The sequence below is a fragment of the Amycolatopsis sp. NPDC000009 genome (assembly GCF_055563465.1).
On the sequence record NZ_JBVHDI010000001.1, the window covers coordinates 727,418 to 838,978 of the forward strand.

The 111,561-nt window shown below is 69.8% G+C and carries 108 protein-coding genes, 1 tRNA gene and 1 pseudogene (2 of these 110 only partly in view); 71 read left to right on the plus strand and 39 right to left on the minus strand.

The window, feature by feature from the left end; translation table 11 throughout:
* A protein-coding gene (locus ACZ3HL_RS03695; protein ID WP_465411956.1) for an NAD(P)H-binding protein crosses the window boundary here: on the plus strand, positions 1-663 show its 3' portion. The gene continues 171 nt to the left of window position 1, outside the view; only the last 663 of its 834 coding nucleotides appear in the window; the start codon falls outside the window, past its left edge; it ends in the stop codon at positions 661-663.
* Between the two features lie 236 nt (positions 664-899).
* On the opposite strand, the gene ACZ3HL_RS03700 is transcribed toward ACZ3HL_RS03695, so the two are convergent.
* Both ACZ3HL_RS03700 and ACZ3HL_RS03705 read right to left on the minus strand, forming a co-directional pair.
* The gene (locus tag ACZ3HL_RS03700; RefSeq protein ID WP_465528571.1) at positions 900-1,694 is read right to left on the minus strand and encodes a hypothetical protein; all 795 of its coding nucleotides are present in this window, start codon (positions 1,692-1,694) and stop codon (positions 900-902) included.
* Between the two features lie 130 nt (positions 1,695-1,824).
* Positions 1,825-3,879 carry a PASTA domain-containing protein gene (locus tag ACZ3HL_RS03705; protein ID WP_465528573.1) on the minus strand — a complete coding sequence of 685 codons (2,055 nt, stop codon included), beginning with the start codon at positions 3,877-3,879 and terminating at the stop codon, positions 1,825-1,827.
* 184 nt (positions 3,880-4,063) lie between these two features.
* Here ACZ3HL_RS03705 and ACZ3HL_RS03710 point away from each other — a divergent pair, with 184 nt between their 5' ends.
* On the plus strand, positions 4,064-4,432 hold the full coding sequence (locus ACZ3HL_RS03710) for an Rv2175c family DNA-binding protein (protein ID WP_465411959.1): 369 nt from the start codon (positions 4,064-4,066) through the stop codon (positions 4,430-4,432).
* On the opposite strand, the gene ACZ3HL_RS03715 is transcribed toward ACZ3HL_RS03710, so the two are convergent.
* Positions 4,401-5,567, minus strand: coding sequence for an MFS transporter (locus tag ACZ3HL_RS03715; protein ID WP_465528575.1), 1,167 nt, complete (start codon positions 5,565-5,567; stop codon positions 4,401-4,403). The two genes, ACZ3HL_RS03710 and ACZ3HL_RS03715, sit on opposite strands and share 32 nt — an antisense overlap.
* 22 nt (positions 5,568-5,589) lie before the next feature.
* Between ACZ3HL_RS03715 and ACZ3HL_RS03720 the strand changes: the two genes are divergently transcribed.
* Positions 5,590-6,141: a CGNR zinc finger domain-containing protein gene (locus tag ACZ3HL_RS03720; protein WP_465528577.1), complete on the plus strand. Its 552-nt coding sequence runs from the start codon at positions 5,590-5,592 to the stop codon at positions 6,139-6,141.
* Positions 6,142-6,397: 256 nt separating this feature from the next.
* Here the strand turns inward: ACZ3HL_RS03720 and ACZ3HL_RS03725 are convergent, their stop codons facing one another.
* The 5 genes from ACZ3HL_RS03725 to ACZ3HL_RS03745 form a co-directional block, all read right to left on the minus strand.
* Positions 6,398-7,186 (minus strand): LLM class F420-dependent oxidoreductase, encoded by a 789-nt coding sequence (locus ACZ3HL_RS03725; protein ID WP_465411962.1) that lies wholly within the window; start codon positions 7,184-7,186, stop codon positions 6,398-6,400.
* Positions 7,183-8,112: a phytoene/squalene synthase family protein gene (locus tag ACZ3HL_RS03730; protein ID WP_465528579.1), complete on the minus strand. Its 930-nt coding sequence runs from the start codon at positions 8,110-8,112 to the stop codon at positions 7,183-7,185. The genes ACZ3HL_RS03725 and ACZ3HL_RS03730 overlap by 4 nt, the downstream gene beginning before the upstream one ends.
* On the minus strand, positions 8,109-9,584 hold the full coding sequence (gene crtI / locus ACZ3HL_RS03735) for a phytoene desaturase family protein (protein ID WP_465528581.1): 1,476 nt from the start codon (positions 9,582-9,584) through the stop codon (positions 8,109-8,111). Before crtI ends, ACZ3HL_RS03730 begins: the two co-directional genes overlap by 4 nt.
* On the minus strand, positions 9,584-10,675 hold the full coding sequence (locus ACZ3HL_RS03740) for a polyprenyl synthetase family protein (protein WP_465528583.1): 1,092 nt from the start codon (positions 10,673-10,675) through the stop codon (positions 9,584-9,586). The genes crtI and ACZ3HL_RS03740 overlap by 1 nt, the downstream gene beginning before the upstream one ends.
* A 122-nt stretch (positions 10,676-10,797) precedes the next feature.
* Positions 10,798-11,346 carry a CGNR zinc finger domain-containing protein gene (locus tag ACZ3HL_RS03745; RefSeq protein WP_465528585.1) on the minus strand — a complete coding sequence of 183 codons (549 nt, stop codon included), beginning with the start codon at positions 11,344-11,346 and terminating at the stop codon, positions 10,798-10,800.
* Between the two features lie 47 nt (positions 11,347-11,393).
* On the opposite strand from ACZ3HL_RS03745, the gene ACZ3HL_RS03750 reads away from it, so the two are divergent.
* On the plus strand, positions 11,394-12,062 hold the full coding sequence (locus tag ACZ3HL_RS03750) for an AzlC family ABC transporter permease (protein ID WP_465528587.1): 669 nt from the start codon (positions 11,394-11,396) through the stop codon (positions 12,060-12,062).
* Entirely contained in the window at positions 12,059-12,364 is a 306-nt protein-coding gene (locus ACZ3HL_RS03755) for an AzlD domain-containing protein (RefSeq protein WP_465411968.1), read from the plus strand. The genes ACZ3HL_RS03750 and ACZ3HL_RS03755 overlap by 4 nt, the downstream gene beginning before the upstream one ends.
* Positions 12,365-12,465: 101 nt before the next feature.
* Here the strand turns inward: ACZ3HL_RS03755 and merB are convergent, their stop codons facing one another.
* Positions 12,466-13,143 carry an organomercurial lyase gene (gene merB, locus ACZ3HL_RS03760; RefSeq protein ID WP_465411969.1) on the minus strand — a complete coding sequence of 226 codons (678 nt, stop codon included), beginning with the start codon at positions 13,141-13,143 and terminating at the stop codon, positions 12,466-12,468.
* 136 nt (positions 13,144-13,279) lie between these two features.
* Between merB and ACZ3HL_RS03765 the strand changes: the two genes are divergently transcribed.
* The 3 genes from ACZ3HL_RS03765 to ACZ3HL_RS03775 all read left to right on the plus strand — a co-directional run bounded on the left by ACZ3HL_RS03765 (position 13,280) and on the right by ACZ3HL_RS03775 (position 17,014).
* Positions 13,280-14,164, plus strand: a complete 885-nt coding sequence (locus ACZ3HL_RS03765; RefSeq protein ID WP_465411970.1) for a methylenetetrahydrofolate reductase — start codon at positions 13,280-13,282, stop codon at positions 14,162-14,164.
* Between the two features lie 42 nt (positions 14,165-14,206).
* Positions 14,207-15,892, plus strand: a complete 1,686-nt coding sequence (locus tag ACZ3HL_RS03770; protein WP_465528589.1) for a DUF885 domain-containing protein — start codon at positions 14,207-14,209, stop codon at positions 15,890-15,892.
* A 240-nt stretch (positions 15,893-16,132) separates the two neighbouring features.
* Positions 16,133-17,014 (plus strand): DMT family transporter, encoded by an 882-nt coding sequence (locus ACZ3HL_RS03775; protein ID WP_465528591.1) that lies wholly within the window; start codon positions 16,133-16,135, stop codon positions 17,012-17,014.
* Here the strand turns inward: ACZ3HL_RS03775 and ACZ3HL_RS03780 are convergent.
* Both ACZ3HL_RS03780 and ACZ3HL_RS03785 read right to left on the minus strand, forming a co-directional pair.
* Positions 17,011-17,574 carry a GNAT family N-acetyltransferase gene (locus ACZ3HL_RS03780; protein ID WP_465411973.1) on the minus strand — a complete coding sequence of 188 codons (564 nt, stop codon included), beginning with the start codon at positions 17,572-17,574 and terminating at the stop codon, positions 17,011-17,013. The genes ACZ3HL_RS03775 and ACZ3HL_RS03780 overlap by 4 nt on opposite strands.
* Entirely contained in the window at positions 17,571-18,101 is a 531-nt protein-coding gene (locus tag ACZ3HL_RS03785) for a YbaK/EbsC family protein (protein ID WP_465528593.1), read from the minus strand. The genes ACZ3HL_RS03780 and ACZ3HL_RS03785 overlap by 4 nt, the downstream gene beginning before the upstream one ends.
* A 221-nt stretch (positions 18,102-18,322) precedes the next feature.
* On the opposite strand from ACZ3HL_RS03785, the gene ACZ3HL_RS03790 reads away from it, so the two are divergent.
* The 4 genes from ACZ3HL_RS03790 (at position 18,323) to ACZ3HL_RS03805 (ending at position 21,719) form a co-directional block, all read left to right on the plus strand.
* A complete protein-coding gene (locus ACZ3HL_RS03790) occupies positions 18,323-18,805 on the plus strand; it encodes an SAV_6107 family HEPN domain-containing protein (RefSeq protein WP_340683906.1) in 483 nt (160 codons plus the stop codon).
* 107 nt (positions 18,806-18,912) lie between these two features.
* Positions 18,913-19,677: a maleylpyruvate isomerase family mycothiol-dependent enzyme gene (locus tag ACZ3HL_RS03795; protein WP_465528595.1), complete on the plus strand. Its 765-nt coding sequence runs from the start codon at positions 18,913-18,915 to the stop codon at positions 19,675-19,677.
* Between the two features lie 193 nt (positions 19,678-19,870).
* Positions 19,871-20,539 carry a VOC family protein gene (locus ACZ3HL_RS03800; protein ID WP_465411976.1) on the plus strand — a complete coding sequence of 223 codons (669 nt, stop codon included), beginning with the start codon at positions 19,871-19,873 and terminating at the stop codon, positions 20,537-20,539.
* A 94-nt stretch (positions 20,540-20,633) separates the two neighbouring features.
* Complete coding sequence (locus tag ACZ3HL_RS03805; RefSeq protein ID WP_465528597.1) at positions 20,634-21,719, plus strand: GNAT family N-acetyltransferase; 1,086 nt, start codon at positions 20,634-20,636, stop codon at positions 21,717-21,719.
* A 64-nt stretch (positions 21,720-21,783) separates the two neighbouring features.
* On the opposite strand, the gene def is transcribed toward ACZ3HL_RS03805, so the two are convergent.
* Positions 21,784-22,284, minus strand: coding sequence for a peptide deformylase (gene def / locus ACZ3HL_RS03810; protein ID WP_037343240.1), 501 nt, complete (start codon positions 22,282-22,284; stop codon positions 21,784-21,786).
* A gap of 211 nt (positions 22,285-22,495) precedes the next feature.
* Complete coding sequence (locus ACZ3HL_RS03815) at positions 22,496-27,118, minus strand: ATP-dependent helicase (RefSeq protein ID WP_465529101.1); 4,623 nt, start codon at positions 27,116-27,118, stop codon at positions 22,496-22,498.
* Between the two features lie 171 nt (positions 27,119-27,289).
* Here ACZ3HL_RS03815 and ACZ3HL_RS03820 point away from each other — a divergent pair, with 171 nt between their 5' ends.
* The 7 genes from ACZ3HL_RS03820 (at position 27,290) to ACZ3HL_RS03850 (ending at position 33,540) form a co-directional block, all read left to right on the plus strand.
* Positions 27,290-29,203 carry an Hsp70 family protein gene (locus ACZ3HL_RS03820; RefSeq protein ID WP_465528599.1) on the plus strand — a complete coding sequence of 638 codons (1,914 nt, stop codon included), beginning with the start codon at positions 27,290-27,292 and terminating at the stop codon, positions 29,201-29,203.
* Between the two features lie 94 nt (positions 29,204-29,297).
* The gene (locus tag ACZ3HL_RS03825; protein ID WP_192745580.1) at positions 29,298-29,492 is read left to right on the plus strand and encodes a DUF3046 domain-containing protein; all 195 of its coding nucleotides are present in this window, start codon (positions 29,298-29,300) and stop codon (positions 29,490-29,492) included.
* Between the two features lie 206 nt (positions 29,493-29,698).
* Entirely contained in the window at positions 29,699-30,739 is a 1,041-nt protein-coding gene (gene recA / locus ACZ3HL_RS03830) for a recombinase RecA (protein WP_005164741.1), read from the plus strand.
* 214 nt (positions 30,740-30,953) lie between these two features.
* Complete coding sequence (locus ACZ3HL_RS03835) at positions 30,954-31,481, plus strand: regulatory protein RecX (RefSeq protein ID WP_395881300.1); 528 nt, start codon at positions 30,954-30,956, stop codon at positions 31,479-31,481.
* Between the two features lie 419 nt (positions 31,482-31,900).
* Entirely contained in the window at positions 31,901-32,524 is a 624-nt protein-coding gene (locus tag ACZ3HL_RS03840) for a glyoxalase (protein ID WP_465411979.1), read from the plus strand.
* 50 nt (positions 32,525-32,574) lie between these two features.
* Positions 32,575-33,015: an iron chaperone gene (locus ACZ3HL_RS03845; RefSeq protein WP_465528601.1), complete on the plus strand. Its 441-nt coding sequence runs from the start codon at positions 32,575-32,577 to the stop codon at positions 33,013-33,015.
* A gap of 87 nt (positions 33,016-33,102) precedes the next feature.
* Positions 33,103-33,540, plus strand: coding sequence for a GNAT family N-acetyltransferase (locus ACZ3HL_RS03850; RefSeq protein ID WP_465528603.1), 438 nt, complete (start codon positions 33,103-33,105; stop codon positions 33,538-33,540).
* A gap of 45 nt (positions 33,541-33,585) precedes the next feature.
* On the opposite strand, the gene eda is transcribed toward ACZ3HL_RS03850, so the two are convergent.
* Together eda and edd are read right to left on the minus strand one after the other, a co-directional pair.
* Positions 33,586-34,206 carry a bifunctional 4-hydroxy-2-oxoglutarate aldolase/2-dehydro-3-deoxy-phosphogluconate aldolase gene (eda, locus tag ACZ3HL_RS03855; RefSeq protein ID WP_016332712.1) on the minus strand — a complete coding sequence of 207 codons (621 nt, stop codon included), beginning with the start codon at positions 34,204-34,206 and terminating at the stop codon, positions 33,586-33,588.
* Positions 34,203-36,092: a phosphogluconate dehydratase gene (edd, locus tag ACZ3HL_RS03860; protein ID WP_465528606.1), complete on the minus strand. Its 1,890-nt coding sequence runs from the start codon at positions 36,090-36,092 to the stop codon at positions 34,203-34,205. The genes eda and edd overlap by 4 nt, the downstream gene beginning before the upstream one ends.
* 264 nt (positions 36,093-36,356) lie before the next feature.
* Here edd and ACZ3HL_RS03865 point away from each other — a divergent pair, with 264 nt between their 5' ends.
* The 5 genes from ACZ3HL_RS03865 (at position 36,357) to ACZ3HL_RS03885 (ending at position 40,573) form a co-directional block, all read left to right on the plus strand.
* Positions 36,357-36,644 carry a hypothetical protein gene (locus tag ACZ3HL_RS03865; protein ID WP_016332714.1) on the plus strand — a complete coding sequence of 96 codons (288 nt, stop codon included), beginning with the start codon at positions 36,357-36,359 and terminating at the stop codon, positions 36,642-36,644.
* Complete coding sequence (locus ACZ3HL_RS03870) at positions 36,641-37,471, plus strand: hypothetical protein (protein WP_073846760.1); 831 nt, start codon at positions 36,641-36,643, stop codon at positions 37,469-37,471. Before ACZ3HL_RS03865 ends, ACZ3HL_RS03870 begins: the two co-directional genes overlap by 4 nt.
* Positions 37,472-37,522: 51 nt before the next feature.
* Positions 37,523-39,439 (plus strand): fumarate reductase/succinate dehydrogenase flavoprotein subunit, encoded by a 1,917-nt coding sequence (locus ACZ3HL_RS03875; protein ID WP_465411984.1) that lies wholly within the window; start codon positions 37,523-37,525, stop codon positions 39,437-39,439.
* Positions 39,436-40,188, plus strand: a complete 753-nt coding sequence (locus ACZ3HL_RS03880; RefSeq protein ID WP_465411985.1) for a succinate dehydrogenase/fumarate reductase iron-sulfur subunit — start codon at positions 39,436-39,438, stop codon at positions 40,186-40,188. Before ACZ3HL_RS03875 ends, ACZ3HL_RS03880 begins: the two co-directional genes overlap by 4 nt.
* 313 nt (positions 40,189-40,501) lie before the next feature.
* Positions 40,502-40,573, plus strand: a tRNA-Glu gene (locus tag ACZ3HL_RS03885).
* Positions 40,574-40,719: 146 nt separating this feature from the next.
* Here the strand turns inward: ACZ3HL_RS03885 and ACZ3HL_RS03890 are convergent.
* The 5 genes from ACZ3HL_RS03890 to ACZ3HL_RS03910 form a co-directional block, all read right to left on the minus strand.
* Positions 40,720-41,163: a class I SAM-dependent methyltransferase gene (locus ACZ3HL_RS03890; RefSeq protein ID WP_465411986.1), complete on the minus strand. Its 444-nt coding sequence runs from the start codon at positions 41,161-41,163 to the stop codon at positions 40,720-40,722.
* 121 nt (positions 41,164-41,284) lie between these two features.
* Positions 41,285-42,190, minus strand: coding sequence for an amino acid ABC transporter permease (locus ACZ3HL_RS03895; protein WP_465528608.1), 906 nt, complete (start codon positions 42,188-42,190; stop codon positions 41,285-41,287).
* A complete protein-coding gene (locus ACZ3HL_RS03900; protein WP_465528610.1) occupies positions 42,187-42,882 on the minus strand; it encodes an amino acid ABC transporter permease in 696 nt (231 codons plus the stop codon). The genes ACZ3HL_RS03895 and ACZ3HL_RS03900 overlap by 4 nt, the downstream gene beginning before the upstream one ends.
* An 84-nt stretch (positions 42,883-42,966) precedes the next feature.
* Positions 42,967-43,824 carry a glutamate ABC transporter substrate-binding protein gene (locus ACZ3HL_RS03905; protein ID WP_465528612.1) on the minus strand — a complete coding sequence of 286 codons (858 nt, stop codon included), beginning with the start codon at positions 43,822-43,824 and terminating at the stop codon, positions 42,967-42,969.
* 55 nt (positions 43,825-43,879) lie between these two features.
* The gene (locus ACZ3HL_RS03910; RefSeq protein WP_007029281.1) at positions 43,880-44,608 is read right to left on the minus strand and encodes an amino acid ABC transporter ATP-binding protein; all 729 of its coding nucleotides are present in this window, start codon (positions 44,606-44,608) and stop codon (positions 43,880-43,882) included.
* Between the two features lie 396 nt (positions 44,609-45,004).
* Here ACZ3HL_RS03910 and ACZ3HL_RS03915 point away from each other — a divergent pair, with 396 nt between their 5' ends.
* Entirely contained in the window at positions 45,005-45,694 is a 690-nt protein-coding gene (locus ACZ3HL_RS03915) for a response regulator transcription factor (RefSeq protein WP_465412494.1), read from the plus strand.
* 4 nt (positions 45,695-45,698) lie between these two features.
* On the plus strand, positions 45,699-47,096 hold the full coding sequence (locus ACZ3HL_RS03920; protein ID WP_465528614.1) for a sensor histidine kinase: 1,398 nt from the start codon (positions 45,699-45,701) through the stop codon (positions 47,094-47,096).
* Here ACZ3HL_RS03920 and ACZ3HL_RS03925 read toward each other — a convergent pair.
* Positions 47,082-47,993, minus strand: a complete 912-nt coding sequence (locus ACZ3HL_RS03925; RefSeq protein WP_465411990.1) for a TAXI family TRAP transporter solute-binding subunit — start codon at positions 47,991-47,993, stop codon at positions 47,082-47,084. The two genes, ACZ3HL_RS03920 and ACZ3HL_RS03925, sit on opposite strands and share 15 nt — an antisense overlap.
* A gap of 16 nt (positions 47,994-48,009) precedes the next feature.
* On the opposite strand from ACZ3HL_RS03925, the gene miaB reads away from it, so the two are divergent.
* Both miaB and ACZ3HL_RS03935 read left to right on the plus strand, forming a co-directional pair.
* Positions 48,010-49,524: a tRNA (N6-isopentenyl adenosine(37)-C2)-methylthiotransferase MiaB gene (gene miaB / locus ACZ3HL_RS03930; RefSeq protein ID WP_465529103.1), complete on the plus strand. Its 1,515-nt coding sequence runs from the start codon at positions 48,010-48,012 to the stop codon at positions 49,522-49,524.
* Positions 49,521-49,982 (plus strand): Rv2732c family membrane protein, encoded by a 462-nt coding sequence (locus ACZ3HL_RS03935; RefSeq protein WP_465528616.1) that lies wholly within the window; start codon positions 49,521-49,523, stop codon positions 49,980-49,982. Before miaB ends, ACZ3HL_RS03935 begins: the two co-directional genes overlap by 4 nt.
* Here ACZ3HL_RS03935 and ACZ3HL_RS03940 read toward each other — a convergent pair.
* The gene (locus ACZ3HL_RS03940; RefSeq protein WP_465528618.1) at positions 49,979-50,437 is read right to left on the minus strand and encodes a hypothetical protein; all 459 of its coding nucleotides are present in this window, start codon (positions 50,435-50,437) and stop codon (positions 49,979-49,981) included. The genes ACZ3HL_RS03935 and ACZ3HL_RS03940 overlap by 4 nt on opposite strands.
* A 270-nt stretch (positions 50,438-50,707) precedes the next feature.
* On the minus strand, positions 50,708-52,021 hold the full coding sequence (locus ACZ3HL_RS03945) for a DUF349 domain-containing protein (protein WP_465528620.1): 1,314 nt from the start codon (positions 52,019-52,021) through the stop codon (positions 50,708-50,710).
* 235 nt (positions 52,022-52,256) lie between these two features.
* Between ACZ3HL_RS03945 and ACZ3HL_RS03950 the strand changes: the two genes are divergently transcribed.
* The 3 genes from ACZ3HL_RS03950 to dapF are packed head-to-tail and all read left to right on the plus strand — an operon-like array spanning position 52,257 to position 54,680.
* Positions 52,257-52,946, plus strand: coding sequence for a class III extradiol dioxygenase subunit B-like domain-containing protein (locus ACZ3HL_RS03950; RefSeq protein ID WP_465528622.1), 690 nt, complete (start codon positions 52,257-52,259; stop codon positions 52,944-52,946).
* Complete coding sequence (gene miaA, locus ACZ3HL_RS03955) at positions 52,943-53,845, plus strand: tRNA (adenosine(37)-N6)-dimethylallyltransferase MiaA (protein WP_465528624.1); 903 nt, start codon at positions 52,943-52,945, stop codon at positions 53,843-53,845. The genes ACZ3HL_RS03950 and miaA overlap by 4 nt, the downstream gene beginning before the upstream one ends.
* A 10-nt stretch (positions 53,846-53,855) precedes the next feature.
* Positions 53,856-54,680, plus strand: a complete 825-nt coding sequence (gene dapF / locus ACZ3HL_RS03960) for a diaminopimelate epimerase (RefSeq protein WP_465411996.1) — start codon at positions 53,856-53,858, stop codon at positions 54,678-54,680.
* Here dapF and ACZ3HL_RS03965 read toward each other — a convergent pair.
* Positions 54,677-55,921 carry an MFS transporter gene (locus ACZ3HL_RS03965; protein ID WP_465528626.1) on the minus strand — a complete coding sequence of 415 codons (1,245 nt, stop codon included), beginning with the start codon at positions 55,919-55,921 and terminating at the stop codon, positions 54,677-54,679. The two genes, dapF and ACZ3HL_RS03965, sit on opposite strands and share 4 nt — an antisense overlap.
* A gap of 61 nt (positions 55,922-55,982) precedes the next feature.
* Between ACZ3HL_RS03965 and ACZ3HL_RS03970 the strand changes: the two genes are divergently transcribed.
* The 3 genes from ACZ3HL_RS03970 to ACZ3HL_RS03980 all read left to right on the plus strand — a co-directional run bounded on the left by ACZ3HL_RS03970 (position 55,983) and on the right by ACZ3HL_RS03980 (position 59,122).
* Positions 55,983-56,480 (plus strand): ArsR/SmtB family transcription factor, encoded by a 498-nt coding sequence (locus ACZ3HL_RS03970; protein ID WP_465411998.1) that lies wholly within the window; start codon positions 55,983-55,985, stop codon positions 56,478-56,480.
* A 43-nt stretch (positions 56,481-56,523) separates the two neighbouring features.
* On the plus strand, positions 56,524-57,960 hold the full coding sequence (gene hflX / locus ACZ3HL_RS03975) for a GTPase HflX (protein WP_465411999.1): 1,437 nt from the start codon (positions 56,524-56,526) through the stop codon (positions 57,958-57,960).
* Positions 57,961-58,108: 148 nt separating this feature from the next.
* Entirely contained in the window at positions 58,109-59,122 is a 1,014-nt protein-coding gene (locus ACZ3HL_RS03980) for a hypothetical protein (protein ID WP_465528628.1), read from the plus strand.
* 76 nt (positions 59,123-59,198) lie between these two features.
* Here ACZ3HL_RS03980 and lexA read toward each other — a convergent pair whose 3' ends face one another.
* Positions 59,199-59,915 (minus strand): transcriptional repressor LexA, encoded by a 717-nt coding sequence (lexA, locus tag ACZ3HL_RS03985; protein ID WP_126734914.1) that lies wholly within the window; start codon positions 59,913-59,915, stop codon positions 59,199-59,201.
* 317 nt (positions 59,916-60,232) lie between these two features.
* Here lexA and ACZ3HL_RS03990 point away from each other — a divergent pair, with 317 nt between their 5' ends.
* The 5 genes from ACZ3HL_RS03990 (at position 60,233) to ACZ3HL_RS04010 (ending at position 66,108) form a co-directional block, all read left to right on the plus strand.
* Positions 60,233-60,727 (plus strand): LysM peptidoglycan-binding domain-containing protein, encoded by a 495-nt coding sequence (locus ACZ3HL_RS03990; RefSeq protein ID WP_465528630.1) that lies wholly within the window; start codon positions 60,233-60,235, stop codon positions 60,725-60,727.
* 294 nt (positions 60,728-61,021) lie between these two features.
* The gene (nrdR, locus tag ACZ3HL_RS03995) at positions 61,022-61,510 is read left to right on the plus strand and encodes a transcriptional regulator NrdR (RefSeq protein WP_034311932.1); all 489 of its coding nucleotides are present in this window, start codon (positions 61,022-61,024) and stop codon (positions 61,508-61,510) included.
* A 34-nt stretch (positions 61,511-61,544) separates the two neighbouring features.
* Complete coding sequence (locus tag ACZ3HL_RS04000) at positions 61,545-64,361, plus strand: vitamin B12-dependent ribonucleotide reductase (protein ID WP_465412002.1); 2,817 nt, start codon at positions 61,545-61,547, stop codon at positions 64,359-64,361.
* A gap of 96 nt (positions 64,362-64,457) precedes the next feature.
* Positions 64,458-65,456 (plus strand): outer membrane protein assembly factor BamB family protein, encoded by a 999-nt coding sequence (locus ACZ3HL_RS04005; RefSeq protein WP_465528632.1) that lies wholly within the window; start codon positions 64,458-64,460, stop codon positions 65,454-65,456.
* A complete protein-coding gene (locus tag ACZ3HL_RS04010; protein ID WP_465528634.1) occupies positions 65,446-66,108 on the plus strand; it encodes a hypothetical protein in 663 nt (220 codons plus the stop codon). The genes ACZ3HL_RS04005 and ACZ3HL_RS04010 overlap by 11 nt, the downstream gene beginning before the upstream one ends.
* On the opposite strand, the gene ACZ3HL_RS04015 is transcribed toward ACZ3HL_RS04010, so the two are convergent.
* From ACZ3HL_RS04015 to ACZ3HL_RS04025, 3 genes are read right to left on the minus strand one after another with little or no spacing between them, the layout of a single operon-like run.
* Positions 66,096-66,452, minus strand: a complete 357-nt coding sequence (locus ACZ3HL_RS04015; RefSeq protein ID WP_465528636.1) for a DoxX family protein — start codon at positions 66,450-66,452, stop codon at positions 66,096-66,098. The two genes, ACZ3HL_RS04010 and ACZ3HL_RS04015, sit on opposite strands and share 13 nt — an antisense overlap.
* A 39-nt stretch (positions 66,453-66,491) precedes the next feature.
* Entirely contained in the window at positions 66,492-67,541 is a 1,050-nt protein-coding gene (locus ACZ3HL_RS04020; protein WP_465528638.1) for a DUF2293 domain-containing protein, read from the minus strand.
* A gap of 18 nt (positions 67,542-67,559) precedes the next feature.
* The gene (locus tag ACZ3HL_RS04025) at positions 67,560-68,159 is read right to left on the minus strand and encodes a CGNR zinc finger domain-containing protein (protein WP_465412007.1); all 600 of its coding nucleotides are present in this window, start codon (positions 68,157-68,159) and stop codon (positions 67,560-67,562) included.
* Positions 68,160-68,214: 55 nt separating this feature from the next.
* Between ACZ3HL_RS04025 and ACZ3HL_RS04030 the strand changes: the two genes are divergently transcribed.
* Entirely contained in the window at positions 68,215-68,613 is a 399-nt protein-coding gene (locus ACZ3HL_RS04030; RefSeq protein WP_465528640.1) for an SRPBCC family protein, read from the plus strand.
* Here ACZ3HL_RS04030 and ACZ3HL_RS04035 read toward each other — a convergent pair whose 3' ends face one another.
* Positions 68,614-69,198, minus strand: a complete 585-nt coding sequence (locus tag ACZ3HL_RS04035) for a TetR/AcrR family transcriptional regulator (protein ID WP_465528642.1) — start codon at positions 69,196-69,198, stop codon at positions 68,614-68,616.
* Between the two features lie 94 nt (positions 69,199-69,292).
* Between ACZ3HL_RS04035 and ACZ3HL_RS04040 the strand changes: the two genes are divergently transcribed.
* Together ACZ3HL_RS04040 and ACZ3HL_RS04045 are read left to right on the plus strand one after the other, a co-directional pair.
* Entirely contained in the window at positions 69,293-69,940 is a 648-nt protein-coding gene (locus ACZ3HL_RS04040; protein WP_465528644.1) for an FMN-dependent NADH-azoreductase, read from the plus strand.
* Entirely contained in the window at positions 69,940-70,254 is a 315-nt protein-coding gene (locus ACZ3HL_RS04045; RefSeq protein ID WP_465528646.1) for a DMT family transporter, read from the plus strand. Before ACZ3HL_RS04040 ends, ACZ3HL_RS04045 begins: the two co-directional genes overlap by 1 nt.
* Positions 70,255-70,300: 46 nt before the next feature.
* On the opposite strand, the gene ACZ3HL_RS04050 is transcribed toward ACZ3HL_RS04045, so the two are convergent.
* Positions 70,301-72,307, minus strand: a complete 2,007-nt coding sequence (locus tag ACZ3HL_RS04050) for a prolyl oligopeptidase family serine peptidase (RefSeq protein WP_465412012.1) — start codon at positions 72,305-72,307, stop codon at positions 70,301-70,303.
* Between the two features lie 85 nt (positions 72,308-72,392).
* On the opposite strand from ACZ3HL_RS04050, the gene ACZ3HL_RS04055 reads away from it, so the two are divergent.
* The 3 genes from ACZ3HL_RS04055 to ACZ3HL_RS04065 are packed head-to-tail and all read left to right on the plus strand — an operon-like array spanning position 72,393 to position 74,283.
* Positions 72,393-73,325 (plus strand): neutral zinc metallopeptidase, encoded by a 933-nt coding sequence (locus tag ACZ3HL_RS04055; protein WP_465528648.1) that lies wholly within the window; start codon positions 72,393-72,395, stop codon positions 73,323-73,325.
* Positions 73,322-73,804: a hypothetical protein gene (locus tag ACZ3HL_RS04060; protein ID WP_465528650.1), complete on the plus strand. Its 483-nt coding sequence runs from the start codon at positions 73,322-73,324 to the stop codon at positions 73,802-73,804. The genes ACZ3HL_RS04055 and ACZ3HL_RS04060 overlap by 4 nt, the downstream gene beginning before the upstream one ends.
* Before the next feature lie 47 nt (positions 73,805-73,851).
* The gene (locus tag ACZ3HL_RS04065; RefSeq protein ID WP_465412015.1) at positions 73,852-74,283 is read left to right on the plus strand and encodes a CBS domain-containing protein; all 432 of its coding nucleotides are present in this window, start codon (positions 73,852-73,854) and stop codon (positions 74,281-74,283) included.
* Positions 74,284-74,343: 60 nt separating this feature from the next.
* Here ACZ3HL_RS04065 and ACZ3HL_RS04070 read toward each other — a convergent pair whose 3' ends face one another.
* Positions 74,344-75,909 (minus strand): DUF4139 domain-containing protein, encoded by a 1,566-nt coding sequence (locus tag ACZ3HL_RS04070; protein WP_465528652.1) that lies wholly within the window; start codon positions 75,907-75,909, stop codon positions 74,344-74,346.
* A gap of 82 nt (positions 75,910-75,991) precedes the next feature.
* Here ACZ3HL_RS04070 and ACZ3HL_RS04075 point away from each other — a divergent pair, with 82 nt between their 5' ends.
* The 3 genes from ACZ3HL_RS04075 to ACZ3HL_RS04085 all read left to right on the plus strand — a co-directional run bounded on the left by ACZ3HL_RS04075 (position 75,992) and on the right by ACZ3HL_RS04085 (position 80,286).
* A complete protein-coding gene (locus ACZ3HL_RS04075) occupies positions 75,992-77,803 on the plus strand; it encodes a Xaa-Pro dipeptidyl-peptidase (RefSeq protein ID WP_465528654.1) in 1,812 nt (603 codons plus the stop codon).
* A 414-nt stretch (positions 77,804-78,217) separates the two neighbouring features.
* Entirely contained in the window at positions 78,218-79,072 is an 855-nt protein-coding gene (locus ACZ3HL_RS04080) for a M23 family metallopeptidase (RefSeq protein WP_465528656.1), read from the plus strand.
* A 149-nt stretch (positions 79,073-79,221) separates the two neighbouring features.
* Positions 79,222-80,286, plus strand: coding sequence for a DUF4192 domain-containing protein (locus ACZ3HL_RS04085; protein ID WP_465528658.1), 1,065 nt, complete (start codon positions 79,222-79,224; stop codon positions 80,284-80,286).
* Here ACZ3HL_RS04085 and galE read toward each other — a convergent pair.
* The 3 genes from galE to ACZ3HL_RS04100 all read right to left on the minus strand — a co-directional run bounded on the left by galE (position 80,261) and on the right by ACZ3HL_RS04100 (position 83,370).
* Complete coding sequence (gene galE / locus ACZ3HL_RS04090; protein WP_465412496.1) at positions 80,261-81,214, minus strand: UDP-glucose 4-epimerase GalE; 954 nt, start codon at positions 81,212-81,214, stop codon at positions 80,261-80,263. The two genes, ACZ3HL_RS04085 and galE, sit on opposite strands and share 26 nt — an antisense overlap.
* Before the next feature lie 258 nt (positions 81,215-81,472).
* The gene (galK, locus tag ACZ3HL_RS04095) at positions 81,473-82,654 is read right to left on the minus strand and encodes a galactokinase (protein ID WP_465528660.1); all 1,182 of its coding nucleotides are present in this window, start codon (positions 82,652-82,654) and stop codon (positions 81,473-81,475) included.
* Complete coding sequence (locus ACZ3HL_RS04100) at positions 82,651-83,370, minus strand: metal-dependent transcriptional regulator (protein ID WP_465528662.1); 720 nt, start codon at positions 83,368-83,370, stop codon at positions 82,651-82,653. The genes galK and ACZ3HL_RS04100 overlap by 4 nt, the downstream gene beginning before the upstream one ends.
* A gap of 108 nt (positions 83,371-83,478) precedes the next feature.
* On the opposite strand from ACZ3HL_RS04100, the gene ACZ3HL_RS04105 reads away from it, so the two are divergent.
* The 3 genes from ACZ3HL_RS04105 to ACZ3HL_RS04115 are packed head-to-tail and all read left to right on the plus strand — an operon-like array spanning position 83,479 to position 88,250.
* Positions 83,479-84,327 carry a sulfurtransferase gene (locus tag ACZ3HL_RS04105; RefSeq protein WP_465528664.1) on the plus strand — a complete coding sequence of 283 codons (849 nt, stop codon included), beginning with the start codon at positions 83,479-83,481 and terminating at the stop codon, positions 84,325-84,327.
* Positions 84,328-84,382: 55 nt separating this feature from the next.
* Positions 84,383-85,555, plus strand: a complete 1,173-nt coding sequence (locus ACZ3HL_RS04110; RefSeq protein WP_465528666.1) for an acetoin utilization protein AcuC — start codon at positions 84,383-84,385, stop codon at positions 85,553-85,555.
* A gap of 1 nt (position 85,556) precedes the next feature.
* Complete coding sequence (locus ACZ3HL_RS04115; RefSeq protein WP_465528668.1) at positions 85,557-88,250, plus strand: bifunctional acetate--CoA ligase family protein/GNAT family N-acetyltransferase; 2,694 nt, start codon at positions 85,557-85,559, stop codon at positions 88,248-88,250.
* A gap of 6 nt (positions 88,251-88,256) precedes the next feature.
* On the opposite strand, the gene ACZ3HL_RS04120 is transcribed toward ACZ3HL_RS04115, so the two are convergent.
* A complete protein-coding gene (locus ACZ3HL_RS04120) occupies positions 88,257-88,682 on the minus strand; it encodes an SgcJ/EcaC family oxidoreductase (protein ID WP_465528670.1) in 426 nt (141 codons plus the stop codon).
* Positions 88,683-88,746: 64 nt separating this feature from the next.
* Between ACZ3HL_RS04120 and ACZ3HL_RS04125 the strand changes: the two genes are divergently transcribed.
* Positions 88,747-89,352 carry a TetR/AcrR family transcriptional regulator gene (locus ACZ3HL_RS04125; RefSeq protein ID WP_465528672.1) on the plus strand — a complete coding sequence of 202 codons (606 nt, stop codon included), beginning with the start codon at positions 88,747-88,749 and terminating at the stop codon, positions 89,350-89,352.
* On the opposite strand, the gene ACZ3HL_RS04130 is transcribed toward ACZ3HL_RS04125, so the two are convergent.
* Complete coding sequence (locus tag ACZ3HL_RS04130) at positions 89,304-90,401, minus strand: alpha/beta hydrolase family protein (protein WP_465528674.1); 1,098 nt, start codon at positions 90,399-90,401, stop codon at positions 89,304-89,306. The genes ACZ3HL_RS04125 and ACZ3HL_RS04130 overlap by 49 nt on opposite strands.
* Positions 90,402-90,633: 232 nt before the next feature.
* Between ACZ3HL_RS04130 and ACZ3HL_RS04135 the strand changes: the two genes are divergently transcribed.
* From ACZ3HL_RS04135 to ACZ3HL_RS04160, 6 genes are all read left to right on the plus strand, one after another.
* Positions 90,634-90,741 (plus strand): keywimysin-related RiPP, encoded by a 108-nt coding sequence (locus ACZ3HL_RS04135; RefSeq protein WP_465412028.1) that lies wholly within the window; start codon positions 90,634-90,636, stop codon positions 90,739-90,741.
* Positions 90,742-90,762: 21 nt separating this feature from the next.
* Entirely contained in the window at positions 90,763-92,607 is a 1,845-nt protein-coding gene (locus ACZ3HL_RS04140) for a lasso peptide isopeptide bond-forming cyclase (protein WP_465528676.1), read from the plus strand.
* Positions 92,604-92,861 carry a lasso peptide biosynthesis PqqD family chaperone gene (locus ACZ3HL_RS04145; protein WP_465528678.1) on the plus strand — a complete coding sequence of 86 codons (258 nt, stop codon included), beginning with the start codon at positions 92,604-92,606 and terminating at the stop codon, positions 92,859-92,861. The genes ACZ3HL_RS04140 and ACZ3HL_RS04145 overlap by 4 nt, the downstream gene beginning before the upstream one ends.
* Entirely contained in the window at positions 92,858-93,289 is a 432-nt protein-coding gene (locus ACZ3HL_RS04150; RefSeq protein WP_465528680.1) for a lasso peptide biosynthesis B2 protein, read from the plus strand. Before ACZ3HL_RS04145 ends, ACZ3HL_RS04150 begins: the two co-directional genes overlap by 4 nt.
* The gene (locus ACZ3HL_RS04155) at positions 93,286-95,052 is read left to right on the plus strand and encodes an ABC transporter ATP-binding protein (protein WP_465528682.1); all 1,767 of its coding nucleotides are present in this window, start codon (positions 93,286-93,288) and stop codon (positions 95,050-95,052) included. Before ACZ3HL_RS04150 ends, ACZ3HL_RS04155 begins: the two co-directional genes overlap by 4 nt.
* A 159-nt stretch (positions 95,053-95,211) precedes the next feature.
* On the plus strand, positions 95,212-95,835 hold the full coding sequence (locus tag ACZ3HL_RS04160) for a helix-turn-helix transcriptional regulator (RefSeq protein WP_465528684.1): 624 nt from the start codon (positions 95,212-95,214) through the stop codon (positions 95,833-95,835).
* Here ACZ3HL_RS04160 and ACZ3HL_RS04165 read toward each other — a convergent pair.
* The 3 genes and pseudogenes from ACZ3HL_RS04165 to ACZ3HL_RS04175 form a co-directional block, all read right to left on the minus strand.
* Positions 95,832-97,339 (minus strand): annotated as a pseudogene (locus tag ACZ3HL_RS04165) (long-chain-fatty-acid--CoA ligase). The gene ACZ3HL_RS04160 and the pseudogene ACZ3HL_RS04165 overlap by 4 nt on opposite strands.
* Positions 97,336-98,409, minus strand: a complete 1,074-nt coding sequence (locus tag ACZ3HL_RS04170) for an acyl-CoA dehydrogenase family protein (RefSeq protein WP_465528686.1) — start codon at positions 98,407-98,409, stop codon at positions 97,336-97,338. The pseudogene ACZ3HL_RS04165 and the gene ACZ3HL_RS04170 overlap by 4 nt, the downstream one beginning before the upstream one ends.
* A 9-nt stretch (positions 98,410-98,418) precedes the next feature.
* A complete protein-coding gene (locus ACZ3HL_RS04175) occupies positions 98,419-99,600 on the minus strand; it encodes an acyl-CoA dehydrogenase family protein (protein WP_465528688.1) in 1,182 nt (393 codons plus the stop codon).
* A 102-nt stretch (positions 99,601-99,702) separates the two neighbouring features.
* Between ACZ3HL_RS04175 and ACZ3HL_RS04180 the strand changes: the two genes are divergently transcribed.
* The 13 genes from ACZ3HL_RS04180 to ACZ3HL_RS04240 all read left to right on the plus strand — a co-directional run.
* Positions 99,703-99,894 carry a ferredoxin gene (locus ACZ3HL_RS04180; protein WP_465528690.1) on the plus strand — a complete coding sequence of 64 codons (192 nt, stop codon included), beginning with the start codon at positions 99,703-99,705 and terminating at the stop codon, positions 99,892-99,894.
* Between the two features lie 71 nt (positions 99,895-99,965).
* A complete protein-coding gene (locus tag ACZ3HL_RS04185) occupies positions 99,966-100,850 on the plus strand; it encodes a 3-oxoacyl-ACP reductase (RefSeq protein ID WP_465412037.1) in 885 nt (294 codons plus the stop codon).
* Positions 100,851-100,866: 16 nt separating this feature from the next.
* Positions 100,867-101,628, plus strand: coding sequence for a glucose 1-dehydrogenase (locus ACZ3HL_RS04190; protein ID WP_465412038.1), 762 nt, complete (start codon positions 100,867-100,869; stop codon positions 101,626-101,628).
* 92 nt (positions 101,629-101,720) lie between these two features.
* Positions 101,721-102,506: an MlaE family ABC transporter permease gene (locus ACZ3HL_RS04195; protein ID WP_125675589.1), complete on the plus strand. Its 786-nt coding sequence runs from the start codon at positions 101,721-101,723 to the stop codon at positions 102,504-102,506.
* 1 nt (position 102,507) lies between these two features.
* Positions 102,508-103,356, plus strand: a complete 849-nt coding sequence (locus ACZ3HL_RS04200; RefSeq protein WP_034322613.1) for an MlaE family ABC transporter permease — start codon at positions 102,508-102,510, stop codon at positions 103,354-103,356.
* A complete protein-coding gene (locus ACZ3HL_RS04205) occupies positions 103,353-104,702 on the plus strand; it encodes an MCE family protein (protein ID WP_465528692.1) in 1,350 nt (449 codons plus the stop codon). The genes ACZ3HL_RS04200 and ACZ3HL_RS04205 overlap by 4 nt, the downstream gene beginning before the upstream one ends.
* A gap of 238 nt (positions 104,703-104,940) precedes the next feature.
* Positions 104,941-105,978 carry an MCE family protein gene (locus ACZ3HL_RS04210; protein WP_465528694.1) on the plus strand — a complete coding sequence of 346 codons (1,038 nt, stop codon included), beginning with the start codon at positions 104,941-104,943 and terminating at the stop codon, positions 105,976-105,978.
* Entirely contained in the window at positions 105,975-107,006 is a 1,032-nt protein-coding gene (locus ACZ3HL_RS04215; RefSeq protein WP_465412041.1) for an MCE family protein, read from the plus strand. The genes ACZ3HL_RS04210 and ACZ3HL_RS04215 overlap by 4 nt, the downstream gene beginning before the upstream one ends.
* Positions 107,003-108,184 (plus strand): MCE family protein, encoded by a 1,182-nt coding sequence (locus ACZ3HL_RS04220; protein WP_465528696.1) that lies wholly within the window; start codon positions 107,003-107,005, stop codon positions 108,182-108,184. The genes ACZ3HL_RS04215 and ACZ3HL_RS04220 overlap by 4 nt, the downstream gene beginning before the upstream one ends.
* Positions 108,181-109,386 carry an MCE family protein gene (locus ACZ3HL_RS04225; RefSeq protein ID WP_465412043.1) on the plus strand — a complete coding sequence of 402 codons (1,206 nt, stop codon included), beginning with the start codon at positions 108,181-108,183 and terminating at the stop codon, positions 109,384-109,386. Before ACZ3HL_RS04220 ends, ACZ3HL_RS04225 begins: the two co-directional genes overlap by 4 nt.
* Positions 109,383-110,618 carry an MCE family protein gene (locus ACZ3HL_RS04230; RefSeq protein WP_465528698.1) on the plus strand — a complete coding sequence of 412 codons (1,236 nt, stop codon included), beginning with the start codon at positions 109,383-109,385 and terminating at the stop codon, positions 110,616-110,618. The genes ACZ3HL_RS04225 and ACZ3HL_RS04230 overlap by 4 nt, the downstream gene beginning before the upstream one ends.
* The gene (locus tag ACZ3HL_RS04235; RefSeq protein WP_465528700.1) at positions 110,618-111,106 is read left to right on the plus strand and encodes a hypothetical protein; all 489 of its coding nucleotides are present in this window, start codon (positions 110,618-110,620) and stop codon (positions 111,104-111,106) included. Before ACZ3HL_RS04230 ends, ACZ3HL_RS04235 begins: the two co-directional genes overlap by 1 nt.
* Positions 111,103-111,561: the 5' portion of a hypothetical protein gene (locus tag ACZ3HL_RS04240; RefSeq protein ID WP_465528702.1), read on the plus strand. 36 nt of this gene lie beyond the right edge of the window; 459 of the gene's 495 nt are visible here — the first part of the coding sequence; its start codon is at positions 111,103-111,105; the stop codon falls past the right edge of the window. The genes ACZ3HL_RS04235 and ACZ3HL_RS04240 overlap by 4 nt, the downstream gene beginning before the upstream one ends.

Consider the following 111,561-nt stretch of genomic DNA (forward strand, 5'->3'; position numbering starts at 1 on the left):
GAAGCCCTGAAAGGCATCGAAACCGTGTACCTGGCGCCGCTCGCGGCCAAGGTGGACGACTTCGTGAAGCTGGCGAAGGAGGCCGGAGTGCGCCGGGTGGTGGCGTTGTCCGGCAGCAACGCCGACGACCCGGCGGAGAACTCGAGCGGCGTGGACTACGCGATCATCGAGAAGGCCGTCCGCGAGGCGGGGTTCGACTGGACGTTCCTGCGGCCGGGCGCGTTCATGAACAACACCCTCGGCTGGGCCGAGACGATCAAGGCCGAGCGTGTGGTCCGCGAGGCCTATCCCGAATCACGGATGACGCCGATCGACCTCGCGGACATCGCCGCCGTCGCGGCGCACGTCATCCTGACCGACGGGCACGTCGGCAAGAAGCACACGCTGAGCGGCCCGGAGGCGATCAGCCAGCGCGAACAGGTCGCCGCCATCTCGGCGGCGCTCGGCGAAGAGGTGGTCTTCGAGGCGCTGACCCGGGAGGAGGCGAACAAGCAGTGGGCCGCCGCCGGGATCCCGGCGGAGATCGCCGAATGGCTCCTCGACGGCTTCGCGTACTTCACCGAAAACCCCGACAAGCCGACGGGTGTCGTCCAGGAACTCACCGGGCGGCCCGGCGTCACCTATGCGGAGTGGGCGGTGGCGAACGTCGACGCTTTCCGCTGATCTTCGGCCTCGTGCCGGACTCGCGCGAGTACCTGAAGGGACGGGGTAGGTGTGAAGGTCGAGTTTTCTCGGCTGAGCCGAGGGAAGGGGGCCTTCACACGCACCAGTAGGCGGGGTGCTTGGCGTGCTCCATCGCCGAGGCAGGTCGCGAAAGCCGCTTTCGCGACGTGTGATGTCCCGAAAGTGGCTTTCGCAACGTGCTCACCGGGCGCCACTCACGAGGCCTTGCCGAGAGCTCAGCGGGCCCGGCGCGGGAGGCGGGTCGGCAGAGGTGCGCCGCGCCGAGGCGGGTCCGCGGTTTCGGCGGGCGGCGGGGACATGCGCTGCGGCTGGGGCAATGGCGGCTGGGGCAACGGCGGCGGGCCCTGCGATTCGCGGGGCCACGCCGGGGTGATCATCGCCTGCGCCCCGACCCGGCGGACCGGCAGCCCGTGCGCCTCCCGCGCGGGCAGGCCGGGCCAGATCTCGCCTGCCTCCTTGGCGGCGTCGCGGATCGCGGTGCCGTCGAGCGCGGTGCGCGTCTCCTCGATGTCGCGGTCGAGCCACTGGACGACGAGCTCCAGCGGCCCGTCGGGCGGCAGCGGCCACAGGAAGATCTCGTGGTCGACGTGGAACGCCGAACCGCCCAGCCCCTGCGCGCGCAGCACCGGCTGATCCGGTTTGGTGGCCGACGGCACGGAGATGGTCTCCGAACTGGCGCGCCTGCCGTCGGGGAAGAGCACCCCGACCAGCAGCGCGTTGTAGTCCGGGACCCGGCGATGGTCGATCAGGCCCTCACCGGGTTCGTCCAGCAGCAGATCACGCGAGTACACCGACAGCTGGAACGACACGGACTCCGGCCACACCTCGATACCGCGCAGCGCCACGATGGTCCGCTCGGCGCGCCCCAGCGGCATCGACCAGGGCAGGATCGCCGGGACGATGTACTCGTGCGGCGTCTCCACCCAGGGGCGGCCGTTGTAGCCGAACAGTTCCTGTTCCGGCACCGGGAACAGGGGGCGGTTGCGCGGAGCGTCCGTGAAGAAGCTCATCGTGGACCGGGCGCGGCAGAACGCGGGGTGAACCTGTCCGACCTGCCGCTCACGCCGTCAACGACCACCATGCGCTTCACGGTATCCGATGACCACGCCGGTACTGAACGGTTTCACCGCACCTTTCGCGTCACCCGAAGCCCTTGAGCTTCACTTTCGTGCCCTTCGGCACCTTGGTGCCCGGCTGCGGATCCTGCTCCAGGACGAAGTCGAAACCACCGTTTCCGCCGCCGTGACCGTTGCCGTTTCCGCGACCCTGGCGGTCGGGCTCCAGCCCCGCCTGCCGCAGGATCTGGAACGCCTCCTCCATCCGCTTGAACGTCACGTTCGGTACTTCGACGGCGTTCGAAACGAACACCCCGATACGGCGGTTGCTCGCCTTGCCGCCGCCCTTCGGGTCGGTGCGGACGACCTGACCGGCGGCGAACTGGTCGGAGAACTCCTCGCCTGCCTGGAACGGCTGGAACCCCGCCTGCTGCAGGAGCTGGAACGCGGCGTCCTTGGTCTGCCCGGTGACGTCCGGGACCGGCGGCAGCGGTTCGGGGCCCTTGGACAGGATGATCGTGACCTGTCCGCCGATGTTCAGCTGCGAACCGGGGCCCGGGACGACGCGGACCACCTTGTTCTTGGCGATGTCGCTGTACTCCTGCTCGCCCTGGACCGGGGTCAGCTGCGCGGCCTTGATCGCCGTCTCCGCGTCCTGCGGGCTCGTCCCGGCCTGGATGTCCGGCACGATCGGGCGGCCCTTCGACAGCACGACGTTGACCGTGGAGCCCGGCGCGAGCGACGCGCCCTCGCCAGGGTCGGACCGGATCACCGTGTGCTGGGCGGCGGTGTCGCTGTACTCCTCGGTGTAGGCCGGGGTCAGCTTCGCCGACCGGAGCGCGTCGCCGGCGGCGGCCTGGTTCATCCCCGCCAGTTTCGGCACGGACGACGCCGTCGGCCCGGTGTCGTTGAGGATGAAGGCGAACGCGCCGATCAGGCCGCCGAGAACCAGCACCGCGGCGGCGATCATGACGTAGAGCCGCTTGCGCGCCCCCGGCTGCTCGTCGTCCGCGGCCGGTTTGGGCCGTGGGGGAGGTGTGCGGGGCGGCTGGGCGGCGGGGATCTGCGGCTCGCGGTGCAGTGCCTGCGTGCCGCGCGGGCCCGTGACCGGCATGGTCGCCTCGGTGACCGGGGCCAGCACCGTCGTCGCCATGGCCGGGTTCGCCGCGGGGACGGCGGCGATGCCGGGGGTGGTGCGTTCGGCGTCGGTCTCCCGGTCGGCGTCCGCGGGCAGCGGCACGGGCACCGGGACGGCCGGGACACCCAGGACGGTGCGCAGATGGTGCAGCTCGGCGAGGAACGCCGCGGCGTCGGCAGGACGCTGCTCGGGGTCGCGGCGCGTGGCCCGCAGGATCAGCTCGTCCAGCTGCGGCGGGATACCCGGCCGCAGCTCGCTCGGGCGCGGGACGTCGTCGTTGACGTGCCGGTACGCCACCGAGATCGCGGTGTCGCCGGTGTACGGCGGGCGCCCGGTGAGCATTTCGTACAGCAGGATCCCGGTCGAGTAGACGTCGCCGCGCGAGGTGGTCGCGCCGGTCGCGACCTGCTCGGGCGAGACGTAGGCGACGGTGCCGAGGATGACGCTCGAACTCGTGGTGCCCGCGCTCGCGACCGCGCGGACCAGGCCGAAGTCGCCCACCTTGACCACGCCGCCCGAAAGCGCCGTGCCGCCGCGGCCGATCAGGACGTTCTCCGGTTTCACGTCGCGGTGCACCAGGCCGGCGGCGTGCGCCGCGGCCAGCGCGGACAGGACCGGTTCGGTGATGCTCAGGGCGAGCGCGACGTCCAGCGGACCGCGTTCGGCGAGCAGTTCGCGCAGGGTCCCGCCGTCGACGAGCTCCATGACCAGGAACGCGCGGCCGGACTCCTCACCGCCGGGGGTGTCGAAACCCTGGTCGTGCACCGCCACCACGTGTGGATGGTGCAGCCGGGCCGCCGACCGGGCCTCGCGCTCGAAACGCTCGACGAACGACCTGTCGTCGGCGAACCGCGGGTCCATGATCTTGATGGCGACCTGGCGGTCCAGACGGGTGTCGAGGCCGCGGTACACCGACGACATCCCACCGCGTGCGAGCAGCTTGTCCACCCGGTAACGGCCCTCGAGCAGAGTGCCCACCAGCGTGGGGTCCGTGCGTGTCACGGCTATGGATCGTACGGAAGTACCCATGTTCTGGTGTACGGGACCTGGCACGCCGAGGATCACGATTCCCGTCATTTCGTCGAATCGGCGGTATCCGTGACCGGGCGGGCACACACCGTCACGCCCGGGTCGTCACCCATGCGTACCAACGGAGCGGGAGACGGAATGTGGCACAGTGTCACCTGTGAGTGGTATTCCCGTCGCCGACGACGTTCTCGACGCAGATGTGGCCGTTCTCCCGGTGCCGGAGGTCGCGACCGCGCTGAACGTCTCGGCCAACAAGGTCCGCCAGCTGCTGCGCGACGGCCACCTGATCGCCGTCCGGCGCAAGGGCGAGCTGTACGTCCCGGCCGCGTTCCTGGTCAAGGACGGCGTGGTCAAGGGCCTGGCGGGCACCATCACGGTGCTCGCGGACGCCGGTTTCAGCCGGACGGAGATGTTGCGGTGGCTGTTCGCCGCGGACGAGACCCTGCCGGGGACCACCCCGGTCAACGCGCTCCGCACCAGCCACGGCACCGAGGTCAAACGGCGCGCGCAGGCGATGGCCTTCTAGCTCCGGCCAGCACGTACGTCGCGGCCGCGACAAGCTGACAGCCCGCCGCGGCGCCCAGCGCGGCGGTTACGGAGAGTGCGCTCAGTGGTCCCGCGAGCGCGGCGCCCGCGGCGAGCCCGGTGATCTTCACGCTCGCCGCCGTCGTGAACACCTGAGCCCGTACCGCCGCGGGCGCTTCGCGATGCCGGATGGCGAACAGTGCCGAAAGCTGGGGCCCTTCGGCGAATCCGGCGAGCACGGCGGCGGCCAGCAGCGGCGTCACGCCGTGGCTCGTCGCCGCGAGCAGGAAGCTCGCGCCCAGCAGGACGGTGCTGACGAGCACGGTGCGGTCCGGCGGCGGTGGTCTGCGGGCCAGCACGGCGTTCGCGACCAGCGACGCGGCGGCCAGCACGGTGAGCAGCAGCGCGCCGAAGCCCGGGTTCCCCAGTCGTTGGGCGCCGAGCAGCGGATAGCAGACGATGGCGACCCCGATGCCGACGAAGGACACCGTGGACGTCGCGGTGGCTCGCAGCAGCGCGCGGTTGCGGAACAGGACCGTGAACCCGTCGGCGAGCTGACGGCGGATCGGTCTGGTGGGCTTCGCTTCGGCGGGCGGCAGTGACCATGCGGCGGGGAAGGCCGCGGCGACCAGCGTGATCGCGAGTGCCACCGCCGCCGGGGCCCCGGCGTAGGCGGCCACGAGGCCGGCGAGTCCCGGCCCGGCGAGGCTCGCGGCGGTGAACGTCATCGCGTCGAGCGTGCTCGCCCTCGCCAGCGGTGTCGTGCCGCGGACGTTCGGCAGCTGCGCCGTCCACCCGCCCGCCAAGGCGGGATTGAGCAGCCCGGCCGCGACGGCCACCGCGATCGCCGCGGGGATTTCGACCAGCGCCAGCACCGCGCCGAGCCCGCCCGCGTAGGCGAGCAGCGCCCAAGCCAGCAACCGCCCCGGCCGGGGGCTGCGGTCGAGGAGGGCGCCGAGCAGTGGTCCGCCCGCCGCCGCGGAGATCGTCAGGCCCGCGAGCAGCGCCGACCCGGTGGCGGCCGAACCGTCGACACCGATGCCGAGCAGCAGCAACGCCGGTCCGGACAGCTCGTCGCCGGTCCTGGCGATCGTCGCGCCGGTCAAGTAGGCGGCGAGTCTGTAACGGCCTCTCATAAATGAGACGTTACAGTGGGGCATGACTTCAGCGCAGCGGGATTTCCTGCCGGGTCGTTCGGCGCGGGCGGCGGCACAGCGGGCGGTGGACCTGATGGTCGTGCTGCTGGCGCCGGAACCTTCGGCGTTGGGAGTCCGTGCCGTCCTGGAAGAGCACGGCGAGACCGCTGTCGAGTTGAAGCCGTCGGACGTGGCTTCGCTGCGTGAGGCGGCCGCCGAACTGCGGGGGGTGTTCGCGGCGCGGGATGTCGAGGAGGCAGCCGGAGTGCTCAACCGGCTGCTGGCTCGTTACGCGCATCCGCCGCGACTGACCGATCACGCCGACGGGTTCGGCTGGCACCTCCACGTGGACGCCGACGACGACGGGCCGTGGGGCGCGTGGCTGGTGACGTCGTCCGCGCTCGCGCTGGCCGTGCTGCTCGCGGACCGTCAGGCGCCGCCGGGTGGGCTGTGCGCGGCCGCGGGCTGCGGGAAGCCCTTCGCGCACCTGGGTGGGGGGAGCCCGCGGCGGTTCTGCTCGACGCGGTGCGCCACCCGGGAGCGGGTCGCTGCTCACCGTCGGCAACGCTCGTGAATGGTGAGGACCGTTCTAACCGGGTACCTACTGGCTTCGGGCCGCCGTTGCTCCCGGGCCAGTCCGTGAAGGCATGGGGGGCTGGAGCCGACGTTGCGAAAGCCACTTTCGCAACCTTCAACGTTGCGAAAGTGGCTTTCGCAACCCGCCGGCCCAAGCCCAGCACCCAGCAGAGCCCCGGTACCGAGCGGGTCTGGTCTCGTGAGTGTTTAGGACGGTTAGAACCGTCCTAAACACTCACGAGACGCAAAGCGGGTCAGGACTGCTGCTTGTCCCGCCACTGGATCCAGGACCGCAGCTTGTCGAGGTTGTAGTCCGGTCCGCCGGTCGCCACGGTGAACAGCGAGACACCCAGCTCCAGCAGCTTCGGGCCCAGTTCCTCGGGCTCGCCCTCGACGGCGACCGAACGTTCGATCTCCTTCGGGTCCCGGCCGACGTCGGCGCAGTGCTGGTCGAGGATCTTGACCTTGCGCTCCACGACCTCCGGGTCGCCGAAGCCGTGCCAGATGTCGGCGTGCTTCGCCACCAGGCGCAGGGTCTTCTTCTCGCCGCCGCCACCGATCAGCACCGGGATGTCCCGGACCGGCTGCGGGTTCAGCTTGCCCAGCCTGCTCTCGATCCGCGGGAGCGCCTCCGCGAGGTTGTCGAGCCGCCCGCCCGCGGTGCCGAACTCGTAGCCGTACTCGTCGTAGTCCTTCTCGAACCAGCCGGAGCCGATGCCGAGGATCAGCCGCCCGTCGGAGATGTTGTCGACGGTGCGGGCCATGTCGGCCAGCAGCTCGGGATTGCGGTAGCTGTTGCACGTCACCAGCGCGCCGATCTCGACCCGCGACGTGGACTCCGCCCAGGCGCCCAGCATGGTCCAGCACTCGTAGTGCAGCCCCTCGGGCTCACCGTAGAGCGGGTAGAAATGGTCCCAGTTGAAGACGATGTCCACGCCGAGGTCTTCGGCCTCCGAAGCCGCCCGGCGGATGGCCTTGTATTCGGCGTGCTGCGGCTGCAGCTGGACACCGATCCTGATCTTCCTGTTCGCAGCAGTGGTCATGTTCGCACCCTAAGCCTGGAGTTGCTCCACGCGCTCGCCAGCATCCTCGGCAGCGCGACACCCAGGCGGCGACGGCGCGGGACGACCGCGCGGGTGTTCAGCACGTCGTAACCCATGGCGGCGATTTCGTCGAGAATGCCTTCGTAGAGCACGAGCGCGGTCCGCACGCAGTCGCGGGATTCCGGGCGCAGCAACGGAATGCCCGCTTCGGCGCGGCGGTACACGGCCCGGTTGCGCGCCACCGCGACGGCGAGCGCGCGCCGCACCCGCCGGTCGGGCAGGCCGCGGGCACGGGACCATTCGAGCAGTTCGCGGTCGACGCCGAACGCGGCCAGCTCCTCGGTCGGCAGGTACAGCCTCCCGCGATCGAGGTCCTCGCCGACATCGCGCAGGAAGTTGGTCAGCTGGAACGCCTCACCCAGCGCGGCGGCGCCCGGCACGGCTTCGGCGACCGGGACGACGGTGCCGAAGACCGGCAGCATCTGCAGGCCGATCACCTCGGCCGAACCGTGGATGTACTCCCGGAGATCGGCGTAGGTCGCGTACTCGGTGATCTTGAGGTCCATCGCCATGGACCGCAGGAACGCGTCGAACAGCTCGCGCTCCAGGTCGTGGCGCCGCACGGTGTCGGCGAGCGCGGTCAGCACCGGCTCGGCGGGCGTGCCGCCGTCGAAGACCCGCGCGACCATGACGGCGACCTCGTCGAGCGCGACGGCGGGATCGGTGCCGGGCGCGGGGTTGTCGACCACTTCGTCCGCCGTCCGCGCGAAGCCGTACAGCGCGTGCGCGAACGGACGCGTCCGCGCCGGCAGCAGCCGGGTCGCCAGGAAGAACGTGCGCCCGTAGTGCGCGTTGATGCGGCGGCATTCGGTGTACGCGGCCCGCAACGACGGCTCGGTGATCCCCGCGGCGTCGAGTTCGTTCATCGGCCGGTGACCCTTCCCGCCGCGAGCCTGCCGGAGATCACCACCGGCGGGATGCCGACGCCCGGCGTGGTCCCGCAGCCCGCCAGTACGACGTTTTCCGCCGCTCGCATCAGGTTTCCCGGCCGGAACGGGCCCGTCTGGGCGAAGGTGTGCGCGAGCGAGAACGGTGTACCCGCGGTGAGCCCGCGCTCCGCCCAGCCCTCCGGGGTGATCGTTTCGTCCACGGCGAAGTCGTCCGTGAACCCGGTGAGGCCGCGCTTCTCCAGCGTACGCAAGAGTTCCTCGCGGTAAGCGGGACCGACCCGGCGCCAGTCGATCTTGCCGCGGCGCAGGTTCGGCGCCGGGGCCAGCACCGAAATCACCTGGTCACCGCCGGGGGAGAGGCCCGGTTCGGTCGCGGTCGGCCGGGTCACCAACAGTGAAGGGTCGCTCATCAGCTTGCCCTCGCGGATGATCTCCGAGAACGTCTTCTCCCAGGCGTGACCGAAGAAGATGGTGTGGTGGCCCAGATCCGGCCAGGTTTTCCGCGCGTGCCCGTGCAGGACGACGGCCGAGGGCGAGTACCGCAGCGGCAGCGGCCGCCGGGGGCGCGCGCCGAGCAGCCGGTACGCGGTGCCCAGTTCGGTCGCCAGAACGACTGTGTCGCAAGGGATCCGCTCACCCGTGCGGGTCCGCACCGCGCGCACCCGCGAGGAAACCCTTTCCAGCCAAGCGGCTTCGGTGCCGAATCGCAGCTCCGCGCCGGCACGTTCGGCGGCGTTCGCCATGGCTCGCGCGATCTCGCCCATGCCGCCCGACGGGTAGTAGACCCCGCCGACGGTGTCCATGTAGGAGATGACGCCGTACGCGCCGATCGCGCGCGCCGGATCGAGGCCCGCGTAGAGCGCCTGGAAGGAGAACAGGCGGCGCACCCGGTCGTCGTGCAGGAACCGGCCGATCTTCGGGCCGAGACGGCCGAAACCGCCCAATGCGGCCAATTTCGCCAGCTCGGGACGGACGAGATCGAGCGGGGAATCGAAGTTCGCGCCGATGAAGTGGTCCCTCTGGACCGCGTACAGCTCGGTCAGCCAGCGGCGAAGCCTGCGATAGCCGTCGGCCTCGGCCGGGCCCGCGGCCGCGCGGATCTCGGCCTCCATGGCGGCCGCCTCGGTGTGCACGGCGATCGTGCTGCCGTCGGCGAACCTCGCGCGGTAGGCCGGGTCGAGCCGGGTCAGCGTGAGGTTGCCTGCCAGGGATTCGCCGACCGCGGAAAAGGCCTCGTCGAGCAGTTCCGGCATGGTCAGCACGCTGGCGCCGGTGTCGACGGTGTTGCCGCCGAAATCCGCCTGCCCGGCCCGGCCTCCGGGGCTCTTGTCCTGCTCCAGCAGGGTCACCCGGCGGCCGGCGCCGAGCAGGTGCAGCGTCGCCGACAGTCCGGCGAGCCCGCCACCGATCACCACCACGTGGTCACTCGGACCGGTGACAGTGCGCATCAGTACGTCCGCTGGGTCGCCTTGACGACCAGCCCGGTCAGCGCGGCGGGGGCGGGCTCGGCCAGGTGAGCGCGGTCCAGCGCCGCCATCGCGGAGTCGGTGAGCTCGTCGATGCGGCGTTCCACCGCGTCGACGGCGCCGACGTCCTGCAGCGCCTCGCGCACGGTCTCGACGGCGTCTTCGGACAGGTGAGCGTCGCCGATGGCGTCGGAGATGACCTTCGCCGCCGCGTCCTTGCCCTGCTCGGCAGCGCGTTGAAGACCCAGGGCGACCAGCAGCGTCCGCTTGCCCTCGCGCAGGTCGTCGCCCGCGGGCTTGCCGGTGACGGACGGGTCGCCGAACACGCCGAGCAGGTCGTCCCGCAGCTGGAACGCCACGCCGACCTCGTCGCCGAACTCGCGCAGCGTCGCGATCAGGGCGTCGTCGGCGCCGCCGAGCGCGGCACCGAGGTGCAGCGGGCGCTGGACGGTGTACGCGGCCGTCTTGAGCTTGCAGATGTGCAGCGCGGCCTCGGGGGAGGCGTCGCCGGTGGCCTGGGTGCGGACGTCGAGGTACTGGCCGGCGAGCACCTCGGTGCGCATCGCGCGCCACGCCGGCCGCGCCGCCGCGAGGGCCACGGGTGGGAGCGGGGCCTCGGCGAACATGTCGTCGGCCCAGGCCAGCGCGAGGTCGCCGACCAGGACGGCGGTCGCGAGCCCGAACGTGCCCGGCGAACCCAGCCAGCCGCTGTCGGCGTGCAGTTTGGCCCCCGCGATGTGCACCGTGGGGGAACCGCGGCGCGAATCGGAGGAGTCGATGAGGTCGTCGTGGATCAGCGCGCACGCCTGGATCAGCTCCAGGCTCGCCACCGCCTGCAGCACGCCTTCGACGTCCGGCCCGGCCGGATCGCCGCCCGCGCCGCGCCAGCCCCACCAGGCGAACGTCGGGCGCAGGCGTTTGCCGCCGCCGAGGACGAATCCGGCCAGCGCGTCGATCCCGACGCCGACGACCGGTTCGGTGCGGCGGATCTCGGCGCCGGCGCGCTCGAGGAATCCGGCCAGCGCCCGCTCGACGTGGGCGGGCAGATCGGCGTCGTAGGCGGACGTGTCCATGAGCACATCCTCCGGGAAGCGCGTCCCCATGACCCAGTCGGGTGCCTTCGAATGTGGCGGAACTCGCCGCATTTAGTCCTCTGAATGCGGTAGTTGCCCGCGCAAGGACCGCATTCAGAGGACTAAACGCGGGTCTTGGCGTAGTGCCGTTTCGCCCGCGCCCGGTTGCCGCAGTCGGACGAACTGCACCAGCGCCGCGACCGGTTGCGCGTGTGGTCGGTGAAGATCCAGCCGCACCCCGGCCCCTCGCACTCGCGGATCCGCTCCAGGTCGCCGGACCTGAGCAGATCTTCGGCCGAAAGCGCGAGGAAGTGCGGCAAGGCGGCGCCGTCCGTCAGCGGCACCGTCCACCGCAACGGCAAGGACGGCGCGAGTTCGGCGTGCCGGTACGCCGCCAGCAGGGGCTTTCGCAGCGGTGTGGCGTCCTGCGGTTCCGACACGAGGACGCGATACAGCGTCTCGCGGAAGTCCTTCACCGCCTCCAGGACGGCTTCGGAGATCTCCAGCCGTTCGGTGCCCGCGCCGACCAGGACCACCCACTCGGAGAGCCGTTCAGGGGTGGAAAGCCGGTCTTCCCGCCGGGCCGGATCGCGCCGCCAGGAAACGGTGTTGACCAGGTCCAACGGCACGCTCCCGCCGATGCTGTCGTACCCGTCCCAATGGCGGTCCATGACTTCTCCTAATGGTCAAACTCAGTTTAGCTTGTTAGGGTCTGGTTATGACAACGCTCCGGCACAGCTACCTGGCCGGCGCCCGTGTCGGGCTCGGGCTGGGTGTCGCGACCTTCGTTCTCGGCGTCACCTTCGGCGCGTACAGCCAGACGCTGGGCTGGGGGATCGCCGCCCCGATCGTCGCCTCGATCCTCGTGTTCTCCGGTTCGGCCCAGTTCGCGATGGCCACCGCGCTCGCGGGCGGCGGGAACCTCGCCGTCGCGGTTGGTGCGGCGGCCCTGATCAACGCCCGGTTCCTGCCGATGGGCGCCGCCGTCGCCTCGGATCTGCGCGGCGGGCGCCTGCGCCGCGTGTGGGAGGGCCAGGCCGTCGTCGACGGTTCGTGGGTGGCCGCCCACCTCGGCGAGGGGCGCTTCGATCGCGAAAAGCTCATCGGCTGCACGCTCGTCCAGCTGCCCGCCTGGGTACTGGGCACGGTGCTCGGTGTCCTGGCCGCGCCGTCACCGGACGTCGTCTCGCGGTTCGGTCTCGACATCGTGTTCCCCGGCTTCTTCCTGGTCCTGCTCATCGACGAACTCCGCCGTTCGCGCCAGGCGGTCCTGACCGCGGCGCTCGCCGCCTGTCTCGCCGGGATCCTGGTCCTGTTCGTCCCGGTCGGGCTCGCCCTGATCGGTGCCGCGGCCGCCGCGCTGGTCGGTCTGGGGATGTGGCGATGACACTCTGGCTCGCCATCGTCCTCGTGGCGCTGGTCAGCATCGGGTTCAAGGCGGCGGGGCCGGTCCTGCTCGGCGACCGGACGCTGCCGCCGCGGGTCGCGGCCGTGATCGCGCTGCTGGCGCCCGCGTTGCTGGCCGGTCTCGTGCTCACGGACGTGACCGGTCCGGCCTGGTCGGGTGTCGACTGGACGCTCTGCGCCGGACTGGCCGCGATCGCGGTGACCTACGCGCTGCGCGTGCCGGCACTCGCCGCGATCCTCTGCGGGGTCGTCGTCACGGCGGTGCTGCGGTTCCTGGTCTAGCGAGCGGGCGTACGTGCCGGGATGTCGCGACACGTCCTGGGGGCACCCGTCCGCCGCCTTCGCCGACGGTGCGAAAGCCGCCTTCCGTCGCGGTTCCTCGTCTAGCTCCAGAACGGCCCGCTCAGCCCGGCCCGCGCGAAGTACGCGGCCGCGGCCGCCGGATCCCGGCGGGTGTACCCGTGTTCGAGCCTGCCCTCGTACCAGCCGGCCGCGAGCCGCCACAGCGTCGCCAGATCCATGACATGACCCTTGTCCTGCCCCGTTTCCGCCAGCCATCCGTCCACACAGGACTCGCCGCAGAACAGCCGCTGGTTGGCGCACGTGTGCACGACGTCGTCCCACATCCGTGCCACCGGCACCAGGAAGTGGGCGACCAGTTCACCCTTCGGCGGGGTGCGGTCGTTCACCATCAGCGCCTGCGGTTCGCCACAGCCCCGGCAGCGCGTGGCCACCAGCACCTCGGGTTCGGCCTTGACCAGATGGGGGATCGCGAACGCGTCCCACGCGCAGCCGCCCCACCACAGCGTGTGCGCGCCCATCACGGAGAATCCCAGTGGGATCGCCGCGAACGGATGCGCCAGCACGACGTGCTCGCATTCGTCGAGTACGAGATGCCGCCGCTCGGCGAGCCGGTGCAGTGCCTGTTTCGCCACCGCGAGTGATCCGTGGGCGGCGTCGGCCAGTTCCGGGGCCGTCGGCGGCCTCCCGTGCTCGGCGAACGCGCGGTAGACCGCGACGCGGACGTCTTCGTCCCAGCTGGTGTCGGTTTCGGCGCTCATGGCGGCTCCCTGTGCTCGCCATCGAGTCTCCCCAGGCCCGCGCCACTCGGCAACCGCTCGTACGTGGCTGAAGTCGCACGCCCAAAGCCTGAGAGGGGGCTCCCAGCCAGCGGACATTCCCCCCTAAAATGACGGAATGACTTCGGTGGTCGAGCGGTTGCAGGGTGATGGACCCGTGTTCTCCATCGAGTTCTTCCCGCCCCGCGACGCGGCCGACGAGGCCGTGCTGTGGAAGTCGATCCGGGAACTCGAGCCGCTGGACCCGGCGTACATGTCGATCACCTACGGCGCCGGCGGCTCCAGCCGGGACGGCACGATCCGCAGCATCGCCCGCGTCGCCACCGAAACCACGCTCGTGCCGATGGCGCACCTCACCGCCGTGAACCACTCGGTCGCGGAACTGCGCAACGTCATCGGCTGGTACGCCGCCGTCGGCGTGCGGAACATCCTCGCGCTGCGGGGCGACCCGCCGGGCGACGTCTACGGCGACTGGGTCCCCCATCCGGAGGGGCTCAACTACGCCGAGGAACTCGTCGAGCTGGTGCGTTCGCTCGGCGACTTCTGCGTCGGCGTCTCGGCCTTCCCGTACGGCCACCCGCGGTCGGCGAACCTCGAAGCCGACACCGAGTACCTCGTGCGCAAGCTCCGCGCGGGCGCGGATTTCGCGATCGCGCAGCTGTTCTTCGAACCGGAGGACTTCCTCCGCCTGCGCGACCGGGTGGCGGCCACGGGCTGCGAGGCGCTGGTCATCCCCGGGATCATGCCGCTGACCACGCCGCGGACCCTGCACACGTCCATCAAACTGTCCGGCGCGCCCGCGCCGCGGCGCCTGCTGGACCGGCTCGAACCGCTGGCCGGCGACCCGAAGGCCTTCCGCGCCGAAGGGATCGACGCGGTGACCGAACTGGGCGAGCGGCTCATCGCCGAAGGCGTCCCCGACCTGCACTTCTACACGTTCAACCGGTCCAAGGCCACGCGTGAGGTGGTCAGCAGGCTCGGGCTGGTCCCGGTGCGGGCATAACTCCGTACCGAAGTCGCCCGCCGTCCCGGTAGCGTGCCGGTCATGGCTTCAACCGCGCGAAGTGTGCACCAGATCTGTGACCGGTACGTAGACGAGTACGCCGCGGCCGACCCGGTCGCCGCGACGACCTACGGCATCTCCGGATACGACGACCGACTGACCGACTACTCGCCCGCCGGGCACGCCGCCAGGGCCGCGATCGCCGCCCGCGCGCTGGCCGACATCGAAGCGGCCGAACCCGTCGACGACGGCGAACGCGCGGCCAAAGCGGTCTTCAGTGAGCGGATCGCGCTGAACCTCGAGATCCACGAAGCCGGTCTCGACCTCGCGGTGCTGAACGTGATCGAAAGCCCCGTGCAGGAAGTGCGCATGGTCTTCGACTACATGCCCACCGACACCGCCCAGGACTGGGCGACGATCGCCGCCCGGATGACGAGGGTGCCCGAAGCGCTCGACGGTCTCCGCGTCTCGCTGCTCGCGGCCGCGGACGCGGGCCGGGTGTCGGCGTTGCGACAGGTCGGCAAGGTCGCCGAACAGGCCGAAACCTGGGCGGGGCTGAAGGACGAAACCGGTTTCTTCGAGACGCTGGTCTCGGGCGCGAAGAACGTCGACGAGAAGCTCCGTGCCGAACTCGGCCAGGCCGCTCACGCCGCTCAGGAGGCGTACGCGGAGTTCGCCGGTTTCCTGCGCGCCGAACTCGCCCCGCTGGCGCCGGTCAAGGACGCCGTCGGCGCCGAGGTGTACAAGCTGTGGTCCCGGGTCTTCACCGGCGCCACCTTGGACCTGGACGAGGCCTACGCCTGGGGCTGGGCCGAATTCACCCGGATCGAAACCGAGATGCGCGAGGTCGCCGATCGGATCAAGCCCGGCGCCACCCTCGCCGAGGCGGCCGCCGTCCTCGACGCCGACCCCAAGTACACCGTCCGCGGCCGGGCCGAATTCCAGGCCTGGATGCAGAATCTGTCCGACAACGCGCTGAAGTCGTTGCGCGGCAAGCACTTCGACATCTCCGACCGGGTGATGGCGCTGGAGTGCAAGATCGCCCCGCCCGGCGGCACCGTCGGCGCGTACTACACCGGCCCGAGCGAGGACTTCTCCCGCCCCGGCCGCATGTGGTGGTCGCTGCCGCAGGGCCGGGACGAGTTCACCACCTGGCGTGAGGTCAGCACCGTCTACCACGAGGGCGCGCCGGGTCACCACCTGCAGATCGCGACCGCGGTCGACCAGTCCGAGTCGCTCGACAAGTACCAGCGGCTGCTGGCGTTCACCTCCGGGCACGCCGAGGGCTGGGCGCTGTACTCCGAGCGGCTGATGGAGGACCTCGGCTTCCTCTCCGACGACGGCGAACTGCTCGGCATGCTGTCCGAGCAGCTGTTCCGCGCCGCGCGCGTGATCGTCGACATCGGCATGCACCTGGAACTGGAGATCCCGGCGGGCACCGGCTTCCACGAGGGCGAGCGGTGGACGCCCGAACTGGGGCTGGAGTTCATGCTCACCCGGACCGTCACCGATCCGGCCCACGTGCACGACGAGATCGACCGCTACCTGGGCTGGCCCGGGCAGGCGCCGTCGTACAAGCTCGGCGAACGGCTCTGGCTCGCCGCCCGCGAGGAGGCCCGCGCGCGGCAGGGCGACGCGTTCGACATCAAGCAGTTCCACACGCGGGCGCTGGCGCTCGGCGGGATGGGGCTGGACACGCTGCGGGAGATGCTGGCCGCCCTCGACTGAGCCGAAGGGCGCTTTCCCCGTGTCACACGCGGGGAAAGCGCCCTTCAGCTTTATTTGCTTGCCGACCTTGATACGTTCCCCTCGTGCACCGGATCTTTCTCGTCACCCCACCCCCCGCCTCCTGAGCGGGGTGTCTCCGGCCGCGTGGCGTTCCTGCCGCCCGGCCGATCCGTGCTGCACTGAAGCACCCCGCGTCGTCGACGTCCTTTCCGACCGACACAGACGCAGGAGCGTTTCCCCATGTCCGTTGCCGTACCCACGCGCGCCCGATCGTCGGCCGCGCTCGTCCTCGCCGGAGTCCTCTGGGGGACCGGCGGTCTCGCCGGCTCCCTGCTCGCGTCCCGCGCGGGGCTCCATCCACTGAGCGTCGCCGCGTACCGGCTGCTCATCGGCGGCTTGATCGCCACCGGCTATCTCTGGCTCACCGGAGGCCTTCGCGGCTTTCCCCGCACGCCCCAGGTCCGCCGTCGTCTCCTGGCGGTGGGCGGCTTGTTCGCCCTCTTCCAGACCAGCTACTTCGCCTCGGTCTCGCTGAGTTCGGTGAGCGTCGCGACGATGACCACCATCGGCAGCGCGCCCGTCCTGCTCGCCGTCGCGACGGCCGTCAAGACCCGCCGCCTGCCCGGAGCGTGGACGGCGGCGTCCGTGGCCGGGTCCCTCGCCGGGCTCGCGCTGCTGCAGTGGACGCCCGGACAGGAGGCCGACGTCGCCGGCGTGCTGTTCGCGCTGCTCGCCGCGGCCGGGTTCGCCGCGCTGACGCTGGTGACCGCGACCCGTGTCGAAGGCCTCGATCCCTTGCCCACCTCGGCTTTCGGCTGCCTGATCGGCGGTGCCGCGCTCGCCCCCGCGGCGCTGTGGTTCGGGATGGCGGTGCCGTTCCAGGCCGACGTGCTCGCGCTCGTCGTCTACTTCGGCGTCGTGCCGACGGCGCTGGCGTACGCCGCGTACTTCCGCGGTCTCGAAAGCGCGCATCCCGTACTGGCCGCGCTGTCCGCCCTGCTCGAACCGTTGACCGCCGCGCTGCTGGCCATGGTGCTGCTCGGGGAACGGCTCGGCGTCGTGGGCTGGTGCGGCGCGGTGGTGCTCATCGCCGCGCTCACCGTGGCGTATTCGAGGCCCTAGAGCGGCAGCGTCCGGCCGAGGATCGCGAACGGCCGCGGATCCCCGGCGAAGTGGTAGTCCCGCAGCACGTCGACGAACCCGACCCGCCGGTACAGCTTCCAGGCCCGGCTGGTGCCTTCCGGCGTGGAAAGGAGGACGTGGGCGCTGGGCACGCCGTCGAGCAGCCGTCGCAGGAGGTCCTCGCCGATCCGCTTCCCCTGGCTTTCGGGGCTGACGTGGATCTCGGTGAGCTCGAAGTAGTCGGACATCCAGTGCTCGGCGGCGGCCTGGCCCTCACGCCGGGTCAGGCCGTGGCGGACCTGTTCGTGCCACCATTGGCCGCCGCGGCCCTTGTAGCCGTAGGCGAGCCCGAGCAGGACGCCGTCCGCGTCGAGCGCGGCCATACAGCGCCAGCCTTCGCGCAGCGCGTGCGTGAGCCACATCGGCGCGCGCTGCTCCGCCGTGCCTTCGGGGTAGCGCATGGCGTTGACGTAGATGGTCAGCGCCTCGGGGAGCCGGGCGCGGAACTCGTCCGCGGACAGCTGGACGTAACGGGTGCATTCCGAGGACATCGCGGTCACGGGCGCCCATCCTGCCCGCCGCCCGCGACGTCCGCGGGAGTGCCCCCGGTCAGCGCGACGAGGTCGTCGAACGTCGTGGGGTACACCGACTTCGGATGCCCGGCGGCGGCCCAGACGACCTCGTGCGCGCTTAACGCGGTGTCGACGAGGGTGGTCAACGCCTTCGGGTGACCGACCGGGGCGACGCCGCCGATCGGCTGCCCGGTGTGCGCGCGGACGAAATCCGCGTCGGCCTTGCCGATCTCGTCGGCACCGGTCAGTGAAGCGAGGAGGCCGGTGTCGGCGCGGTGCGCGCCGGAGGTCAGGGCGAGCAGGGCCGTTTCCTTGTCGCCGGCGCGGCCGCGGAAGACGAGGCTGTTCGCGATCGCGCCGACCTCGACACCGAGCGCTTCGGCGGCCTGCGCGGCCGTGCGGACTTCGGCGGGGAGGATCCGGATCCCGTCGGCGGCGGTGTGCTGGCCCGCCTCGGCGAGCGCGGCCGCGACCTTGGCCACCGAGGGATGACCGGACCGGTCGATGGTGCTCATACGCCTATGAGATCACGTGCCCGATGCCGTGTCCCGCACCACATGCGGCGATCACCCCGGTACGGGGTTGAGGAATGGGGCACTTCGGGGTTACATTGGACTTGTTCGAACAGACGTTCGACATTCGGTGAGCGCGCACCGGTAGGTGCCCGGCGCGGGGGCGGGGGAAGCGCCTCGGCGCCGGGCACCGGCAGGCGCTCACGTACAGGAGGAGGGTCGTCATGTCCGTTTCGGTCGTGTCCCCTGACGAAGCCGAGAGGCCGGGGGGCACCGCACAACCCGCCCTGCCCATGTCGTTGCGCCCGCCGGCACCACCCGCGGCGGTCTCCTTGTACGCACAGGCGAGGCGGGGGCTCGCCGAAGCAGAGCGGGAAAGCGATCCCGCGGAGCGGTTCATCGGGGCGTATCTCGCCGCGCTGCGCGGAGCGGCGGCGGTGCTGGAGGCCCGGGGCCGTCCGCACCGGGGCCGTGCCCGGCCGGCGAGCGGCTGGGTGCTGCTCGATTCCGTCGCGCCCGAGCTGAAGGAATGGGCGGCGTTCTTCGCGGCCAATTCGGCGACGCGGGCCGCCGCCCAGGCGGGGATCACCGGCAAGGTCACCGTCGAGCTGGCGGACGAGCTGACGCGGGCCGCCACGGTGTTCCTGGAACTGGTGCGACGGGTGGTGCACGGGCTGCCGATGGGTGACTCGGCGCATGTGGCTTAGGCGGTGTCTCTCAGTCGCGCTTTCGGATCTCCGTGGATCGGCTGGTCACCTGCCTGCCGGCTTCAGCTGAGAGACACGTTCCAAGTCGCACGGAGAGGGGGTGCCCGATGGCCGGGCAGGCCATGATCGACCAGGGCAGGTTCCTGGAGGTGATCGGCGCCGAAACCGAGTTGATGGCCCAGGTGGCGCACACCGCGTCCGCGGACGCGCCGGTCCCGACCTGCCCGGGCTGGACGCTCGGGGAGGTCCTCAGGCACGTGGGCAGCGTGTACCGGGTCACCCGCCGCTGGATCATCGACGGGCGCCGTCCCGAGCACTGGCAGCGCAAACCGGGGCCGGGACAGCACCTGGAGGAGTACTTCCGCGAGGGCCGGGACGAACTCGTCGCCGAACTGTCCGCGCACGACCCGGACGAACTGGCGCCGACCTGGTGGCCCGCGGACCGCAGCTACGGGTTCTGGCGGCGGAGGATGGCGCACGAGACGACGATCCACCGGATCGACGCGGAGAGCGCGGCCGGCCGGGACGTGTCGGAGATCCCCGAAGACGTGGCACTCGACGGGATCGACGAGGCACTGGTGCTGTGGTTCGGCCAGCGGCTGCCGTTGCTGGGGCTGTCCGGAACCAGGACCGGTTCGGTCGGCGTGCGCACCGCGGGCCACACCTGGATCGCCAGGGCGGGCCCGACGGAAACGGTCGCCTGGCGGTGCTCGGCCGAGGAGGCCCAGCGCGCGGACGACCTGGTCACCGGCAAACCGGACAAGATCTACCGCTGGCTCTGGGGCCGGGCGGGTCCGACGGCGGTGACGGTCAGCGGAGACCAGGACATGGCGGGACAACTCTGGGCCCTTCTGCGGCTCGCGACCCGATGACCGGTCGGTGGGGAAGCCAAACCGGTCAGCGCCAGTCGGCGGAGCTGGAGATATGCCTGAGAAACGACCGACTGTGTGAACCCGCCCTGCCGAAGGCCCGCTATCGCGGTGGCAGGGCGGCCTGTCCGCTCAGCGGGCGTGGGTTCACCTGAGACGCCCAGAAGTGTCGGTGGTGCCGTCTAGATTCACCGGTGTGGTGGCACAGCTGGTGAACCTGGTCTTCGACTCGGCCCTTCCCAGAGATCTGGCGGGTTTCTGGGAAGGGCTGTTCAGCTGGGACGCCCCGTTCGAACCGGCGTTCCGCTCCGAGGCGGGCCCCAAACGGGGCAAGAACCGGCTGCACCTGGATCTGGCGAGCCGTTCGCCCGGGCACCAGGCCGAGTTGGTGGACCGTGCGCTGTCCCTCGGCGCACGGCACATCGACATCGGCCAGGGCCCGCCGGAGGAGAAACGGGTGCCGTGGGTGGTGCTCGCGGATCCCGAGGGCAACGAGTTCTGCGTCCTCGAGCCACGCGAGCAGTACGAGGGCACCGGCGCGATCGCTTCGGTCGTCACCGACGCCGTCGACCCGGAGCGGCTCGCGCGGTTCTGGGCGGCCGCCCTGGGCTGGGAGGTCGGCGTCCGGGAAGAGGCGATCGTCGGCCTGCGGCCACCGGACGGCCGCGGCCCGTGGATCGAGTTCCTCGCCACGCGAGAGGAGAAACGGCACAGGAACCGGCTGCGGTTCGAGATCGCGCCACGGCGGGGCAAGAGCCGGGCGGCCGAGCTCCGGCGCCTGCGGGAGCTGGGCGCGTCAGGGGAGCGTGGCGAAGCCATGGTGGATCCGGAGGGCAACGAATTCAGCGTGCTTCCACCCCGCTGAGTGTTTCGCCGGGGTTGCGCGCCGGCGTCGAACGCTGACGTGAGCGAAACACCCGCGCCGTGGGCAGGCAACAACCGGCCGGGACCGTGGAGTCATGGAGACCTATCGAGCCCGGCCCACCCTGGTCCATCCCGGCGAAGAGACCGCGGCCGCGTCGGCCTGGCGTGTCCGGATCCGCGTGGACGACCGGCCCGGCACGCTGGCCAGGATCGCGATCCGGCTCGCCGACCTCGAATGCAACATCCTCGGGCTGTCGGTTCTCCCGGTCCCCGGTGGCGTGCTCGACGAGATCGTCCTGCGGCCGGCCACGGGTCTGCCGCGACAATTGCTCATCGACGCGATCCGTGACGAAGGATGCGAATGCTCCGCCGTCATCGACGCGGATCTGGCCGAACTGGTCGACCCGGCCACCGCGACGCTCACCGCGGCCAAGCGGGCCGTCGAGGAGCCCGGCGGCCTCGCGGAAGTGCTCCGCGGTGTCCTCGCGGCCGACGTCGTCACCAAGGTCCCGTCGATCGAGGCGAACCCGGCCCGCACGGAAGGCGGTCATCGCGCGGTGTTCCCGGCGGGGGACGGTGCCGCGTTCGTCGCGCGCCGCCGGTGGTCGCCGTTCGTCGAACTGGAACTGAGCCGCGCCGTCGCGCTGACCGGCCTGATCGCCGCCGTCCGCGACAACGTGACCGGTCCGGTCGTGCTCGACCGGGCCGACGGCGCCGCGATCGTCCTGCGCAAAGGTGTCCCCGGTGACGCGGAAGCGGTGTCCGCACTGCATCAGAGATGCTCGATGACGACGCTCTTCCACCGCTATCACACCGGAATGCGCGCCGTGCCGCGTCGCTGGCTGCACCGGCTCCTGATGCCGCCGCGCGGGATCAGCCTGCTCGCGGTCTGCGGCCGTGAGGTGATCGGTCTCGGCCAGCTGATCCCGTCGGCAGGCGGCGGCGCGGCCGAAGTCTCGCTGCTGGTCGAGGATTCCTGGCAGCGCCAAGGTATCGGCACCGCTCTGCTGGCCCGGCTCGCCACCCTCGCCGTGGCCAGGGGGGAGCGCGAACTCACCGCCGTCTGCCTGCCCGGCGACGATTCCCTCTATCGCACCGCCACGCGCGTGGGGCTCCGGCCCGAACGCGCCCCCGGCGACCCCGGCACCCTGCGCTTCGCGCTCCCCAACCCCCGCATTTAGTCCTCTGGATGCGGTAGTTCGGGGTGCCAACCACCGCATTCAGAGGACGAAACGCGGGAGTGGGTCAGCGGTTCCAGAACCAGTCTTTGCCCCGGGCTTCGCCCAGCGCGCGCTTCTTGCGTTCGGGGGTGAGACGCTCCAGGTACAGCTTGCCGTCGAGGTGGTCGGTCTCGTGCTGCAGGCACTGGGCGAGCACGTCGACGCCCTCGACCTCGACCGGCTCGTTGCGCAGGTCGACACCACGCACCACGGCGTGCTTCGCGCGGACGACCGGGAACCACAGCTCCGGCACCGAGAGGCAGCCCTCGCCGATCTCGTGTGTCTCCTCGGACAGCTCGACGATCTCGGGGTTGATCACGTACCCGCTCAGCCCGCCGACGTCGTAGCTGAACACCCGCAGCCCGACCCCGATCTGCGGTGCCGCGAGACCCGCGCGCCCGGCCGGTTTCACCCCGTCCATCAGATCGGTCACCAGCGACTCGATCTTCTTGTCGAATGTCGTGACCGGGTCGCATACGGTCTTGAGCACGGGATCCCCGAAATAGCGCAGGTCGCGCATCACCATGTTCGAACGTCCTTCTCCGCAGGTCTGAGTGTCTGTCGGTGAACCCGCGCCGCGATCGACGTCGGCAGGACGCGACCTGGTAAACCCGTCCCGACGGGTGTCCAGGGCGCCCTGCCACCGCGATAGCGGGGCCTTCGGCCAGGCGGGTTCACGCGTCGTGCCCGGTTTACGAGCCGTCCCCAGCTCCGCCAACAGGCTCTGAGCGGTGATTCTAGGCCCGCAGGCGCAGGCCCTTGGGAGTCGCCCGGAAACCCGCCTCCTGGAGGACGGCCGAAAGCTCCGAGGTGAGCGCCACCTCGCCGTCGGCCTTCTGCACCGCGAGCTGCCCCAGCCAGCCTTCCCGCACCGCCGTGGACAGCGCCCGCGCGGCCGACCGCAAGGCCTCCTGATCTTCGGTGAAGCTCAGCAGCGACCGGCCGCCGCGTTCGACGTACATCGCCGGGACGCCGTCCACGAGTACGGCCAGCGCGCCCGCTTTCCTTGCCGGCCGGTGCTTCGTGTCTCCCGTCGCGGCGGGCCATGCCAACGCGGCACCGTAGGGCTGGGCCGGATCGGCGGCGGCGAGGACGACGGCTCCTTCGGTGGTGGTGCGCTGGTTCCCGGACTGCGCGCGCAGCCTGTCGACGGCGCCCTTCGCCGCGAACTGCGCCGCGCCGAGCCCTTCGACCACGTACCCCCGGACGACCTGTCCCGAATCCTCCATGCCACGCAAAACCTTGTAGATTCCCGAAAAGCCGCCCGTCACGCGTTCGGTGTCGAGGGCGCCGCGGGTGAGGACGCCGTGCCGTTCCAGGAAGGCCTCCGTCCGCGCCAGCGCGCGCCTGGTCGGATCCGCTTCGCGGCCCGGAGTCAGTGCCCAGCGGCCCGCCACCGTCGGCGGCCCGGTGCGTGAAGGCATCGCCGGACGCCCGGCCCGAAGCCGCGCGTACCGGCCGCGAGGAGCCTGCCGCCGTGGTTTGTGGGCCGCGCCGGAGCCGGAAACCTGCGCCCGCAACGGGCCCAACGTGTCCCCGGTGACCAGCCCGGCCCACACGAGATCCCACAGTGCCGCCACGACTTCTCCGTCGTCGGGCGGGGTTTCGACCAACGGCGACGCCCGGTCCACGAGCTGACGGAAGAACTGGGCTCCACCCTCCAAAGTGGACAGAATGGCCTGGTGGAGCGGGCCGGAGGGCAGATCGTCGTCGAGATCCGGCAACAGCAGATCGGCGACGTCCGTCGGCGCGAGCGCCAGCCAGCCGTCCCCGCCGGACAGGGAGCCGCAGCCGCACCAGGTGACCTCGCCCGCCGTGGTGAGTTCGTCCAGCAGCGACGGGGTGTAGCCGGGCAGCCTGCTCGGGAGGATCAGCGACTCGACCGCGCTCGCCGGGAGCGGGGCACCGGCCAGTTGCTCGACCACGGACAGCACGTCGTCCGCCGTCGGCGCCGACCGCACTCGCGCCCCGATACCGTGCCACGAGGGCAGGAACCGCCCCAGCGCGGCCGGTTCGACCGGTTCGACCTCGGCCCGCAGCCGGGCCAGCGACGCCCGCCGGAGCCTGCGCAGCACCGACGCGTCGCAGAACTCCATCCCGACGCCGTGGGTCTCGGGATGCCCGACGGGGCTCAGCTCGCCCCGGACCAGCCTGCCCTGCGCGGTCAGCCTGTCCAGTACTCCGGTGACCACGGCCGTCCCGAGGCCGAACCGCTCGGCCGCCTGCCGGGCGCTGAACGGGCCGCGGCTGCGCGAATAGCGCGACAGCAGGTCGCCGACAGGATCCTCCACCGGTTCGGTGAACGCCTCCGGCACCCCGACCGGCAGCGCGGTGCCCAGCGCGTCGCGCACGCGGCCGGCGTCCTCGATGGCGATGAAGCGTTCGCCGCCGCCGATACGCACCCGGATCACCCGCCGCGCGGCCTCCAATTCCTCCAGCCATTCCCGCTGGATGCCGCGCGCGGCGGCCTCCTCGATGGAGAGATCCCCGAGGAACCGCAACAGATCCGCGGCATCTTCGGCGTTGCGGGCGTGCCTGTCCGGGTCGAGGCGTTGCAGTGAACGCTCGACTTCGGCGACGACCTCGGCGTCCAGCAGTTCCCGGATGGCTTCGGTGCCGAGCAGCTCGGCCAGCAGCGTCGAATCCAGCGCCAGCGCCGCCGCGCGCCGTTCCGCGAGCGGGGCGTCGGTCTCGTACAGGAACATCCCGACGTAGCCGAAGAGCAGGCTGCGCGCGAACGGCGAGGCCGACGGTGTCTCGACCTCGACCAGCTTGACCTTCCGCGACCGGACGTCGGCCATCAGTTCGCGCAGCCCGCCGACGTCGTACATGTCCTGCAGGACTTCCCGCATCGCTTCCAGCACCACGGGGAACCGCTCGTACTTGGCCGCGACCGAAAGCAGCTGGGACGCGCGCTGCCGCTGCTGCCACAGCGGGGTGCGGCGGCGCGGATCCCGGCGGGGGAGCAGCAGCGACCGCGCCGCGCATTCCCGGAACCGGGCGGCGAACAGCGCCGAGCCGCCGACCTCGGCGACGATCAGCTGCTCGACCTCTTCCGGATCGAGCAGCACGTCTTCGACGCCGATGGTGACCTCGGCGCCGTCCATGTCGAGCGCCTCGGGCAGCCGCAGGACGATGCCGTCGTCGGAATGCGCGACCTGGGCGTCGACCCCGCGGTTCTCCCGCAGGCGCGCGGCGATCGCGAGCGCCCACGGCGCGTTGACCTGTGCGCCGAACGGCGAGTGCAGGATGACCCGCCAGTCCCCGAGCTCGTCGCGAAACCGTTCCAGCAGCACGGTTTTGTCGTTCGGCACATGCCGCGTGGCCGACTTCTGCTCCGCCAGGTACGCCAGCAGGTTGTCGCACGCGTACTCGTCCAGCCCGGCGACGGCGGCGCGTTCCCTGGCCACCGACGGCTCCGAAGTGGACAGTTCGCGGACGAACGCGCCCAGCGCACGGCCCAGTTCCAGCGGGCGCCCGGGGGCGTCGCCCTTCCAGAACGGCATCCGGGCGGGCTCACCCGGCGCGGGGACCACGATCACGCGGTCGTGGGTGATGTCGGTGACCCGCCAGGAGGAGGTGCCGAGCAGGATCGTGTCCCCGACGCGGGACTCGTAGACCATCTCCTCGTCGAGCTCGCCCACGCGCGACCCGGGTTTGCCCTCGGCGCCCGGCGTCATCACGGTGAACAGGCCGCGGTCGGGGATCGTGCCGCCGGAGGTCACCGCCAGCCGCTGCGACCCCGGACGGCCGTGCAGTTCGCCGGTGACCCTGTCCCAGGTGATCCGGGCGCGCAGCTCGCCGAACTCCTCGCTCGGGTACCGGCCGGCGAGCATGTCGAGCACGGCCAGCAACGCGTCGTCCGGAAGGGACGCGAACGGCGCCGCCCGGCGGGCGAGGGCGGCCAGCTCGTCGACCGTCCACGATTCGAGCGCCACCATCGCCACGACCTGCTGTGCGAGCACGTCCAGCGGGTTGCGCGGATACCGCACCGCCTCGATCGCCCCGGACGCCATCCGTTCCGCGACCACCGCGCAGGAGACGAGGTCGCCCCGGAACTTCGGGAACATCACCCCGCTCGACACCGCGCCGACCTGGTGCCCGGCCCGGCCCACCCGCTGCAATCCCGAAGCGACCGTCGGCGGTGCCTCGATCTGCACGACGAGATCGACGGCGCCCATGTCGATGCCCAGCTCCAGGGAGGACGTCGCCACGACACACGCCAGCCGCCCGGACTTGAGCTCCTCTTCCACATGGGTGCGCTGCTCGCGCGACATCGAGCCGTGGTGCGCCCGCGCGATCACCGGTGCCGCTCCGGTGGTGAGCCCGGACTGGCCGATCGCCTCGGCCGGATACCGCTGATCCGGCTCCAGCTCGCTCTGCTCCGCCACGAGTTCGTTGAGCCGCGCGGTCATCCGCTCGGTGAGCCGCCGAGAGTTGGCGAACACGATGGTCGACCGATGCGCCTGGATCAGTTCGAGGACCCGCTCCTCCACCGCGGGCCAGATCGACGGCCGCCGCGGCGCGCCGTCGATGTCCTCCAGCGAACCGGGCAAACGCGCGAGCCCGGCATCGAGGTCTTCGTTCTGCTTCGGGCCTTGAGGACCGTCGAGATCGGCCATGTCCTCGACCGGGACCTCGACGCGGACCTCGATCGTCTTCGCGAGCTTCGGCTGGACGATGGTGACCGGCCTGCCGCCCGCCAGGAACGAGGCGACCTCGTCGATCGGCCGGACCGTCGCCGACAGCCCGATCCGCTGGGCGGGCTTTTCGAGAAGCGCGTCGAGCCGTTCCAGGGACAGGGCCAGATGCGCGCCGCGTTTACCACCCGCGACCGCGTGCACCTCGTCGATGATCACCGTCTCCACGCCGCGCAGCGAATCGCGGGCGGAGGAGGTGAGGATCAGGAACAGCGACTCCGGCGTGGTGACCAGCACGTCCGGCGGGGTCTTGCCGAACGAGCGCCGCTCGGCCGCGGTGGTGTCGCCCGTGCGCATGCCGACGCCGATGTCCGGCACGGGCAGCCCGAGCCGCCGCGACGCCTGCGAGATACCCGCCAGCGGTGCCCGCAGGTTGCGCTGCACGTCGACCGCCAGCGCCTTCAGCGGCGAGACGTAGAGGACGCGGCAGCGTTTCCTGGGCTCGGACGGCGGCGGCTCGACCGACAGCCTGTCCAGCGCCCAGAGGAACGCCGAGAGCGTCTTGCCGGAGCCCGTGGGGGCCACGACCAGCGCGTGTTCTTTCGCGTGCGCGGCACGCCACGCGCCCTCCTGCGCGCGGGTGGGCGCGGCGAAGGCCCCGGTGAACCAGTCCCTGGTCGCGGGGGAGAAGAGGTCGAGTACGTGTGCCACGCCCTCCATACTGCGCCGGACCACCGACAGTTTCGCTCCGAGGCTGTGACGAGGCACCCGCTCGGGGACGAGTTCGGCGGGTTCCGCACGTGCGGTGACCTCGCTCATGGGAGCATCACCGCCAGCGCGACCGGATCAGTGCTGGGGCGGTCGCCGTTCGTCTGTGAAGGGGTATGAGCTGTGCGGATCCTGTCGGTGGACCTCGGGACGTCCAACACCGTGGCCGTCCTTTCGGCGCACGGGAGGCCGCCGCGCGTGGTCGAAGTCGACGGTTCGGCCAACATGCCGTCCGCGGTGTTCGCCACCGAGGACGGCACGATCATGGTCGGCCGCGACGCCGAACGCCGCGCCCGCCTCGACCCGACCCGCTTCGAGCCCAACCCCAAACGCCGCATCGACGAGCAGACGCTCCTGCTGGGCACCGACGTCATCCCGGTCAGCGAGGTGCTGGCCGCGATCCTGCGCCGCGTCCTCGACGAGACCACCCGCCAGCTCGGCGGGGACCTGCCCGACGAGGTCCGGCTGACCCACCCCGCGCAGTGGGGCCCGACCCGCCGCAACGTGCTGCTGTCCGCCGCCCGGCTCGCCGGGATGGGCGGGAACCTGGTGCTCGTCCCCGAGCCGGTCGCCGCGGCCGCGCACTTCGCGTCGTTCCCCGGCAAGACGCTCGCGCCCGGTCAGGCGCTCGCCGTGTACGACCTCGGGGCCGGCACCTTCGACGTCGCGATCGTCGGCGCGACCCCGAACGGCGGCTTCACCGTCGTCGCCGAAGACGGCCTTCCCGATCTCGGCGGTCTCGACGTCGACCAGGCGCTTCTGGTGCACGTCGGCCGCGAGGTCTCGCACAAGGACCCCCAGCGCTGGCAGCGGGTCCTGCGGCCCGAGTCCACTCCGGACCGTCGTACGCGGCGCGCGCTGCAGGAGGACGTGAAGGCGGCGAAGGAAGCCCTCTCGCGGCATCCGCAGACCGAGGTCCCGATGCCGGAGCCGTTCGAGGACGTCCTCGTCACGCGAGGGGAACTCGAAGCGCTGGTGCGGCCGTCGATGCTGCGCAGTGTCGAGCTGATGTCGCGGGTGGTCCGCTCGGCCGGGATGACGCCGGACCGGCTCGCCGGCATCTACCTCGTCGGCGGTTCGAGCCGTCTCCCGCTGGTCGGCAGCCTGATCGCGGAGAAGCTCGGCGTCGTCCCCGGGAGCCTGGACCAGCCGGAGACCGCGGTCGCGCTCGGCGCCCAGCACGTCGCTTCCGACGGCATCAGCTCGCGCACGCAGGGCGTCGAAGGGCAGGTCGCCGCGGGAACCGGCGCGCATCAGGTCGGGCCCGGTGCTTCGGGCCCGTACGCGCCGCCGCCCCAGCAGGTCGCGTCGATCCCGGGGTACTCGGGCGGCGGCCCCGGCCAGTCCGGCGGTTTCCCTCAGTCGGGTTACCCGAACAGCGGCCCGCAGCAGGTGCAGCAGCCCGCGCCGACGAATTTCCCGACGTATTCACTGGCAGGGCAGTCCTCCGGCGAGAAGGCGCCCGCGAGCAAGAAGAAGCCGCTCGTCATCGGCGCCATCGTGGCCGTCGTCGTGCTGCTCGCCGCCTGGCTCACCTTCTACCTGACGTCCTCTTCGGTGACGACGTACACGGCCGACGAATGCAAGGCGCCCGGCGCGGCCGACGACAAGGGCCTCACCGGCTGCCTGCGCCAGCTCGCCGGGAAGATCGCCGACACCGGCGACTGCAAACCCGGCATGGGCAACGGGCCGGCGAAACCGGCGGAGGACCTCGGCGTGACGTCGACCTGCTCCGCCCCCGGCCGCGCCGGGACGCAGGTGACCTATCTGCAGAGCGACTCCCCGGACAAGCTCAAGGCCTACACCGACGGGCTGCTCAAAGCGGCCGGTGGGGACCGCACCGAGGCCAAGTGGGTGGGCAACGCCTTGGAAGGCCAGTACTCCTCGGCCGCTGGGAGGAACGCCGCCGTGCTGGTCTTCACCGTGACCGACCGGCCGCTGGTCGGCTTCATCTACCAGGTCCCGGCCGAAGGCCAGAACCCGACGCCGGGTGAACTGGCCGACTACTTCGAAAAGAGCGTCCAGCCGGGCGAATAGCCGCTGTTCGCGCGTGAAGGCCCCCTTCCCTCGGCTCAGCAGAGGCAAGGGGCCTTCACGCGATTCGGGCAGCTGCCGGGCTAGACTTCTCCCGATGCGTATCACGGTCTTCCGGCGGCTGATGGCCGACGAATTCGGTCCCGGACGTGCGGAAACCCTCTCCAGGGATCACGTCTTCGGCGAACTCGGGGGCCGGACCGTCGAACAGGCCCTCGACGCGGGAACCTCTGCCAAGGACGTCTGGCGGGCGGTCTGCGAAGCCTTCGAGATCCCGCCCGAGCGGCGCTGACCTCGGCGAAAAGGCAAGAACCCTAGCGCGACGGCGTGTCGGTCACGGCCTCGAACACACGTTCGTCTAGGGTGTTGTCCACAACGGGGTCAGCGATCCACAGCTTGGGCGCGAGGCCTGGAATTGTCGGTGGTCGCCCGTAGCGTCGGACCCGACAGCTCAGAACTGAACAAGCCCTACCCGGCTCAACCAACGAGGTGGACTCCATGGCACCAGCAGCACCCGACAAGGACAAGGCGCTCGAACTGGCCCTCGCCCAGATCGACAAGCAGTACGGCAAGGGCTCGGTCATGCGCCTCGGCGAAGAGGGCCGCGCGCCGATCGAGGTCATCCCCACCGGCGCCATCGCACTCGACGTCGCGCTCGGGATCGGCGGCCTTCCCCGCGGCCGGGTCATCGAGATCTACGGTCCGGAGTCCTCCGGTAAGACCACCGTCGCGCTCCACGCGGTCGCCAACGCGCAGAAGAACGGCGGCATCGCCGCGTTCATCGACGCGGAGCACGCGCTGGACCCGGAGTACGCCAAGAAGCTCGGCGTCGACACCGACGCGCTGCTGGTCTCCCAGCCGGACACCGGTGAGCAGGCGCTCGAGATCGCGGACATGCTGATCCGCTCCGGCGCGCTCGACATCCTGGTCATCGACTCGGTCGCCGCGCTCGTGCCGCGCGCCGAGATCGAGGGCGAGATGGGCGACAACCACGTCGGCCTCCAGGCCCGGCTGATGAGCCAGGCGCTGCGGAAGATGACCGGTGCGATGAACAACTCCGGCACCACCGCGATCTTCATCAACCAGCTGCGCGAGAAGATCGGCGTCATGTTCGGCTCCCCGGAGACCACGACCGGTGGTAAGGCGCTGAAGTTCTACGCGTCGGTCCGCCTGGACGTCCGCCGCATCGAGACGCTGAAGGACGGCGGCGAGCCCGTCGGCAACCGCACCCGCGTCAAGGTCGTCAAGAACAAGGTCGCGCCGCCCTTCAAGCAGGCCGAGTTCGACATCCTTTACGGCAAGGGCGTCTCCCGCGAGGGCTCGTTGATCGACATGGGTGTCGACCAGGGCATCCTGCGCAAGTCCGGCGCCTGGTACACCTACGAGGGCGACCAGCTGGGCCAGGGCAAGGAGAACGCCCGGAAGTTCCTGCTGGACAACCCGGACATCGCCAACGAGATCGAGAAGCGCATCAAGGAGAAGCTCGGCATCGGTGCCGCCGTCGACGCCGAAGCCGCCCCCGCGCCGGTCGACTTCTGAGGGGGGCGCGGGATTGGGAGGGGTGTGCTCGCGGAGAGCGCTCGCCTTCATCCCTTCGCCGTGCCTTCTGGGGGTCGAACCCCCAGGCCCCCGCCAAGAGGGGCTCCGCCCCCTTGGATCCCCCGCCAGGGGGCAAGCCCCCTGGACCCCCGGGGTCTCGGGTGCCGATTCGTTGTTGCCTGTGAGGAGTGAGAGCTGAATGCGTGCGCCCAAAGTGGATCCGGCGGAGCTGCCGCCGGACGAGCGGAGGAAGAAGGCCAAGGAGATCTGCTTCGATCTCCTGGCCGCGCGCCCGCGTTCCACGGAGGAACTGCGTCAGGCCCTCAAGCGCAAGGGCTTCGACGAGGAGACGACGGAGACCCTGCTCGGTAAGCTGGACACGGCAGGGCTCATCAACGACGCCGAGTTCGCCGAGATGTGGGTGCGTTCCCGCCATGCCAACATGGGCCTGGCACGGAACGCCCTCGTGGCCGAACTCAAACGCAAAGGAATCGATGGGGATATCGCCGTCCAGGCCGCCGAAGAGGTGGACCGAGAGGCAGAGGAGCAGCGCGCCCGAGAGCTGGTACGGAAGCGCATGCGCTCCCTGGGCAACGTCGACGAGCAGACGGCGATCCGCCGCCTGCTGGGCTTCCTCGCCCGCAAGGGCTATCCCCAGGGGCTGGCCTACACCGTGATCCGCGACGAACTCCGCGAGTTCGGCGCCGAGTCGGCGCTGCTGGACGACGCCACCCTCGACTGAGCTTCATCACCTGAGCCGCTCGCCGGCCGTGTGGGCACACTTGCCCGCGCGGCCGGTGTTTTGCGTTCCCGGCGGTCGTCGCGAGTGGCGTTTCGGGTTGTCGAGAGATAAGGCAAACGTGTCTGGCGGGGCGGGCACTCTGCTCGTGGCTTCGGCGGCGTTCGTGTCGCGAAAGCCACTTTCGAGACCTTCAACGTCGCGAAAGTGGCTTTCGCACCACGACCCGGTGGCTACGGAGCTGCCCCATCGCCACGGCAGCTTGGGGGCACTGGCGCACTAGAGACCTTGAGCGTCTCAACTGCGACATCGGGAACTCCGCAACGCCCAGATCGCCCTCCGGCAAGCCGCTGACCAGCGCCGATACGACCGATCAGGAATCGAGAAGCGCCGGAAGCCCGCCCGGAAATAGCGTTACCGGCATGAACTTCATCGACGCCATCACCCTCGAAGTGGCCGACACCGAGGCCGCCGAACGCTTCTACTCCACCGCCTTCGGGCTCGGCTCCGAGCTGCGTCTGAGGGCTTCGCAGGAGCCGTCCACCGGCTTCCGCGGCTACACCCTCTCCCTCACGGTCTCCCAGCCCGCCAACGCCGACGCGCTCATCGACGCCGCCGTCGCGGCCGGGGCGACCGTGATCAAGCCCGCCACGAAGTCGATGTGGGGCTACGGCGGAACCGTCCAGGCCCCGGACGGCGCGATCTGGAAGATCGCCACTTCGGCGAAGAAGAACACCGGACCGGCGGCCCGCGAATTCGATGACATCGTGTTGCTGCTGGGCGTCACCGATGTGGCCGCGAGCAAGAAGTTCTACGTCGAGCACGGGCTCACCGTGGGGAAGAGCTTCGGCCGCGTGTACGTCGAGTTCGAGGCCGGCTCGAGCCCCGTGAAGCTGGCGCTGTACAAGCGCAAGTCCCTGGCCAAGGACGCCGGCGTGTCCCCGGAGGGCACCGGCTCGCACCGCATCGCGATCTGCGGTGCCGCCCCGTTCACCGACCCCGACGGATTCGTCTGGGAGACCTCGGCTCTCGCCGCCCAGTCCTGATGTGCCACTACCGGATGCCCCCGCTCGCCGCTTACCAAGGAGAAACCGCCATGAGCACCACGTACGAAGGATTCACGGCCGAAGAGAAGGCCGCGATGAAGGAACACGCCCAGGACATGAAGAAGGCGGCGCGCCGCAGTTCGGCCGCCGGCAAAGCGGCGGCGGCCGAGCAGGACGTGGTCGCGAAGATCGCCGAGATGTCCGATGAGGACCGGGCGCTGGCCGAGCTGGTCCACAGCGTCGTGAAGGCGAACGCCCCGATGCTCGCGCCGAAACTCTGGTACGGCCAGCCCGCCTACGCGCTGGAAGGCAAGATCGTCTGCTTCTTCCAGGCGGCGGCCAAGTTCAAGACGCGGTACGCGACGCTCGGCTTCAACGAGGCCGCTCAGCTGGACGACGGCGCGATGTGGGCGACGGCCTTCGCGCTGACCGACGCGACCCCGGCGGTGGAGCAGCGCATCGCCGCGCTGGTGAAGCAAGCCGTCAGCTGACGGAGTGGCAACCCGCATTACCGCGTGAGTGGCCACACGCGGGACGGCGGCGAAACCCTAGGCTCGGGTGATCACCGGGAGGACCACATGATCACCATCGAGCCGTTGAAGCCCGAAGACCGCGAAGCCTGGGAACAACTGTTCCGCGCGTACATCGCCTTCTACGAACGTGTCGCGCCCCAAGAGGTTTACGACCGTGCCTGGCGTGAATTCCGGACGGGGGACCGGATGCACGCGCTCGGTGCCCGCCTGGGCGGCGAGCTGGTCGGGATCACGCATTTCCTGGTGCATCCCAGTACATCCGCGCTCACCGACGTCTGTTACCTGCAAGATCTGTTCACCGCGCCGGAAGCCCGGGGCAAGGGGGTCGCGCGGGCGCTGATCGAGGCCGTCGCGGACTGGGCGCGCACCCGCGATTGCGACAGGGTTTACTGGCACACCAAGGAATCCAACGCCACCGCGCGCCGCCTGTACGACCAGGTCGCGGTGAACCGGGGCTTCATCCAGTACCAGCTCCCGCTCTGAAAGCAGTGAAGGCCACCTTCGCGAAGGTGGCCTTCACGACACGGATCAGAGCTTCGAAGCCTCCGCCGCGAAAGCTTCGATCTTCCCGAAGTCCTTCGCCGCCAAGGCATCCTTCGGCGTCAGCCACGAACCACCGATGCAGCCCACATTGGACAGTGCGAGATAGTCCGGCGCGGTCTTCACGGTGATCCCGCCGGTCGGGCAGAACTTCAGCCCGGGCAGCGGCCCGCCGATCGACTTCAGGTACGCCACACCGCCGCTGGCCTCGGCGGGGAAGAACTTCAGCGCGGTCAGCCCGCGTTCGGCCAGCCGCATCGCCTCCGAAACCGTGCTCGCGCCCGGCAGGAACGGCAGGCCGGTGTCGAACGCGGCGTCCAGCACGGCGTCCGTGCAGCCCGGGGTCACCAGGAACTTCGCGCCGGCGTCTGCCGCCTGCTTCGCGTGCTCGGGCGCGGTGACCGTCCCGGCGCCGATGACGATCTCCGGGACCTCCGCGGCGATCCGCTCGATGGAGGCGAGTGCCGCCGGGGTGCGCAGGGTCAGCTCGATCACGCCGATCCCGCCCGCGAGCAGGGCCCGCGCGGTGGGCACGGCGTCGGCGGCGTCGTCGAGCACGACGACGGGCATCACGGGGGACAGGCCGAGCAGGTCGGCGCCGGTGGTCACTGGGTTACCTCCACAGGGGTCAACGTGTGCGCCGGAGCGCCGAAGTGTTCCGGCGTGAGCGGTCCGAACACGCTCGCGCCCTGATCGGCGGGGCCGACCGCGCGGCGCAGCGCCGCGAACAGCTCCCGGCCGGTGCCGGTCCAGGATGCCTCCGAAGGCGGGGAGTCCACCAGTTCACGGCGGGCGAGTTCTTCGTCACCCACGAGGACGTCGAGCGTCCCGGCCTTGGCGTCGAGGCGGACGACGTCGCCGTCGGCGATCCGCGCGATCGGGCCTCCCACGGCGGCTTCCGGGGTCACCTGGATCGCCGCCGGGATCTTCCCGGACGCGCCCGACATCCGGCCGTCGGTGAGCAACGCCACCTGGTGCCCGCGGTCCATCAGCACCCCGAGCGCCGGGGTGAGCCCGTGCAGTTCCGGCATCCCGTTGGCCTGCGGGCCCTGCTGCCGGATGACCACGACGACGTCGCGGTCCAGCTCGCCCGCCTCGAAAGCGGTCTTGAAGGACTTCTGGTCGGTGAACACCCGCGCCGGGGCCTGCACGGTCCGGTGCTCCGGCGCCACCGCCGACACCTTGATCACCGCGCGGCCGAGGTTGCCCGCGACCATCCGCAGCCCGCCGTCGGAGGCGAACGGCCGCCACACGGGACGCAGCACGTCCTCATCCAGGCTGCGCGTCGGGACGTCACGCCAGACCAGCTCGCCTTCGGAGAGGATCGGCTCCTGCCGGTAGCGGTGCAGCCCCGGCCCGGCGACGGTTTGGACGTCCTCGTGCAGCAGGCCCGCGTCGAGCAGGGTGCCGACCAGGAACTGGATGCCACCGGCGGCGTGGAAGTGGTTGATGTCCGCGCTGCCGTTCGGGTACACGCGGGCCAGCAGGGGGATCACCGACGACAGGTCGGAGAAGTCGTCCCAGGTCAGCTGGATGCCCGCGGCGGCGGCGATCGCGACGAGGTGCATCGTGTGGTTGGTCGAGCCGCCCGTGGCGAGCAGCGCGATGACACCGTTGACGACGGCCTTCTCGTCGATCACGCGCGAGACCGGCGTGTACTCCTCCCCGCGCGAGAGCTTCACGACGCGGCGTCCGGCTTCTTCGGTGAGCGCCTTCCGCAGTGTCGAGTTCGGCTGCACGAAGCTGGCGCCCGGCAGGTGCAGGCCCATCACCTCGACGACCATCTGGTTCGAGTTGGCGGTGCCGTAGAAGGTGCACGTTCCTGCCGAGTGGTACGAAGCCGCTTCGGCGTCGAGCAGATCTTCGCGCGTCGCCTTGCCCTCGGCGTAGAGCTGGCGCACGCGCGCCTTCTCCTTGTTCGGCAGGCCCGAGTTCATCGGCCCGGCCGGCACCAGGATCGCCGGGAGATGCCCGAACGACAGCGCGCCGATCAGCAGGCCCGGCACGATCTTGTCGCAGACGCCGAGCAGCAGCACCGCGTCGAACATGTCGTGGGACAGCGCGATCGCGGTCGACATCGCGATCACTTCGCGGCTGAACAGCGACAGCTCCATCCCGGGACGGCCCTGGGTGACGCCGTCGCACATCGCGGGCACGCCTCCGGCGAACTGGGCCACCCCGCCCGCCTGGCGGACCGAGGCCTTCAGCATCGCGGGGTACTCCTGCATCGGCTGGTGGGCCGAAAGCATGTCGTTGTAGGACGAGACGATCGCGACACCCGGCGCCCGCGCGGCGCGCAGTGCCGCTTTGTCGACACCTTCCATCGCGGCGAAACCGTGGGCGAGGTTGCTGCAGTCGAGGCCGCGCCGAACCGGCCCTTCTTCGTGGGCGGCGGCGACGCGCTCGAGGTGCGCGGCGCGGGTTTCGGCGCTGCGGGCGGCGATGCGCCCGGTGACTTCGGCGATGATGGGGTGGACGTTCGGGGCGGTGCTCATTGTCCGGCTCCGGATCACTGGTCGTGGTGGTCCGCGGGACGGCAACGCTGACGTCGCTGGGTCGTGACAGTGGCCACAGTACCTCGGGGGAAAGCTCGAATCAAAATCGATACAGAAGATCGACTCGCGTGACCTCCATCACGTCACTAGGTTCCACTGTGCTACTTGTCACATTGCACAACGCGCGGCAGAGTCGAGACGGCGAGGAATCGCTGGCCTTCGAAGGCTCAAGCGGCCAACCGAACCGACCATCGGGAGGTACCGATGTCCACCACAGAGATCGCCGAGCTTCGGCGAGCCATCGGTCAGTTGAGGCAGTGCGTCGGCGCGCTGCGGTCCCGATACGGCGACGCGTCGGCGGTACGGCGCCTGGCGAACGACGTCGAGCGGCTCGACATCGACGCGACCGACCTCGACACGACCCCGAACGCGGTGCCCGCCCAGGCGAAGGCCGCCGACCGGGTCCAAGTTCCCGATACGCCCTACGACCCGGCGCTCTGGCAAGGCGCCGATGACGAAGGCGTCGGCGGCTACAAGCGCGACCAGCGGTGAGCGCCCCCGCCGGCAACGAGGCCGGACGGGGTACGGGGGTTCGCGCACCTTCGCGGGCCCGGATCGCCGAAAAAACGCTGCGCACCGACCGGTGGTGGCTGTCCCCGCTGCTGACCGTCCTCGGCCTCTCCGCCTTCATCATCTACGCGACGATCAGGTCCTTCGTGCGCACCGCGTACTGGGTGCCCGAGTACCACTACCTGACGCCGTTCTATTCGCCCTGCGTCTCGGAATCCTGCGTCGAAGGCTCCCGGCATTTCGGCGCCTGGATCGGCGAACTGCCGGGCTTCATCCCGCTCGGCTTCCTGGTCCTGCCGTTCCTGCTGGGCTTCCGGCTGACCTGCTACTACTACCGCAAGGCCTACTACCGGGCCGTCTGGTTCTCGCCGCCCGCCTGCGCGGTCGCCGAACCGCACGCGAAGTACACCGGTGAGACACGGCTGCCGCTGATCATCCAGAACGCCCACCGCTACTTCTTCTACGTGGCCGTGGTCGTCTCGCTGGTCAACACCTACGACGCGATCACCGCGTTCCACGGCAAGACCGGCGGATTCGGCTTCGGGCTCGGCAACATCGTGCTGCTCGGCAACGTGATCCTGTTGTGGGCGTACACGTTGTCGTGCCACTCGTGCCGTCACGTGACCGGCGGCAGGCTCAAGCACTTCTCCAAACATCCGGTGCGCTACTGGATCTGGACCCAGGTGACGAAACTCAACACCCGGCACATGGCGCTGGCGTGGACGACGCTCGGCACGCTCGTGCTGACCGACCTCTACGTGATGCTCGTGGCGAGCGGCGCGATTTCGGATCTGCGGTTCATCAACTAGCGGCGCGGGAATCTCCCGTCCCCGGCGACAAGCTTCGAGGTGGCTCTTTTCATGACCGAGGTCGAACGGCTCAACTACGACGTGGTGGTGATCGGTGCCGGCGGTGCCGGTCTCCGCGCGGTCATCGAAGCCCGTGAACGCGGCTTCAGCGTCGCGGTGGTGTGCAAATCGCTCTTCGGCAAGGCGCATACGGTGATGGCCGAAGGCGGCTGCGCGGCGTCGATGGGCAACGCGAATTCGAACGACAACTGGCAGGTGCACTTCCGCGACACCATGCGCGGCGGGAAGTTCCTCAACAACTGGCGGATGGCCGAACTCCACGCCAGGGAGGCGCCGGACCGGGTCTGGGAACTGGAGACCTACGGCGCCCTGTTCGACCGCACCGCCGACGGCCGGATCAGCCAGCGCAACTTCGGCGGGCACACGTACCCGCGGCTGGCGCACGTCGGCGACCGCACCGGACTCGAACTGATCCGCACGATGCAGCAGAAAATCGTTTCGCTGCAACAAGAGGACTTCAAGGAGACCGGTGACTACGAGGCGAGGATCAAGGTCTTCGCCGAATGCACGATCACCGAGCTGTTGACTGAGGACGGCCGGATCTCGGGCGCCTTCGGGTATTGGCGGGAGAGCGGCCGGTTCATCCTGTTCGAGACGCCGGCGGTGGTGCTGGCGACCGGCGGTATCGGGAAATCGTTCAAGGTCACCTCGAACTCGTGGGAGTACACCGGTGACGGGCACGCGCTGGCGCTGCGGGCCGGGGCGACGCTCATCAACATGGAGTTCGTCCAGTTCCACCCGACGGGCATGGTCTGGCCGCCGAGCGTGAAGGGGATCCTGGTCACCGAAGGCGTCCGCGGTGACGGCGGGGTCCTCAAGAACACCGAGGACAAGCGGTTCATGTTCGAGTACGTCCCCGATGTCTTCAAGGGGCAGTACGCGGACAGCGAGGAAGAAGCCGACCGCTGGTACACCGACCAGGAGAAGAACCGCCGCACGCCGGATCTGCTGCCGCGTGACGAGGTGGCTCGTGCGATCAACTCCGAGGTCAAGGCGGGCCGGGGATCGCCGCACGGCGGGGTCTTCCTCGACATCGCCAGCAGGCTGCCCGCGGAGGAGATCCGCAAACGGCTGCCGTCGATGTACCACCAGTTCAAGGAACTCGCCGACGTCGACATCACGAAGGAACCGATGGAGGTCGGCCCCACCTGCCATTACGTGATGGGCGGGATCGAGGTCGATCCGGACACCGCGTCGTCGAGCGTGCCGGGGCTGTTCGCCGCGGGCGAGTGTTCGGGCGGGATGCACGGCTCGAACCGGCTCGGCGGCAACTCGCTTTCGGATCTGCTCGTCTTCGGCCGTCGTGCGGGCCTCGGCGCCGCGTCCTACGTCGCGGAACTGAAGGACCGCCCGAAGGTCAGTCAGTCCGATGTGGACGCCGCCGCGGCGATGGCGCTCGCGCCGTTCGACCCGCCGGGCGACGGTGTCGAGGAGAATCCGTACAGCCTGCACACCGAGCTGCAGCAATCGATGAACGACCTCGTCGGCATCATCCGCAAATCGGAGGAGATCGAGCGGGCGCTGGAGAAGCTCGGGGAACTGCGCGAGCGGATCAAGCGGGTCACCGTCGAAGGACACCGGCAGTTCAACCCCGGCTGGCATCTCGCCGTCGACCTGCGGAACATGCTGATGGTCAGCGAATGCGTCGCCAGGGCCGCGCTGATGCGGACCGAGAGCCGGGGCGGGCACACGCGGGACGACCATCCCGGCATGGACGCCCAGTGGCGCAACAAACTCCTGGTCTGCTCGGCCACACCGGGCGACAACCCGGTGGTGCCGGAGATCGGCATCGAGGTCAAGGCGCAGACCCCGCTGCGGCAGGACCTGCTGGAGCTGTTCGAACTGTCCGAGCTGGGGAAATACTACACCGACGAAGAACTGGCCTCGCACCCCGGGAGTCCGGCATGAGCTACAAGGCGAGTTTCCGGGTCTGGCGCGGTGACGCCGACGCCGGTGAGCTGCAGGACTACACCGTCGAGGTCAACGAGGGCGAGGTCGTCCTCGACATCATCCACCGGTTGCAGGCCACCCAGGCCTCGGATCTGGCGGTGCGGTGGAACTGCAAGGCGGGCAAATGCGGTTCGTGCTCGGCGGAGATCAACGGCAAGCCGCGGCTGCTGTGCATGACCCGGATGTCGACCTTCACCGAGGACGAGGTCATCACCGTGACGCCGATGCGGACGTTCCCGGTGATCCGCGACCTGGTGACCGACGTGTCGTTCAACTACACCAAGGCCCGCGAGATCCCCTCGTTCACTCCGCCGCCGGAGCTGAAGCCGGGGGAGTACCGGATGCAGCAGGTGGACGTCGAGCGCTCGCAGGAGTTCCGCAAGTGCATCGAATGCTTCCTGTGCCAGAACACCTGCCACGTGGTGCGTGACCACGAGGAGAACAAGGAGGCCTTCGCCGGGCCCCGGTACCTGATGCGGATCGCCGAACTCGAAATGCATCCCCTCGACGTCGCCGACCGGCGTGACGAGGCGCAGGAGGAGCACGGGCTCGGCTACTGCAACATCACCAAGTGCTGCTCGGACGTGTGCCCGGAGGGCATCCACATCACCGACAACGCGCTGATCCCGATGAAGGAACGCGTCGCGGACCGGAAGTACGACCCCATCGTCTGGCTGGGGAACAAACTGTTCCGGCGGGACAAGTAGACACCCCTCGTGAGTGGTAAGGACGGTTCTAACCGTCCTTACCACTCACGAGCTAAATCGGTTGCCGCCGCCCCTATCCCTGCCGCACACTTACCCGCACACCACCGAGGGAGGACACATGACGCGACGTTGTTACGCCATGGTCCTTGGTATGGAAGAAGAACACGGCTCCCGATCGCCGTCCTAGCAGGACGACGCATACGCGGAGCCGCCCTTCGGGAAACCGAACCGGGCGGCTTTTTCTTTCGGTGACCCAGATTTCTGGAACGAAGCAGTCCGGTGCGCATGCGCGCCGGACTGTGTTCCAGGCCAAGGCGCGTTGGTCCAGCGGAAGGGATACCGGGTTTTCACCCCGGTGACGTGGGTTCGACTCCCACACGCGCTACGCCCCGGCACGGCGGGGAAACCTGTTCCGTCGTACCGGTGCGGCGGTGTGGGCCCGTGTGTCCCATACCGCCAGACGCGCACGGTCCGGCGACCGGCCGGGATTCATAGCCCCGGCCAGCCTGGCTCGACACCAGGGTGTGCGACTCAGCCCACCTTGCGGGCGCTGTGCACGTCGCCGCTCTCGTGGCGGCGCAGGACGAGGTCCTGGAACCCGTTGTCCCGCAACCCTTCTTCCAGGTTGAGCCCGTTCGTGGCGACAACCACCAGCAGCCCGCCCGTCACCAGGCTCGCGGCGACGCGACCGAGATGATCGGGAGAGTCCAGGAAGGCGAGCACGACGTCGAACACTCCCATCGCCGGCAGCCGGGTGAGCTGGTGGACCTCGTAGGAGATCCCGGCGGGGTCGCGTTCCTCTTCGCGTTGCGCGGCCGCGATCAGCACCTGGTCCGCGTCGACGCCGACCACGCGGCGCGCGCCCTTTCCGCGGAGCAAGCGTGGGTACCGGCCATCGCCGCACCCGACGACCAGGACCGACCTGCCCGCCAGGTCCGGCAGCGCTTCGAGCAGCGTCGCGGCCTGGTCCGCCATACGGCCGACGCTAGCCGAGCGGCCGCTGTCCCGACAGGACCAAGAGGCCTATCCCGGAGTACATGAAGGCCCCCTTCCTGTACCTGGGCGCAAGGAAGGGGGCCTTCATGTACTTATGGAGCTACAGCGACCGACCGGTGTTGAAGTCGGTGGCGTCGACGACGGACGCGGGTGCGTCGTGCACCGGCTTGGCGCCCTTGGGTGCCTTCTTCCGCCGCGCCAGCTTGTTCTCGAGCCAGCTCGCGAACTGGGTCAGGAGCAGGTTCAGCACGATGAAGATGATCGCGACGACGATCAGCGTCGGGATCGTGTTGCCGTAGAGACCGGTGAGCGGTCCGGTGCTGCGGATCAGCTCGTTGAAGCCGATGGTCAGCTGACCGGCCAGCGCGGTGTCCTTCAGGATGACGACCAGCTGGCTCACCAGCGCGGGCAGCATCAGGGTGACCGCCTGCGGCAGCAGGACGGTCATCATGATCTGGGTCTTGCGCATACCCAGCGCGGAGGCGGCCTCACCTTGGCCCTTGGGCAGCGAAAGGATGCCCGCACGGAACACCTCGGCCATGACCGAGCCGTTGTAGAGCACCAGGCCCGTCACCGCGGCGAACAGCGGGCGGATCGCGGCGTCGATGTCGGTGTAGAACGCGTAGAACGCGGCGGCGAAGACCATCAACAGCAGCACCGGGATCGCCCGGAAGAATTCGACGACGGCGCCGACCGGGACTCGCACCCATTTGTGGTCGGACAGCCTGCCGATACCCAGCAGTGCGCCGATCGGCAGCGCGATCACGATCGACAGCGCCGCGGCCTTCAGCGTGTTGAGCAGACCGGGCAGGATGAACTCGGTCCAGGTGGAACCCTTGAGGAAGGGCTCCCACAGCGCGCCGGCCCACTGGTTCTTCTCGTCGAAACCCGCGTAGACGTAGTACGCGGCCAGCGCCAGGACGAGAACGAAAAGAACGGTGTAGAGCCAATTTCGGGCCCGAGCCTTGGGGCCGGGGATGTCGTAGAGGACGGTCTGCGCGCTCATCGCTTGACCTCGACCTTCTTGGCGACCCAGCCCAGGAACAGGCCGAGGGGGAGGACCAGGACGACGAAACCGGCGGCGAAGAGCAGGAAGACCAGCAGCAGCGAGTCGGACTCGTTCTCCACCATCTCCGACATCAGCAGCGAGGCCTCGGCCACACCGATGATCGACGCGACCGTGGTGTTCTTCAACAGCGCGATCATGACGTTCGCCAGCGGCGCGATCACCGACCTGAACGCCTGCGGCAGCACGATCAGTGTCAGCACCTGGAGGAAACCGAGCCCGAGTGCGCGGGCCGCTTCCGCCTGGCCGACGGGCACGGTGTTGATACCCGACCTCAGCGATTCACAGACGAATGTCGCCGTGTAGGCGATGAAACCGAGGATCGCGAGCCGGAAGGCGTTGTCCTCCAACGACGTCGTCGACTCGGACGAGGCCAGGCTGACTCCCAGGGTGGAGGACAGGCCCAGCGACGTGAAGACGATGATCACGGTCAGCGGGGTGTTCCGGAAGATGTTGACATAGGCGGTGCCGAATGCCCGCATGATCGGAACCGGACTGACCCGCAACCCCACCAGGATGGTGCCCCAGATCAGGGAGCCGATCGCGGAGAAGAAGGTGAGCTTGATCGTCATCCAGAAGGCGCCGAGCAAGTCGTAATTGGGATTGTCGAGGAAATCGAACAAGGTGCTCAACCCAGCCTCGGTATGGGAACGGTGCGCCGCGGTACACGGCGCACCGTTCGATTCCTTCAGTTCAGCGGCTCAACGAGCCGGGTGTCAGGAGACGGCCGGGGGTTCCGGGATCTTGTAGCCCGACGGGCCGACGTTCTTCTCCAGAGCGGCCTTCCACGCGCCGTCCTGCTGCATCTTCTTGATCGCGTTGTTGATCGCGGTGACGCTCTCGGCGTCGTCCTTCTTCAGGCCGACGCCGTACTTCTCGTCGGTGAAGCCCTTGCCGACCAGCTTCAGCTTGCCGGGCTGCTGCGCGGCGTAGCCGGCGAGGATCACGTCATCGGTCGTCATGGCATCGACGGTTCCGTTGAGCAGATCGGTAACGCAGTCGGTGTACTTGCCACGTTCCTGGAGCTGGACTTCCTTGGCGTACTTGTCCTTGACGTTCTGCGCCGGGGTCGAACCCTTGACCGAGCAGAGCTTCTTGTTGCCGGTCAGCGACTCCGGGCCGGTGATGTCGGTGTTGTCGGCCTGGACCAACAGGTCCTGGTGGGCGATGAAGTACGGGCCCGCGAAGGAGACCTCGTTCTTGCGCTTGTCGGTGATCGAGTAGGTGGCGACGATGAAGTCGACCTCACCCTTCTTGATCAGGTCCTCGCGCTGCGCGGACTGCGCTTCCTTCCAGGTGATCCCCGACTCTTCGACGCCGAGCTCCTTGGCGATGTACTTCGCCACGTCGACGTCGAAACCGGCGTAGGTGCCGTCGGCCTGCTTCTGGCCGAGACCGGGCTGGTCGAACTTGATGCCGATGACCAGCTTCTTGTCGCTCTTGGCCTTCGCCACCACGTTCTTGGCGCCGCTGGAGCCGCTGCCGGCGTCCGACCCGCCGCCACCACAGGCGGAGAGGGCGAGACCGGCCGCCACGACGGCCGCGCTCATTCGCAGAACTCGGTTCAACCGCATTGTTCTCAGTTTCCTTCCGAATCTTGTCCAGCCATACCGGCCGGCGGGGAAGACCTCAGTGGGTCAGGATCTTGCCGAGGAAGTCCTTGGCGCGATCCGTCTTCGGCTTGGTGAAGAAGTCGTCCGGGGTGGAGTCCTCGACGATCTCGCCGTCGGACATGAACACCACCCGGTTCGCCGCGCGCCGCGCGAAGCCCATCTCGTGGGTGACGACGAGCATCGTCATCCCGTCCTTGGCGAGCGTGGTCATCACGTCGAGGACCTCCTGGACCATCTCCGGGTCCAGCGCCGAGGTCGGCTCGTCGAACAGCATCACCTTGGGGCGCATGGCCAGCGCGCGGGCGATCGCCACCCGCTGCTGCTGCCCGCCGGAGAGCTGGGCCGGGTACTTGTCGGCCTGGTTGGCGATGCCGACGCGTTCGAGCAGGTCCATCGCGGTCTTGCGGGCCTCGGCCGAGTTGACCTTGCGGACCTTCATCGGCGCGAGCATGACGTTCTCGACGATCGTCTTGTGCGCGAACAGGTTGAACGACTGGAACACCATGCCGACGTCGGCGCGCAGCGCGGCCAGCGCCTTCCCTTCGGCGGGCAGCGGAACGCCGTCCACCGCGATCTCGCCGGAGTTGATGGGTTCCAGCCGGTTGATCGCCCGGCACAGCGTCGACTTGCCAGACCCGGACGGCCCGAGCACGACCACGACCTGCCCACGCGGCACCTCGAGGTTGATCTCCTTGAGCACGTGCAGGTCGCCGAAGTACTTGTTCACGGCGGCCGCCTTGATCATCGGCGCCGCCACCTCCGCGGTCATCTGGCCTCCAGGAGCGTTCGTTTGCAGGGGACTGCGGGGTCAGGCACCACGCGATGGCGGAAACCTACTCCCGTCGGACCGCTTGTAAAGACGGCTTGACCAATACTTAGGGTTTCAAGTCCGTATCGTTCTCAAGCCACCGGACGGCCCCGGTCCACCTCCGTCCGGCGCTGATCAGCCTAGACAAAGCGGGGGTGTCCCGTAACCGGGGTCACAACAGATCTGTGACGCATCGTGACCATTACCGCGTGCAGCGGGTCCCTCACAGGGCCATCCGGCCCAGCGGTACGGGCAGCGCGAGAGGTGACTCACCCCATAGAGTCGTTCTTCACCTCGTCGCGGTGCGGGGACGGCGTGAAAGGGAAGACACGGGTGCGGGTACTGCTGGTGGAGGACGACGACCGGGTCGCGGGTGCCTTGACGCCCGCGCTGACCCGGCGCGGCCTGACGATCAAACGCCTGGCCTCCGGCGCCGGCGTGCTCGATCTGGTGCACGAGGTCGACGTCGTGCTGCTCGACCTGGGCCTCCCCGACATCGACGGGATCGTGCTGTGCCGCCGCATCCGCGCGGTCAGCGACGTCGCGGTGATCGTCGTTTCGGCGCGGGGCGAGGTCGACGACCGGATCCAGGGGCTGCGGTCCGGCGCCGACGACTACCTGGTCAAGCCCTACGACGTCGACGAACTGGTCGCCCGCGTCGAGGCCGTGCGCCGTCGCCGCGGAGAACGGCCAGCCGCGGCCGAACCGCCGGGCGTCATCCGCGCGGGTGATGTCTCGGTCGATATCGGGCGCCACGAGGTGCAGGTCGACGGTCAGCCGGTTTCGTTGTCCCGCAAGGAATTCCAGGTGCTCGCGCTGGTGGTCACCGCCCGCGGCGCGGTCTGCGCCCGTGATCACGTGCTGAACGAGGTCTGGGGGCATCGCGGCCCGGCGGAGAGCCGGTCGCTCGACGTCCACGTCGCCACCCTGCGGACCAAACTGGGCAGGCCCGCGCTGATCGAGACCGTCCGCGGCGTCGGGTACCGCCTCGGCGGCGCCTACGGTCCGGCGGAAGAAGGCTGAGCCGGTGCGCGTCCGGCTCCAGGCGATCGTGCTGACGCTGGTCGCGGCCCTCGTGTTCGGCCTCGGCATCCCGCTCGCGCTCAGCGTGGCGGCCAGTGTGCAGCTCGACCTCTTCCTCGACCGCCTCACCGACACCTCCCGGTTCGCGTCGCTGGCCCAGCGCCCGCTGGTGGAGAACCGGCCGGACCTGATCGTGGACGAGCTCCACCGCTACACCGAGGTCTACGAAGTGCCGGTGGCGATCGTCGACCAGGACGGCGAGGCCGTGGCCCGCGGGCCCGGCGAGGTGGGGATCGAGCTCAAGGACCCCGTCATCGCCTCCCATCTGCAGGAGGCGCTGGCCGGACGGCGTTCGGAGCCCGGACCGCTGCTGATGCCGTGGAACACCGAGCCGCTGGTGCTGGCCGAGCCGATCCTCATCGACGGCGAGGTGCGGGGCGCGGTCATCACCGTCTCCTCGACCGCCAAGGCCCGCACCGAACTGCTGTGGTGGTGGCTGCTCATCGCGGCGGGCGCGGTGCTGGCGTTCGGGCTCGCGCTGCTGGTCGCGGTGCCGGTGGTGCGCTGGATCCTGCGCCCGGTCCGGCGGCTCGACGACGCCACCGGCGAACTGGTCGCCTCCGTGGTCAGCGGCCGCGAGGTCAAACGGGTGGGGGAGACCGGCGGGCCACCGGAGCTGCGGCAGCTCGAACGGTCCTTCGACCGGATGGCGGCCAGCGTCGACGAGGCGCTGTCGGCGCAGCGCGCGTTCGTCGCCGACGCCTCCCACCAGCTGCGGAACCCGTTGACCGCGTTGAAGATCAGGCTGGGCAACCTCGACGGCCACGTCGACGACGACCTCGCCGCGGCCGACCTCGAAGCCGCCGTCGTCGACGCGCGACGGCTCAACCAGATCCTCGACGAACTCCTCTCGCTGGCCCGCGCCGAGGCCTCGGGCGGCGAACTGGTGCAGGTCGGCCTCGACGAGGTGGTGGGCGCCCGGGTGGCCGACTGGACCGTGGTCGGCGCGGCACGCGACATCACGCTGGAGGCGACCGGGCTGGGCGGCGGACTGCGGGTGCTCACCCCGGCCCGCGGCCTCGAAGTGGTCCTCGACGCGCTGCTGGACAACGCGCTCAAGTTCACCGAGCCGGGCACCGAGGTGCGGGTGGACGTCAGGACCGCCGACGGCAAGGTGGACATCGCCGTCCGCGACCACGGCCCCGGCCTGCGCGACGACGAGCTGGATCGCGCGGCGGACCGGTTCTGGCGCAGCACCGCGCATCAGAACGTGCCCGGATCCGGCCTCGGCCTGGCGATCGTCACCGAGATCCTGGCCCGCTCGGACGGTTCGCTGCGGCTCGGCTCACCCGACGGCGGCGGTCTTCAGGTGACCGTGACCCTGCCGCTAGTTCTTGAGTGACCGGAAGTAGCGCAGCGCGCCGGGATGCAGCGGCAGGGGCGCGGTCTCGATCGCGGGATGGATGTCGATCGACAGCGCCGCCCCGGCCGCCTCGACCAGCTGGTCCCGCGCGTCGAACAGCCCGCGCACCAGCGCCTCGGCGACGTCGTCGCGCATCGACGTCGGCACCACCAGGAAGTTCGGCAGCACGAGCGTGGTCACCGGTGACGGCAGGTTGTAGGCCGTCACCGGGATGGTCGCCGTCCGGTACACCGGGCTGGTGGCGCGCAGCGCGTCCGCCAGATCGGTGATGTCGAGCAGCCGCAGGCCGACCGTGTGCACCTTCTCGGTGATCGACGGCGTCGGCAGGCCACCCGACCAGATGACGGCGTCGATCTGCCGGTTCTCCAGCGCGGGCAGCGCCTCGGGGAGACCGAGATTGCGCCGGTCGATCGCGCCGGTCAGCCCCGACGCCTTCAGCAGCTGCTTCGAGAGGAACTCGACACCCGAATCCGGCGAACCGATCGCGACCTTGTGCCCGCGCAACTGCGCGAACGACCTGATCGACGAGTCGGCGCGGACGATGACGTGCAGATAGTCGTCGTGCACCCGGGCCAGCGCGGCCAGCCCGGCGGTGTCGTCGGCGGCCACGTCGGCCGCCACGAACGCGACGTCGGCCTTCCCCGCCCGCACCCGGCCGACGTTGTCGGGCGAGCCCTGGGTCTCCTGGATCACCGGCCGCTCGGTGTCCAGTTGCGTGGCCCACGCGTCGGCCAGCGCCTCGGCCAGTTTGTCGTAGACACCGCCGTTGAGCCCCGCCGCGATCCGCACCTTCGTCCCGGACAGATCGGGACCGCACCCGGTGACCAGGGCACAGACCACGGCGATCACCACCGCGAGCACCCCTGGTCTCCTCATGAGGGTCGATCGTGCCATGGAACCCCGCCCGCGTACCCTCGAAGGCGAGATGAGCGCGCGCACTTACCAGATCCGCACCTTCGGCTGCCAGATGAACGTGCATGACTCCGAACGTCTTGCCGGGCAGCTCGAGGACGCCGGCTACGTACCGGGTGACGGCGAGGCCACACCCGACCTGATCGTGTTCAACACCTGCGCGGTGCGGGAGAACGCGGACAACAAGCTGTACGGCACCCTCGGCCATCTGCGGCCGCAGAAGACGGCGAAGCCGGACATGCAGATCGCCGTCGGCGGCTGCCTCGCCCAGAAGGACCGCGGCGAGATCGTCAAGCGCGCGCCCTGGGTCGACGTCGTCTTCGGCACGCACAACATCGGTTCGCTGCCGACGCTGCTGGAGCGCGCGCGGCACAACGCCGAGGCCGAGGTCGAGATCCTCGAATCGCTCGAGACCTTCCCTTCGACGCTTCCGGCGAAGCGGGACTCGGCGTACGCGGGCTGGGTGTCGATTTCGGTCGGCTGCAACAACACCTGCACCTTCTGCATCGTCCCGGCGCTGCGCGGCAAGGAACGCGACCGCCGCCCCGGCGAGATCCTCGCCGAGGTCGAGGCGCTCGTCGCCGAAGGCGTGCTGGAAGTGACCCTGCTGGGCCAGAACGTGAACTCCTACGGCGTCGAATTCGGCGACCGGCTCGCGTTCGGGAAGCTGTTGCGCGCCTGCGGTTCGGTGGACGGGCTGGAACGGGTCCGGTTCACCTCGCCGCATCCGGCGGCGTTCACCGAGGACGTCATCGACGCGATGGCCGAGACGCCGAACGTGTGCCACCAGCTGCACATGCCGCTGCAGTCCGGGTCGGACCGGGTGCTGCGCGAGATGAAGCGGTCCTACCGTTCGGCGCGCTACCTCAAGATCCTCGACCGCGTGCGCGAGTCGATGCCCGACGCCGCGATCACCACCGACATCATCGTCGGTTTCCCCGGCGAGACCGAGGAAGACTTCCAGGCGACGCTCGACGTCGTCGCGCAGGCGCGGTTCTCCAGCGCGTTCACCTTCCAGTACTCGATCCGGCCGGGCACGCCCGCCGCCGAGATGGACGGGCAGCTGCCGAAGGAGGTCGTGCAGGAGCGCTACGAACGGCTCGTGAAGCTGCAGAACGACATCTCCTGGGACGAGAACAAGAAGATCGTCGGGCGGCGCGTCGAGCTGCTGGTGGCCTCCGGCGAGGGCCGCAAGGACACCGAGACCCAGCGCATGAGCGGCCGCGCCCGGGACGGCAGGCTCGTCCACTTCACGCCGACGGGACCGCTCGTGGACCGTTCGGTGCGGCCCGGCGACGTCGTCGAGACCGTGGTGACCTACGGCGCTCCGCACCATCTCGTCGCCGACGGCGACCTGCTGTCGCACCGCCGAACGAAGGCGGGCGACAACTCCGAGGCCGGGTTGCGGCCGAAGACCAACGGCGTGACGCTGGGCCTGCCGGGCTTCGGTGCCCCGGCCGTCACGCCGGAACCGGTGAGCGGGTGTGCACTGTGACCGAACCGAAGATCGACGAACTCGCCGCCGAGATCGACGAGGTCGGCGAACGCGCGGCCAAGACGATCGAACTGGGCAGGCGCGGGTTCACCATCGCCGTGCTGGTGTTCGTGCTGCTGGTCGCCCAGCTGCTGCCCTGGGTCGGCGAGCACGCCGGCTGGGAGGTGCTGCTCGGCAAGGGCGGCGGGATCCCGCAGTTGTTCGCCGCGACCTCCACCGGGGTCGGGGTGTTCGTCTCGGCCGTCACGCTGGTGACCCGGCGCTGGTGGCTGGCCTGGGTCTGCGCCGCCGGAGGCTGGTTCGCCTCCGTCGACGGAATGCTCGCGATCTGGTCCCAGCAGTCCTCGAACGCGACCGGCGCGGCCGGTGGCGGTCCGGGCATCGGGCTGATCGTCGCCTGGATCGCCACCGTCGCGCTGGCCGTCTACTGGATGCGGGCCGCGTTCTCGCGCAGCTAGCCGACCCGCAGGGTGAGGTTGCTGGACGTGTACGCGCTCGCGTAGAGCGTCGTTTCCGGGTGATAGGCCCTGAGCGTGACCACCGCGCTGAAGGAGAAGCTCAGCTTCAGGGAGAACGTCGAGTTGGGCCGGCAGGTCGTGTCGGCGATGTTCACCCAGACACTGCCCTGAAGCTGCTGCACGATGATCGCTTCGAGGCTGTCCGTGCCGTCGGCCCGGGCGCCGGCCACGGCCTGCAGGGTCCCCTTGAGGGTGACCTTTTCGTTGACCTTGACCTGCTTCTTGCTGAGCGACGCGTCGAGCTTGACCTTCTTCTTTCCGGCTTCGGAGGAGGCCGGGAGCGGTGCCGGGGAACCGGTCGCCGCCGCGGCCGGGGCGAGCCCGGCCACCAGAGCACAACTGATCGCCAGGGCGGCGAACGCCCGGCGTACTGGGGGAATCAGTGTCTGGTTCATGATCGAAGTCGACCACGGTTGAGCGCGGAGAGCGCTCGAATACGCACGAAGGTGCTAGGTGTCCCTCCACAGTGGAGTGACGCGTCCCGCCGCCCGATGGCCGTGAAGGCCTCCTTGAGGGACCCAGAGTCCCTCGACGTTCCCCTCATCGTGCCGAAGCCTGACCACGAGTCCCAACGAGCTCAGCCGGGAGGTCGGTGCTTGAAGGTAGTGAAGGCCTCCTTGCCTACCCTCAGGGTAGGCAAGGAGGCCTTCACGGACGGACCCGGATCAGCGGTCCGCGATGGCCGCTTCCGCCGCCTCGAGCCACTCACGCCACTGCGCGGCCTGCTCGTCCGCCTTCTTCGCGCGCCGCTCGTCGCCCGCCGCACGGGCCTTCGCCGCCTGCGACTCGAACTGCTCGACCCGCTCGCGGAACTGCGCGGCCCTGGCCTGCGCCTCCGGGTCGGTCCGGCGCCACTTGCTGTCCTCGGCCGCCTTGATCGCGTCCTGCACGGCCTTCAGCCGCCCGTCCAGCTCACGGATGCGCTCGCGCGGGACCTTGCCGATCTCGTCCCACTGGTCCTGGATACGCCGCATGTGCTGCTTCGCCGCCTCCAAGTTCGCGGCGGGATCGATCTTCTCGGCCTCGACGAGCAGCTCCTCCTTCTGCTGCGCGTTGGTCGCGAATTCGGCGTCGCGCTCGGAGAACACCGCGGACCGCCGGGCGAAGAATTTGTCCTGCGCGGCCCGGAAGCGCTGCCAGAGCGCCTCGTCGCTGTCCTTGGGGGCGCGGCCGGCGGCCTTCCACTCGGTCATCAGGTCCTTGTAGCGACCCGCCGTCTCACCCCAGTCCGACGACTCCGAGATCGCCTCGGCCTCGGCGATCAGCTCTTCCTTGCGGTGCTTGGCGCCGGCGCGCTGCTTGTCGAGCTCGGCGAAGTGCGAGCCGCGGCGCCGGTTGAACGCCTCCCGGGCCTTGGAGAACCGCTTCCACAGCTCGTCGTCGGTCTTGCGGTCGACCCCCTTGACGGTCTTCCACTCGTCCAGGATGGCGCGCAGCCGGTCGCCGGCGGCCTTCCACTGGGTCGACCCGGCGGCGAGCTTCTCGGCCTCGTCGGCGAGGGCCTGCTTGCGGACGACGGCGGCCGCGCGGGCTTCCTCACGCTCCTGCTTGGCCGCGGCCAGAGCCTTCTCGGCGTGGGCGATGACCTGCTCGATGCGGCCCCTCAGCGCGGCGATGTCGCCGACGACGGCGGCTTCGGCGAGACCGTCACGCAGCTGCGTGGCCGTCGCCAGCGCGTGCTTCGGATCGCCCGCGCCGGACTCCAGCCGCGTCTCCAGCAGCTCGACCTCGGTGCGCAGGTCGTCGAAGCGGCGCGCGTAGTGGAGCAGACCCTCGTCCGGGCTCCCGGCCTGCCAGACACCGACCGCGCGCTCGCCGTCGGGTGTGGTGACGTAGACCGTTCCTTCGTCGTCGACCCTGCCCCAAGCGGACGGGCTGGGCTCGGCGGGCGGCACGGGGGGTGCGGGGTGCCCGCCACCGAGCGCGTGCGGTACCGGGTGCGGTGCCGGGGTACCGGTGGACGTGTTCTCCTGGGCCATCGCAGGCTCCTTATCGCCTGTACGCCCGCTGGCGCGGGCGCCCCGCCTAGTGGCGGGGCCGGGTAATGCGTTGCCGTCTTGCTTCGGGGGCGTCAGTCCCTTGCGGCATTCAAGCAGCTCAGCGTCCACCGTGGAACCGGATGAATCACCAGAGGGCAGTGATCCTACTTCCGGTGGACCCTCCGTGGCGGTCGGTTGCTCGTCTTCGGAGGCGGGGAAGGTAACGTCGGCGGCCGTGATCCGCCGTGTCGCCATGCTCCCGCAACCCCCGCTGCTCATCCCCGAACTCGCCGCCGGCGCGGCGGACGAGTGCGCCGAGCTGCGTGAAGCCTGCCTCACCGCCGCGGGTCGCCTGACCGGCGTTTCGCCGGAGTGGGTCGTCATCGGCGCGGCCGCGGGGGCGCCCGAGGTGCCGGAGCACGCGAGCGGGTCTTTCCGCGGCTTCGGTGTCGACCTAGGTGTCTCACTCAGCCGGGTGACGGCGCCCGAGACAGAGCTGCCGTTGCCCGCGCTCGTCGCCGGCTGGCTGCGTGAGCAGGGCGGCGCGTCGTCGGTCCGGGTCCACCTCGTCGACCCCGCCACCCCCTCCGGCCAGTGCGAACAGCTCGCCCGTGGGCTGGGCGAGCCCGCCGCGGTACTCGTCCTCGGCGACGGTTCGAGCCGGCACGGCCCGCGTTCCCCCGGCGGCGAGGACGAGCGCGCGGAGGAGTTCGACGCCGGGATCCGCGACGCGCTGGCCAAGGCCGACACGAGCGCGCTGTCCGCACTCGACCCGGCCTTGGCGGCCGAACTCGGGGCGGGTGGCCGCGCGCCCTGGCAGGTCCTCGCCGGACTGGCGGCGGACGGGGGCTGGACCGCCGAGGTGCTTTACTCCGCCGCGCCGTTCGGCGTCGGCTACCACGTCGCGGTCTGGGAACACGCGTGATCCGGCCGGTCGCGGTCGTCGGGCCCACGGCGACCGGGAAGACCGCGCTGGCGGTCGACCTCGCCCTCACCCTCGGGGGTGAAGTGGTCAACGCGGACGCGTTGCAGCTGTACCGCGGGATGGACATCGGGACGGCCAAGGCGACCCCCGAAGAGCGGCGGGGCGTGCCGCATCACCTGCTCGACGTCCTCGACGTCACCGAGACGGCGTCCGTCGCCGCGTACCAGCGCGACGCGCGCGCCCGCGTCGAAGAACTGCTCGACGCCGGACGCGTGCCGATCCTCACCGGCGGGTCGGGGCTCTACGTCCAAGCCGTGCTCGACGACCTCAAGTTCCCGGGCACCGATCCGGACGTGCGGGCCCGGCTGTCCGCCGAGGCCGACGAAATCGGCGTCGCCGCGATGCACGCCCGGCTCACCGAACTCGACCCCGTCGCCGCCACGGCCATCCTGCCGACCAACGGCCGCCGGATCGTGCGCGCGCTGGAGGTCATCGAGATCACCGGCGAACCGTTCTCGGCCAACCTGCCGAAACCGGGGCCCGCGCGCTACGACACGGTCCTGATCGGCATCGACCGCGAACCCGCCGAACTCGACAGCCGCGTCGACCGCCGCGTGGAGCTCATGTTCGAAGCGGGACTCGTCGACGAGGTCCGGACGTTGCTGGGCCGGGGGCTCCGCGACGGGCTCACCGCGTCGAGGGCGCTGGGCTACCAGCAGGTGATCGCCGCCATCGACGGCGACGGCGACTTCCGGGCCGCGTCCGAGGCCACCGCGCAGGCCACCCGGAGGTTCGTGCGGAGGCAACGTTCCTGGTTCCGGCGGGACAAGCGCATCCAGTGGTTCGACGGCGGTTCGGAGCGGCTGGCCGAGCGCGTCCTCGAAGCGACGGCCCAGTAATCTTGCGGGCATGGGCGGCATCGAATTCCTTAAGGGACACGGCACACAGAACGATTTCGTGCTGCTTCCCGACCCCGACGGCCGCCTCGAGCTGACCGAAGCACGGGTGGCGGCGCTGTGCGACCGCCAGCGTGGTCTCGGCGCCGACGGCGTGCTGCGGATCGTGCGCTCGGCGGCCTTGGGGGTGGAATCCGACGGCGAATGGTTCATGGACTACCGCAACGCCGACGGGTCCATCGCGGAGATGTGCGGCAACGGTGTCCGGGTCTTCGTCCGTCACCTGGTCGATTCCGGGCTGGTGTCCGAGCGCGACTTCGTCATCGGCACCCGCGCCGGAGACCGGCCGGTCCAGATGCACGCGGACGGGTCGGTGACCGTGCAAATGGGCCCGGCGACGATCACCGGGACCTCGGTCACCGTGGTCGCGGGGCAGCCGTTCTCCGGTGTCGCGGTGAACGTCGGCAACCCGCATCTGGTGTCGGTCGTCGAGGACGACGTCGACGTCCTCGACCTGCGTGACCAGCCCGACTTCGACTCCGACGTGTTCCCGGAAGGCGTGAACCTCGAGTTCATCAACCTGCTCGGCGACGACGCGCTGAAGATGCGCGTCCACGAACGCGGCGTCGGCGAGACGCGGTCCTGCGGTACCGGCACGGTCGCCGCGGTCGCCGCCGCCCTGCACCTCGCGGGCACCGACGCCGGGGAAGCCACAGTCGACATCCCCGGCGGCCGCGTGGTGGTCGGGATCCGCCGCGGGTCGTCCACGCTGACCGGCCCCGCGGAGATCGTCGCCCGCGGAGAGCTCGACGAAGCCTGGTGGGCCGGGCTCGGTTAGCCGACGGCGATCGGTTCGCGCGGCAGGTCACGAAGCTTCCGGATCGGCGAGAAGACCACCCACAGCACCGCGGCCACCTCGCCGACCGCGACGAACCACAGCGTCCCCCGGATCCCGATCGCCTCGCCCAGTACACCGCCGACCAGTCCGCCCAGCGGCAGCATCCCCCACACCACGAAGCGCACGCTGGCGTTCATGCGGCCGAGCAGCCGATCCGGGCAGACGGCCTGCCGGTACGAGACCTGCGCGACGTTGTAGACGATGATCCCGAACCCCGCGATCGCCAGCGCCGCGGGGAACAGGACGATCCGCCAGCCCGGTGCGGCGAGCGGGAGCAGCAGCTGGAACGGCCAGGTCAGCAGCGGGACGAACCAGATCGATCGCGCCTGCCCGATCCGCCGGGTGATGCGCCCGGCCAGGATCGCCCCGATGATCCCGCCCACGCCACCGGTCGCCAGCACGGCGCCGACGACCGCCGGTGACAAGCCGAGTTCCCGGTTGAGGAACAGGATTTCGATCGCGGTGAAGGCGCCGTTGAACAGGTTCGCGGTCGCGGTGCAGGCGACGATCGAACGCAGCGCGGGGTCTTTGAAGACGAACCGCAGTCCCTCGGCGATCTGGGGGAGCAGCTTCGCCTCTTCGGGTTGCTCGGGGACGTCTTCGACGGTGCGGATCCGCAGCAGGCACAGCGCCGAGGTCAGGAAACCCACGCCGGTCATCAGCACGGCGTTGGCCGCGCCGGCCAGCTGCACGAGCCCGCCGCCGATACCCGGCCCGGTCAGGAACGCGACCGACTGGCTCGCCTGGAGTTTCGCGTTGCCTTCGAGCAGATGCTCGCGGCCGACCAGCGACGGCAGATACGACTGGTAGGCGACGTCGAAGAACACCGTCGCGACGCCGACGAGCGTGGCGACCACGATCAGCTGCGTCAGCGACAGCACGCCGGCCCACCAGGCGAGGGGAACGGTGAACAGCAACGCCGCGCGGACGAAGTCGGCCCGCAGCATGAGCATCCGCCGCCGCATCCGGTCCACCCACACTCCGGCGGGCAGCCCGATGATCAGGAACGCGATGGTCTCGGCCGCGGTCAGCAGTCCCATCTGGAACGGTGTCGCGGCCAGCACGGTGGCCGCGAGCAGGGGAATCACGGTGTGACCGGCGAAAGCGCCCACCTGACTGGCCGTGTCGCCCGCCCAGAGCCGCCGGAAGTCGGCGTGGAAGAAGAGGGATTCCTTGCGCACGACGCCACCTTGGCCTGAGTGATTGGAAACTGTCAATCACTTTCGGCTCTAGGCTGTCCCGGTGCCCACTCAACGTCGCGCCGCCACCGAGGCCGAGATCGCCGCGATGGCCTCCGGAATAAGGTTGCGCATCATCCGGTTGACCTACTCCGAGGCGCTGACCAACAAGGAACTCGCCGAACGACTCGATCGCGACCCCGCGACGACGCTGCACCACGTGCGCAAACTCGTCGACACAGGGTTCCTCGAAGCGCTCCCGCCGCGACGCGGCACGCGCGGTGCGAAAGAAATTCCGTATCGCTCGACCGGGTTGTCGTGGCATCTTGATTCCCGCGACAGGGGGATCGATCAGGCGATCTTCGAGGCTTATCTGGCCGAGATCGCCGACGTGGGATTCGACGAGGTGCAGCAGACGCGCCTAGTCGTGCAGGTACCGGACGAGCAGATCGCCGAGTTCGAGACACGGCTGATGGAGCTCGTCGACGACTTCATCTCCCGGCCGGCCGACCCGGAAGCGAAACGCACGGCCATCTACCTGTCGAAATATCCCAGCAGGTAATGAATTCGGTCCCGCCGCCGAAACGTGGGACCATGGAGGCACGATGACGGAACTGACACACAACGATCTGAACGACGACATGGACCCATCGACCGGCGAACTGGAGCTCGAGGACCGCGCCTCGCTCCGCCGGGTAGCGGGCCTGTCCACCGAACTCGCGGATGTCACCGAGGTCGAATACCGGCAGTTGCGCCTGGAGCGCGTCGTCCTGGTCGGTGTGTGGACCGAGGGCAGCGCCCTCCAGTCCGAGGCCTCGCTCGCCGAACTCGCCCGGCTGGCCGAAACGGCGGGCTCCGAGGTACTCGAAGGCCTGGTGCAGCGGCGGATCCGCCCGGATCCCGCCACCTACATCGGCTCGGGCAAGGTCAAGGAACTGCGGGGGATCGTGGCGGCCACCGGTGCCGACACGGTGATCTGCGACGGTGAGCTGTCCCCCGGTCAGCTGCGCCAGCTGGAGGAGAAGGTCAAGGTGAAGGTCATCGACCGCACCGCCCTGATCCTCGACATCTTCGCGCAGCACGCCCGCTCGAAGGAGGGCAAGGCGCAGGTCGAGCTGGCCCAGCTGCAGTACCTGATCCCGCGGCTTCGCGGGTGGGGTGCGGCGCTGTCCCGGCAGGCCGGTGGCCGGGCGGGCGGCGCCAACGGTGGTGTGGGTCTGCGCGGTCCGGGTGAGACGAAGCTCGAAACCGACCGGCGGCGGATCAACAAGCGCGTGTCCAAGCTGCGCCGCGAGATCGCCGCGATGGACACCATCCGCGAGACCAAACGTGGTCGACGGGTGGCCAACGAGGTGCCGAGCGTCGCGATCGTCGGCTACACCAACGCCGGCAAGTCGAGCCTGCTCAACGCGCTGACCGGTGCCGGGGTGCTGGTCGAGGACGCGCTGTTCGCCACGCTGGATCCGACGACCCGGCGGGCGCAGACCCCCGACGGCCGCACCTACACGCTGACCGACACCGTCGGTTTCGTCCGGCACCTGCCGCACCAGCTGGTGGACGCGTTCCGCTCGACGCTGGAGGAGGCGGCGAGTGCCGATCTGCTCGTCCACGTCGTCGACGGTGCCGACCCGACACCGGAAGAGCAGGTCAACGCGGTACGCGAAGTGCTCGCCGAGATCACGAAGCGCCGTTCCGAGCCGCTCCCGCCGGAGCTGCTGGTGATCAACAAGGCCGACGCCGCCGACGAGGTGTCGCTGGCCCGGTTGCGGCACCAGCTCGCCGGTTCGGTGCAGGTGTCGGCGCGGACCGGCACCGGGATCACGGAGCTGGCCGAGGTGATCGCGGAGAAGTTGCCGAGGCCGGAGGTCGTGGTCGAGGTGCTGATCCCGTACTCGCGGGGCGAGCTCGTCTCCCGCGCCCACGCCGACGGCGAGGTGCTGGAGGAAGAGCACGTCGAGACGGGTACGCGGCTCGTCGTCCGCGGCAGGCCCGAGCTGGCCGCGGCGCTGAGCGACTTCCAGACGGACGGCTCGGCTCTGTAGGCAAGTACCAAAAGCCTCGTGAGTGGTAAGGACGGTTCTAACCGTCCGTACCACTCACGAGTCTTTTTGGCATCCGCACCGAACTGCGCGCCGCCTCGGACGTCTCCGTAGTGTGGGGCTTCAGGGGTTCCACGGTACGGAGGTGGATGTGCGGGGGATTTTCGCGGCCGCGGTCGCGCTGGTGGCGTTCATCGGCGGGACGGCTCCCGCCATGGCGCAGGAGGTGCCGGCGCCGCAGCCGGTGTGCAAGAACAGCGACTCCCGGCTCAGCGAACTCTCCGGCCTGGTCTCCGACGGAGAGCACCTGTACGCCCTCAACGACGGCGGCACCAAGACGCAGGTCTTCGTCCTCGGCCGCGACTGCAAGGTCCAGAAGGTCATCTCGGCCGCGACGGACCCTTATGACCCCGAAGACCTGGCCCGCGCCGCCGACGGGACCTTCTGGCTTTCCGACACCGGCGACAACCGCAAGAAGCGGGACACGGTCGCGCTGATCTCGCTGACTCCCCAGGGCAAGGCGACGCTGCACCGGCTCACCTATCCCGATGGGCAGCACGACGTCGAGGCGCTGATCATGGACCGCTCGGGTACGCCGTACCTGATCACCAAGGACGTCTTCGGCGACGCGAAGGTGTACCGCCCGACGGGGCCGCTCGCCAGCCCCGGCCCGACCCCGCTGGAGCGCGTGGGGTCGTTGCAGATCAAGGAGACTTCGACGCCGGGCGGGCCCGTCGGGTCGATCGGCTCGATGACGGTGACCGGCGCGGCCTCGATGGCCGACGGCTCGGTGGTCGCGTTGCGGACCTACACCGACGCCTACCTCTACGCCGTCACCGACGGGGACCTGAAGAGCGCACTGCAGCGCGAACCCGTGCGCGTGCCCTTGCCGAACGAGAAGCAGGGCGAGGCGATCGCCTTCGACCCGGACGGGACGCTGCTGTCCGGCGGGGAGGGCGTCGGGGAGCAGATCCGTGCGGTGAAGGGCGCGGCCGCGCTCGCCGTGGACGCGGCGAAGTCCGAGGGCAGCACGTCGGGCGGGACCTCCGCGGCCGGTGGCTCTGGCCAGGGGTCCGACTTCCCGTTCGTGCAGGCCGGGATCGCCGCGGTCGTCGTGATCGGCGGCCTTCTCCTGGTCGGCAGGCTGCGCAAGCGGCGCGCCTGACCGAGGGAGTCTGCCGAAGCTGCCGAGTCTGACCCGGGTCGGGTGACCCGGGATCCCGGCGTGCTCCGGCTCCGGACTACAGCCTGCGAAGAACGGCGACGACCTTGCCGAGGATCGTGGCGTCGTCACCCGGGATGGGGTCGTACGCCTCGTTGTGCGGCATCAGCCAGATGTGGCCGTCCTTGCGCTTGAACGTCTTGACCGTCGCCTCGCCGTCGATCATCGCCGCCACGATCTCGCCCGGATCCGCCGTGGGCTGCTGGCGCACGACGACCCAGTCGCCATCGGTGATGGCGGCGTCGACCATCGAGTCGCCGGTGACGCTCAGCAGGAAGAGCTCACCCTCGCCGACGATCTCCCTCGGCAGCGGGAAGACGTCTTCGATCGCCTGCTCCGCCAGCACCGGCCCACCGGCGGCGATCCGGCCGACGAGCGGTACGTACGCGGCCTTCGCGGCCGACTGGGGCTGCTCGACGTCGATGCCCATCGGGTTGTCGTCCGTCGTGGCGAGCACCCCCACCGCACGCGGGCGGTTCGGGTCGCGTCGCAGATAACCCTTGCGCTGCAGGGCCTGCAACTGGTGCGACACCGACGAAGTGGAGGTCAGCCCGACCGCCTCGCCGATCTCACGCACACTCGGCGGGTAGCCGAACCGGCTCACCCACAGTTTGATCACGTCGAGCACCTGCTGCTGCCGCACGGTCAGGGTCTCGTCCACCTCGTAGACCTCGGGCAAGGCGCGCACCTTGCCCGAGCCCCTAGGCGCGTTCCCCGCCTTGCTCTCCTTAGCCACCGTATCGCTCCTTCATCTCTGCGTCGCCTCCCAGTGCGTCCGGTCGCCCGGACCGACTTCGCGTGTCTTCGCCGGTGGCGGACGATCTTCCCGCCCACGGCACCGGCGGCGTCCGCGCAGCAGACGCCCTGGTCAACGACGTTAGCCCGCCGCGACGACGATTTCAAACATCTGTTCGATGGACACGCCGTGTCGCTCGATTTTTGTCGGTGGGAGGTGGTACACATTCGCACGGGCGTTCGATAGAACGCTTGTTCGATCTTGATCGCCGGGTCGCGGCCCGGTGCGAGCGCAGCAGGAGTTGCGAGGAGGTTCCGATGTCGATTCTGGCCGATCGAGGACTGGTGCGGCCCAGTTCCCCCAGGTCCGTTCCGGCAGGTGTGACGCGGCCCGTGCGGGTGGTGCGGGGCGCGCGTGCCGAGCCCTTGCGCCCACCGATCAGGGCGCGGGTCGTGGCTGGCCGCCGCCCCGGTGTCGCCACCGCCTCCCCGGCTTGCCCGGCGCCGCGGCGGCTCCCGCTCAGGTGGCCGTCGCTCGTCGGAATGGCTCTGCTCGTCGCCGGGGTCATCACCGGATCGGGTCTGTTCTTGGCCGGTGTTCCGGGTGCCGCGGTGCCCGAACGGACCACGACGGTGTCGGTTTCCTCGGGGGAGACCCTGTCCGATCTCGCGACGCGTTTCGCGCCAGGAAGTGACACTGGCGCGGTCGTCGCGAAGATCAAGGAGCTCAACTCCCTGGAAGACGCCGTTCTCGTCCCCGGATTGCCGCTCACGGTGCCGGTCGCGGCCGAGATCGCGGAGGGTGGGAGGTGATCCTGATGCCGTTCTCACCCCTGGTGGGTGAGCTCCTCATCCGTCTCTGACCGACCCGGTCGTTGCGCTTGCGCGTGCCCGGACCTCACCCTAGTCTCCACCGCTATATGTAGTAGTTACATGGCTGTAGTTGGTCCATAGCTTGGGGTAGACTCGGTACCAGTTGTCCACAGCTGGCCGGTGTTCACCCACCGGATGTCCACAGATCGGTCCACATGTCGATCTTTTCGTCGTTGCGTGGCGACGGGACGGGCGTCCATTCGGGGCCGGCGCGGAGGGGAAGGTGATCGGCGGATGAGGTGCCCGTTCTGCCGGCATGCGGACTCTCGGGTCGTCGACTCCCGAGAGGTGGATGAGGGTCAGGCGATCCGGCGGAGGCGCTCGTGCGCCGCTTGCGGCCGGCGCTTCACCACTTCGGAGACGATGGTGCTCGCCGTCGTCAAACGATCCGGGGTCACCGAGCAGTTCAGCCGGGACAAGGTGGTCCGGGGGGTGCGCCGCGCCTGTCAGGGCAGGCCGGTCGACGACGACGCGCTGCAGCAGCTCGCACAGCGGGTCGAGGAGTCGATCCGGTCGGCGGGGCTGGCGGAGATCCCGAGTCACGAGGTCGGCCTGGCGATCCTGGGCCCCCTGCGCGAACTCGACGGCGTCGCCTATCTCCGGTTCGCCAGTGTCTACCGCTCCTTCTCCTCGGTCGAGGACTTCGAGAAGGAGATCTCGGACCTTCGTGAGGCCATGGCTGCCACACCGGACGAGAGCGATCAAGACGCGAAAGACGGCTGATGCCGCCTCCCGCGTGGGAGTGAGGGAAAGACCCATGACCGAGACCGTGGGAACAGGTAACCCGGCCACAACGCGGACGAGCGGGAAGAAGAAGCAGGCAGGCGGGCTCGCCGTGCGTCGCGTCTTCACCACCGAGGGCGTCCACCCGTACGACCAGGTCACCTGGGAGAACCGGGACGTCGTGATGACGAACTGGCGCGACGGGACGGTCAACTTCGAGCAGCGCGGCGTCGAGTTCCCCGGCTTCTGGTCGGTCAACGCGACGAACATCGTCACCAGCAAGTACTTCCGCGGCGCCGTCGGCACTCCCCAGCGCGAGCAGAGCCTCAAGCAGCTGATCGACCGCGTCGTCCGCTCCTACGTCGACGCCGGTCGCGAGCACGGCTACTTCGCGAGCCCCGCCGACGCCGAGGTCTTCGAGCACGAGCTGACCTGGATGCTGCTGCACCAGGTGTTCAGCTTCAACTCGCCGGTGTGGTTCAACGTCGGCACGACGTCGAAGCAGCAGGTCTCGGCGTGTTTCATCCTCTCGGTCGACGACACCATGGAGTCGATCCTCAACTGGTACCGCGAAGAGGGCCTGATCTTCAAGGGCGGCTCCGGCGCCGGCCTGAACCTCTCCCGTATCCGTTCCTCGCGTGAGCTGCTGTCCTCCGGCGGCACCGCGTCCGGTCCGGTCTCCTTCATGCGTGGTGCCGACGCCTCCGCGGGCACCATCAAGTCCGGTGGCGCCACCCGGCGCGCGGCGAAGATGGTCGTACTCGACGTCGACCACCCGGACGTCGAGGAGTTCGTGCAGACCAAGGCCCGCGAAGAGGAGAAGATCAAGGTCCTCCGCGACGCCGGGTTCGACATGGACCTCTCCGGCTCGGACATCGCCTCCGTCCAGTACCAGAATGCGAACAACTCGGTCCGCGTCTCCGACGAGTTCATGCAGGCCGTCGAGACCGAGGGTGACTTCGGCCTGCGGTCCCGGACGACCGGCGAGGTCATCGACCGGGTCGACGCCAAGAAGCTGTTCCGCACCATCGCGCGGGCCGCGTGGGAATGCGCCGACCCGGGCCTGCAGTACGACGACACGATCAACGACTGGCACACCTGCCCCGAATCGGGCCGGATCACCGCGTCCAACCCGTGCTCGGAGTACATGCACCTGGACAACTCCAGCTGCAACCTCGCCTCGCTGAACCTGCTCAAGTTCGCCACCGAGGACGGCGGTTTCGACGCGCCGCTGTTCGCGAAGGCCGTCGAGCTGGTCATCACCGCGATGGACATCTCGATCTGCTTCGCCGACTTCCCGACCGAGGCGATCGGCGACACGACCCGTAAGTTCCGCCAGCTGGGCATCGGTTACGCGAACCTCGGCGCCTTGCTGATGGCGCTCGGGCACGCGTACGACTCCGACGGCGGCCGCGCGCTCGCCGCCGCGATCACCTCGCTGATGACCGGTGTTTCGTACCGGCGTTCCGCCGAACTCGCCGCGGTCGTCGGGCCGTACGAGGGTTACGCGCGCAACGCCGAGGCGCACCAGCGGGTCATGCGCAAGCACGCCGCCGCCAACGAACTGGTGCGGACCTATCACTCGAACGACGCCGCGGTCCGCGCGCTCGCGACGCAGGAGTGGAAGCACGGCATCGAACTGGGTGAGAAGAGCGGCTGGCGCAACGCACAGGCGTCGGTGCTCGCGCCCACCGGCACCATCGGTTTCATGATGGACTGCGACACGACCGGCATCGAGCCGGACTTCTCGCTCGTCAAGTTCAAGAAGCTGGTCGGCGGCGGATCGATGCAGATCGTCAACCAGACCGTCCCGCGCGCACTGGCGGCGCTCGGCTACCAGGGCGAGCAGATCGAGGCGATCGTCGAGTACATCGCCCAGCACGGCCACGTCGTCGACGCTCCCGGCCTGCGCCAGGAACACTACGAGGTGTTCGACTGCGCGGTGGGGGAGCGGTCGATCGCGCCGATGGGGCACGTCCGGATGATGGCCGCGGTGCAGCCGTTCCTGTCCGGCGCGATCTCCAAGACGGTCAACATGCCGGAGTCGGCGACCGTCGAAGAGGTCGAGGAGATCTACTTCCAGGGCTGGAAGTACGGCCTCAAGGCGCTCGCGATCTACCGCGACAACTGCAAGGTCGGCCAGCCGCTCTCCACCGGCAAGAAGGAGAAGGCCGAGCCCGAGGCCGAAAAGGTCGTCGAGTACCGGCCGGTCCGCAAGCGCCTGCCGAAGAAGCGCCCGAGCCAGACGGTGTCGTTCACCGTCGGTGGTGCCGAGGGCTACCTGCACGCCGGTTCGTACCCGGACGACGGCCTCGGCGAGATCTTCGTGAAGCTCGGCAAGCAGGGGTCGACTCTTTCGGGCGTGATGGACGCGTTCTCGATGTCGATCTCCGTCGGCCTGCAGCACGGGATCCCGCTGGAGTTCTACGTTTCGAAGTTCTCGAACCTGCGCTTCGAGCCCGCCGGGATGACCGACGACCCCGACATCCGCATCGCCACCAGCGTCATGGACTACCTGTTCCGCAGGCTGGCGCTGGACTATCTGCCGTACGAGAAGCGTTCGCAGCTAGGCATCTTCACCGCCGACGAGCGCTCGGCGCAGGTCGAGGCGAACTATGGCACGGCACCCGCCGCCGAACCGGAGAACGTCGACCTCGACGCCCTTCGGTCCACTGTGGACTCTTCGGCCGCCGAGCCTGCCAAGATGGCGCATTCGACGGCGGAACTGGTCGAACTGAACCTCGGCACCGCCTCCGACGCCCCGCTCTGCATGACCTGCGGCACCAAGATGCGGCCCGCCGGTTCGTGCTACGCCTGTGAAGGGTGCGGCGCCACCTCCGGCTGCAGCTGATCCCAATCCTGCTTCGGTGGACGACTCGGTCGTCCACCGAAGCAGGCGGCGGCGAATCCGGTTGTGCGGTGGGCCGGCCGCTGCTGAACTGGTCCAGTGTTCGATGTCCGCTGGGAACGGCCACTGCATCAAGCCGGCTCGCCGTCCGCGATGGCGGTCACCGCACGTCATCTGGTCGTGCACGAACGAAGTACCCGATTGGCCGGGTTGGAGCCCGTCGGTGGCGCGGTGCGCTGGGATGTCCCCGTCGGGACATGGCCGCGTGCGGTCGTGATCGAACAACCGTATTGCTTGGTGATCCCGCAGAACAGCGGCAGGCTGCTTTGCCTGGATATCGAAACCGGTGAAGATCTCTGGCAGATGGAACCGGGCGCGTTCGCCGGTCACGTCGTGGTGAACGAAGACCTCGTGCTGGTGGGCGGCTGGCGCGGCTATACGCCACTGTCCGCTTTGGACCTGCGCACCGGCGCTGTGCGCTGGCGGGCGGGGGAGCACGGCAGCACCGTCTTGCCTGCCGCGACCGAGGGCGGGTTTCTTGTCGGGAAGCCGGGGCACGAATCCGTGCGATTGATCGATCGGGGTGACGGCCGGGAACTCGCCACGTGGTCCTTGCCGGAGCCTCTGGTCGGGCCGGACATCGGTACGGCGTTTCGTGCGGAACGTGGCGGCGGTTTCCTTGTGCGGTGCGGCGATCGCTTGGTCGTACGCATCGCCTTGTCCGAGACGAAAGCCGAGACAGTGGTCCGTGCCGAGCGCGACCTCATGCCCGGAGCCGTGGACCTCTGTGGTGGCTTGCTGTGGCTGGCCGAGCGGCGTGGTGGTTTCACGGTGGTCGACCCGTCGGACGGCGCCGGGCGGTGGAGGGTCCGGCATGACCGGCGGTTCGTCCCCTCGGTCGCGTCCGTGGACGGAGGGTTCGCGATCGCCGACGAGGGTGGGTCGTTGTTCCGGATCGACTTGGCCGGAGCGGTGTATGAGCGTGTCAGGATCACTCAGCGGATCAGGGACGTTCGCGAGCAAGCGCCTTCGAGGCTTGTTCTACTCGCGAAGGGGTCCATGATCGCTGTCGACGTCAGGAGCCCCGGTGACCATTGACAGGGGAATCCTCGACCCTTTCGGCACCCTCGGCCAAGCCCTGTGGATCTGCGGCGGCCAGTGGGCGGGAAAGTCCACCGTTTCCCGGTTGCTCGCGCGTCGCCACGGCATCACCGTCTACCACTACGACTTCCACGATGCCCGCGCTCACCAAGACCGCCGCATCGCTCACCGCGTCCGTAACGGACGGCCCGCCGCGGATCCCGACCCGGAGACCGTCTGGGTGGACACGACGCCCGAACGGATGGCCGCCGAAACGATCGCCGGTTTCCCGCTGCGGTTCGAATGGGCGCTGGACGATCTGCGCGCGCTGGTCTCCGGCCGCCCGATCCTCGCCGAAGGCTGGGGGTTGCGCCCGGAACTGGTCGCGCCGCTCCTGGATTCACCGCGGCGGATGATCGTGATCGTGCCCACCGACGGTTTCCGAGAGCACCAGGCCAGCGTGCTGCCCCGGGCCGGCTCGGTGGCACACCGGGTCAGCGATCCCGAACGCGCACAGCGCAACCGGATCGAACGGGATCGGCTGGTCGCCGACGACGCCGTCCGTACCGCGGAGGATCTCGGCATCCGGGTGCTGTGGGTCGACGGTTCGGAAGACGCCGACGCGGTCGCGGACGTCGTCGCCGAGCATTTCGGGCCCTACCTGGCCTGAGCGAGGTCGAGTACGAGGGTCGCCACCGCCAGCGCGAAGAACCCGCCGGGGAAGGCGATGTTGTAGAAGACGCGCGCCCGCACGTGGGTGAGGACGGCGCCGAGGTAGAACAGCACGAGCCCGACGGCCGCCGCGGTCCCGATGTACGGCACCCCGACCAGGCCGAGCAGCAGCCCGACGGCGCCCGCGGCCTTCAGCGCGGCCAGCGGCGGGATCCAGGACTGTGGGACGTCGACCTCGGCGGAGTTCTGGAGGACGAACGGGACACGCGCGAGATCGGCGGCGGCGATACCGGCGTTGATCGCGATCGTCGCGATGGTCACGATGAGATATGCGGTGAACATGCCCCCTGGACGAGGCCCGCGCCCGGAACGTGACGGTGGTCAGGGACGCCAGCGTTCGAGCACCGCGTCGATGGCGGGGCGGATGCGGTCGCGGGCGGCCTGCCGTTCCACGCCCGCCATGAGGAGGTCGTCGTACTCGGTGTCCAGATGCCGGATCGACGCGACGACGGCGAGGAACACCGCTCGTTCGGCCAGTTCCCGTCCGGCGGCCGACCGGCCCACCCGGCCGCTGCCGCGCACGCCCGCGTGTTCGGCGATGGCGCGTGCCCGCTCCGGCGGGCAGCCCGGGAACATCTCCGTGATCGCGGTGTGGAACCGGGCGGTGAACTCGACGTCCTCGTGGGCGCGGCGTTCACGATCCCGGTCGCGGCGCCGTTCCCGGACGTCCTCGTCGGCGAGGCATTGTTCCTCGGCGCCGCGCAGCGCCGCTTCCTCGACCAGGAGCCCTTGCCGCTCACTGCGCTTCCGTGACCGGTTGAAGCGGACGACCACGGCGGACAGCCGGCTCGCCTTCTTCGCCCGGCGGGTCAGGGCGGTGTCGCCGGCGGGCAGGAAGACCAGATGACCGAGGTCGGCGCAGTCGAGGCAGTGCGGCTTTTCGTTCTCCATGAACAGCAGGTCGCCGGTGCCGCCGCAGTCGGCGCACGTCCAGTCCTTCAGCGCCACGGAGACGACGAGATCCGGCGCTTTCCGTTGCCGGGCGAGGACTTGCGCGCGCTTGGCTTCGGACAGTCCCGGCATGAGCCACTGCGTCCGGAACAGCGGTTCGAGACCGGCCAGTTCGCCCGAGGTCACCCGGAGCACCGCCCGGTCGCGGGTCGCGCCGACGTGCTCGATCTCCGAGCTTTCGAGGGCCTTTTCCCGCGTCCACCGGTGAAGCGCGCCGAGGGCGAAGTCCAGCTTCTCGGCGCTCACCGGCAACGCGGTGGACAGGTCGGGGATCCGGCCCTGCTGCCAGCTCTTCAGAACGTTCTCCGGCAGCCAGCCGATGCCGGTCAGGACGTCGAGCGCGGTCACCGATTTCCGTTTGGACAGCAGCTTTTCCGCCGTCTCCACGACGCGCTGCTCCAGTTTCGCCTCACCTTGCATCGCCGGGAATCATAGCGATCAGGCGGTCTCGGTCCGCGCGCGGTACGCCCGGATCTTGGCGCGGTTGCCGCAGCGCTCCATCGAGCACCAGCGGCGGTTGCCCGAGCGGGAGGTGTCGAAGAACAGCAGGTAGCAGTCGTCGGCGGAACATTCGCGGACGCGGCCGGACCGCTCGCCCGCGACCAGGCCGATGGCGTCGCGGGCGACGGCGCCGAGAAGCTGCTTCCCGGTGACGGGCGGCGCCCAGGCGAGCCGCCGTGTCCCCGGGTCGACGAGCGGCCTCGGCGTTTCCGCGGTCCCGCTGTTCAGCAGGGCGAGGTCGTCGTCCGACGGCGCTTCGCCGCGGGCGAGGGCGGGTGCGACGCGGTAGAGCGTGTCCCGCAGTTCCTTGAGCGCGGCGAGTTCGCCGGGGCGGATGCGGACGTCGGTCAGGGGAGCGGTGAGCGCCAGCCGGGAGCCGGTGAACCACTCGGCGAGGTCGGACGGCGCGTGCGCGATTTCGTAACGCTCGTACGGGCCAGGGCCGCCGGTCAGCATCAGTTCGAGGCTGAGGCTGCCCGGATCGAACCGGTACCGCTCACCCTGGGCGTTGACGAGCAGTCTTGTTCCCGGAGTCATGTAACCACTATAGTCGGTTTCAGAAACCAGGTAAGACGGTTACGGCGGAGGCGTGATGATCGGCAAGACGAAGGACGCGGGCTGGGAGATCGGCGTGTCCAAGACGGTGGCGTATCCGCTGGAGCAGGTTTGGGCGTACCTCTCGGGTCCGGGCCTGGCGACCTGGCTGGGTGACGTGCGGCTGGAGCCGGAGAAGGGCGCGCCGTACGAGACGGCCGAGGGCACCGTCGGCGAGGTCCGTGGCTACCGCGAACAGGAGAAGATCCGCCTCACCTGGCGTCCGAGGGACTGGGATCACGAGAGCACGGTCCAGGTCGGGCTCCGTCCGGCCGGACCCGGCAAGACGACCGTCGTGTTCCATCAAGAACGGCTCGCCGGCCCGGAAGAGCGTGCCGCGCAGCGTGAGCACTGGCAGGCCGTGATGAAGCTGGTCGTCGACGGTCTCGCCGGCTGATCAGGAGAGCGTTCGCCGGGCGAGCTCGGTCAGAGTGCCGGCGATCCGTTCCGCGCTCAGGCCGAGTTCGCCCGTTTGGTGAAGAAAGACGTCCGCGGCGAGCGGTGCCAGCAGGATGTCGGCGAGCGCGTCCGGATCCTTCGCTTCCGCCTGCTCGGCGAGGTGGCGGACGTGGGTGCGCCACAGCCGGTACGGCCCGCTGCTGAAGCGCGAATGCCCGACCTCGGTGCCGAGGACGAGATGGGCGTGCCGGGCGAGCAGTTCGATCATCGCCGCGTAGAACGCGGCCAGCCGCTCGGCTGGTGGCGCGCCGGGGCCCAGCGGGGGAGGGCCGGTGAGCAGCCGCTCCTGTAATTCCCGCTCATGCTCGTCCAGCAGGGCGACGGCGATCGCTGAGCGGTCCGGGTAGCGGCGGTACAGCGTCGCCCTGCCGACCCCGGCGGCTTGGGCGATGTCCTCCATGGAGACGTCCGCGGCCGGGCGCGCCGCGAAGAGCTCTTCGGCGGCCTTCAGGATCTTCGCTCGGTTGCGGGCGGCGTCCGAGCGTTCCCGTCCCGGACCGGTCGCGAGCAGATCTTCTGGCATGTTTCGCAGCCTAGGGAATATCCGGACACGGTGTCCACTTGTACCCGGCGAAGCAAGTGGACACCGTGTCCACTTCCTGGTCCGGGAGGCCCCGATGAGCCACCTTCTCCACCTCGACTCCAGCGCCCGCAGCGCGTCGTTCTCCCGCGAGCTGAGTGCTCGTTTCGCCGAGGTCTGGCGTGCCGCGAACCCGGGCGCGGGCTACACCTACCGTGACGTCGCCGCCGACCCGGTGCCGCCGATCGGCCAGGCCTGGACCGAGATCTGCGACGCACTCCTCCAGGCCGGGATCACCGATCCGGCCGGCTACGCCTCGGTGGTGAAGACGCCGGGGCAGCGCGAGGCCTGGGCGGTCATCGAGCCGCTGCTGGCCGAGCTGCTCGCCGCCGACGTCGTGCTGATCGGGGCGCCGATGTACAACTTCTCGGTCCCCGCGACGCTCAAGCTGTGGATCGACCAGGTCACGTTCCCGAAGATGTCCTTGGCGGGCAAGGCTTTCGTGGTCGCGGGAGCACGCGGCGGCACCTATCTGCCCGGCACGCCGCGCGAGCCGGTCGACCACCACGAGCGCTACCTGCGTGACTTCTTCGCCGGGCACTACGACGTCCGGGACGTCACGTTCTTGAACTCCGAACTGACGAACGCCCTCGTCGACCCGGGGCTGAGCCCGCGCGATCCCGAGCGGATCGCGTCGCGGGAGCAGGCACTCCTCGGCGCCGAGAAAGCCGGCAGGGAAGTCTGATGGGCTGGGGAATCCTGCTGCTGGCGGGAGCCGTCGAGGTCGCCTGGTCACAGAGCATCAAGCCGACGGAGAACTTCACCCGGTTGTGGCCGACCGTGCTGTGCTTCGGTCTCGGCGTCGCCGCGGTCTACCTGCTGTCGAAGGCGATGGACTCGATCCCGGTCGGGACCGCGTATGCCGTCTTCACCGGCATCGGCGCGGTGGGCGCCATCGTGTTCGGCATCGTGATCCACAAGGATCCGATCGGTTTCGGCCGGTTCGCCGCGATGGCGCTGATCGTCGGAGGGGTCGTGCTGGCGAAGGTCGCGGAGTGACCTCGGGAAGGGGACTTTCCCGCCGGAGAGTCCCCTTCCCGTCGGGTCAGGCGAGCTTCTCCCACAGGAATTCGAGCATCAGCGCCCATTTGAACGCCAGCTGCTCGTTGTCGGCCGCCGCGCCGTGGCCGCCCTCGATGTTCTCGTGGTACCGCACGTCGTGTCCCTGCGCCAGCATCCGCGCGACCATCTTGCGGGCGTGCGCGGGATGCACGCGGTCGTCCCGTGTGGACGTGACGAACAGGACCGGCGGGTACTCGCCGTCACCGCGGACGTTCTGGTACGGCGAGTACTTCCCGATGAAGTCCCATTCCGCCGGGTCGTCGGGGTCGCCGTACTCGGCCATCCACGACGCGCCCGCGAGGAGCTTGTGATACCGCTTCATGTCCAGCAGCGGCACCTGGCTCACGATCGCGCCGAACAGGTGCGGATAGCGCGTCAGCATGACCCCCATCAGCAGCCCGCCGTTGCTGCCGCCCTGGATGCCGAGGCGCGCGGGCTCGCTGATGCCGCGCTCGACGAGGTCGGCGGCGACGGCCGAGAAATCCTCGTACACCTTGTACCGCTTGGCTTTCGTCACCGAGGTGTGCCAGTCCGGTCCGTACTCGCCGCCGCCGCGGATGTTCGCGACGACGTAGGTGCCGCCGCGCGAGAGCCAGCCACGGCCGATGATGCCGCTGTACCCGGGGGTCAGTGAGACCTCGAAGCCGCCGTAGCCGGTCAGCAGTGTCGGCCCGCCTTCGGCACCGGAGGGCCGTACGACGAAGTACGGGATCTTCGTGCCGTCTTCGGACGTCGCGAAGTACTGCGAGACCGTCATGCCGTCGCTGTCGAAGAACGCGGGAGCGCGCTTGAGGACCTCGACGTCACCGCCGACGTGTCCGTAGCTCAACGTCGACGGCTGGGTGTAGCCGCTGGAATCGAGCAGGTACTCGTCGCTGACGTCGGGGTCGGTGCCGGTGATCTGCGCGGTGCCCAGTTCCGGGGCGCCGGCGAGCGGCCGGGAGGCCCAGCCGTCGGACGGCGTGAGCACGCGCAATTCGGTCCGGACGTCGGACAGGGTCGAGAGCAGCAGGTGGTCGTGCGTCCACACCCAGTACTCCAGGGACGTGTGCGCGTCCGGCGTGAACAGCGTCGTGAAAGTGCGCTCGCCCGCCAGGAACGCGTCGAACCCGGCGGCGAGCAGAGCACCGGAGGGGTACGTCGTCCCTTCGACGGTCCAGTCCGAGCGGAGCCGGATCAGCAGCCACTCGCGGTGCGAGGACGTCTGCGCGTCTTCGGGGACCTCGATGCGGTCGAGCCCGGCGGGCGTCCGGACATATCGTTCCGTGCGGTAGAAGTCGATCGACCGGTAGACGAAGTCACGTTCCCAGCCTTCGGTCGGGTCGTGGTGGGCGGACACCGAGACGTCGTCCGCCTTGCCCTCGAAGACCACCGTCGCCTCTTCGAGCGGGGTGCCGCGCCGCCATTCCTTCGCCAGCCTCGGATAGCCCGAATCGGTCAGCGTCCCCGGGCCGAAATCGGTGCCGACGTAGACGCGGTCGCGGTCGATCCAGCCGATCCTGGTCTTGGCCTCGGGCACGAAGAACCCGTCCTCGGCGAACCGGCGCTCGCCGAGGTCGAACTCGCGGACGACGGTCGCGTCGGCGCCGCCCCTCGACAGCTCGACCAGCGCGCGGTCATAACCCGGGCGGAGGACGGCCGCGCCCTGCCACACCCAGTTCTCGCCTTCGGCTTCGGCCAGCGCGTCGACATCGAGTAGGAGTTCCCACTCCGGCGTGTCGAGCCGGTACTGCTCCAGGGTGGTGCGGCGCCACAGGCCGCGGGGGTTGGCCGAGTCCTGCCAGAAGTTGTACAGGTATTCGCCGCGGCGCCGGACGTACGGGATGCGGTCGTCGGCGTCGAGGACCTCGCGGACCTCGTCACGGATCCCGCCGAACCGCTCGCCACTCGCCAGTTCCGCCAGCGCCTCCGCGTTGCGGGCTCGCACCCAGTCCAGCGCCTTCTCGCCGGTCACGTCTTCCAGCCACAGGTACGGGTCCTCGTCGCTCATACCCACAGTCTCGCCGGGTGCTGTATCCCGGCGCCACCAGGTGTGGCATTCCGTATGCTGTGGGCTCGCACGTTTGGGGGACACCATGACCGGCACCGACGAGGTACCCAGACCGTTCACGCCTTCGCCGCCTCGTCCGGAAAGCCCGCGTAACACGGGAAACGCCGTGGTCGGTCTGCTCATCGTCGCCGCGTTGACCGCCACCGGGATGGCGATGGCGAGCGGACCGCGGACGATCGGCGGCCAGGCCCTCCCGGTGCCCGGCGCGTACACCTCGGAAGGAGCCAAGGCGCCTGCCGGGAACGCGAAGCCCGCGCCCGAGGAGGTGCGGGAACTCGAGACGAACCCGCTGCTGGCGGACGGGGTCGCGCTCGGCGCGGTCACCTGCCGGCTGCCCGCGATCAGCCGCGAGCCCGCGAAGCTGGAGGCGTACTACAAGACGTTCGTGTCGTGTCTCGCCGAAGCCTGGAAACCCGCCCTGGACCAGGCGAACGAGCCCGCGTTGACGGTGACCGTGCAGGTGACGCTGCCCGAGACCAGCGCCTGCGGGAAGGCACCGGGCGAGAACGAGGCCGTCGCCTACTACTGCGGCGGCGACACCACGATCTACGCGCCGACCCAGTGGATGCTGGGCGACGCGGGCCTCGAACGGTCCCGCCACCTCGCGACGATGGCCCACGAGTACGGGCATCACGTCCAGCGGTCGAGCGGGATCCTGTCGGCCGCCGCGGAGAAGATGTCGTCGCCGAACGAGGACAGCCCGGCCGACAAGGAACTGGTCCGCCGCATCGAACTGCAGGCGAACTGCTTCGGCGCGCTCGCCCTCGCCGCCGCCGCGGGGCGTGGGTCGATCAGCAGGGCACTGGCCAACGCCGCCCTCGACGACTACGGCCGCGCCGACGACAGCGACACCCACGGCAGCCGTCGTAACCAGCTGAAATGGGCGAAGGCCGGGTACTCCGGGAAGACGACGTCGGCGTGCAACACGTGGGCGGCCACGGCTTCGGACGTCAAATGACCGACGAGGTGATGACGGAGATCAACACCGGTCTCCAGCTGCACATCTCCGGTGACCGGGCCGGCGCGCGCGAGAAGTTCGCGGCGCTGTGGGAGCGGATCGGCGAGGACGGCGACCCGCTGCACCGGTGCGCGCTCGCGCACTACATGGCCGACGTGTGCGACGACCCGGCCGACGAACTCGCCTGGGATCTGCGCGCCCTCGCGGCGGCCGATTCACTCACCGACGAGCGCGCCAAGGAGTACCACGCGACCCTGGCCGTGCGGGGGTTCTACCCGTCGCTGCACCTGAACCTCGCCGAGGACTACCGCAAACTCGGTGATCACGAGGCCGCGAAGGCCCAGTGGGAGCTCGGGCGGGGCACCCTCGGCGCGCTCGGCGACGACCCGTACGGCACCGGGATCGTCCAGGCGTACGAAGCGCTCGCGACCAGGCTCGGTCTCGAACCGGACTCTCCGGACTTTCGCGCAGGGCGGTGAAGCCATAACCTGGAGTGACTCAGGTCACCCATCCGGGAGGAGCGCGTATGCGGATTTCCGATCTGTTGCGGACCAAGGGGGCGGCCGTCGCGACCGTCTCGCCGGAGACGAACGTCACCGAACTGCTCGAAAGACTGGCGGAGCACAACGTCGGCGCCCTGGTGGTCGTCGACGACGAGGGCGGGATCGTCGGGATCGTCTCCGAACGGGACGTGGTGCGCCGGCTCAACGAGCGCGGACCCCAGCTGCTCGACGGATCGGTGTCCGCGATCATGACGAAGATGGTCGCGAGCTGCACCCCCGAGGATTCGGTCGATCAGCTGTCGGTCCTGATGACCGAACGCCGCATCCGGCACGTCCCGGTCGTGGTGGACGGCAGGCTCGCGGGGATCGTGAGCATCGGCGACGTCGTGAAGACCCGGATGGAGCAACTGGAGAAGAGCCAGGAACAGCTGGAGGCGTACATCTCGCAGGGCTGATCCGCTCGTGAGTGGTAAGGACGGTTCTAACCGTCCTTACCACTCACGAGGCGCTTGGGGCTACTCGCGCCACCCCGACAACTCGACGCCCTTCGCCACGTCCACCCGGTACCCGAGCGTCACGACGCCCTTCGCGCCCGGAGCGAGCGTCAGCCGCCAGGTGAACTCGCCCAGCTCGGTCCGCTCCACCGGCTCCGGCGTGGTGCGCACATCCCGGACGGTGATCGCGTCGTCCCGGGAGACCGGCGCCTGGTCCAGTACGGTCACGACCGCTTCGCGCGGGCTGTGGTTGACGATCTCCGTGGTGTAGGCGGCTTCCCGCTTGCGGACACCGGACAGCGTCGCCTTGCTCGCCGTGCGGTGCACCAGTTCCCGCTCGACCCGGATCCGGTCGTCCACGCCGAGGGCGAGTTCGAGTTCCTCGCCCGGTGCCCAGACGTCCAGCCGGGTGGTGCCGACGAACTCCGTCTCGTGGAACACCGACGCCTTCCCCGGCCGCAGCGTGTGCTCCGAGGTGTTGACCACGGTCGCCCGCAGGAACGCCTCCGGTGACACCACCGGAGCGGTGACGTGACCCAGTTTCGCGGTCAGCTCCAGCTGCGCGAGCGTCGTGCGGTGACCCTGCGCCCCCGAGGGGACCGCCACCGGGCGGCCGGGCCGGTAGGTGACCGCGGTGGTGCCCTGTTCGACGGACGCCGTCCGCTCGGCCATCGGCGGGCCACCGGGTGCCGGCATGCCCACCGACTCCGGGATCCCGCCGCCCGCGGGCGACGCGCTGCCGTACGCCGCGCGCACCATCAACGGCTGGACCGGCCGCACACGGTCGAGGAACCAGGGGTCGAGCTCGGGCACTTCCACGGTGTTCGCCGGCCGCGCGGTGGAGAGGGCCAGTTCGCATTCCGCCCAGTCCTCGCCGGTGTGCTGGGTGATCCGCCCGTACCAGGTCAGTGAGACGTCCTCGCCGCGGACGCGCACGTCGTAACCCGGCTCCCAGCTCGCGTTCGCGACCACATAGGACAGTTCGAGGCCGATCTCCGCGCCGTCCTCCTGGGATTCCAGCTCGACCGTGACCGTCGCACTGTCCACTTCGGACGTTCCCTGTTTGGTCTCGATCTCGCGGTCGAGCGCCTTGAGGTCGTCACGGAGGCGGGCGAGGCGGATGCCGAGTTCGCGGCGCTTACCGAGCGCCTCGGCCAGCTGGGTGCCGAGCGCGTCGGTGACCTCGGCGACCCGGGGCGGCTCGGCCGTCCCCGCGGCGAGCGCCTTCGCGAAACTCTTGCCGCTGCGTGCCGCCAACCCGGTCAGCAGATCGACCTTCGCGGACTCCGCGGCGACGGCGTCCGCGACCTCGTCGACCACGGCCTGATCGGCGCGCCGCTGCTCGGTCAGCGCGCGCAGGGAGGCATCCGCGGGGGCGGGATGGCGCTCGACGGCGACGTCGACCCCGGCGATGACCGCCGGGCCGGAGCCGGTGACACGGACCGAATCGGTGTCGAGGTTCCACGGCAAGCCGGCGAAGGCGAAGCGCGTTTCGCCGTCGAGGGCAGCCGAAGCCCGCCTGGTGATCCGGGCGTGGTGCGGGTAGACGGTGACGGCGACGATCGGTGCTTCGAGGGTGCTCGGCATGCCTCCGACGTTAGTCTCTTGACACTCGTTCAGGTGGCCGGAAACCTCAGCTGGGTCTTGCCCGCCCGCCATTGGGGGTCCTGTGAGAGTCGCCAGGCTCGCTGCCCTGTTCACCGCCGTCCTGGTCCTGCCGGCGACGGCGTTGCCCGCTCAAGCCGACGCGCCGCCGGCACCGGTCTTCAAAGACGGCCAAGCCCAGCCGGTGTTCGACCCGGCGGACGTCATCCGGGAGAACGTCTGGGTCACCGCGCCGGTCGACAGCGACCGTGACGGCAAGGACGACCTCGTGCACGCGGAGGTCGTGCGGCCCCGCGCGACGCAGCAGGGCATGAAGGTCCCGGTCGTCTACCAGGCCAGCCCGTACTACGCGGGCGGCAACGACGTCGCGAACCACAACGTCGACGTCGAGCTGTACGTGCCCGGCGCGAAGCGTCCCCCGGCCGGCCCGCGGATCGCGACCAAGACCGTCGGCCCGAACGCGGCGCCGATCAGCTGGCGCTACCAGGACTACTTCACCGCCCGCGGCTTCGCCGTGGTGTACGGGGAGTCGCTCGGCAGCGGCCAGTCCACCGGCTGCCCGAGCAGCGGCGACGTCAACGAGACCATCGGCGCGAAGTCCATTGTGGACTGGCTGAACGGCCGCGCGACGGCACGGGACACGGCGGGCAAGGCCGCGGTCGCGGACTGGAGCACCGGCAAGACCGGCATGATGGGCGTTTCCTACAACGGGACGCTGCCCAACGCGGTGGCCGGCACGGGCGTCGAAGGGCTGGAGACGATCGTCCCGATCGCGGCGATCTCCAGCTGGTACGACTACTACCGCAACGACGGCGCCGTCGTCGCGGCCGGCGGCTTCCAGGGCGAGGACGCGGACGTGCTCGCGGACTACGTCTACACGCGCCAGGATCGCGCCGTCTGCCGTCCGCTGATCGACGGCATCGCGGTCGACCAGGACCGCGTGACCGGTGACTACAGCCCCTTTTGGGACGCGCGGAACTACCGCAACGACGTGAACAAGGTGCGGGCCTCGGTGCTCGTGGTGCACGGCTTCGGCGACTGGAACGTCAAGACCGACCAGGGCACCCGCTGGTACGAGATGCTCAAGGCGCGCGGCGTCGAGCACAAGATCTGGCTGCACCAGGCGGGGCACGCCGACCCGTACAGCCTCCGCCGCGACGTCTGGCTCGCCACGCTGAACAAGTGGATGTCGCACTACCTCTACGACGTGGACAACGGCATCGAGCGCGAGCCGAAGGCCACCATCCAGCGTGAGGACAAGTCGTGGGTGGACGAGCCGGAGTGGCCGCTGCCCGGCACCCAGGACGTGAAGCTCTACCCGTGGCCCGGCGGCTCTTCGAAGGGCAAGCTCGACACGCGCAACCCCGTTCCGGGCAAGGCTGCCGTCGAGACGCTGGCGGACGACGCGAGCAAGACCATCGAACAGCTGGCGGCCGCGGCGTCGTCGGGCAACCGGCTGCTGTACTCGACCACTGCGGCGAAGCAGCCCGTGCGGCTTTCCGGAACCGTGAAGACCGACCTGTCGCTGTCCTTCGACAAGCCGGCCGCGAACGTGACCGCGGTGCTCCTCGACCGCGCCCCGGACGGGACGGCGAAGGTGATCACCCGCGGCTGGACCGACCCGCAGAACCGGCGCGACCCCGCCCGCACCGACCCGATCACCCCCGGTGAGAACTACAAGGTCGAGGTGGAACTGGTCGCGAAGGACTACCTGGTCCCGGCCGGGCACAAGATCGAGTTCCTGGTGGCCTCCAGCGACCACGACTACACGCTCCGGCCGAAGCCGGGTGCGGGTGTCTCGGTCGAGCTGAACCGCACTTCGCTGGTGCTGCCGGTGGCGGGCGGCAAGCCCGCGCTGCGAGCCGCTTTCGGCTGAGTGGGCCGGCTTCCGTGAAGGCCTCCTTTCCTACTCTGAGGGTAGGGAAGGAGGCCTTCGCTACGTCACACCGCGGCCGTGGCGGAGGCGTGTTGCGAAAGCCACTTTCGCAACCTCCAGCGTTGCGGAAGTGGCTTTCGCAACGTCACTCCGCGGCCACCGACCCCAGCCAGAATCCAGTAGGTAACCAAGCCGCGGACCTGACCGCCTCGCTGGCGTCGCGAAAGCCACTTTCGGGACACCTGATGTCTCGGAAGTGGCTTTCGCGGCACGCGATACAGGCGCTCGGGGTGCGGGACGGGCGTCCGGCGTTTCGGGCGGAAAACCCCGACCCGACCTCGGGCTTGTACGGAAAATGTATTTCCTCCGGCTTTGCTTCGGGCCGTCCGGCTTCCCCACCTGATGGAGGTCTCCATGTCCAGGTTGCGCCGTTTCGCAGTGCTCGCCGCGGCCGCCGTCATCCCCGCGCTCGGCTTGACCCTCGCCGGTACGACGCAGGCATCGGCCGCCCCGAACTTCCAGGTCCCGTTCAAATGCGGCGTCACGGTCACGGCGGCGACGTTCAGCGGGCACAGCCCGGCCAACTCGGTCGACTTCCAGAAGTCGGGGATCACCGGGATGCCGGTGCTGGCGTCGGCGGGCGGCACCGTCACCCGGGTCGCCAACGAGGGCAGCACGAGCTACGGGCGCTGGGTCGAAATCGACCACGGCGGCGGCTGGCGTACCCGGTACGCGCACTTGTCGACCCAGTCGGTCTCGGTCGGCCAGGCCGTCAGCCTCGGCAAGCAGATCGGCACGGCCGGGGCGACCGGCGGCGTGACCGGCCCCCACCTGCACTTCGAACAGCGGCTCAACGGGGTCGCGCAGAAGGCGGTGCTGCACGGGGTCGCGGTGCCGTACTACGGCCACACCAACTTCACCAGCAAGAACTCGTGCGGCGGTAACCCGTACTCGGCCACCGAGGTGTGCGGCAGCGGGTTCTCGGTCGTCGACTCGCAGGCGCTCGCGAACGGGTCTGGCACCGCGTACCTGCTCTACAACGGGTCGACCAAGGCCAACTGCGTCACCACGCTGAAGGCGGTTTCGCTCGGTACCGCTTCGCCGGTTTCGGCGTTCCTGGAAGTCCAGGGTTCGGCTCGCGTGACCGACTCCGGCAGCTTCTCCTACTACGCCGGGCCGGTGAAGAAGACGGCCGCCGCGACCTGCGTCAAGTGGGGCGGCTCGGTCGGTTCGAACACCTATGAGAGCCCGTTCGAACACTGCGACTGATCCCGCGGGACCGGGCACTGTAGACCGCCCCACCGACAGGATCCGCGTCCCCGCGCTGGTCCCACGGTGGTTGTCCACAACGGTCCCGGCTGTCCACAGATGTGTCGTGCCCCCACCCGGCGGCCCCATTCCCGCCGCAGGGTGGGGGCATGACCACATCCACACCGACCGGCAGGACCAAGGTCGATCTGACGGATCCGGCGGACCTGCTCGCCGCGATCCCGTACCTCCTCGGCTTCCACCCCGAGGACTCCGTAGTCGTCCTTGGCCTGCGCGGCCCGGGACGCATGCAGCACGGCCTCGTCATGCGTGCGGACCTGCCGCCGCCTGGCCTGGAACACGACCAGGCGCGTGAACTCGCGGTCAGGCTCGCCGTGACCGGCCACACCGGTGCCACCGTCGCGGTGGTCGGCGGCGGCACCGCGAACAAGGCGGGGCGGCCACCACGCCGCCGGTTCGTCCGGCGCCTGGAAGCTTCCCTGGCCGAGTACGAGATCTCGCTGAAGCATTCGGTGTGGGCGCCCCGGATCGCCGCCGACGTGCGCTGGGGCTGCTACCGGGAAAAGACCTGTGGTGGTCTCCTGCCGGACCCGCGCGACTCGGTGGCCGCCGCGGTCGTCACCGGTGCCGGGCAGATCACCCATGCGAGCAGGGACGAGCTCGAGCGTCTCTTCGACCCCGTCGCGCCGGAGACGCTCGCCAGACGTGCCGAACTCCTCACCAGGATGGCCGACCCGCCGTGGCGAGGCCGAGATCCCGTCCAGGCGGGAGTCGCCGAGGTGAACGCCGCACTCACCCGGGCGGACGGCGGTGACCCGGTGATCACCGACGACCAGGCCGTCCGGCTGGCCTGGGCGCTTTCCCTGGTCGAGGTCCGGGACGCCTGTGTGCTCACCGCCGCGCCGGCGGACTCGCCGCTCGCCCGCACCGCGGAGGACCTCTGGCTCACCTTGGCCCGGGAACTCCCGGCACCCGAAAGGGCCGAGGCGCTCGCCCTGAAGGCGCACGCCGCCTACGTCCGGGGTGACCTGGCGGCCGCCGGGATCGCCTTGGCCAGGGCCGCCGAAGCCGACCCCGACCACGGGCTGGCGAAGCTGCTGACCATGGCCCTGCACGCGATGGTGGCGCCGTCCGAGCTGTCCGGAGAGGTTCTGCGGCAGCGAGCCGGAGGAACGCCCGAGATCCGCCTCAGGCGTTCTGACGGGAGCGGGTGAACGCCCAGGCGTCGGCGACGATGCCGTCGAGGTCGGTGCGCTCGGGCTTCCAGCCGAGTTCGTTTCCGGCCCGCTCGCTGGAGGCCACCAGCACCGACGGGTCGCCCGCCCGGCGCGGAGCGACCGCGGCGGGGATCTCGTGGCCGGTGGTGCGGCGGCACGCCTCGATCACCTCGAGCACCGAGAAACCGGTGCCGCTGCCGAGGTTGTAGATGCGGTGTTCGCCGTCGGCCGCGTGGCGCAGCGCCAGCAGGTGCGCGTCGGCGAGGTCGACCACGTGGATGTAGTCGCGGATGGCGGTGCCGTCCGCGGTCGGGTAGTCGTCACCGAAGATCTGGATCCGCTCGCGATCCCCGGTGGCGACCTGGAGCACGAGGGGGATCAGGTGGGTTTCGGTGGTGTGCCGCTCGCCGATGGAGCCGTAGGCGCCGGCGACGTTGAAGTAGCGCAGGCTGACGGCGGCGATGCCGTGGGCACGCGAGAACGAGGTGATCGCGTGGTCGATGGCCAGCTTCGTCGCACCGTAGGTGTTGGTCGGCTGGGTCGGCGCCGTCTCCGGGATGGGGGAGGACTCGGGCTCGCCGTAGGTGGCCGCGGTGGAGGAGAACACCAGCCGCTTCGTGCCGTGGTCGCGCATCGCTTCGAGCAGGCGGAGCGAGGTCAGGACGTTGCCTTCCCAGTACTTCGCCGGATCCGTCATCGACTCGCCGACCAGCGACTTGGCGGCGAAGTGGAGCACACCGTCGAAGCCGTCGCCGAGCAGCCGCCCGGCGACCTCGGCCGCGTCGCCTTCGACGAAGGTGGCGTCCGGGTGCACCGCGTCGGCGTGCCCGGTGGAGAGGTCGTCGACCACGGTGACGTCGTGTCCGGCCTCGACGAGGCGGGCCGCGCAGACGCTGCCCACATAACCGGCGCCGCCCGTCACCATCAGCTTCAGGGTCTTGGTCGGTTCGTCGGTCACGTTCGCGCCTTTCTGCTGCGGATGCGGTCGCGGCCCAGTGTCCTCGCCCCCGGGCACCGGCCGCGCCCCGGGGTACGGGTGTGGCCCAGGGAATCCGGCCTCGGCGTGTTCCGCCTCAAAACACGCGAGTTCCGTCTTCAAGCACGCGTGTCCCGTGTCCGGACACGCGAATCACGCCAAAGCGGCCTTCACGGCACGCCTCGGCATCACGGAGACGATTCCTCGCTAGAGCTCGTCGCTGCCCGCGCCGCGCGACGGCACGGCGGTGAACAGCCTGGGGTGGCGCAGATCCGCCGCTTCGTACGCGGCCTTCACCGCTCGCCCGACGGCGTCCACATCGGACTCGCGGACCAGCGCGATCGCCGAACCTCCGAAGCCGCCGCCGGTCATCCGCGCGCCGAGTGCCCCGGCTTCGCGGGCCGAATCGACGGCGAGGTCGAGTTCACGGGTGGAGATCCGGTAGTCGTCGCGCATGCTCGCGTGCGAGGCGTCCAGATGAGGGCCGATTTCGGTGATGCGGCCCGCCCGCAGCAGGTCCACGGTGTCGAGGACGCGCTGGTTCTCCGTCACCACGTGGCGTACCAGGGGCACGAGTTCGTCCGGCAGCCTGCCGAGCGCGGCGGCCAGCCCGTCGACGTCGATGTCCCTCAGCGCCTTCACCTCGAGCAGTTCCGCGGCGCGCTCACAGCCGCGGCGACGTTCGCCGTAGCCGCCCTCGGCGTGCGAATGCTTCGTGCGGGTGTCCATGATCAGGATCCGGACGCCGGATTCCTCCAGCGGGAACGGCACCTGTTCCATCTCGCCGGAGCGGACGTCGAGGAACAGCACGTTCGACTCCGTGCAGCACAGCGAAGCGGTCTGGTCGAGCAGACCGGTCGGCGCCCCGACGAAGTCGTTCTCCGAACGCTGCACCCAGCGCGCCACCTCGTGCAGGCTCGGCGAACCCCCGCCGGTGCCCGGAGTGATGCCCGCCAGCCCCAGCAGGGCGAGCGCGACGGCGCATTCGAGCGCGTGGGAGGAGGACAAGCCCGCCCCCGACGGCACGTTCCCCGCGATCGAGACGTCCGCGCCGCCACCGAGGCCCTGGTCACGCAGGACCCACGCGACCCCCGCCGGGTACGCGGCCCACCCCTCGACCGAGCCGGGCCGCAGGTCGGCGACCGTGAGCGGGCCGGATTCCTGGACCCTGCCGTCCGAGCCGAGGGTGGCCACGGTCAGCACACCGTCCTCGCGCGGCGTCGCCGCGGCGGCGAGCCGGTGCGGGAGGGCGAAGGGCAGCACGAAACCGTCGTTGTAGTCGGTGTGCTCACCGATCAGGTTCACCCGGCCCGGCGCGGACCAGACCCCGGCCGGAGCCCGGCCGTGGAGGGCCTGGAAGGTCTCCGCGGCGTCGGACGCGGCGCTCACCTGGCCTGCGCAAGCACGGCGTGCAGCGCCGACACGGGCACCTGCGCGCTGTTGCTCCCGCCGGTGACCTCGATGGTGCCGCCGGGCGCCGCCTTGCCGACCTTGACCCGGCTGCCGGGCACGATGCCGACCGACTTGAGCTCCGTCATCAGCGTCTCGTCCAGCTGCACGTGCTCGGCGATGCGGCGGATCTCGACCTCGCCGCCGCCCATGCGGGCGAACTCGTCGAGCCGCACGAGGTCGGCTTCGGCAGGCGGAGCGGGATCGCCGTCACCGAGCTTGTCGAGCCCCGGGATCGGGTTGCCGTAGGGCGACGTGGTGGGGTGGTCGAGCAGTTTGACCAGCTTGCGCTCGACGGCCTCGCTCATCACGTGTTCCCAGCGGCAGGCCTCGTTGTGGACGTGCTCCCACTCCAGGCCGATGACGTCGACCAGGAGGCGCTCGGCCAGCCGGTGCTTGCGCATGACCGCGATGGCGAGTTCGCGACCGTGCTCGGTCAGCTGCAGATGCCTGTCGTCCGCGACCACGACCAGTCCGTCGCGCTCCATCCTGGCGACGGTCTGGCTCACGGTCGGGCCGCTCTGCTGCAGCCGCTCCGCGATCCGGGCCCGCAGCGGGACGACACCTTCTTCTTCGAGCTCGTAGATGGTACGCAAGTACATCTCTGTGGTGTCGATGAGATCGTTCACGCTGTCCCCTTCGTCCGCGTTGCTCATCGTAGTCGCTGGCACCGACAGCGACGCAGGCGTGGGGAGAACAAGCGCCGAGCCGGGAAAAGTCCCCCAAGCTGGGCAGGGAGCCGTGAGGCACGGGAAGATGGGCCCATGGGCCCCATGATCACCACCAGCGAACTCGCCGCGCGGCTTTCCGGGCCGGAATCGGCACGCTCCGTAGTGCTCGACGTCCGCTGGCGGCTCGCCGGCCCGCCCGGCGCCGATTCCTACCGTGAGGCGCATCTCCCCGGCGCGGTGTACGTCGACCTCGGCACGGCGCTCGCCGGGGAACCGGGTGACGGCGGCCGTCATCCGCTTCCCGAACCGGAGACGTTGCAGCGGCATCTGCGGGCGGCCGGGGTCCGCGCCGGTCACCCGGTCGTGGTCTACGACGACGCCGACGGTTCGGTCGCGGCCAGGGCGTGGTGGCTGCTGCGCTGGGCCGGGCACACCGAGGTCGCCGTGCTGGACGGCGGGTTCGCGGCCTGGACCGAGGAGGAGCGCCCCGTCACCGCCGAGGTCCCTGCGCCCGAGGAGGGGGACATCGTCGTGAAGCCCGGCGGCATGCCGGTGCTGGACGCGGCCGAGGCGGCCACGCTCGCCAGGGACGGCTTGCTCCTCGACGCGCGGGCGAGGCCGAGGTACGCGGGGGAGACCGAGCCGATCGACCCGCGCGCCGGGCACATCCCGGGCGCGGTCAACGCGCCCTTCTCCGGGCATGTCGGGGAGGACGGGCGCTGGCGCGACGCTTCGGAACTGGCCGAGCGGTTCGAAGGTCTCGGCGTGGCCCCGGAGACCCCGGTCGGTGTCTACTGTGGATCGGGCGTCACCGCCTCGTCCGTCGTGCTCGCGCTCGAAGTGGCCGGTCACTCCGAGCCCGCGGCGTTGTACGCGGGTTCGTGGTCGCACTGGTCGCGCGATCCGGAGCGGCCGGTGACCACCGGCGATCTGCCCGGCTGACCCGCGGTCGTCCGGAACGACGCACGAGCCGCGTCCGGGCACTAGAGTTCGGACCATGCGAGCACCGGCCGTCGTATGGGACTCCTCGCTGCTGGGCTACGACCTCGGCGGCGAGCATCCGTTCAATCCGGTGCGGCTCGAACTGACCATCCGGCTCGCCACCGAGCTCGGCGTGCTCGACGGGGTCGAGCTGCTCGTCCCCGGCCCGGCAGGCGAAGACGAGCTGCGCCGCGTGCACCTCGCCGAGTACATCGAGGCCGTGCGGCAGTCGCCGATGACCGGCGCCGACTTCGCGCACGGGCTCGGCACCGAGGACAACCCGGTGTTCACCGGGATGCATGAGGCTTCGGCGCTGGTAGTCGGCTCGACGCTGCTGGCCGCGCGGAAGATCGCCGAGGGCGAGGCGACCAGGGCGGTGAACATCGCCGGCGGGCTGCACCACGCGATGCCGGGCAAGGCGTCGGGTTTCTGCGTCTACAACGACTGCTCGGTGGCGATCTCGTGGCTGCTCGACCACGGTTTCGACCGTGTCGCCTACGTCGACACCGACGTGCACCACGGTGACGGCGTGCAGACGGCGTTCTACGACGATCCGCGCGTGCTGACCGTTTCCCTGCACCAGCACCCCTTCACGTTGTGGCCGGGAACGGGCTACTCCGCGGAGATCGGCAAGGGCGGGGCCGAGGGCACCGCGGTCAACCTCCCGCTGCCGCCCGGCACCCGGGACGGAGGCTGGCTGCGGGCGTTCGAGGCGGTGGTGCCGTCGCTGCTGGAACAGTTCCGGCCGCAGATCCTCGTCACCCAGTGCGGTGTCGACTCGCACGAGGAAGATCCGCTGGCGGACCTGTCGCTGTCGGTGGACGGCCATCGCGCCATCTACCGGCGGCTGCGCGAACTTTCCGAAGCCCACGCCGGTGGCCGCTGGCTCGCCGTGGGCGGCGGTGGCTACCAGCTGATCCGGGTGGTGCCGCGCTCCTGGACCCATCTGCTCGCCACCGTGCTCGGCCGCGACGTCGACCCGGCGACGGCGCTGCCGCCGGACTGGGTCGCGTCGATCTCCAGGGCGGCGCCGGGAGCCGAGCTTCCGGCCGGCATGTCCGACGGCCGCGAGACCGCGTTCGTCCCCTGGGGAGACGGAGCGGACGACCCGGTCGACATCGCCATCCGTGACACCCGCCGCGCGATCTTCCCGCTGCACGGCCTCGATCCGGACGATCCGAGGGACTGACATGGCCAGTGAGGACACCAAACGCGACCCGTACGACTTCCCGCGCGAGTGGGAGGCCGACGTCCTGCTCTCCGACGGCGGCACGGTGCACCTGCGCCCGGTGATCCCGAGCGACGCCGACGGGCTCGTCGCCTTCCACGGAAGGCTGTCCGAACGCACCCGGTACTTCCGGTACTTCGGCGCCTATCCGCGGATCCCGCAGCGCGACCTCGAACGGTTCTCCGTCGTCGACCACCACGACAGGGTCGCCTTCGTCGCGCTGCTGGGCGACGACATCGTCGCCGTCGGCCGGTACGAACGGCTCGAACACGGGCCGTCGGCCGAGGTCGCGTTCGTCGTCGACGACGCCCACCAGGGACGCGGACTCGGGTCGATCCTGCTGGAACATCTGGCCGCGGCCGCCTCGGAATGCGGGCTTCGCCGCTTCGTCGCCGAAGTACTCGCCGAGAACGCGGCGATGGTCCGCGTGTTCCGCGACGCGGGCTACCAGGTCAGCCGCGAAATCGAGGAAGGTGTGCTGCACCTGGAGTTCGACATCGACCCGACCGAGGAGTCGCTCGCGGTCGCCCGGTCCAGGGAACAGGCCGCCGAGGCGCGCAGCGTGCACAATCTGCTGCACCCGAAGTCGGTCGCGGTGATCGGCGCGTCCACCGATCCGACGAAGATCGGCTACGTCGCCCTCACGAACCTCCTCAGCGCCGATTTCGCCGGCACCGTCTACCCGGTCAACCCCGAGCACAAATCCGTCCGCGGCGTCCGTGCCTATCCGTCCGTCGTGGACATCCCCGAGGACGTCGACCTCGCGCTGGTCGCCGTGCCCGCCGAGGCCGTCGAGTCCGTTTTGGACGGTGCGCTGGCCAAGGGGGTCAAGACCCTCCTGATCGTCTCGGGCGGGTTCGCCGAAGCCGGCCCGCACGGGCTGCACGCCGAGCTGAGGCTGGTCGGGGAGGCCAGGGCGCACGGGATGCGGGTCGTCGGCCCGAACGCGCTGGGCGTGCTCAACACCGACGCCTCGGTCCGCCTCAACGCCACCCTCGCGCCCCGTCTGCCCGCGCGCGGCCGCACCGGGTTCTTCTGCCAGTCCGGCGCGCTGGGCACCGCGATCCTCGCCGACGCCGAAGCGCGCGGCCTCGGGCTGTCGACGTTCGTCTCGGCGGGTAACCGGGCCGACGTCTCCGGCAACGACCTGCTCCAGTACTGGGAGACCGATCCGGCGACCGACCTCGTCCTGCTCTACCTGGAATCGTTCGGCAACCCGCGCAAGTTCGCGCGGCTCGCGCGGCGGCTGGCGCGGACGAAACCGGTGGTCGCGGTGAAATCCGGCAGGCACGCGGTCCGCCCGCAGCTCGCCGCGACGTCGGCGGAGGTCGACGAGTCCAGCGTCCAGGCCCTGTTCGAGCAGGCGGGCGTCGTCCGCGTCGACACACTCGCGCAGCTCTTCGACACCGCGCTGGTCTTCGCCCACCAGCCGCTGCCCGCCGGGCCCCGGATCGCCATCGTGGGCAATTCCAGCGCCATCGGGCTGCTCGCCGCGGACACCGCGCGGGCGCACGGCCTCCGGCTGACCTCGGACCCGGTCGACGTCGGGCCGCAGGCGAGCCCGGAGGAATTCGCCGCGGCCGTGCGCGAGGCGCTCAACTCACCGGAGACCGACGCGCTCGTCGTGGTCTTCGTGCCGCCGCTCGCGATCCCTGGCACCGCGTACGCCCGCGCGCTGCGGGAGGCCGTCGTCGAGATGGACAAGAACAAGCCGATCGTGTCGACCTTCCTCGCCGTCGAGGGGGTGCCGGACGAGCTGGCCGTGCTGTCCGAGGACGGCGTGCCGACACGGGGTTCGGTCCCGTCGTACCCCAGCCCCGAACGCGCGGTGAACGCGCTCGCGCGGGTCGTGCGCTACGCCGCCTGGCGGCAGCGGCCGCAGGGGAACCTGGTGCGCCCCGCCGGCCTGCACGCCGAGCAGGCGCAGGTGATCGTCGCCGAACTGCTGGCGGGCGAGGACGGCAAGACGACGCTGCTCTCCGACGACGACGTGGTCCGGCTCCTCGGCTGCTACGGCATCGACGTCGTCCCGTTCCGGGTCGTGACGTCCGCGGACGAGGCGGTGAAGGCGGCCGAGGACCTGGGCTTCCCGGTCACTCTCAAGGCCGTCGACGAACGGTTGCGCGGCAGGCCGGATCTCGCGGGCGTGCGGCTCGATCTGACCTCTGTGGACGGAGTGCGCCGGGCGTACGCCGATCTGCGCGAGATCTCCCATGACGACGAGGTCTACGTCCAGCGGATGGCGCCCAAGGGAATCTCGTGCGTGGTCGGGCTGCAGGACGATCCGTCGTTCGGCACGCTCGTGTCGTTCGGTCTCTCCGGGCTGGTCAGCACGCTGCTGGGGGACAGGGCCTACCGCGCGGTCCCGCTCACCGACGTCGACGCAGCCACGCTGCTGCGCGAACCGCGGACTTCGCCGCTGCTGACCGGATACCGCGGCGACGAACCGGCGGATCTGGCCGCGCTCCAGGACATCGTGCTGCGCGTCGCGGCGCTCGCCGAGGACAACCCCGAGGTGCGCTCGATGACGCTCGACCCGATCCTGGCCTCGCCGGACGGCGCCTTCGTGGCCAACGCGCGGATCGTGCTGGGCCCGCCGCCGTCCCGGCCCGACACGGGGCCGCGACGGCTGAGGCCGATCAACGCCCCTGCCTGAACCCCGTCAGGAATCCCATTCCTGGGGCGAGCGGGCCGCGAGGTCCGCGTCGTGGCCGGTGAACTCCGCGATGTCGCCCCGGATCGTGTTGTGGAACGCGACGATCAGCCCGTCGTGGACGAGTTTCGTCTGCACCGCCCGAGCTTCCCCGGCCAGGGGACCGGCGGGGATGGTCAGCGTGGTGGCGGTGTGCACGAGATCGAACCCGCCGCCGAGCGGACGGCTCGACACCTGGCGGATCCGCAGCGTGCTGCCCCGGTAGATGGTGTCGAAGATGTTCTGGCTCTCGCGTGCGATCGTCGCGCGGCCGCGCTGGATGCGGCCGACGACGTCGACGAAATCCGCGTCCTCGGCGAAGTTCGCCGCCCACGCCTCGCCGTCGCCCGTGTTCCAGGCGCGTTCCAGCGCGGAGATGATCCCCTCGGTGGTCATCGCTATCCTTTCTAGAACATCGATCCATTAGTTAGAACAACGTTCCAACTTTTGAGGAGCATACATGTCCGCGGACCTTCCCGGCATCGTCCGGTTGCGCGACCGGCGTGAGGCGCTGACGCTGCGCACGATCCTGACGGCGGCCCGCGGCCTCTTCGCCGAGCGCGGGTACGCGCGGACACCGATCCGCCTCATCGCCCAGGAAGCGGGGGTGTCCCCGCAGACCATCTACGCCCACTTCGGTTCGAAGGCCGGGGTCCTCGGCGGCCTCGTCGACCTCCTCGACGACGAGGCCGGGATCCCCGACGTCGTCGCCGAGGCGCAGCGGACCGAAGACCCGGTCGCGCTGCTCGGCCTGCTGGCCACGGTCGCCCGCCAGGTCTGGGAACGCTGCGGCGACATCGTCGCGATGCTGAGCTCAGGTGCCGCCGTCGATCCGGACATCGCCGCGACCCAGGCGGAAGGCGCCCGGCGTAACCGGCTCGGCGTCGAGATGGTCGTCGGCCGCGTCCGCGCGAGCGGGCGCGCGGTGGTGCCCAGGGCCGCGGACATCGCCGTGGCCCTGATGAGCGCCGACGTCCACACCAGCCTCGTCACCGAGGCCGGGTGGAGTCATGACGACTACGAAGCCTGGCTCAAGAACACCTTGGTCACGTCGCTGCTGCGGTGACGCAGTGTCTTGCCGAAGAACTCCGACAGCCGGGTCCGCTGTTCGGCGACGCTGCGTACCGGGTCGATCGTTCCGACGAACGCGGCGGGAGCGTTGCCCAGCTGCGGCAACAGGGTCTGGTAGTCGGTGAAGCTGAAGTGCTCGCCGTCCGGCAGGCGCAGCTCGCGGGTCCAGCCGCGCTGGTTGCGGAGGAACTCCTGCCAGGACGCGTCCGACGCCGCGCTGTGGTCACCGGCGCTCATCAGCAGGAACGGCCGATCCAGCCCTTCGTCGGCGACGCGGCCGAATATCCGCTGTGACTGCGAGTAGGCCATGCTGCCGTCGAGGTTCGCTCCGGCGACGACGCGCCGGTCGCTCACCATCGTCTCGCCCGCCGTGAACCCGCCGGCGGAATGGCCGAACATGCCGGCCTGGGTCAGTCCGAGCGAGTCGAGCACGAAGCGCGTGTCCCGGACGCGCGTGTCGATCACGCGTTTCGACACCTCGATACTCGACGGCGGCAAGGCTTTCTTCGCGACACGGCCGCCGGGGAACTCCACCGCCTCCGCTTCGTAGGTGTGGTCGATGGCCACCACGACATAGCCCTCGCTCGCGAGCTGTTCCTGGTGTGTGGTGCCGTGCGAACGTGACAAGGTGCCGCCGGGCGAATACAGCACGACGGGCCGTTTGCCGCCGATCGCGGGCGCGCCGGCCCGGGAATGGGTGGGGAAGCGGTAGTCGAGCTGATCCGCCGCCATACCCAGCTTGACGGCGTCGCCCTCGGCCACCACCTTCGCGACACCTGGCGCCATGTACGGCGCTTTCGGCTTCCTGCTCGGCAAAGCCGGGTACCGCACGGTGACCATCAATTCCCTTGTCGCACCGGGAACCCACGGGTCCTGGCGGGAGTGGTCGACGAGATGGAGGTCGGTGCTGCCGACGGCGTACGGACCTGTCGGCGCGGGCAGGCTCAAGCGGACGGGCGCCGCCGACGCGGACGGCGCGAGGAGAACGGCGGGCAGGGCGAGAGCGATCGTAAGTACGCCGATCCGGCGCGTTGTTCGTTTCATGGCACCGAACGTAGGCAGCAGGCCGGTACCGGGGCATCGGGAAGATCACCGGTGCCGACCCCGGGATGTGACCCGCGCGGGTCGCCGCGCCGGCTTCGCAGCTCGAGTGCCGCTTGTGGCAATTGCCGGTTCCGGAAGCTTCGTCCGCTGGGGAACCGGCGAGTCCCTTGTTACGTTCGGTGATGGCGCGTGCACGCCCGGACCGAAGGAAATCCGACGAGAGGTGAGTGCCATGAAGGAATACGAGACCCCCATGCTGATCGAGGCCGGCGAGTTCGAAGAGGTCACCGGCCTGCTCGCCAGGAACGGCAACGACCGGCTGATCTTCAGCAAGAACTGAACGCGCTGACCGTCTGCGTCGATGCGTCGTGTCGTTGACACGCTGGGTCACGGCGAGGAGTACTTCGCGGTCTTTCCCGACCACGAAGCCGCCCTCGCCGTGGCCCCGCGGTTGCACGCACCTGGGTCCCGGACGCTCGCCCACGCGTCGGGGCGCCCGTGGCTGACCGGCCGGTGGCCGGATGACGGGATCGTCGTGGCCTCGGCGGGGCGGACCAGGCTGGCGGTGATCGGCTGGTGCCCGGTCACCGAGAAGGAACTGACCGTCGCGGCCGCACGGCTGCGCGATCCCGGCGGGCTCGACGCGCTGGCGGCGAAACTGCCGGGCAGCTTCCATCTGGTGGCGTCGGTGGACGGGCACTGCCGGGTGCAGGGCACCGCGTCCGGCCTGCGGCTGGTCCACCACACCACGGTCGGCGGCGTGGTGGTCGCGGCCGACCGCGCGGACATCCTCGCCCACGCGGCCGGCGCGGACATCGACGAGCGGATGCTCGCGGTCCGGCTGCTCTTCCCGGTCCCGCATCCGTTGCTGCACAAGCCGATGTGGCGCGGGGTGCACGGGGTGGAGCCGGGTAGCGCGCTGGTGCTCGCGCCGGACGGCCGCGCCGCCCGCACGGTGCGGTGGTGGAATCCGCCGCGCCCGGAACGCTCGCTCGCGGAAGGCGCGCCACTGGTGCGGGAAGCGCTCACCGCCGCGGTGGACGCGCGCACGGCCGCCGGGGGCGTGGTCGCCTGCGACCTTTCCGGTGGCCTGGACTCGACCTCGGTGACCTTCCTCGCCGCACGCGGCGACGCGAAGATCGTGGCGAGCACCTGGCCAGGACTCGACCCTGCCGACGACGACCTCGCCTGGGCGACGCGTGCGGCGGCGCATCTGCCCGAGGTCGAGCACGTGGTGTGGGACGTCGCCGCGTCTCCGCTGGTCTATGCGGGCCTGCTCGAAATCGACGATCCGCTCGACGAGCCGACCATCGGGATGATGGACCGGGCCAGGCTGCTCAGCGATCTGGCGCCGCTGGCGGCCAAGGGCAGCAGGGTCCGGCTGACCGGTATCGGCGGCGATCATGTCGCTTGGTGCTCCGAAGCGCACTATCACACGGTTCTGCGGCGACGCCCGTTGTTCGCACTGGGCGCGCTACGGGGTTTCCGTGCCTTGTTCGCCTGGCCGCTCGGCGGCATGGCCCGCGCGCTCGCCGATTCCCGGTCGTACCGCCGGTGGCTCTCGGACGCCGCGGCCGACGTCCGCGCGGCGAAGACCGCACCGGTGACCTCGGCGCTGGGCTGGAGCACTCCGCCCCGGTTGTTCGATTGGGCGACGCCGGAGGCGGAAGAGCTGGCGATCGCGGCGATCCGCGACGCGGCGCTCACCGCGGAGCCGCTCGGTGGGACCAGGGGCGAACACGCGGACCTGGAGCAGATCCTGTCCTGCACCCGGATCATCCGGCAATGGGAGCAGATGAGCGCCAGGGCCGGGCTGCCGATCCAGTCGCCCTTCCTCGACGACCGGGTGATCGAGGCCTGCCTGTCGATCAGGCCGGACGACCGCGTGACCCCGTGGGCGTACAAACCGGTGCTCACCGAAGCCATGCGCGGCGTGGTACCCGGCGAATGCCTGGCCCGCACCAGCAAGGCGCAGGCGTCGATGGACGCCGCGGCGGGGCTGCGGGCCAGCCGGGGCGACCTGCGCGAGCTGTGGACGGACTCACGGCTGGCCGAGCTCGGCCTCGTCGACCGGAATCGCTTGACCGCCTTGGCATCGCGGCCCGAAACGCCGGAGCTCCGCGACGGCATCCTGTATCCGACCATCGGCTGCGAGGTCTGGCTGCGCACGTTCTCGAAGCCTTTGCTCTCTCTGGAGGAGAAATGAGCCTCGCCTTCCGTTCCAACGTGTCCATTGTGGACACCGACTATGGTTCCGTGCTGCTCGACGAGCGCAAGGGCCGGTATTTCCAGCTCAACCCGAGTGGCCGGATCGTCGTGCGGACGCTGCTCGACGGCGGTGACAGCGAAGAGGCCGCCGGCGCGCTCATCGAGGAATACGACGTCTCGCGTGAGCGCGCCGAGCAGGACGTGACCGCGCTGGTGGAGGGTCTGCGCGCGGCGGGCCTGGTGACGCCGTGACCACCCCGAGCGCGCTCAGCAGGTCGCGGTCACTGCCGTTCGCGCGGCGACTCGCCGCGCGGTTCGCGGTCGCCGCGGCCAGGCTGGTCGCGATGCTGCCGCCCCACCGGATCCGGCTGGTCTTCGGCGTGCTCCGCCGCGGCGCCCGGCCCGCCACCCACGAGCAGGCGGAGGCCGCGAGGGAGGCGGTGCTCGCGGTCAGCCTGGCCTGTCTCGGCCCGAAAGGCTGTCTGCCAAGGTCGCTGGCGGTCACGCTGCTGTGCAGGCTGCGCGGTACCTGGCCGACGTGGTGCGTCGGCGTCCGGTCGCGGCCGCCGTTCGGCGCGCACGCCTGGGTCGAGGTGGACGGGCAGCCCGTCGGCGAAGGGGTCTCCGCCGGGTACTTCGCGAAGCTCGTCGCGGTCGGGCCGCCGGATCGGGCCCGATGAGCGATCGGGCGGGCTTCCGGGATCTGCTGCGGCTGACCGCGGGCCACCGTCGCGTGCTGACACTGGCCATCGTGCTCACCGTGGCGGCGTCCGGACTGGGGATGCTGCAGCCGTTGCTGGTCCGGCACGGGATCGACTCGGTGGGCACGCGGCCGCTTTCCTGGTGGTTCATCGCGGGCATAGCCGGGCTTTTCCTCGTCCAGGCCGCTGTGGACGGGCTCGGCTTGTTCATGCTGGAGCGGTCGGGTGAACGCGTGGTGCTCAGCGTGCGCAGGCGGCTGATCGCGCGGCTGCTGCGGCTGCGGATGCCCGCCTACGAGGACCATCGGCTCGGCGACCTGATCTCCCGGCTCAGCGTCGACACCACCGTGCTGCGCGACGTGGTGTCGACCGCGTCGGTCCAACTCGTCGCCGGCGGGTTGACCGGACTGGGCACGGCGGTCCTGATGCTGCTGCTCGACCCGGTGCTGTTCGGTCTGGTGGCGGCGACCGTGTCGGTCGCCGCCGTCGTGGTGGTCGCGTTGCTCGGCAGGCTCCGCGCGGCGGGTGAGCGGACGCAACGCGGCGTCGGCGAGATGACCGCGGACCTCGAACGCGCGCTGGGCGCGATCCGGATGGTGCGCGCGAACCGGGCGGAGCCGCGAGAGGAGCGGCGGATCGGCGAGCGGGCGGAGTCGGCCTTCGCCGCGGGGGTGCAGGCGGCCAAGCTGACCTCGGTGATGACCCCGGCCGTCGAGCTGGCCATCCGCGGCTCGCTTCTGCTGGTGCTGCTCGTCGGCGGGGCGCGGGTGGCGGCGAACGCGACCTCGCTGGGCGAGCTGGTGGCGTTCCTGTTGTACGCGACCTATCTGGTGGTGCCGCTCATCTCCCTGCTCCAGGGAATCGGCCTCGTCCAGCGCGGCATGGGCGCGCTGCAGCGGGTGCACGAGGCCTCCCGCTTGCCCGTCGAAAGCGACACGGCGACCCGCTCACCGATAGCCCCCGGGCGGTCCGCGCCGGTGCTGGAATTTCGCGACGTCCGATTCTCCTACGGGAAAAGGACGGTGCTTGACGGCGTTTCGTTCCGGGTCGAACCGCGGACGAGCGTGGCGCTGGTCGGAAAATCGGGGGCGGGAAAGTCGACAGTCTTCTCACTGGTCGAGCGTTTTTATCAGCCCTTTTCCGGGACGGTGCTGCTGAATGGTGTCGACCTGAACGGAATGTCACTTTCCGACAGTCGTTCCCGGCTGGCACTGGTCGACCAGAATGTGCCCATCGTGCACGGCACGCTGCGGGAAAACCTCGTGTACGCGGCACCGGACGCCGACGGGGAGGAACTGGCGAGGGTGCTGGAAATGGTCAACCTCGCCGGGCTCGTCGCCGGCCTGCCCGACGGGCTGGATACCCAGGTCGGCGAACGCGGGAACATGCTGTCCGGCGGTGAGCGGCAGCGGGTCGCCATCGCCCGTGCCCTCCTTACTCGGCCCGACCTGCTGCTTCTCGACGAGCCGAGTGCCCATCTCGACCAGATCAACGAGTTCGCGCTGACCATGGCGCTGGAGCGGGCCGGCCGTGAATGCGCGTTGCTGATCATCGCGCACCGGCTGGCCACCGTCCGCCGCGCCGACCGGATACTGGTGCTCGACGAGGGCAGGGTCGACGGCGACGGCACGCACGACGAGCTCACCGTGTCCTGCCCGCTCTACCGGCGGCTCGTCGAGAATCAGTTGTCCGATGACCGGTCTACCCGGAGTAGTCCGGCCGGAGCGGCCTCCGCCGGATAATCCCCGATTGTGGACATCTCGTCCCCCGGATGGCCCTGTCGCATCCTCCGAATGCTCTTGAGAATAGGTCGCTGGGATGTCGGATGGCTATTCGGATGGGCCGGTGATGATGCTCAGATGATCTACAACCGACTGGCCGATGGCCGATTGACTCGGCAAATGGAATTCGTGGAGGTGCTGTCGGGACGGTGCGATACGCTCAGGCGTATCGACCGGTTTTGTGAAACCGCCAAACTCGTGTCCGGAATTCTTTCCGACGGCGGCAGGGCGGGCGTCTGCGACCCGGCGCTGCTGGAGTCGATGCTCTTCGGCCCAGGACGCCGGCGGCTGGTGGTCGGCTCGCGGCTGGCGGGCGGTGAGCTGGTGCGGCACCACGAAAAGGCCAGGCAGACCGAAATCAGGGTGTACGGCGGGGTGCTGCGGCACATGCTGGTCTTCGACGCCCGGTACGCGGTCGTGCCGCTCGACGACGTGAGCCTGCACGCGGGCGCGCTGGTGCTGCGTCCCCCGCTCGTCGGTCCCTGCGGTCAGTTCTTCGGGATCCTGTGGTCGGAGTCGCGGCCGCTCGGTGGCGGGCCCTGGCGGGGCGCTTGCATCGAGGGACGGCAGCTGCAGGTCGCGGACCTGCTGGTGGAGGGGGCCACGGACCATCAGGTCGCCAACCGCCTCGGCATGAGCAGCAGGACCGTGCGCACGATCGTGTCCGAGCTGCACGACCGGTTCGGCACCACCTCGCGGATGGCCTTGGGTTTCCGGCTCGGCCGCATGAGCAAGCGCGTCTAGTCCCGGTACCGCAGTTCCCGGGCGCCCGAGGTCCCCTCTGCCGCCAACTCCCGCTTGAGCACCTTGTGCGTGGCCGTCCGCGGGAGTTCCTCGACCATCCGCACGAACCGCGGCCGCTGCTTCGGCCCGAGATCGCCTTGTCCGGCAACGAAAGCCGCGAACTCGCGGACGTCGATCGGAGACCGGCAGACCAGCGCGGCCATCACCTGGTCGCCCACCCGCGGATCCGGCACCCCGTACACGGCGGCCTCGCTGACAGCGGGATGCCGGAGGAGTGCGCGTTCGATCGGGGCGGTGCCGAGGTTCTCGCCGTCGACGCGCAGCCAATCGCCGAGCCGCCCGGCGAAGTAGCAGTAGCCGTCCGCGTCGAGGTAGGCCAGATCGCCGGTGTGGTACATCCCGTCGCGCATCCGCTCGGCCTCGGCCGCCGGATCCCCGTAGTACCCGGCGAAGAAGCCAGGGCCGCCGGTGTTGACCAGTTCGCCGACCGCCTCGGCGGCGTTGAGCAGCTTCCCGCCTTCATCGAACTCCGCCGGGCGACAGGGTTTTCCGGTCTCCGGGTCGAGTACGGTGACACCGTCGAGCAGGCGGCCGAGCGAACCGGGCGGGGTGGTGGCGTCCCTGCCGAAGTTCACGCCGCCCTCGGTCGAACCGAAGGCGTCGACCACGTGGCAGCCGAACCGCGCCCCGAAAGCGGCGAGATCGGCTTCCGCGCCTTCGTTGCCGTAGACCAGTTTCAGCGGGTTGTCGGCGTCGTCCTCCCGGTCAGGCGTGGTGAGCACATAGGACAGTGGCTTGCCGACGTAGTTGGCGTACGTCGCCCCGAACCTCCGGACGTCCGGCAGGAACCCGGAGGCCGAGAACCGCCGCCGCAACGCGATCCCCGCCCCGCGGCGAGGCCGACCGACCAGCCCGCCATGATGGCGTTGGAGTGGAACATCGGCATCGACACGTACACGGTGTCCTCTGTGGACAGACCGAATCGGGTGGCCAGCATCTCGCCGGGGTAGGCGATCTTGCCGTGCGTGCACCGGACGGCCTTCGGGTCACCGCTCGTGCCGGAGGTGAAGATCAGCATGAGCAGGTCTTCCGGTTTCGCGGCCACAGGGTCGACAGCCTCCCGTGCCGGCTCCAGCTCGCTCAGCGGCAGCACCGGCACACCGGCCTCGGACAGCAGCGGAAGGTACTTCTCCTCGGCGAACACCAGCTCGCAGTCGGCCAGCGCGACGTCGCGGGCCAGCGCCGCGCCCCGGCGCGTGGGGTTCAAGCCGACCAGCACGTGTCCCGAGAGCGCCGCGCCGCCGAGCAGGAACGAGAACTCGGGAACGTTGTCCGCCAGCAGCCCGAAGTGCCCGCCGGGCCGCAGGAGCCCGGCGAGCGCGGCGGCGTGCCCGGCGCAGGCCCGGACGTGCTCGGCCCAGGTCCAGCGCCGGTCTTCGAACAGCAGGCCGGTCGAGCGGTCCTCCGCCCGCGCGAGCAGGAGTTCCGTGACCGTGGGGGTCATGCCGGGTCCGCGGCCAGCAGGTCGCCGAGTCCCCGCAGCTGCGCGGTCGCCCCGCCCAGGATGAACTCGAGCCGCTTCGCCGCGACGAAGTAGCGATGCAGGGTGTGGTCGACGTCGATGCCGACCCCGCCGTGGACGTGCACGGCGGTGTGCGCGACCCGGTGCCCGGCCTCGGCCGTCCAGAACTTCGCCGTCGCGACCTCTTCGGCCGCCGGAAGCCCTTCGCTCAGCCGCCAGGCCGCTTGCCACAACGTCAGCCGGACGGCCTCGACGTCGACGTAGGCGTCGGCGAGCCGCTGCCGCACCGCCTGGAAACTCCCGATGAGGTTGCCGAACTGCTTGCGCTCCCGCGCGTACGCCGCCGTCAGCTCCAGAGCCCGTTCGACCACGCCGAGCTGCTGCGCGCAGACGCCGACCGTGCCCCGCAGCCGCAGCCATTCGCCGATGTCGCCCAAGGACGTGGCGGCCTTCGCGCCGGACAGCTCGACCAGTGCCGCGTCGGCGTGGTCGACGGTTCGCTGCGGCGAGACCGTCACGGCGTCCCGGTCGAGCAGGAACACCTGACGGCCGCCGTCGATCGCGGCTTCGACGAGGAACCCGTGCGCGAACGCCCCCGACGGCACCGCGGTCTGCGCGCCGGTCAACCGCCACCCGTCCCCGTCGGCCTCGGCGGTGAATCCGCAGGGCACGCCGTAGTCCGGAAGTGCCACCGCGAGGACGTGGTCGCCGCGCAGCACCGGGACGACCCAGCGCTCGGCAAGTCTCCCGTCCCCGAATTCGGCAACGGCGGCGGCGCCCAGGACGACCGACGTCAGATACGGCACGGGCGCGACCGCGCGGCCGATCTCGGCCAGCACGGAGCACTGCTCCAGCAGCCCGAACCCGCCACCGCCGACCGACTGCGGCAGCGCCGCGTCGAGCACCCCGGCCTGGGCCAGCGCGGTCCACAGTGGAGCGTCGAAGCCGCCGGAACCGTGTGGCCCCAGCACGTCCGGGGTGACCTTGTCCGTCAGGATCCGGCGCGTGAGCGAAGCGAGATCCTGCTGCGCCTCGGTGAGCGTGAAGTCCATCGGTATCTCCTAGCGCGTGACGGGCAGGCCGAGGGCGGTCGCGGCGATCATGTCCCGCTGGATCTCGTTGGTCCCGCCGCCGAAGGTGAGGATCAGCGAAGACCGGTGCAGCCGTTCGATCCGGCCGCGCAGTTGCGCGCCGGGGGAGCCTTCGCGGACCACGGCGCCCGCGCCGAGGATCTCCATCATCAGCCGGTACGCCTCGGTCGCGAACTCCGTGCCGAACACCTTCGTCGCCGACGCCTCCGCCGGGCCGAGGTCGCCGCTCGCGGCCGCCCAGGCGATCCGCCAGTTCCGCAGCTTCAGGTATTCGGCGTGCGTGTGGATCCGCGCCAGGTGCAGCCGCACCCACGGCTGGTCGATGACGCGGGAGCCGTCGGGCAGTTTCGTGGTCTGCGCCCAGCTCCGCACCTCGCGCAGCGACGTCTGGATCGGGGCGGCCGAGGTCAGCGCGACACGTTCGTGGTTGAGCTGGTTCGTGATCAGCGGCCAGCCCTCGTTCTCCCCGGCGACCCGGGAGGCCACCGGCACGCGCACGTCGTCGTAGTAGGTCGCGCTCGTGCCCGGACCGGCGACCGTGTGCACCTTCGTCCAGGAGAAGCCGGGGGCCGAGGTCGGCACGATCAGCATGCTCAGGCCCTTGTGCTTACGGGCGTCGGGATCGGTGCGGGCGGCCAGCCAGACGTAGTCGGCGTACTCGATCAGGCTCGTCCACATCTTCTGGCCGTTGATGACGTAGTCGTCGCCGTCGCGGACCGCGCGGGTGCGCAGGGACGCCAGGTCGGTACCCGCGCCCGGCTCGGAGTAGCCGATCGCGAAGTGCAGCTCGCCGGCGGCGATCTTGGGCAGGTAGAACGCCTTCTGTTCTTCGGTGCCGTAGCGCATGATCGTCGGCCCGACGGTGTTCACCGTGAGGAACGGGACGGGCACCCCCGCCGCGGCCGCCTCGTCGGTGAAGACGAGCTGGTCGAGCATCGGCCGGTCCTGCCCGCCGTACTCGCGGGGCCAGCCGAGCGCGAGCCAGCCCGCGCTGCCGAGGTCCCGGACTATTTCCTTGTACACCAGGCCGTCGCCGTACTCGCCACCGTCACCGGCCAGGGCTTCACGGCGTTCGGGGGTCATCAGCCCGGCGAAGTACTCCCTGAGTTCCGCCGCCAGCGCCCGCTGCTCCGGCGTGTAGTCGATCCGCATCCGTCACCTCTGCCGTCGGTGCTCGTTACTGGTGCCATGGCCGCTCGCGGCGGTAAGGTAGAACCTGTTCTAGTTGTACCAGTGTGGCGGCGAGGAGGGAATATGGAGATCGACGTCGATCGCTCGCTCTGCGAGGCGAACGCGATCTGTGTCGGCTTCGCGCCGGAGGTCTTCGATCTCGATGACGACGAGGAACTTGTCCTCGCGTCGGCGGAAGTTCCGCAGAGCCAAGTAGAACGTGTTACTCAAGCCGTGGCGAGCTGCCCGAAAAATGCCCTGCTCATACGTGGTTAGCACCGTTTATTTGCTGCTTGCATCGAGCGAGAACAGATTCTAGTGTGTGCGGAGAGGCAAGGAGGCCTGGAGTGAGTTTGGACGGCAGGACGGCCATCGTGACCGGGGCCGGCGCGGGACTCGGCCGGGCCGAGGCGCTGGCGCTGGCCGCCGCGGGAGCGTCGGTGGTGGTCAACGACGTGTCGGCCGCGGCGCAGGCGGTGGCCGACGAGATCGAGGCCGAGGGCGGCAAGGCCGTCGCGGTCACCGGCGACGTGTCGGAATCCGCGACCGCGGACGCGTTGCTCACCGCCGCCGTCGACCACTTCGGCGGGCTGCACGTCCTGGTCAACAACGCGGGCGTGCTGCGCGACCGGATGCTCTTCTCGATGTCCGACGACGAATGGGACACCGTGCTCCGGGTCCACCTGCGCGGGCATTTCCTGCTTTCGCGCAACGCCGGGGCGTACTGGCGCGACAAGTCCAAAGTGGACGGAGCGCCGGTGTACGGCCGGGTCGTCAACACCGCGTCGGAGTCGTTCCTGCTCGGTGCGCCCGGCCAGCCGAACTACGGTGCGGCCAAGGCGGGCATCGCCGCGCTCACCGTCTCCACCGCACGCGGTCTTTCGCGGTACGGCGTCCGCGCCAACGCGATCTGCCCGCGTGCCCGCACGGCGATGACCGAGGGGGTCTTCGGCGCCGACGCGCCGGAAGGGATCGACCCGCTGTCGGTCGACCACGTCGCGCCGTTCGTGTCCTTCCTCTGCTCGCCGGACGCCGACCGCGTCAACGGCCAGGTGTTCCTCGTCTACGGCGGGATGGTCGCGCTGATGCGGCCGCCGTCGGTGGAACAGCGGTTCGACACCGCCAACGGCACTTGGACCCCCGAAGAACTCGCCACCAGCGTGGGCGGCTACTTCGCCGACCGAGACCCGGAGCGGATGTTCTCCGCGTCCGAGATCATGTCGCTGCCGTGAATCGGAGGAGATGACGATGGGCAGGCTCGACGGCAAGGTAGCGCTGATCACCGGCGGCGCCCGCGGGCAGGGCGAGGCGGCCGCGCGGCTGTTCGTCGCCGAGGGCGCGCGCGTGGTGATCGCCGACATCAACGACCTCGACGGCAAGAAACTCGCCGCCGATCTGGGCGAGTCCGCCGTCTACCAGCATCTCGACGTCGGCGACGAGGCCGAATGGGACGCCGCGATCGAGCGCACCGTCTCGGAGTTCGGCCCGCCGACCGTGCTGGTCAACAACGCGGGCATCCTGCACTTCTCGGAACTGGGCAAGACCACGCTCGCCGACTACGAACGCGTCGTCCGGGTCAATCAGATCGGGGCGTTTCTCGGGATGCGTTCGGTCGTTGAACCGATGACCGGGGCCGGAGGCGGCTCCATCGTCAACGTGTCCTCAGTCGAAGGGCTCGCCGGGATGCCGTTCCTCGTCGCGTACACCGCGAGCAAGTTCGCGATCCGCGGCATGACCAAGGTCGCCGCGCTCGAACTCGGCGCGAAGAACATCCGGGTCAATTCGGTCCATCCCGGCGCGATCGACACCCCGATGGTCGCGGCCGCCGCGGGCGGGCAGAAAGTCGACATGTCGTGGGTGGGCAAGAAGGTCGCCCTCGGCCGCGTCGGGCAGCCGGAGGACATCGCGAAACTCGTGTTGTTCCTGGCCAGTGACGAAAGTTCGTACAGCACGGGCGCGGAGTTCGTCGCGGACGGCGGCGCGACCGCGACGCACGCACTCAAGTTTTGAACCGGAGGTGCCGAGAGCAGAGTGAACACCGCTAACGCAATGGGGCGTTGACAGGTGGAGTAAGACTCGGGGCAGGCGAGCTGGGAGGTTCTGTGGGAGCGACGGTGTCCGTCCCCGGTACGGGTGCGCTCACACAGGTCGGCAGGCTCGCGACCCTGTCGTGGGAAGTCCTCCGCGCGATCTTCAAACGCCCGTTCCAGTTCCGCGAATGGATCCAGCAGTGCTGGTTCTTCGCCAGCGTCACGATCCTGCCGACGGCGCTCGTGGCGATCCCGTTCGGCGCCGTCATCGCCCTGCAGCTGGGCTCGCTGACGCAGCAGATCGGCGCGCAGTCGTTCACCGGAGCGGCGAGCGCGCTCGCGATCGTGCAGCAGGCGAGCCCGCTGATCACCGCGCTGCTGGTGGCCGGTGCGGGCGGCAGCGCGGTCTGCGCCGACATCGGCGCCCGCAAGATCCGCGAAGAGATCGACGCGATGGAAGTCCTCGGGGTCAACCCGATCCAGCGCCTGATCGTGCCCCGCGTACTCGCCGCCATCGTGGTTTCGGTGCTGCTGAACGGTTTGGTCAGCGTCGTCGGCGTGCTCGGCGGCTACTTCTTCAACGTCGTCATGCAGGGCGGCACCCCCGGCGCGTACCTCGCCAGCTTCAACGCGCTCGCGCAGGTGCCGGATCTGTGGATCAGCGAGATCAAGGCGCTCCTCTACGGTTTCGTCGCCGGGGTGGTCGCGGCGTTCCGCGGGCTGAACCCGGCGGGCGGGCCGAAGGGCGTCGGCGACGCGGTGAACCAGGCCGTGGTCATCACGTTCCTGCTGCTGTTCCTGATCAACGTCGTGCTGACCGCGATCTACCTGCGGATCGTCCCGCCGAAGGCGATGTGACATGGCAGGCGAACCCGCTGTTTCGGACCGGACGCTCGAAATCATCGCGCGTCCCGGCGCGATGCTGGAAGGCTTCGGCGGCCAGCTGTCGTTCTACTTCCGCGCGCTGGCCTGGACCCCGCGCACGATCCGGCGGTACGGCCGCGAGATCTTCCGCCTGCTGACCGAAGTCAGCTTCGGCACCGGCGCGCTCGCGGTGATCGGCGGGACGCTCGGCGTGATGATCGGGATGACGCTGTTCACCGGTCTCATCGTCGGCCTGCAGGGCTACTCCGCGCTGAACCAGCTCGGCACCGCCGCGCTGACCGGGTTCATCTCGGCCTACTTCAACACCCGTGAGGTCGCGCCGCTTTCCGCCGGGCTCGCGCTTTCGGCCACCGTCGGCTGCGGGTTCACCGCGCAGCTCGGCGCGATGAAGATCTCCGAGGAGATCGACGCGCTCGAAGTGATGGGTGTGCCGAGCCTGCCGTATCTGGTGACGACACGGGTGATCGCCGGCGTCACCGCGGTCATCCCGCTCTACGCCGTCGGCCTGCTTTCGTCGTACCTCGCCTCGCGGCAGATCACCATCTGGCTCTACGGCCAGTCCGCGGGTACCTACGACCATTACTTCACGTTGTTCCTGCCGCCCGAGGACGTGCTCTGGTCGTTCCTCAAGGTGATCATCTTCAGCGTGCTCGTGATCCTGTCGCATTGCTATTACGGCTACACCGCCAGCGGTGGGCCCGCCGGGGTCGGCGTCGCGGTCGGGCGCGCGGTGCGGACGTCGATCGTGCTGATCTCGGTGCTCGACTTCTTCCTCAGCCTCGCGATCTGGGGCGCCACGACGACGGTGAGGATTTCCGGGTGAACAGGAGGATTCTGCTGCGGCGGCTCCGGCACCAGGTGCTGGGCCTGATCTTCCTCGTGGTGGTCGTGCTGTTCTTCGTCACCACCATCGCCTTCTACCAGAAGGCCTTCACCACGGTGACCATGGTGAAACTCGAGACCGATCGCATCGGCAACCAGATGCGCGTGGGCGCGGACGTGAAGGTGCGGGGGATGGTCGTCGGCGAGGTCCGGGCGATCCAGGCGCACGGCGATCGCGCGACGATGGAACTGGCGTTGCAACCGGACAAGACGTCGGTCATCCCGTCGAACGTGTCCGCGCGGCTGCTGCCGAAGACGTTGTTCGGCGAACGGTATGTCGCTTTGCAGATACCTGAGCTGCAACATTCAAAAGAGGCTTCGCGGCACATCGCCGAGGGCGACGTCATCCCGCAGGACCGCAGCAGCAGCGCGATCGAGCTGGAAACCGTGCTCGGCAACGTGATGCCGTTGCTGCAGGCCGTCCAGCCGGAGAAGATGGCCAGCACGCTCAACGCCGTCGCGTCCGCTTTGGACGGTCAGGGCAAGCAGCTCGGCGCGACGATGGCGGGGCTGTCGGACTATCTCGGCAAGGTGAACCCGTCGCTGCCGGATCTCAAGGCCGACATCACCGGGGTCGCCGACGCCGCCGCGATCTACGACAAGGCCGCGCCGGATCTGCTGGCCGCGCTCGCGGATCTGACCACCACGAGCAAGACCCTGGTCGAGAGCCAGCGCGGGCTCGCCGACGTCTATTCGACGGTGACCGCGGCCTCGATCGACCTCACGAGTTTCCTGAAGGTGAACCAGGACAACCTGATCCGGCTCACCACCAACCTCCAGCCCACTTTGGACGTCCTCGCGAAGTACGCGCCGGAGTACCCGTGCCTGCTCAAGCAGCTGGCCGAATCGGTGCCGCGCGCGGAACTCGCGTTCGGCAAGGGCACCGCGCATCCCGAGGTCAGCCGGGTGACCATCGAGTTCACCCCGAGCCGGGGCAAGTACCTGCCCGGTGTCGACGAGCCGAAGTACAACGACAAACGCGGCCCTCGCTGCTACCCGCAGGTGCCGCCGCCGGGGCGCTGGCCGCAGTACCCGCCGGACGGCGCCATCGACGACGGATCCTCGAAGCCCGCGGCGCCGCGCGACCCTGACGGCACCCTGCCCTCGAACGGGACCGTGCCTTCGGGCGGGAGCGCGGGCGGTTCGGTGGTGAACACGCCGGACGAACAGCGGCTGATCGACCTGCTCGTGTCGCCGACGATGGGCACGACGCCGGATCAGGTGCCGAACTGGGGGAGTCTGCTGGTGGGGCCGCTGTACCGCGGGGCGGAGGTGGAACTGCGATGAGGACTCAGGCGAGCGCGCCGGGCGCCGGACGATGTCCCGAAAGTGGCTTTCGCGACACGCGCGCGGTGGGTCGGCCGACGTTGCGAAAGCCACTTTCGCAACCTTCAACGTTGCGAAAGTGGCTTTCGCAACGTGCTCGGCCCGCGACGGCAGGAAGCGACCGGACACGCTGGGGTCTCGTGAGCGGTAAGGACGGTTCTAACCGTCCTGGCCACTCACGAGCCGGGAGGGGCACCCGATGAGGTCCTTCGTTCCCGACTTGGTCAAGATCCTCGTCTTCGCGGTCGTCACGGTGCTGCTCACCGCGATCCTCGGCGCCACCATCGCGAACACCAACTTCGGCGAGACCTCCGGCTACACGGCCAAGTTCACCGACGCGTCCGGCCTCAAGGAGGGCGACGACGTCCGCATCGTCGGCGTGAAGGTCGGCCAGGTCGGCAAGATCGAGGTCGAGGAGGGCGACCGCAACCTCGCCCAGGTCCATTTCGACGTCCAGACCTCGCACCGGCTGCCGGCGTCGGTGACCGCGACGATCAAGTACCGCAACCTGGTCGGCCAGCGGTATCTCTCGCTCGGCACGGACATCGGGGACGAGAAGTCGTTGCCACGCGGCGGGGTCATCCCGCCAGAGCGCACCAAACCGGCGCTCAATCTGACCGTGCTCTTCAACGGGTTCAAACCGCTCTTCCGCGCGCTGAATCCCGAGGACGTCAACAAACTCTCCTACGAGATCATCCAGGTCTTCCAGGGCGAGGGCGGCACGATCACCAGCCTGCTGGCGCATACGGCGTCGGTCACGTCGGCCATCGCGGGCAAGGACAAGATCATCGGCGAGGTCATCGCGAACCTCAACACCGTGCTCGGCACGGTCGAGAAACGCTCGCCGCAGCTGGGCGAGCTGATCGACCAGACCCAGCGGCTGGTCACCGGGCTCGCCGAGCAGCGGCAGCCGATCGGGGAGGCGGTCAAGGCACTGGGCGACCTCACCGTCGCCACGACCGGCCTGCTCGCCGACGCGCGGCCGGCGCTCAAGGACGACGTCGTCCAGCTCGGCGCGCTGTCGCAGAACCTCGGCGATTCGGAGCAGCTGCTCGACCATCTCCTGCAGGTGCTGCCGGGAAACCTGCAGAAATTCACCAGGACGCTGAGCTACGGCAGCTGGTTCAACTACTACCTGTGCGGGATCTCCGGCAGCATCGGCATCAAGTCGCTCGACATCGAACTGCCGATCACGCCGCTGCCCGGCACGCAGCGACCGGAGAGGTGCGGGCCGTGAAGCCGCTCAAGGAACGCAACCAGGCCGTGGTCGGCGGCGTGACGCTGATCCTGATCGTGCTGATCACGGCGACGACGTACTTCTCGGACCGGATCCCGTTGTTCGGCAGCGGGACGACGTACTCCGCGTACTTCGGGGAATCCGCCGGCCTGGCGCCGGACAACGAGGTCCAGGTGGCCGGGGTCAAGGTCGGGCAGGTCAGCTCGGTGGAGCTGGCAGGCAAGAAGGTGCTGGTGAAGTTCCGGGTCAAGGATGTCCGGGTCGGCGACGCGACCGCCGCGTCGATCGAGATCAAAACGCTGCTGGGTGAGAAGTTCCTCGCGCTCACACCGAAGGGCAAAGGCCGCCAGGACCCGAACACGACCATCGGGCTCGACCGTACGCGGACGCCGTTCGAGCTGCAGGACGCGTTCCAGGAGCTGTCGGGCACGGTCGGCGACATCGACACCGCGCAGCTGGCGACGAGTTTCACCGTCCTTTCCGACGCGCTCAAGGACAGCCCGCAGTACCTCAAGGACGCGCTGAGCGGTCTCTCGTCCTTGTCCAAGACGGTGTCCTCACGCGACGGTGATCTGAAGACGTTGCTGGCCAACACGAGCAAGGTGTCCAAGACCCTCTCCGACCGCAACGCCCAGCTGAAACGGATCCTCGACGACGGCAATCTCCTGCTTGCCGAACTGCAGAACCGGAAGGACGCGATCAGCACCTTGCTCAAGGGCACGCAACAGGTTTCCGCGCAGCTGTCCGGTCTCGTCGCCGACAACCGGCAACAACTGAAGCCGACGCTGGAGAAACTCGGCAAGGTCACCGACATCCTGCAGCGCAACCAGGACAATCTCAGCCGCAGTCTCGCGCTGATGGCGCCGTTCGCCCGCGTCGGCGCCAACGCGACCGGCAACGGGCGCTGGTTCGAGGGTTACCTGTGCGGGTTGCTGCCGCCGACGATCATCGCGGGCGCGTTCCAGGTGAACCCGGAGGGCTGCACCCCGCCGATCGCGGCGCCGAACCAGGGGGTGGGCGGACGATGAGCACCCGGACCCGCACGCTCTACAACTGGGTCGCCTTCGCCTGCGTCCTCGTGCTGCTCGTGACCGCCGGACTGTGGCTGGTCTTCAAGGAGCCGGGCGGGACGCGGATCAGTGCCTACTTCGGGAAGACCGTCGGGCTCTACGCGGGCTCGTCGGTCCGGGTGCTCGGCGTGAAGGTAGGGGAGATCACCGGGGTCACGCCGCAGGGCGAGGCGGTCCGGGTCGACATGCGGATCGACGGCGACACCCCGATCCCGGCCGACGCGGGAGCCGTCGTCGTCGCGCCGAGCCTGGTCAGCGACCGGTACGTCCAGCTGACCCCGGCGTACGAGAGCGGCCCGGAAATGGCCTCGGACACGGTGATCGCCAAGGAGAAGACGGCGACCCCGGCCGAACTCGACGACCTCTACACGAGTCTCGACAAGCTCTCGACCAGCCTGGGACCCAACGGTGCCAACAAGAACGGCGCGCTGTCCGACGTGCTCGACACCGCGGCCGCGAACCTCGGCGGTAACGGGAAGAACCTCAACACCACGGTGACGCGGCTGTCCGAACTGGCCAAGACGCTGGACAGCTCCAAGGGAGACCTGTTCACCACGGTGCAGAACCTGAACTCCTTCACCGGCGCACTGGCCGAAAGCGACAAGCAGCTCAACGAGTTCTACCGCCGGGCCGCGGACGTGAGCGGTTTCCTGGCCGCGGATTCCGCCGACGTTGGCGCCGCGCTGACCTCCCTGGCGACGGCGATGGGCGACGTCGAGAAGTTCGTCGCGGAGAACAAGGATCTCCTCTCGTCCAATGTGGACAAGCTGGCGGGGTTGACGAAGGTGCTCGTTGACCAGCGGGCCTCGCTCGCCGAGGTGATCGACATCGCGCCGACCGGCGCGACCAACTTCATCAACTCCTACGACGCCGCGTCCGGGACGATCGCGGTGCGGGACAACCTGAACGAGCTGACGCATCCGCCGATCCTGACCGTATGCCGCCTGATCAGCGCGAGCACGCCGAAGCCCATCCCGGACGCGCTGGGCAACATCTGCAAGCAGCTCGCGCCGGTCCTCGACGGCACGCTGAAACTCCCGTCCGTCCCGCAGGTGCTGGCTTCGCTGCAGAGCGGCGAACTGCCACCGCTGCCGCTCCCGCTCGTCGACGTCATGACCAAGGGGATCCCGAAATGAGGCGGCAGCGGCAGAAGATCGCGGGAGTGATGGCGGGCGTCCTCGTGCTGGCCGGCTGTAGTGACGGCGGTTTTTCGGGACTGTACAACACGCCCTTGCCGGGCGGTGCGGATCTCGGCGACCACCCGTACCGGCTCTCCGCGCAGTTCTCCGACGTCCTCGACCTCGTGCCGCAGGCGAGTGTGAAGGTCAACGACGTCCCGGTCGGCCGGGTCGAGAAGATCGATCTCGCGCCGGACACGCGCTCGGCGTGGGTGAGCATGGTCGTCAACGGCGACATCGCGCTGCCCGCGAACGCCCGTGCCGAGCTGCGGCAGTCGAGCCTGCTCGGGGAGAAGTTCGTCGACCTGCACGCCCCCGAGAAACCCGAGGGAACGCTCGCCGAGGGCGCGAAGATCCCGCTGGACCGCACGAACCGCAACCCCGAGGTCGAAGAGGTCCTCGGCGCGCTTTCCCTGCTGCTCAACGGCGGCGGGGTCGAGCAGATCCAGAAGATCAGCCACGAACTCAACGAAGCGCTCACCGGCAACGAGGCCGAGGTCCGCTCCCTGCTGTCGCAAGTGGACAAGCTCGCCACCGAACTCGACGGGCACAAGGGCGAGATCCTGCGCGCGATCGACGGTCTCGACAAGCTGTCCAAGACCCTCGTCGGCCAGACGCAGAACCTCACGAACGCGCTCGACAACCTCTCGCCGGGGCTCAAGGTCGTGACCGAGCAACGGGATCAGCTCGTCGGCATGCTGCAGTCGCTGAACACGCTGTCCGGGGTCGCGACCGAGACGATCAACGCGAGCAAGGACACGCTGGTCGCGAACCTGCGCGCGTTGCAGCCCACGCTGAAGAAGCTGACCGAGGCGGGCCAGGACCTGCCGACGGCGCTGCGGATCCTGCTCACGTACCCGTTCCCGGACTACGCGGGCAACGTGATCAAGGGCGACTACGCGAACGTGGAAGCGAAGATCGATCTGAAGCTGGACACGTTCCTGGAGAACATGAACAACTCCTCGCAGCCGATCATCCAGCTGCCGGGCACCCAGGGCACCGGCACGCCCGGCGCGATCCCGTTCAACAATGGTGCCGCGCCACCGGTGCTGCCGCTTCCCGCCGGTGATCTCCCGCAGGCTCCGCAGACACCGCAGGGTGACGTGCTCGGCGGCGTACTGGGCGGGATCCTCGGGCCGCTGCTGGGAGGTGGCCGGTGATCACGCGCAAGACCAGGATCCAGCTGGCGGCGTTCGTCGTCATCGCGGTGGTTTCGGTCGTCTACGCGGGCGGCAAGTACGCCGGGCTGGACCGGCTCTTCGGCACCCGCGGCTACCTCGTCACCGCGCAGCTCGTGGACTCCGGCGGGATCTTCGTCAACGCCGAGGTCTCTTACCGGGGTGTCGCGGTCGGCAAGGTCGCGTCGATGACGCTCACCGAACACGGTATCGACCTGGGCCTCGACATCGATTCGGATGCGCCGAAGATCCCCGCGGACACCAAGGCCGCGGTCGCGAACCGGTCGGCGGTGGGGGAGCAGTACGTCGATCTGCTGCCCATGCACGAGAACGGGCCGTACCTGACCGAGGGCTCGGTCATCAAACGCGACAAGACCTCGATCCCGCTCGGGCCGGAAACCGTTCTGTCCAATTTGGACAAACTGGTGTCGAGTGTGAAGCCGGAATCGTTGAAGACCGTCGTCGACGAGACCTACGAGGCGTTCGCCAACGCCGGCCCGGATCTGCGGCAGCTGCTGAACAGCACCGGTTCGCTCACCGCGACCGCGACGCAGTACCTGCCCGACACCCAGGGCCTGCTCGCCAACTCGCGCACCGTGCTCGACACGCAGCGGCGGCAGGCGGACAACATCACCCAGTTCTCCAGCGGGCTCAAGACGATCGCCGCGCAGCTGAAGACGTCCGACCCGGACCTGCGGCGCGTGATCGACGAGGCGCCGAAGCTGAGCCGCCAGATCAGCGACGTGCTCGCGGTCTCCGGGACCGACCTCGGGGTGCTGTTCGCGAACACGCTCACGACGGCCCAGATCACCTCCGCCCGCACCGACGCGATCGAGGAACTGCTCGTCGCGTACCCGATCATCTCGGCGTTCTCGCGTTCGACCTCGCCGGACGGCACCGGCCATCTGGGCGTGGTGTTCAACTTCTTCGACCCGGTCTCGTGCACGAAGGGTTACGAGGGCACGAAGCAGCGTCCCGCCAACGACACCACCGAGGCGCCGGTGAACACCCAGGCGTACTGCGCCGAGCCGCCAGGAAGCCCCACCGGCGTGCGCGGCTCGCAGAACGCCCCGTACGCCGGGAAACCGCCCGCGGTCCCGGAGCGGCCGAAGCAGACCCCGCAGGCGGCGGAATCCGCCCAGCTCCCGGGTGTGCTGAGCCTGCTCACCGGATCCGCCCCCGGCGGGCTCGGCGCGCTGCTGGGCGGCAAGTAGTGCTCACCCGCGCCCTCACCGTCGTGGCCGCGCTGGCGGTCCTCGCGGCCGCCTGGTTCGGCTGGTCGTGGTGGAGCGCCGCCCGGGACGACGGCCTGGCGAGGGGCCGCGAACGGGAAGCCGTCCTGGCCGCCGCGTCCGGCCAGCTCGAAGTGCTCAACACGATCGACTACCGCAGCGGCGCCCAGGACGTCGACCGCTGGCTCGGCGTCACCACGGGACGGCTCGGGAAGGATCTCACCGGCGACCGGCAGATCCAGATCGACCGGGCGAACGCGAGCAAGACCGTCGCCACCGCCGAGCTCAAGCAGGCCGCGGTCACCGAACTCGACGCCACCGCCGGGACGGCGCGGCTGATGGCCGTGCTGGACGTGCGGGTCAGCACCGGCGGCGGCTCGGCCGTGCCCAAGGTGAACAGGCTGACCGTGGACTACCAGCGCGTCGAGGGCGGCTGGAAGGTCAGCGCGGTCCAGGCGGCGGGATCATGACCGGACGCGTCCCGCGGATCCTGCTCGCGATCATCGTGGTGGCCACCGGCTGCGCCGTGTGGTTCGGCTTCCAGGCGTCCTCACTGGGCTCGGACGGCAACGCGGCACTGGTGGACCAGGCCGCCACGGCCGAGGTCGCGGACCAGGTCGGCGCCGGGGTGAAGGCGGTGTTCTCCTACGACTACAGCAACCTCGCGCGTACCGAGCGGGCCGCGGGCGAGGTGCTGACCGGCGAGGCGACCGGCCAGTACCGGGATCAGTTCGCGTCGGCACGCAAACGTGCGGAAGAACAGAAGCTCGTGCGGACGACGACGGTCCGGTCGCTGGGTGTCCGGTCCCTGCGCGGCGATCAGGCGGAGGTGCTGTTGTTCCTCGACCAGCAGACGCTCACCGCGGGCGGCGGCGCCCCGCGGTCTTCGGTGTCCCAGCTTTCGGTCACCGCGCAGCGCGTCGAC

Coding starts and splice junctions, on each gene's coding strand:
- ACZ3HL_RS03700 (WP_465528571.1), bottom strand. CDS start 1,694: ATGAGCTTCTTCACGGACGCTCCGCGCAACCGCCCCCTGTTCCCGGTG.
- ACZ3HL_RS03715 (WP_465528575.1), bottom strand. CDS start 5,567: ATGAGAGGCCGTTACAGACTCGCCGCCTACTTGACCGGCGCGACGATC.
- ACZ3HL_RS03720 (WP_465528577.1), top strand. CDS start 5,590: ATGACTTCAGCGCAGCGGGATTTCCTGCCGGGTCGTTCGGCGCGGGCG.
- ACZ3HL_RS03725 (WP_465411962.1), bottom strand. CDS start 7,186: ATGACCACTGCTGCGAACAGGAAGATCAGGATCGGTGTCCAGCTGCAG.
- ACZ3HL_RS03730 (WP_465528579.1), bottom strand. CDS start 8,112: ATGAACGAACTCGACGCCGCGGGGATCACCGAGCCGTCGTTGCGGGCC.
- crtI (WP_465528581.1), bottom strand. CDS start 9,584: ATGCGCACTGTCACCGGTCCGAGTGACCACGTGGTGGTGATCGGTGGC.
- ACZ3HL_RS03740 (WP_465528583.1), bottom strand. CDS start 10,675: ATGGACACGTCCGCCTACGACGCCGATCTGCCCGCCCACGTCGAGCGG.
- ACZ3HL_RS03745 (WP_465528585.1), bottom strand. CDS start 11,346: ATGGACCGCCATTGGGACGGGTACGACAGCATCGGCGGGAGCGTGCCG.
- ACZ3HL_RS03750 (WP_465528587.1), top strand. CDS start 11,394: ATGACAACGCTCCGGCACAGCTACCTGGCCGGCGCCCGTGTCGGGCTC.
- ACZ3HL_RS03755 (WP_465411968.1), top strand. CDS start 12,059: ATGACACTCTGGCTCGCCATCGTCCTCGTGGCGCTGGTCAGCATCGGG.
- merB (WP_465411969.1), bottom strand. CDS start 13,143: ATGAGCGCCGAAACCGACACCAGCTGGGACGAAGACGTCCGCGTCGCG.
- ACZ3HL_RS03765 (WP_465411970.1), top strand. CDS start 13,280: ATGACTTCGGTGGTCGAGCGGTTGCAGGGTGATGGACCCGTGTTCTCC.
- ACZ3HL_RS03770 (WP_465528589.1), top strand. CDS start 14,207: ATGGCTTCAACCGCGCGAAGTGTGCACCAGATCTGTGACCGGTACGTA.
- ACZ3HL_RS03775 (WP_465528591.1), top strand. CDS start 16,133: ATGTCCGTTGCCGTACCCACGCGCGCCCGATCGTCGGCCGCGCTCGTC.
- ACZ3HL_RS03785 (WP_465528593.1), bottom strand. CDS start 18,101: ATGAGCACCATCGACCGGTCCGGTCATCCCTCGGTGGCCAAGGTCGCG.
- ACZ3HL_RS03790 (WP_340683906.1), top strand. CDS start 18,323: ATGTCCGTTTCGGTCGTGTCCCCTGACGAAGCCGAGAGGCCGGGGGGC.
- ACZ3HL_RS03795 (WP_465528595.1), top strand. CDS start 18,913: ATGGCCGGGCAGGCCATGATCGACCAGGGCAGGTTCCTGGAGGTGATC.
- ACZ3HL_RS03805 (WP_465528597.1), top strand. CDS start 20,634: ATGGAGACCTATCGAGCCCGGCCCACCCTGGTCCATCCCGGCGAAGAG.
- def (WP_037343240.1), bottom strand. CDS start 22,284: ATGGTGATGCGCGACCTGCGCTATTTCGGGGATCCCGTGCTCAAGACC.
- ACZ3HL_RS03815 (WP_465529101.1), bottom strand. CDS start 27,118: ATGGAGGGCGTGGCACACGTACTCGACCTCTTCTCCCCCGCGACCAGG.
- ACZ3HL_RS03825 (WP_192745580.1), top strand. CDS start 29,298: ATGCGTATCACGGTCTTCCGGCGGCTGATGGCCGACGAATTCGGTCCC.
- recA (WP_005164741.1), top strand. CDS start 29,699: ATGGCACCAGCAGCACCCGACAAGGACAAGGCGCTCGAACTGGCCCTC.
- ACZ3HL_RS03840 (WP_465411979.1), top strand. CDS start 31,901: ATGAACTTCATCGACGCCATCACCCTCGAAGTGGCCGACACCGAGGCC.
- ACZ3HL_RS03845 (WP_465528601.1), top strand. CDS start 32,575: ATGAGCACCACGTACGAAGGATTCACGGCCGAAGAGAAGGCCGCGATG.
- ACZ3HL_RS03850 (WP_465528603.1), top strand. CDS start 33,103: ATGATCACCATCGAGCCGTTGAAGCCCGAAGACCGCGAAGCCTGGGAA.
- edd (WP_465528606.1), bottom strand. CDS start 36,092: ATGAGCACCGCCCCGAACGTCCACCCCATCATCGCCGAAGTCACCGGG.
- ACZ3HL_RS03865 (WP_016332714.1), top strand. CDS start 36,357: ATGTCCACCACAGAGATCGCCGAGCTTCGGCGAGCCATCGGTCAGTTG.
- ACZ3HL_RS03875 (WP_465411984.1), top strand. CDS start 37,523: ATGACCGAGGTCGAACGGCTCAACTACGACGTGGTGGTGATCGGTGCC.
- ACZ3HL_RS03880 (WP_465411985.1), top strand. CDS start 39,436: ATGAGCTACAAGGCGAGTTTCCGGGTCTGGCGCGGTGACGCCGACGCC.
- ACZ3HL_RS03890 (WP_465411986.1), bottom strand. CDS start 41,163: ATGGCGGACCAGGCCGCGACGCTGCTCGAAGCGCTGCCGGACCTGGCG.
- ACZ3HL_RS03895 (WP_465528608.1), bottom strand. CDS start 42,190: ATGAGCGCGCAGACCGTCCTCTACGACATCCCCGGCCCCAAGGCTCGG.
- ACZ3HL_RS03905 (WP_465528612.1), bottom strand. CDS start 43,824: ATGCGGTTGAACCGAGTTCTGCGAATGAGCGCGGCCGTCGTGGCGGCC.
- ACZ3HL_RS03910 (WP_007029281.1), bottom strand. CDS start 44,608: ATGATCAAGGCGGCCGCCGTGAACAAGTACTTCGGCGACCTGCACGTG.
- ACZ3HL_RS03925 (WP_465411990.1), bottom strand. CDS start 47,993: ATGAGGAGACCAGGGGTGCTCGCGGTGGTGATCGCCGTGGTCTGTGCC.
- miaB (WP_465529103.1), top strand. CDS start 48,010: ATGGAACCCCGCCCGCGTACCCTCGAAGGCGAGATGAGCGCGCGCACT.
- ACZ3HL_RS03940 (WP_465528618.1), bottom strand. CDS start 50,437: ATGAACCAGACACTGATTCCCCCAGTACGCCGGGCGTTCGCCGCCCTG.
- ACZ3HL_RS03945 (WP_465528620.1), bottom strand. CDS start 52,021: ATGGCCCAGGAGAACACGTCCACCGGTACCCCGGCACCGCACCCGGTA.
- dapF (WP_465411996.1), top strand. CDS start 53,856: ATGGGCGGCATCGAATTCCTTAAGGGACACGGCACACAGAACGATTTC.
- hflX (WP_465411999.1), top strand. CDS start 56,524: ATGACGGAACTGACACACAACGATCTGAACGACGACATGGACCCATCG.
- ACZ3HL_RS03990 (WP_465528630.1), top strand. CDS start 60,233: ATGTCGATTCTGGCCGATCGAGGACTGGTGCGGCCCAGTTCCCCCAGG.
- nrdR (WP_034311932.1), top strand. CDS start 61,022: ATGAGGTGCCCGTTCTGCCGGCATGCGGACTCTCGGGTCGTCGACTCC.
- ACZ3HL_RS04000 (WP_465412002.1), top strand. CDS start 61,545: ATGACCGAGACCGTGGGAACAGGTAACCCGGCCACAACGCGGACGAGC.
- ACZ3HL_RS04015 (WP_465528636.1), bottom strand. CDS start 66,452: ATGTTCACCGCATATCTCATCGTGACCATCGCGACGATCGCGATCAAC.
- ACZ3HL_RS04020 (WP_465528638.1), bottom strand. CDS start 67,541: ATGCAAGGTGAGGCGAAACTGGAGCAGCGCGTCGTGGAGACGGCGGAA.
- ACZ3HL_RS04025 (WP_465412007.1), bottom strand. CDS start 68,159: ATGACTCCGGGAACAAGACTGCTCGTCAACGCCCAGGGTGAGCGGTAC.
- ACZ3HL_RS04030 (WP_465528640.1), top strand. CDS start 68,215: ATGATCGGCAAGACGAAGGACGCGGGCTGGGAGATCGGCGTGTCCAAG.
- ACZ3HL_RS04035 (WP_465528642.1), bottom strand. CDS start 69,198: ATGCCAGAAGATCTGCTCGCGACCGGTCCGGGACGGGAACGCTCGGAC.
- ACZ3HL_RS04040 (WP_465528644.1), top strand. CDS start 69,293: ATGAGCCACCTTCTCCACCTCGACTCCAGCGCCCGCAGCGCGTCGTTC.
- ACZ3HL_RS04045 (WP_465528646.1), top strand. CDS start 69,940: ATGGGCTGGGGAATCCTGCTGCTGGCGGGAGCCGTCGAGGTCGCCTGG.
- ACZ3HL_RS04050 (WP_465412012.1), bottom strand. CDS start 72,307: ATGAGCGACGAGGACCCGTACCTGTGGCTGGAAGACGTGACCGGCGAG.
- ACZ3HL_RS04055 (WP_465528648.1), top strand. CDS start 72,393: ATGACCGGCACCGACGAGGTACCCAGACCGTTCACGCCTTCGCCGCCT.
- ACZ3HL_RS04060 (WP_465528650.1), top strand. CDS start 73,322: ATGACCGACGAGGTGATGACGGAGATCAACACCGGTCTCCAGCTGCAC.
- ACZ3HL_RS04065 (WP_465412015.1), top strand. CDS start 73,852: ATGCGGATTTCCGATCTGTTGCGGACCAAGGGGGCGGCCGTCGCGACC.
- ACZ3HL_RS04070 (WP_465528652.1), bottom strand. CDS start 75,909: ATGCCGAGCACCCTCGAAGCACCGATCGTCGCCGTCACCGTCTACCCG.
- ACZ3HL_RS04080 (WP_465528656.1), top strand. CDS start 78,218: ATGTCCAGGTTGCGCCGTTTCGCAGTGCTCGCCGCGGCCGCCGTCATC.
- ACZ3HL_RS04085 (WP_465528658.1), top strand. CDS start 79,222: ATGACCACATCCACACCGACCGGCAGGACCAAGGTCGATCTGACGGAT.
- galE (WP_465412496.1), bottom strand. CDS start 81,214: ATGGTGACGGGCGGCGCCGGTTATGTGGGCAGCGTCTGCGCGGCCCGC.
- ACZ3HL_RS04100 (WP_465528662.1), bottom strand. CDS start 83,370: ATGAGCAACGCGGACGAAGGGGACAGCGTGAACGATCTCATCGACACC.
- ACZ3HL_RS04105 (WP_465528664.1), top strand. CDS start 83,479: ATGGGCCCCATGATCACCACCAGCGAACTCGCCGCGCGGCTTTCCGGG.
- ACZ3HL_RS04110 (WP_465528666.1), top strand. CDS start 84,383: ATGCGAGCACCGGCCGTCGTATGGGACTCCTCGCTGCTGGGCTACGAC.
- ACZ3HL_RS04115 (WP_465528668.1), top strand. CDS start 85,557: ATGGCCAGTGAGGACACCAAACGCGACCCGTACGACTTCCCGCGCGAG.
- ACZ3HL_RS04120 (WP_465528670.1), bottom strand. CDS start 88,682: ATGACCACCGAGGGGATCATCTCCGCGCTGGAACGCGCCTGGAACACG.
- ACZ3HL_RS04125 (WP_465528672.1), top strand. CDS start 88,747: ATGTCCGCGGACCTTCCCGGCATCGTCCGGTTGCGCGACCGGCGTGAG.
- ACZ3HL_RS04130 (WP_465528674.1), bottom strand. CDS start 90,401: ATGAAACGAACAACGCGCCGGATCGGCGTACTTACGATCGCTCTCGCC.
- ACZ3HL_RS04135 (WP_465412028.1), top strand. CDS start 90,634: ATGAAGGAATACGAGACCCCCATGCTGATCGAGGCCGGCGAGTTCGAA.
- ACZ3HL_RS04140 (WP_465528676.1), top strand. CDS start 90,763: ATGCGTCGTGTCGTTGACACGCTGGGTCACGGCGAGGAGTACTTCGCG.
- ACZ3HL_RS04145 (WP_465528678.1), top strand. CDS start 92,604: ATGAGCCTCGCCTTCCGTTCCAACGTGTCCATTGTGGACACCGACTAT.
- ACZ3HL_RS04155 (WP_465528682.1), top strand. CDS start 93,286: ATGAGCGATCGGGCGGGCTTCCGGGATCTGCTGCGGCTGACCGCGGGC.
- ACZ3HL_RS04160 (WP_465528684.1), top strand. CDS start 95,212: ATGGAATTCGTGGAGGTGCTGTCGGGACGGTGCGATACGCTCAGGCGT.
- ACZ3HL_RS04170 (WP_465528686.1), bottom strand. CDS start 98,409: ATGGACTTCACGCTCACCGAGGCGCAGCAGGATCTCGCTTCGCTCACG.
- ACZ3HL_RS04175 (WP_465528688.1), bottom strand. CDS start 99,600: ATGCGGATCGACTACACGCCGGAGCAGCGGGCGCTGGCGGCGGAACTC.
- ACZ3HL_RS04180 (WP_465528690.1), top strand. CDS start 99,703: ATGGAGATCGACGTCGATCGCTCGCTCTGCGAGGCGAACGCGATCTGT.
- ACZ3HL_RS04190 (WP_465412038.1), top strand. CDS start 100,867: ATGGGCAGGCTCGACGGCAAGGTAGCGCTGATCACCGGCGGCGCCCGC.
- ACZ3HL_RS04200 (WP_034322613.1), top strand. CDS start 102,508: ATGGCAGGCGAACCCGCTGTTTCGGACCGGACGCTCGAAATCATCGCG.
- ACZ3HL_RS04210 (WP_465528694.1), top strand. CDS start 104,941: ATGAGGTCCTTCGTTCCCGACTTGGTCAAGATCCTCGTCTTCGCGGTC.
- ACZ3HL_RS04220 (WP_465528696.1), top strand. CDS start 107,003: ATGAGCACCCGGACCCGCACGCTCTACAACTGGGTCGCCTTCGCCTGC.
- ACZ3HL_RS04225 (WP_465412043.1), top strand. CDS start 108,181: ATGAGGCGGCAGCGGCAGAAGATCGCGGGAGTGATGGCGGGCGTCCTC.